General features: G+C 40.1%; 89 protein-coding genes and 1 riboswitch (1 of these 90 cut by a window edge). Of the genes, 45 read left to right on the forward strand and 44 right to left on the reverse strand.

Annotation, left to right across the window (positions count from 1 at the left end; all coding sequences use genetic code 11):
- Positions 1-294, forward strand: partial view of a thioredoxin-dependent thiol peroxidase gene (gene bcp / locus AB6T38_RS14325; RefSeq protein WP_372547952.1) — the 3' portion only. It extends 174 nt beyond the left edge of the window; 294 of the gene's 468 nt are visible here — the last part of the coding sequence; its start codon lies beyond the left edge, outside the window; the stop codon is at positions 292-294.
- An 81-nt stretch (positions 295-375) separates the two neighbouring features.
- Here the strand turns inward: bcp and AB6T38_RS14330 are convergent, their stop codons facing one another.
- Positions 376-1,449: an AI-2E family transporter gene (locus AB6T38_RS14330; protein ID WP_372547953.1), complete on the reverse strand. Its 1,074-nt coding sequence runs from the start codon at positions 1,447-1,449 to the stop codon at positions 376-378.
- 320 nt (positions 1,450-1,769) lie between these two features.
- Between AB6T38_RS14330 and AB6T38_RS14335 the strand changes: the two genes are divergently transcribed.
- A complete protein-coding gene (locus AB6T38_RS14335; protein ID WP_372548021.1) occupies positions 1,770-3,230 on the forward strand; it encodes a M48 family metalloprotease in 1,461 nt (486 codons plus the stop codon).
- Here AB6T38_RS14335 and AB6T38_RS14340 read toward each other — a convergent pair.
- Entirely contained in the window at positions 3,227-3,721 is a 495-nt protein-coding gene (locus tag AB6T38_RS14340) for a TlpA family protein disulfide reductase (protein ID WP_372547954.1), read from the reverse strand. The genes AB6T38_RS14335 and AB6T38_RS14340 overlap by 4 nt on opposite strands.
- A gap of 134 nt (positions 3,722-3,855) precedes the next feature.
- Between AB6T38_RS14340 and arsC the strand changes: the two genes are divergently transcribed.
- From arsC to AB6T38_RS14355, 3 genes are read left to right on the forward strand one after another with little or no spacing between them, the layout of a single operon-like run.
- Positions 3,856-4,209: an arsenate reductase (glutaredoxin) gene (arsC, locus tag AB6T38_RS14345; RefSeq protein WP_372547955.1), complete on the forward strand. Its 354-nt coding sequence runs from the start codon at positions 3,856-3,858 to the stop codon at positions 4,207-4,209.
- Entirely contained in the window at positions 4,209-4,799 is a 591-nt protein-coding gene (gene wrbA, locus AB6T38_RS14350; protein WP_372547956.1) for an NAD(P)H:quinone oxidoreductase, read from the forward strand. The genes arsC and wrbA overlap by 1 nt, the downstream gene beginning before the upstream one ends.
- Positions 4,796-5,218 (forward strand): DUF2069 domain-containing protein, encoded by a 423-nt coding sequence (locus AB6T38_RS14355; protein ID WP_372547957.1) that lies wholly within the window; start codon positions 4,796-4,798, stop codon positions 5,216-5,218. The genes wrbA and AB6T38_RS14355 overlap by 4 nt, the downstream gene beginning before the upstream one ends.
- A 75-nt stretch (positions 5,219-5,293) precedes the next feature.
- Here the strand turns inward: AB6T38_RS14355 and hda are convergent, their stop codons facing one another.
- Entirely contained in the window at positions 5,294-6,016 is a 723-nt protein-coding gene (gene hda, locus AB6T38_RS14360; protein WP_372547958.1) for a DnaA regulatory inactivator Hda, read from the reverse strand.
- A 1-nt stretch (position 6,017) separates the two neighbouring features.
- Positions 6,018-7,130 (reverse strand): DUF2066 domain-containing protein, encoded by a 1,113-nt coding sequence (locus AB6T38_RS14365; protein ID WP_372547959.1) that lies wholly within the window; start codon positions 7,128-7,130, stop codon positions 6,018-6,020.
- 244 nt (positions 7,131-7,374) lie between these two features.
- On the opposite strand from AB6T38_RS14365, the gene purM reads away from it, so the two are divergent.
- The 4 genes from purM to fadE all read left to right on the forward strand — a co-directional run bounded on the left by purM (position 7,375) and on the right by fadE (position 12,453).
- A complete protein-coding gene (gene purM, locus AB6T38_RS14370) occupies positions 7,375-8,415 on the forward strand; it encodes a phosphoribosylformylglycinamidine cyclo-ligase (RefSeq protein WP_348489394.1) in 1,041 nt (346 codons plus the stop codon).
- Positions 8,416-9,066, forward strand: a complete 651-nt coding sequence (gene purN / locus AB6T38_RS14375) for a phosphoribosylglycinamide formyltransferase (protein ID WP_372547960.1) — start codon at positions 8,416-8,418, stop codon at positions 9,064-9,066.
- Entirely contained in the window at positions 9,026-9,769 is a 744-nt protein-coding gene (locus AB6T38_RS14380; RefSeq protein ID WP_372547961.1) for a DUF3108 domain-containing protein, read from the forward strand. Before purN ends, AB6T38_RS14380 begins: the two co-directional genes overlap by 41 nt.
- 215 nt (positions 9,770-9,984) lie before the next feature.
- A complete protein-coding gene (gene fadE, locus AB6T38_RS14385) occupies positions 9,985-12,453 on the forward strand; it encodes an acyl-CoA dehydrogenase FadE (RefSeq protein ID WP_372547962.1) in 2,469 nt (822 codons plus the stop codon).
- Between the two features lie 142 nt (positions 12,454-12,595).
- Here the strand turns inward: fadE and AB6T38_RS14390 are convergent, their stop codons facing one another.
- From AB6T38_RS14390 to AB6T38_RS14400, 3 genes are all read right to left on the reverse strand, one after another.
- Positions 12,596-13,252 carry a hypothetical protein gene (locus AB6T38_RS14390; RefSeq protein ID WP_372547963.1) on the reverse strand — a complete coding sequence of 219 codons (657 nt, stop codon included), beginning with the start codon at positions 13,250-13,252 and terminating at the stop codon, positions 12,596-12,598.
- Positions 13,253-13,503: 251 nt separating this feature from the next.
- Positions 13,504-14,517 carry an adenosine deaminase gene (gene add / locus AB6T38_RS14395; protein ID WP_372547964.1) on the reverse strand — a complete coding sequence of 338 codons (1,014 nt, stop codon included), beginning with the start codon at positions 14,515-14,517 and terminating at the stop codon, positions 13,504-13,506.
- A 45-nt stretch (positions 14,518-14,562) separates the two neighbouring features.
- Positions 14,563-15,201, reverse strand: a complete 639-nt coding sequence (locus AB6T38_RS14400; RefSeq protein WP_372547965.1) for a LuxR C-terminal-related transcriptional regulator — start codon at positions 15,199-15,201, stop codon at positions 14,563-14,565.
- Positions 15,202-15,398: 197 nt separating this feature from the next.
- On the opposite strand from AB6T38_RS14400, the gene cmoA reads away from it, so the two are divergent.
- The gene (cmoA, locus tag AB6T38_RS14405) at positions 15,399-16,127 is read left to right on the forward strand and encodes a carboxy-S-adenosyl-L-methionine synthase CmoA (protein WP_372547966.1); all 729 of its coding nucleotides are present in this window, start codon (positions 15,399-15,401) and stop codon (positions 16,125-16,127) included.
- 2 nt (positions 16,128-16,129) lie between these two features.
- Positions 16,130-17,101 carry a tRNA 5-methoxyuridine(34)/uridine 5-oxyacetic acid(34) synthase CmoB gene (cmoB, locus tag AB6T38_RS14410; RefSeq protein WP_372547967.1) on the forward strand — a complete coding sequence of 324 codons (972 nt, stop codon included), beginning with the start codon at positions 16,130-16,132 and terminating at the stop codon, positions 17,099-17,101.
- A 73-nt stretch (positions 17,102-17,174) separates the two neighbouring features.
- Here cmoB and AB6T38_RS14415 read toward each other — a convergent pair whose 3' ends face one another.
- From AB6T38_RS14415 to moaA, 11 genes are all read right to left on the reverse strand, one after another.
- On the reverse strand, positions 17,175-17,576 hold the full coding sequence (locus AB6T38_RS14415; protein WP_348489402.1) for a YkgJ family cysteine cluster protein: 402 nt from the start codon (positions 17,574-17,576) through the stop codon (positions 17,175-17,177).
- Positions 17,577-17,652: 76 nt separating this feature from the next.
- On the reverse strand, positions 17,653-18,006 hold the full coding sequence (locus AB6T38_RS14420; RefSeq protein WP_372548022.1) for a RidA family protein: 354 nt from the start codon (positions 18,004-18,006) through the stop codon (positions 17,653-17,655).
- 90 nt (positions 18,007-18,096) lie between these two features.
- Positions 18,097-18,555 (reverse strand): Rid family detoxifying hydrolase, encoded by a 459-nt coding sequence (locus AB6T38_RS14425; RefSeq protein WP_372547968.1) that lies wholly within the window; start codon positions 18,553-18,555, stop codon positions 18,097-18,099.
- A gap of 21 nt (positions 18,556-18,576) precedes the next feature.
- Positions 18,577-19,650, reverse strand: a complete 1,074-nt coding sequence (locus AB6T38_RS14430) for a dienelactone hydrolase family protein (RefSeq protein ID WP_372547969.1) — start codon at positions 19,648-19,650, stop codon at positions 18,577-18,579.
- A gap of 10 nt (positions 19,651-19,660) precedes the next feature.
- On the reverse strand, positions 19,661-21,916 hold the full coding sequence (locus tag AB6T38_RS14435; RefSeq protein ID WP_372547970.1) for a TonB-dependent receptor: 2,256 nt from the start codon (positions 21,914-21,916) through the stop codon (positions 19,661-19,663).
- Between the two features lie 269 nt (positions 21,917-22,185).
- On the reverse strand, positions 22,186-22,659 hold the full coding sequence (gene moaE / locus AB6T38_RS14440) for a molybdopterin synthase catalytic subunit MoaE (protein ID WP_372547971.1): 474 nt from the start codon (positions 22,657-22,659) through the stop codon (positions 22,186-22,188).
- Positions 22,660-22,661: 2 nt separating this feature from the next.
- Positions 22,662-22,904 carry a molybdopterin converting factor subunit 1 gene (gene moaD, locus AB6T38_RS14445; RefSeq protein ID WP_372547972.1) on the reverse strand — a complete coding sequence of 81 codons (243 nt, stop codon included), beginning with the start codon at positions 22,902-22,904 and terminating at the stop codon, positions 22,662-22,664.
- 9 nt (positions 22,905-22,913) lie between these two features.
- On the reverse strand, positions 22,914-23,408 hold the full coding sequence (gene moaC, locus AB6T38_RS14450) for a cyclic pyranopterin monophosphate synthase MoaC (protein ID WP_372548023.1): 495 nt from the start codon (positions 23,406-23,408) through the stop codon (positions 22,914-22,916).
- Positions 23,409-23,470: 62 nt separating this feature from the next.
- Positions 23,471-24,010, reverse strand: a complete 540-nt coding sequence (moaB, locus tag AB6T38_RS14455) for a molybdenum cofactor biosynthesis protein B (protein ID WP_372547973.1) — start codon at positions 24,008-24,010, stop codon at positions 23,471-23,473.
- A gap of 30 nt (positions 24,011-24,040) precedes the next feature.
- The gene (locus tag AB6T38_RS14460; RefSeq protein ID WP_372547974.1) at positions 24,041-24,634 is read right to left on the reverse strand and encodes a molybdenum cofactor guanylyltransferase; all 594 of its coding nucleotides are present in this window, start codon (positions 24,632-24,634) and stop codon (positions 24,041-24,043) included.
- 2 nt (positions 24,635-24,636) lie between these two features.
- Positions 24,637-25,605, reverse strand: coding sequence for a GTP 3',8-cyclase MoaA (moaA, locus tag AB6T38_RS14465; RefSeq protein WP_372547975.1), 969 nt, complete (start codon positions 25,603-25,605; stop codon positions 24,637-24,639).
- A riboswitch (molybdenum cofactor riboswitch) is annotated at positions 25,596-25,824 on the reverse strand. Its footprint overlaps the gene before it by 10 nt.
- A gap of 268 nt (positions 25,825-26,092) precedes the next feature.
- Here moaA and AB6T38_RS14470 point away from each other — a divergent pair.
- The 8 genes from AB6T38_RS14470 to AB6T38_RS14505 all read left to right on the forward strand — a co-directional run bounded on the left by AB6T38_RS14470 (position 26,093) and on the right by AB6T38_RS14505 (position 35,301).
- Positions 26,093-27,007, forward strand: coding sequence for a kinase (locus tag AB6T38_RS14470; protein WP_372547976.1), 915 nt, complete (start codon positions 26,093-26,095; stop codon positions 27,005-27,007).
- The gene (locus AB6T38_RS14475) at positions 27,004-27,846 is read left to right on the forward strand and encodes an HAD-IIB family hydrolase (RefSeq protein WP_372547977.1); all 843 of its coding nucleotides are present in this window, start codon (positions 27,004-27,006) and stop codon (positions 27,844-27,846) included. Before AB6T38_RS14470 ends, AB6T38_RS14475 begins: the two co-directional genes overlap by 4 nt.
- Positions 27,839-29,062: a glycosyl transferase gene (locus AB6T38_RS14480; protein WP_372547978.1), complete on the forward strand. Its 1,224-nt coding sequence runs from the start codon at positions 27,839-27,841 to the stop codon at positions 29,060-29,062. Before AB6T38_RS14475 ends, AB6T38_RS14480 begins: the two co-directional genes overlap by 8 nt.
- An 18-nt stretch (positions 29,063-29,080) precedes the next feature.
- A complete protein-coding gene (locus AB6T38_RS14485) occupies positions 29,081-30,841 on the forward strand; it encodes a sugar phosphorylase (protein ID WP_372547979.1) in 1,761 nt (586 codons plus the stop codon).
- Positions 30,842-31,197: 356 nt separating this feature from the next.
- The gene (locus AB6T38_RS14490) at positions 31,198-31,407 is read left to right on the forward strand and encodes a hypothetical protein (RefSeq protein ID WP_372547980.1); all 210 of its coding nucleotides are present in this window, start codon (positions 31,198-31,200) and stop codon (positions 31,405-31,407) included.
- Positions 31,408-31,698: 291 nt separating this feature from the next.
- The gene (locus AB6T38_RS14495; protein WP_372547981.1) at positions 31,699-32,556 is read left to right on the forward strand and encodes a TraB/GumN family protein; all 858 of its coding nucleotides are present in this window, start codon (positions 31,699-31,701) and stop codon (positions 32,554-32,556) included.
- A 154-nt stretch (positions 32,557-32,710) separates the two neighbouring features.
- Positions 32,711-33,937 (forward strand): gephyrin-like molybdotransferase Glp, encoded by a 1,227-nt coding sequence (glp, locus tag AB6T38_RS14500; protein WP_372547982.1) that lies wholly within the window; start codon positions 32,711-32,713, stop codon positions 33,935-33,937.
- Positions 33,934-35,301 carry an MATE family efflux transporter gene (locus tag AB6T38_RS14505; RefSeq protein ID WP_372547983.1) on the forward strand — a complete coding sequence of 456 codons (1,368 nt, stop codon included), beginning with the start codon at positions 33,934-33,936 and terminating at the stop codon, positions 35,299-35,301. The genes glp and AB6T38_RS14505 overlap by 4 nt, the downstream gene beginning before the upstream one ends.
- 122 nt (positions 35,302-35,423) lie before the next feature.
- Here the strand turns inward: AB6T38_RS14505 and AB6T38_RS14510 are convergent, their stop codons facing one another.
- From AB6T38_RS14510 to zwf, 5 genes are read right to left on the reverse strand one after another with little or no spacing between them, the layout of a single operon-like run.
- Positions 35,424-36,077 (reverse strand): bifunctional 4-hydroxy-2-oxoglutarate aldolase/2-dehydro-3-deoxy-phosphogluconate aldolase, encoded by a 654-nt coding sequence (locus AB6T38_RS14510; protein ID WP_342804482.1) that lies wholly within the window; start codon positions 36,075-36,077, stop codon positions 35,424-35,426.
- Positions 36,078-36,082: 5 nt separating this feature from the next.
- Positions 36,083-37,036: a glucokinase gene (locus AB6T38_RS14515; RefSeq protein ID WP_372547984.1), complete on the reverse strand. Its 954-nt coding sequence runs from the start codon at positions 37,034-37,036 to the stop codon at positions 36,083-36,085.
- The gene (gene edd / locus AB6T38_RS14520) at positions 37,026-38,861 is read right to left on the reverse strand and encodes a phosphogluconate dehydratase (protein ID WP_372547985.1); all 1,836 of its coding nucleotides are present in this window, start codon (positions 38,859-38,861) and stop codon (positions 37,026-37,028) included. The genes AB6T38_RS14515 and edd overlap by 11 nt, the downstream gene beginning before the upstream one ends.
- Before the next feature lie 8 nt (positions 38,862-38,869).
- Positions 38,870-39,562 (reverse strand): 6-phosphogluconolactonase, encoded by a 693-nt coding sequence (gene pgl / locus AB6T38_RS14525; protein ID WP_372547986.1) that lies wholly within the window; start codon positions 39,560-39,562, stop codon positions 38,870-38,872.
- 1 nt (position 39,563) lies between these two features.
- Entirely contained in the window at positions 39,564-41,057 is a 1,494-nt protein-coding gene (zwf, locus tag AB6T38_RS14530) for a glucose-6-phosphate dehydrogenase (protein WP_348489424.1), read from the reverse strand.
- Between the two features lie 287 nt (positions 41,058-41,344).
- On the opposite strand from zwf, the gene AB6T38_RS14535 reads away from it, so the two are divergent.
- The 3 genes from AB6T38_RS14535 (at position 41,345) to AB6T38_RS14545 (ending at position 45,231) form a co-directional block, all read left to right on the forward strand.
- The gene (locus tag AB6T38_RS14535; RefSeq protein WP_372547987.1) at positions 41,345-42,196 is read left to right on the forward strand and encodes a MurR/RpiR family transcriptional regulator; all 852 of its coding nucleotides are present in this window, start codon (positions 41,345-41,347) and stop codon (positions 42,194-42,196) included.
- Positions 42,197-42,395: 199 nt separating this feature from the next.
- The gene (pyk, locus tag AB6T38_RS14540) at positions 42,396-43,832 is read left to right on the forward strand and encodes a pyruvate kinase (RefSeq protein ID WP_348489425.1); all 1,437 of its coding nucleotides are present in this window, start codon (positions 42,396-42,398) and stop codon (positions 43,830-43,832) included.
- A gap of 226 nt (positions 43,833-44,058) precedes the next feature.
- The gene (locus AB6T38_RS14545; RefSeq protein WP_372547988.1) at positions 44,059-45,231 is read left to right on the forward strand and encodes a trans-acting enoyl reductase family protein; all 1,173 of its coding nucleotides are present in this window, start codon (positions 44,059-44,061) and stop codon (positions 45,229-45,231) included.
- A 116-nt stretch (positions 45,232-45,347) separates the two neighbouring features.
- Here AB6T38_RS14545 and AB6T38_RS14550 read toward each other — a convergent pair whose 3' ends face one another.
- Positions 45,348-45,899: an NAD(P)H nitroreductase gene (locus AB6T38_RS14550; RefSeq protein WP_372547989.1), complete on the reverse strand. Its 552-nt coding sequence runs from the start codon at positions 45,897-45,899 to the stop codon at positions 45,348-45,350.
- Between the two features lie 256 nt (positions 45,900-46,155).
- Here AB6T38_RS14550 and sppA point away from each other — a divergent pair, with 256 nt between their 5' ends.
- Positions 46,156-48,018: a signal peptide peptidase SppA gene (gene sppA, locus AB6T38_RS14555; RefSeq protein WP_372547990.1), complete on the forward strand. Its 1,863-nt coding sequence runs from the start codon at positions 46,156-46,158 to the stop codon at positions 48,016-48,018.
- A gap of 92 nt (positions 48,019-48,110) precedes the next feature.
- Complete coding sequence (locus AB6T38_RS14560) at positions 48,111-48,599, forward strand: SprT family zinc-dependent metalloprotease (RefSeq protein WP_372547991.1); 489 nt, start codon at positions 48,111-48,113, stop codon at positions 48,597-48,599.
- Positions 48,600-48,629: 30 nt separating this feature from the next.
- On the opposite strand, the gene yfbV is transcribed toward AB6T38_RS14560, so the two are convergent.
- Positions 48,630-49,076 (reverse strand): terminus macrodomain insulation protein YfbV, encoded by a 447-nt coding sequence (yfbV, locus tag AB6T38_RS14565; protein ID WP_348489430.1) that lies wholly within the window; start codon positions 49,074-49,076, stop codon positions 48,630-48,632.
- Positions 49,077-49,420: 344 nt separating this feature from the next.
- Here yfbV and trxB point away from each other — a divergent pair, with 344 nt between their 5' ends.
- The 4 genes from trxB to infA all read left to right on the forward strand — a co-directional run bounded on the left by trxB (position 49,421) and on the right by infA (position 52,116).
- A complete protein-coding gene (gene trxB / locus AB6T38_RS14570) occupies positions 49,421-50,377 on the forward strand; it encodes a thioredoxin-disulfide reductase (RefSeq protein ID WP_348489431.1) in 957 nt (318 codons plus the stop codon).
- Positions 50,378-50,416: 39 nt separating this feature from the next.
- Positions 50,417-51,115, forward strand: coding sequence for a leucyl/phenylalanyl-tRNA--protein transferase (gene aat, locus AB6T38_RS14575; protein WP_372547992.1), 699 nt, complete (start codon positions 50,417-50,419; stop codon positions 51,113-51,115).
- A 2-nt stretch (positions 51,116-51,117) separates the two neighbouring features.
- Entirely contained in the window at positions 51,118-51,819 is a 702-nt protein-coding gene (locus AB6T38_RS14580) for an arginyltransferase (RefSeq protein WP_372548024.1), read from the forward strand.
- 78 nt (positions 51,820-51,897) lie between these two features.
- Positions 51,898-52,116, forward strand: a complete 219-nt coding sequence (infA, locus tag AB6T38_RS14585) for a translation initiation factor IF-1 (protein ID WP_008844395.1) — start codon at positions 51,898-51,900, stop codon at positions 52,114-52,116.
- 94 nt (positions 52,117-52,210) lie between these two features.
- On the opposite strand, the gene clpA is transcribed toward infA, so the two are convergent.
- Both clpA and clpS read right to left on the reverse strand, forming a co-directional pair.
- On the reverse strand, positions 52,211-54,475 hold the full coding sequence (gene clpA / locus AB6T38_RS14590; RefSeq protein ID WP_372547993.1) for an ATP-dependent Clp protease ATP-binding subunit ClpA: 2,265 nt from the start codon (positions 54,473-54,475) through the stop codon (positions 52,211-52,213).
- A 268-nt stretch (positions 54,476-54,743) separates the two neighbouring features.
- Complete coding sequence (gene clpS, locus AB6T38_RS14595; protein ID WP_348489434.1) at positions 54,744-55,064, reverse strand: ATP-dependent Clp protease adapter ClpS; 321 nt, start codon at positions 55,062-55,064, stop codon at positions 54,744-54,746.
- 226 nt (positions 55,065-55,290) lie between these two features.
- Here clpS and cspD point away from each other — a divergent pair, with 226 nt between their 5' ends.
- On the forward strand, positions 55,291-55,509 hold the full coding sequence (gene cspD / locus AB6T38_RS14600; protein ID WP_303473982.1) for a cold shock domain-containing protein CspD: 219 nt from the start codon (positions 55,291-55,293) through the stop codon (positions 55,507-55,509).
- A 116-nt stretch (positions 55,510-55,625) separates the two neighbouring features.
- Here cspD and AB6T38_RS14605 read toward each other — a convergent pair whose 3' ends face one another.
- Positions 55,626-57,848 carry an NADP-dependent isocitrate dehydrogenase gene (locus AB6T38_RS14605; protein WP_372547994.1) on the reverse strand — a complete coding sequence of 741 codons (2,223 nt, stop codon included), beginning with the start codon at positions 57,846-57,848 and terminating at the stop codon, positions 55,626-55,628.
- A gap of 306 nt (positions 57,849-58,154) precedes the next feature.
- Here AB6T38_RS14605 and AB6T38_RS14610 point away from each other — a divergent pair, with 306 nt between their 5' ends.
- The 4 genes from AB6T38_RS14610 (at position 58,155) to purB (ending at position 62,021) form a co-directional block, all read left to right on the forward strand.
- Entirely contained in the window at positions 58,155-58,730 is a 576-nt protein-coding gene (locus AB6T38_RS14610) for an rRNA large subunit pseudouridine synthase E (RefSeq protein ID WP_372547995.1), read from the forward strand.
- 148 nt (positions 58,731-58,878) lie between these two features.
- Positions 58,879-60,003 carry a tRNA 2-thiouridine(34) synthase MnmA gene (gene mnmA / locus AB6T38_RS14615; RefSeq protein ID WP_348489437.1) on the forward strand — a complete coding sequence of 375 codons (1,125 nt, stop codon included), beginning with the start codon at positions 58,879-58,881 and terminating at the stop codon, positions 60,001-60,003.
- Between the two features lie 2 nt (positions 60,004-60,005).
- Positions 60,006-60,638, forward strand: a complete 633-nt coding sequence (hflD, locus tag AB6T38_RS14620; RefSeq protein WP_372548025.1) for a high frequency lysogenization protein HflD — start codon at positions 60,006-60,008, stop codon at positions 60,636-60,638.
- Between the two features lie 9 nt (positions 60,639-60,647).
- The gene (gene purB / locus AB6T38_RS14625; protein WP_372547996.1) at positions 60,648-62,021 is read left to right on the forward strand and encodes an adenylosuccinate lyase; all 1,374 of its coding nucleotides are present in this window, start codon (positions 60,648-60,650) and stop codon (positions 62,019-62,021) included.
- Positions 62,022-62,056: 35 nt separating this feature from the next.
- Here purB and AB6T38_RS14630 read toward each other — a convergent pair whose 3' ends face one another.
- From AB6T38_RS14630 to AB6T38_RS14650, 5 genes are all read right to left on the reverse strand, one after another.
- On the reverse strand, positions 62,057-62,638 hold the full coding sequence (locus AB6T38_RS14630; RefSeq protein WP_372547997.1) for a hypothetical protein: 582 nt from the start codon (positions 62,636-62,638) through the stop codon (positions 62,057-62,059).
- Between the two features lie 25 nt (positions 62,639-62,663).
- Positions 62,664-63,428: an SDR family oxidoreductase gene (locus AB6T38_RS14635; protein WP_348489441.1), complete on the reverse strand. Its 765-nt coding sequence runs from the start codon at positions 63,426-63,428 to the stop codon at positions 62,664-62,666.
- Positions 63,429-63,514: 86 nt separating this feature from the next.
- Positions 63,515-64,279 carry an SDR family NAD(P)-dependent oxidoreductase gene (locus AB6T38_RS14640; protein WP_372547998.1) on the reverse strand — a complete coding sequence of 255 codons (765 nt, stop codon included), beginning with the start codon at positions 64,277-64,279 and terminating at the stop codon, positions 63,515-63,517.
- On the reverse strand, positions 64,276-65,283 hold the full coding sequence (locus tag AB6T38_RS14645) for an NADP-dependent oxidoreductase (protein WP_372547999.1): 1,008 nt from the start codon (positions 65,281-65,283) through the stop codon (positions 64,276-64,278). Before AB6T38_RS14645 ends, AB6T38_RS14640 begins: the two co-directional genes overlap by 4 nt.
- 26 nt (positions 65,284-65,309) lie before the next feature.
- Positions 65,310-67,109 (reverse strand): acyl-CoA dehydrogenase, encoded by a 1,800-nt coding sequence (locus AB6T38_RS14650; protein WP_372548026.1) that lies wholly within the window; start codon positions 67,107-67,109, stop codon positions 65,310-65,312.
- 152 nt (positions 67,110-67,261) lie between these two features.
- On the opposite strand from AB6T38_RS14650, the gene AB6T38_RS14655 reads away from it, so the two are divergent.
- From AB6T38_RS14655 to AB6T38_RS14665, 3 genes are all read left to right on the forward strand, one after another.
- Positions 67,262-68,245, forward strand: coding sequence for a GlxA family transcriptional regulator (locus AB6T38_RS14655; RefSeq protein WP_372548000.1), 984 nt, complete (start codon positions 67,262-67,264; stop codon positions 68,243-68,245).
- Positions 68,246-68,547: 302 nt separating this feature from the next.
- Positions 68,548-70,854 carry a TonB-dependent receptor gene (locus AB6T38_RS14660; protein ID WP_372548001.1) on the forward strand — a complete coding sequence of 769 codons (2,307 nt, stop codon included), beginning with the start codon at positions 68,548-68,550 and terminating at the stop codon, positions 70,852-70,854.
- Between the two features lie 504 nt (positions 70,855-71,358).
- Complete coding sequence (locus AB6T38_RS14665) at positions 71,359-71,667, forward strand: isoamylase early set domain-containing protein (RefSeq protein WP_372548002.1); 309 nt, start codon at positions 71,359-71,361, stop codon at positions 71,665-71,667.
- Positions 71,668-71,772: 105 nt separating this feature from the next.
- Here AB6T38_RS14665 and AB6T38_RS14670 read toward each other — a convergent pair whose 3' ends face one another.
- The gene (locus tag AB6T38_RS14670; RefSeq protein ID WP_372548003.1) at positions 71,773-72,699 is read right to left on the reverse strand and encodes an electron transfer flavoprotein subunit alpha/FixB family protein; all 927 of its coding nucleotides are present in this window, start codon (positions 72,697-72,699) and stop codon (positions 71,773-71,775) included.
- A complete protein-coding gene (locus AB6T38_RS14675) occupies positions 72,699-73,448 on the reverse strand; it encodes an electron transfer flavoprotein subunit beta/FixA family protein (protein ID WP_372548004.1) in 750 nt (249 codons plus the stop codon). The genes AB6T38_RS14670 and AB6T38_RS14675 overlap by 1 nt, the downstream gene beginning before the upstream one ends.
- A 442-nt stretch (positions 73,449-73,890) precedes the next feature.
- On the opposite strand from AB6T38_RS14675, the gene AB6T38_RS14680 reads away from it, so the two are divergent.
- From AB6T38_RS14680 to fldA, 4 genes are all read left to right on the forward strand, one after another.
- Positions 73,891-75,522 (forward strand): electron transfer flavoprotein-ubiquinone oxidoreductase, encoded by a 1,632-nt coding sequence (locus tag AB6T38_RS14680; RefSeq protein ID WP_372548027.1) that lies wholly within the window; start codon positions 73,891-73,893, stop codon positions 75,520-75,522.
- Between the two features lie 106 nt (positions 75,523-75,628).
- Entirely contained in the window at positions 75,629-76,414 is a 786-nt protein-coding gene (locus AB6T38_RS14685) for an alpha/beta fold hydrolase (protein WP_372548005.1), read from the forward strand.
- A 60-nt stretch (positions 76,415-76,474) separates the two neighbouring features.
- Positions 76,475-76,693 carry a DUF2788 domain-containing protein gene (locus AB6T38_RS14690; protein ID WP_216047512.1) on the forward strand — a complete coding sequence of 73 codons (219 nt, stop codon included), beginning with the start codon at positions 76,475-76,477 and terminating at the stop codon, positions 76,691-76,693.
- 40 nt (positions 76,694-76,733) lie between these two features.
- Positions 76,734-77,258, forward strand: coding sequence for a flavodoxin FldA (gene fldA / locus AB6T38_RS14695; RefSeq protein WP_216047513.1), 525 nt, complete (start codon positions 76,734-76,736; stop codon positions 77,256-77,258).
- Between the two features lie 108 nt (positions 77,259-77,366).
- On the opposite strand, the gene AB6T38_RS14700 is transcribed toward fldA, so the two are convergent.
- On the reverse strand, positions 77,367-79,328 hold the full coding sequence (locus AB6T38_RS14700) for a methyl-accepting chemotaxis protein (protein ID WP_372548006.1): 1,962 nt from the start codon (positions 79,326-79,328) through the stop codon (positions 77,367-77,369).
- A 337-nt stretch (positions 79,329-79,665) separates the two neighbouring features.
- Here AB6T38_RS14700 and fur point away from each other — a divergent pair, with 337 nt between their 5' ends.
- Positions 79,666-80,088: a ferric iron uptake transcriptional regulator gene (fur, locus tag AB6T38_RS14705; RefSeq protein ID WP_348492179.1), complete on the forward strand. Its 423-nt coding sequence runs from the start codon at positions 79,666-79,668 to the stop codon at positions 80,086-80,088.
- 38 nt (positions 80,089-80,126) lie between these two features.
- On the opposite strand, the gene alr is transcribed toward fur, so the two are convergent.
- From alr to AB6T38_RS14730, 5 genes are read right to left on the reverse strand one after another with little or no spacing between them, the layout of a single operon-like run.
- Complete coding sequence (alr, locus tag AB6T38_RS14710; protein ID WP_372548007.1) at positions 80,127-81,242, reverse strand: alanine racemase; 1,116 nt, start codon at positions 81,240-81,242, stop codon at positions 80,127-80,129.
- 45 nt (positions 81,243-81,287) lie between these two features.
- Positions 81,288-82,154 carry an aminotransferase class IV gene (locus AB6T38_RS14715; RefSeq protein ID WP_372548008.1) on the reverse strand — a complete coding sequence of 289 codons (867 nt, stop codon included), beginning with the start codon at positions 82,152-82,154 and terminating at the stop codon, positions 81,288-81,290.
- Positions 82,155-82,170: 16 nt separating this feature from the next.
- Entirely contained in the window at positions 82,171-83,145 is a 975-nt protein-coding gene (locus AB6T38_RS14720) for a biotin-dependent carboxyltransferase family protein (protein ID WP_372548009.1), read from the reverse strand.
- Positions 83,142-83,855, reverse strand: a complete 714-nt coding sequence (gene pxpB, locus AB6T38_RS14725) for a 5-oxoprolinase subunit PxpB (RefSeq protein WP_372548010.1) — start codon at positions 83,853-83,855, stop codon at positions 83,142-83,144. The genes AB6T38_RS14720 and pxpB overlap by 4 nt, the downstream gene beginning before the upstream one ends.
- Before the next feature lie 25 nt (positions 83,856-83,880).
- On the reverse strand, positions 83,881-84,606 hold the full coding sequence (locus AB6T38_RS14730; RefSeq protein WP_372548028.1) for a 5-oxoprolinase subunit PxpA: 726 nt from the start codon (positions 84,604-84,606) through the stop codon (positions 83,881-83,883).
- 146 nt (positions 84,607-84,752) lie between these two features.
- On the opposite strand from AB6T38_RS14730, the gene AB6T38_RS14735 reads away from it, so the two are divergent.
- Together AB6T38_RS14735 and AB6T38_RS14740 are read left to right on the forward strand one after the other, a co-directional pair.
- The gene (locus AB6T38_RS14735) at positions 84,753-85,568 is read left to right on the forward strand and encodes a S1 RNA-binding domain-containing protein (RefSeq protein ID WP_372548011.1); all 816 of its coding nucleotides are present in this window, start codon (positions 84,753-84,755) and stop codon (positions 85,566-85,568) included.
- 30 nt (positions 85,569-85,598) lie between these two features.
- Positions 85,599-85,994 carry an OsmC family protein gene (locus AB6T38_RS14740; RefSeq protein WP_372548012.1) on the forward strand — a complete coding sequence of 132 codons (396 nt, stop codon included), beginning with the start codon at positions 85,599-85,601 and terminating at the stop codon, positions 85,992-85,994.
- A gap of 68 nt (positions 85,995-86,062) precedes the next feature.
- Here AB6T38_RS14740 and yiaA read toward each other — a convergent pair whose 3' ends face one another.
- The 3 genes from yiaA to AB6T38_RS14755 form a co-directional block, all read right to left on the reverse strand.
- Complete coding sequence (gene yiaA, locus AB6T38_RS14745; RefSeq protein WP_372548014.1) at positions 86,063-86,533, reverse strand: inner membrane protein YiaA; 471 nt, start codon at positions 86,531-86,533, stop codon at positions 86,063-86,065.
- A 126-nt stretch (positions 86,534-86,659) separates the two neighbouring features.
- A complete protein-coding gene (locus tag AB6T38_RS14750) occupies positions 86,660-87,469 on the reverse strand; it encodes a DUF2145 domain-containing protein (RefSeq protein ID WP_372548015.1) in 810 nt (269 codons plus the stop codon).
- Between the two features lie 54 nt (positions 87,470-87,523).
- The gene (locus AB6T38_RS14755) at positions 87,524-87,883 is read right to left on the reverse strand and encodes a hypothetical protein (protein ID WP_372548016.1); all 360 of its coding nucleotides are present in this window, start codon (positions 87,881-87,883) and stop codon (positions 87,524-87,526) included.
- Between the two features lie 127 nt (positions 87,884-88,010).
- On the opposite strand from AB6T38_RS14755, the gene AB6T38_RS14760 reads away from it, so the two are divergent.
- Positions 88,011-88,766 (forward strand): helix-turn-helix domain-containing protein, encoded by a 756-nt coding sequence (locus AB6T38_RS14760; protein ID WP_372548017.1) that lies wholly within the window; start codon positions 88,011-88,013, stop codon positions 88,764-88,766.
- An 81-nt stretch (positions 88,767-88,847) separates the two neighbouring features.
- Positions 88,848-89,063 (forward strand): hypothetical protein, encoded by a 216-nt coding sequence (locus AB6T38_RS14765; RefSeq protein WP_372548018.1) that lies wholly within the window; start codon positions 88,848-88,850, stop codon positions 89,061-89,063.
- The last annotated feature ends 133 nt before the right edge of the window (positions 89,064-89,196 follow it).

An 89,196-nucleotide genomic window follows, 5' to 3' on the forward strand; every position in this document is an offset into this window, starting at 1 on the left:
GAACTGGATAAATTAAATGTTGTTATCCTTGGCATAAGCCCTGATACACCTAAAAAGCTCACCAACTTTACCAACAAGCAAGATCTTAACTTCACCCTACTTGCTGACGAAGATCACGCTGTGTGTGAAGATTATGGAGTTTGGCAATTGAAGAAATTCATGGGTCGCGAAAATATGGGTGTAGTGCGTACAACTTTTCTGGTTGATGAAAGCGGCAACATCGAACACGTTTTCAACAAATTCAAAACCAAAGACCACCACCAGGTAGTTTTAGATTATTTAACCAACAAATAAATTTAGAGCAAGTGAAACAAAATAGGGAGCAAATTTATGCTCCCTTTTTTATTTAATAACCGTTTTTGCTAGCTTTGTGGTTCAAAGGATACTTTCCTGAGGAGGATGTACATTTGGTGACCAAGCGTTGATAACGGCTTTAACTAAAGTTGCTAAGGGAATGGCGAAAAATACCCCCCAGAACCCCCACAGACCGCCAAAAAACAGCACAGCGACAATAATATATATGGGATGTAAGCTCACCGCCTCGGAAAACAATATGGGCACTAACACATTACCATCTAACGCTTGAATAATGGCATAGGCAGCCATTAAATACCAAAAGTCCGAAGTAACTCCCCATTGAAACAGCGCCACAATGGCGATGGGTAAAGTGACAACGGCAGCACCTATATAAGGAATTAAAACAGAAAAGCCAACCAGCACTCCCAATAGTACAGCGTATCGAAGATCCATTAGGGCAAAGGTAATCGAGGACACCGCACCCACAATAATTATTTCAATTACTTTACCACGGATATAATTGGCAATTTGCAAATTCATTTCGGAACTGACTTGTTTAATCAAGCGTCGTTCGTTGGGCAAAATACGCATTAGATTATCAATCAACAAATTCTTGTCTTTGAGCATAAAAAACAGCATCAAGGGTACTAAAATCAGATAAATTAATATTGCACCTAAATCCGCTAGGGAACTAAAAGAGGCCGAGATAAGGGTTTCCCCCACTTGAACAATCTTTTGATTGATCTCCTCCAATACATTTTGAATATGATAAATTTGGATAAAGTTTGGATACAAATCAGGCAAGGTCAATAACCACTCTTGTCCCTTATTCCAGATTTGTGGAGTTTCCTTAATCAAATTGACACTTTGTTGGGTAATAACCGGAACCAATCCAATAAAGGTCAAAATACACACTGCAATAAATGCCAATACAATAATAGTAGTGGCATACATACGGTTAATGCCTAACTTCATTAACTGCATTAATGGCCAATCTAGCAAATAGGCGATGACTGCTGCCACAATTACAGGCATCAGTATATCACCCCAAATAGCGAATAATACGGATACAAAGATCAGTAGCATGAGTAGCATAAGAGAATCCGGATCCGAAAACTTACGCTTATACCAGCGATCTAACATCTCAAACATGTAATTTCCTGCCTATATTTAGTTCTGTGGGGATTGTTTACTCAACACGACAATGGTTGTTTAGCAACTAGCTGCGAGGTTCGTTTTATAACTGCATAATAATTTACACTATCATTGCACGTTTAATAATTAAATTTAAATGAAATTAGAATATAAGATATCTGCTCTTATATGCTAAGTGTAATGATATATTACCGCTTGACTTACATAAAACTGACGTAAAAAACTGAACTTATTTGTGTTCAGCTGTTTCAAACAGGCGTATTAACCCATACATTTAGAGTGGATAGAGAAATTTGAGAGAAGTTAGTTTGAAAAATATGGTCAAGAGTCTTTTTGTAGCAGTAGCTTCTGTCCTATTCGCGTTCTCCTCAATTTCAGTGATAGCGCAAGTTAGTGATCAGCACCAGCGCAATGCCTTACCAGAAATTGGTGTGGTAGCGTCAGATGCTATAAGCATTGACAAAGAAATGCAGATTGGCGAAATACTGATGCGCCAACTTCGTGGTCAAGCACCACTTTTAAATGATCCTTTATTAGATGAATACCTACAAGATTTAGGAAATCGATTAGTTGTACAAGCTGATAACGTTAAATTTCCGTTTAAGTTTTTTCTAATCAACAATGCCGATATTAACGCATTTGCGTTTTTTGGTGGTCACGTAGGTGTTCACACTGGTTTAATATTTAATTCAGACAATGAGAGTGAATTAGCCTCCGTACTTGCTCACGAAATTGCCCACGTCACTCAACGCCATATTGCTCGCAAAATGCAGGCACAGCAAAAATCCACACCGCTACAGTTAGCTTCCATTTTCGGTAGTGTATTATTGGCTATCGCTAACCCCGAAGCAGGTATGGCGGCCATGAGTGCCACCAACGCCGCAGCGCAACAGGCATCAATCAATTATACCCGCTCAAACGAACGAGAAGCTGACCGTATTGGTATTCAGGTATTGGCTCAAAGTGGCTACGATCCCAATGCTGCAGCAACCTTTTTCGGAAAATTAGCTGAAAAGTATCGTCTTCAATCTACGCCTTTTGCCTATTTGTTAACACACCCTCTACCACAATCGCGTATTTCTGATGCTCGTGGTCGTGCAAGTTCATATAATGTTAGACAAGTGCCTGCGAGGCTTAGTTTCCATTTAGCAAAAACGAGAATTATTGCCCGTTATTATGGCAACCCGAAAGACAATATAATCTCCTTCATAGATATCATTGATAAACAAAAGTATGTTTTCAAGCAATCTGCTATATATGGCTTGGCCTTATCCTATTTTGAAAACGAACAATACCCTGAAGCCCAAAGAATCGTTGATCAGTTAATTAAAGACGATCCTGATAATCTATTTTATCTCGATATCGCCACTGACTTAGCTATAGCACAAAAGAAATTCGAGCCGGCTATTGCCAGGTTGTCAGAACAAGCAAAACACACTCCTCACAATAGTGTTATTACATTAAATTTAGCCAACATACTGATTAAAAAAGGGGATATCAAACTAGCCACAAGCCTATTAAAAGATTTTCTATTGGTTAACCCAAATAACCTGTTGGCCTTGCAGTTACTTACCGATGCATACCTTGAGAGCCGCCAAATGTTAGAAATGCATCAAAGTAAAGCTGAAGTGTTTGTTTTGGTGAGTGCCTATTCCAGAGCCATAGATGAGCTTCACAACGCTTATAATTTTGCTGGTGATCGGCAGTTAGAAAAACAGCGTATTAGGGCTAGAATCGATCAGATTAGAGAACAAATTGACAAGATTAAATCTCTTTAAATCGACTGCATACTTTGGCGTTGGCGCAACTGAATAATTATATTCTGTAAACTTGCGTTACTTTGTTCACCTTGTAGTTGTTTAATCAATGCCCCGTCAGGACCAATGATAAAAGTAGTAGGTAACGATTTTGGCTTAGTAAACACCGTATTTTCCGGTAAACCAGAGATAACTGTAAATTCAATTTGATACTGTTGTTTTAACGCCATTAATTCAGAATCAGGTAAGTTATCAAAATTAACGGCTAGCAATGCCACATCAGTTTCACTGCTGGCGAAGCGTTCAAACTCGTTTAACTCTGGGATCTCTTTTAAACAAGGCGCACACCACTCGGCAAAATAGTTTACAACTAAATACTGACCTTCAAAATCTTGCCACTGGTAACTTTCCCCATCCACAGTGGTAAAGTCAGATTTAAGACTCATTGATAGGTAAAAACCCGCAACCGCTGCTGCAAATCCGAAACTGACGAAGAGTAATTTTTTAAACATAAACTCTGTGTTTTCCTATCTAATTCACGGCTTTGGTAATGAAATTAGTACAACAATCCAAATAACATTTGTTGCCACTGTGCATTACCCTTTAGAATACTGCAATTTAATTGGCAATGAAAAGTAAACTAATTATGCAAAACCTAACAATTTATCATAATCCTCGCTGTAGCAAGAGTCGTCAAACTTTAGAGCTGCTAACCGAAAAAGGCCTAAAACCAGAAATTATTGAATACTTAAAAACGCCATTATCGGTAACGCAAATTGAAGAACTTATGGCGCTGTTGAAAATTGACGATCCACGTAAAATGATGCGTTTAAAAGAAAAAGATTATACAGAGAATAATCTTGGCGATGAAAATGTCACGGTATCTCAATTAATTACAGCAATGGCCACCTACCCTAAACTGATTGAGCGCCCAATTGTCGTAAACAATAAGCAAGCTAAAATTGGCCGCCCACCTGAATCTGTACTGGACATTTTATAGTGGGCCCAGTTTTAGTTTTGTACTACAGCTTACATGGTGCAACTCGAAACTTAGCTAACAAAATAGCCTTAGGTGCGCAGATGCAAGGGGCTGAAGTGATCATTCGCACTGTACCTAAAGTATCTACTGGCATAGACTTTAATCAGCAAGCGGTACCTGAGTCGGGAGACCCGTATGTGACACTAGATGAACTGGCTAACTGCAGTGCGCTGGCGCTAGGCAGCCCTACTCGATTTGGGAATATGAGTGGGGCCATGAAACACTTCTGGGACTCAACATCCTCACTATGGCTGTCTGCTAATTTGAACGCTAAACCGGCTTGTGTGTTTACCTCTTCCAGTAGTATGCATGGTGGCCAAGAGTCGACCTTATTAACTATGATGATCCCGTTATTGCATCACGGAATGGTGATCTCTGGACTACCCTACTCCGAACCCGAATTGCATACAACTCAGACCGGTGGTAGCCCTTACGGTGTAACTCATGTCAGTTTGCAAAACAAACCTGAATTAAGTCAAGACGAACAAGCTTTATGTATTGCCCAGGGAAAACGACTCGCCTCGTTAGCCCAAAAACTAGGACAAAAATGAAAATTCCAACCAATATCTATCGAAAGTTAGCCTTAGTAAGTTACCTGTTATTATTAGTTTGGGTTCCTGTTTGGCATCTATTATTGGCAACCCCAACAGGCAGAAGTGAACAGTTCGAAATATTATTAACGATTGCTTGGACTATTCCTTTGCTATTTCCAATGGCCGGTATTTTAAGAGGCAAACCCTATACCCATGCGTGGGCAAATTTTATTGTCATGTTTTATATTATTCACGGTCTCACCAGCTTTTATGCTGTAGCCGATGAGCGGTATTACGCGTTAATTGAAATAGTATTAAGTTTTGCCATGTTTATCGGTTGCAGCTTTTATGCTCGCCTCAGAGGCAAAGAACTGGGCCTTAGCATTCCTAAACTAAAAGATGAAATGGCTAAAGAAAAAGCGTCTTTTGAAAAGTAAATTATTAACTTAAAAGAGGTAATCTAGGTATTTTATAACAGTGCAAGTTAAACGAAAATGGAATGAATATAACGGCTAAAGATCGAGCACTTGTTTGATAAAAGGAATGCTAATTTTTCGTTTCTCTTGTATACCTTGAAATTGCAGTTCATCAAGCGCTGCGACTAGACTATGCATGTCTCGTTTAGCATGACTGATCAAAAACTGTAATGATTCACGAGAAATACTAATTCCTCGCTGTTTTGCTTTAATATTCAATGCCTCACAGGCGTCTAGGTTATCTAATGGTGTTAAACTGAAACTAATTCCCCAAGCTAACCGAGAGACTAAATCAGCTAATTCGAATTGCAGTTGTTTAGGACCACGATCACAGCTAACGACCAGTTTGCACACTTGCGTTTCGCGAATGCGATTAATCAGATCAAACAGCGCTCTTTGCCAATCTTTGCTATGTTGAATGTGCTGAATGTTATCGATACAAAGCAGTTGGATATTTTCCATACCATCCAAAATCGTATGGGGATATGGCAACGTTGCATCCAGTGCCAAATAAAAATGAGATTTCTGTTGTTGTGCCGCGTTGTGTGACATGGCCACTAATAAATGACTTTTGCCCGTACCAGCGCCGCCTGAAATATAGGTGAGAAAAGGTAACTCTGTCGATTCACTTTGTTCAACAAGTAAACCACAATGTTGATAAATTAAAGAATTATCACCCACCACCAAAGAGTCGAATGTCTGTTCGTCGGGCAAATCAACATCTAAAGAAATTTGCTTTGGTAACTGCTCGTCAACCAAATTAAGGTCTCCAAAAATAAGGTTTATTGACTTCAGACTGACTAAAATCGTCCCTTGGACTTTCAATTCTATTATCTAAGCGGAATGCTTCATCAAGGTTTTCCTTAGCACCAAATAATTCTAACTCGAAAGTTGAAAAACCACCTTGTTGCTCTACTAAGGTAACATCGATAACCACCGACAAATTATTCAAAAAATCTAACACTTCTGTGTAAGCGGTTAATGATGAAATATTACCAATAACTATCTGTGTTTTATTTTCAGTGCCGTCACCAGCAACCGCTTCAATTGCATACTTTTCAGCTAATTCATCGGTTATCATATTAAAAGTTTTTTCTACGGCTTGTTCTGGTGAGCTAGCTTCCACTTCTCCAGAATTAAACGCACCTCGACGCGTAATTAACCATTCAAGTACCCACACATTGAGTCTTTTAGGCGCTGGTTGTAACCCCTCGTCACCTTCTTGTAATAGCTCTGTAGTAGGTTGCTCATCTCGATAAAATAAACGTCCTGACATCACATATTCAGTGCCGTAGCGTTCACTTGCTTCGACTAAGTTCTGGGTGTAACTAGACCAAACATCATACACACTTACCTGTTGAATATCGGTTAAGTCCATTATCGGAAACGCTATATCAATACCACGAGTCTTAGCGGTTTGCTTGGCCACATCGATTAAGTTTTGATGGAGACTATCGGAGAATAGTTGTCGGGTCTCTGTATCTTTATCTTCCATTGCCAACCAAACCAGCGTTTGAGGACGATGTTTACCCCAAATTCCAAATCCTGTGGAGCGCAAAACACTTTCGACTTTATTCACATCAAACTCAGCTTTATATACCAAACCTTCTGAGGAGGATTCGAAAGAATATGACAACAATATATTTTGTGCGTTATTTAAATATGCTTTGATTTCCTGATCAGCTAATAAACTCTGATCACCACTAACTTTCACTAACACTTCAGCAAGGGCTTGTTTCACCGCTTTTTTCTGCGCAGTTGTGGATTGATCATCAACTACTACAGACGCGCTATATAGTCCTTCAACAACAGCCGCGTTCACCCCATTAAATTGGGCAATAATTAATAACGTTAAAAACAGCAGACCACGCATTAGTAAAAACACTCTTGAAAATTCAAAGCAGTATTGTCATGGATCTAAATAAAAATTTCATCATTTGTTTAAAGGATGTTTACCATTAACGTATGTTTTTCAAGCAATTTGGCCGTTTTTATTCGTAAAAATAATCTACTTCGTTAACAAAGTTTGTTACCTTGCTAGAAAATACCTTGATTTACAGTACCTTTTCTTTTGCCATACTGATAAAATCCGCAAAAATTTTTTACTGAGGAATATTGTGAGCGATTCTAATCCATCTCTGAGTTATAAAGACGCAGGTGTCGATATTGATGCAGGAAACCAACTGGTAGAACGAATCAAGTCAGTGACCAAAAAAACTCACCGTCCAGAAGTGAAAGGCGGCTTGGGAGGTTTCGGTGCATTGTGCTCTATTCCTCAAAAGTATCGTTCACCTCTATTAGTCTCTGGTACCGATGGAGTGGGTACAAAATTGAGACTGGCGATGGATTTAAAACGCCACTTTGGAATTGGTATCGATTTAGTTGCAATGTGCGTAAACGATTTAATCGTTCAAGGTGCCGAACCTTTATTTTTCTTAGACTATTACGCCACAGGTAAACTTGATGTTGATACGGCTACCGAAGTGGTTAGTGGTATTGGCGCAGGCTGTGAATTATCTGGTTGTGCTTTAATTGGTGGCGAAACGGCTGAAATGCCTGGCATGTATCACGGTAACGATTACGATGTTGCTGGATTCTGTGTTGGCGTAGTAGAAGCTGATGAAGTTATTGATGGAAGTCAGGTTGCGCCAGGGGATGCAATTATTGCCCTAGCCTCTTCAGGACCTCATTCAAATGGCTACTCTCTAGTACGGAAAGTACTAGAAGTAAGCGGTACAGATCCTGAAACCCCTTTCGAAGATAGCACTATCGCTGATCACCTATTAGAGCCAACTCGCATTTATGTGAAATCCGTTCTAGCCTTATTAGAAAAACATAAGGTCCACGCTATTTCCCATATCACTGGTGGTGGCTTCTGGGAAAATATCCCACGTGTGTTACCTGATAACGCGAAAGCCGTTGTAAACCGCAATAGTTGGACACGACCAGCGATTTTTGATTGGCTTCAAGAAAAAGGCAATATTACAGAACACGAAATGTTCCGAACTTTTAACTGTGGTGTGGGTCTGATGATTGTATTACCACAAGCAGAAGCTGATGCAGCGGTCAATTATCTAAATGAACTAGGCGAAAATGCTTGGGTGTTAGGTGAAATAGCTCAGTGCGGTGAAGAACAAGAACAAGTTGAGATTATTTAATTGAGTGGTTCAGTGAAATCAATTGTTGTTTTAGTCTCCGGTAATGGCTCTAATTTACAGGCCATTATCGACTATTTTAGTGACAAAGCTGATATAGCTAAAGTATCCGCAGTTATTTCAAATGAACCAACTGCGTTTGGCTTACAACGTGCAAAAGACGCCGGAATAGACGCCCTTTGCGTGAATCACCGTGAGTTTGATAGCCGCAGTGAGTATGACCAAGCTTTAAAAACTCAAATCGACAAATACTCACCTGATTTAGTGGTACTGGCTGGTTTTATGCGTATTTTGACCGAACAGTTTGTGAGTAGCTTTAGCGGAAAGATGGTTAACATCCATCCCTCACTGTTACCCAAATATAAAGGTTTAAATACCCATCAAAAAGCTATTGATGCAAAAGACGCGGAACATGGCGCTTCGGTGCACTTTGTTACACCAGAACTTGATGGTGGCCCAGTGATTATTCAATCCAAAGTACCGGTTTTTGAGCATGATAACGCCGCTGAATTAGCCCAAAGAGTGCAGCAACAAGAGCGAAATATTTATCCACTTGTTGTAGACTGGTTTTGTAAGCAGCGATTAATGATGATCAACAATAAGGCAGTATTAGATGGACAGGAACTTCCACAAAACGGATATGCGACTGATTAAATGCTTGTTAAGCGGAATACTATTATTCTGCTTCAACCTTGGTGTGAGCTTGCATGCTGCTGAATTAACTGAATTCGATGCCCATTACAAAGCGTTTCGTTATGGCAAGGAGCTGGGGACGGCTGAGCTAAAACTTGAATCCCTTGGTCGCGAACGCTTTCGTTTATCTTATCAATCTAAAGTATCCATGTTCTTTTTATCAGATAAACGCAGTGAAGTGAGTTTGTTTAGCTATTCTGACGACAAAATTATTCCTTTCAAGTATAACTATGAGCGTACAGGATTTGGTTCAGACAAAAGCTTAGTTGTGCAATTTGACCGCCAAAAAAATGCTATCAACATAAATAACGAGTCGAGCTTGCAATGGAAAAATGAGTTAGACAACCAACTTTATCGTTTGGACATTCAGTTACAACTCGCTGAAGGTAAAAAAGAACTACAGTACAACCTTTTAAACTATCGAGGAGAGTTAAGACAATATAACTTAGTGGTCATGTCTTCTACTGAGCAATTGTCTCTTCCCTACGGTATGTTAGAAGGCGTTAAAGTTAAAATAGTTCGTCCCAACTCTACGCGTGAAACCTATGCGTGGTTTGCCCCATCACTTAACTATCAATTAGTCAGATTGAAACAGCTTAAGGATGGAGAGGAGCAAGGCGATATACAGCTTTCTGCGTTCTCCTCAGTTTCATCAACTAACTAACATCCAATTTACTCAAAATAGCGTAATAATAATTTGTATTAATTTAACTATTTTTAAAATGTTAGATCTCGCTCAAAGAAAACATCTAAATAACAATTTAGGCTTGAAAACAGCGCTAATATTGCCATGCTTATAATTAGCTATAAGATGAATGCATTTGATCTCCGTCAAAAACGGGCATATTTTTAATTCTAAGTCAGAAAAAGGTCTTTTGAATGAATATTATATTGTGGTTAGTCACTGTAATTGGTGCGGTAGGCGTTGTCAGTTTTCTCAGACTGAAATTATTAAACGCCTGTGTAATCGTTGGCCTAGTATTACTACTTGGGACGACATTTGGGTATGTAGGTTTCTTTACTTGGTTAGTGTTTTTAGCCATTGCGATTCCATTGAATATGGAGTCCGTAAGAAAACAATACATGACCCAACCAATGCTAGATATGTATCGTAAAATTATGCCGGAAATGTCGACAACTGAAAAAGAAGCCATCGATGCTGGTACAGTTTGGTGGGACGGTGAAATTTTCAGTGGTAACCCTGATTGGCAGAAATTACATGCCATTCCAAAAGCGGTGTTAAGCGCTGAAGAACAGGCATTTTTAGATGGGCCTGTAGAAGAAGCGTGTCGCATGGTGGATGACTGGGAAGTGCATCATACTCGTGCTGACTTATCGCCTGAAACTTGGCAGTTTCTGAAAGATAATAAATTCTTTGCCATGATCATTAAAAAGAAATATGGCGGCTTAGAATTTTCAGCTTACGCACAATCAAGAGTTTTACAAAAATTATCTGGATGTAACGCAGTTTTAGCAACAACAGTAGGTGTTCCTAACTCATTAGGTCCAGGTGAATTACTGCAACACTATGGCACTACAGAACAACAAGATCATTATCTACCGCGCTTGGCAACGGGTGAAGAAATCCCTTGTTTTGCTTTAACAGGTCGAGAAGCCGGTTCAGATGCAGGTGCAATTCCAGATACTGGTGTTGTCTGCAAAGGTACGTGGGAAGGTGAAGAGATCATAGGTATGAAACTGACCTTTGATAAACGCTACATTACCCTAGCACCTGTTGCCACTGTAATTGGTTTAGCCTTTAAGATGACTGATCCTGAGGGTTTGTTGGGTGATGAAGCAGATTTAGGTATTACTTGCGCGTTAATTCCCCGTGATACTAAAGGTTTGGAGATTGGCAACCGTCACTTCCCTTTAAATGTGCCTTTCCAAAATGGCCCGTTAAAAGGCACCGATATCTTTGTTCCACTGGATTACATTATTGGTGGTGCTGAAATGGCCGGTCAAGGTTGGCGTATGCTGGTTGAATGTTTGTCGGTAGGACGTTGTATTACCCTGCCCTCAACCGCAGCCGGTGGCACTAAAACAATGGCCCTCGCCACAGGCGCTTATGCGCGCATTCGTCGTCAATTTAAAATGCCTGTGGGTAAAATGGAAGGTATTGAAGAAATGTTAGGCCGCATAGGCTCTAACGCTTACATGATGGACGCGGTTACCAGTCTATCCACCAAAGGTGTGGATCTAGGTGAGAAACCTTCGGTTATCTCAGCTATCTGTAAATATCATCTAACAGAAAAAATACGCTCAGTGGTTAACGACTCCATGGATGTGCATGGTGGTAAAGGCATAATGCTCGGTCCAAATAATTATTTGGGTAGAGCTTATCAAGGCACACCCATTTCAATTACCGTTGAAGGTGCAAACATCTTAACCCGTAATATGATGATTTATGGTCAAGGTGCGATACGTTGCCACCCATTTGTATTGAAAGAAATGTACGCCGCAGGCAAAGAAGATGAAAATGAGGCCCTAGCAGAATTTGACCAAGCGGTATTTGGTCACATTGGTTTTGCAATGAGCAACTTCTTTAGAAGTGGCTGGTATTCACTGACGTGTGCAATCACCGCGGACTCCCCTTTTGACGATGAAACCAGCACATACTACAAAGCGATGAAGCGTTATAGTGCCAATATGGCATTGCTATCTGATGTGGCAATGGGTGTGCTTGGTGGTGAGTTAAAACGTAAAGAAAGACTTTCTGCTCGCTTGGGGGATATTCTAAGTTACCTATACTTAGGTTCAGCGACCCTTAAAAAATACGATGATCAAGGCCGCCAAAAAGATGATCTTGTACTGGTCCATCGTGCGATGCAGGATTGCCTATATTCGTTGGAAACGGCTATTGATGAGTTATTGCATAACTTCCCGAATAAAGCATTAGGCTACTTCCTAAGGGCTGTCATTATGCCCTTCGGTAAGAGTTTCACTAAACCTGGTGATGAACTCGATCATAAAATCGCCACTTTGCTGCAAACGCCAGGGGAAACTCGTAACCGTTTAGGTGAAGGACAATATCTAGGACGCGACGAAGGTAACCCTATGGGTACATTGGAGCAAATTTTAGATGACATTTTAGCCGCTGAGCCCCTTTACGATAAAGTCTGCAAAGCTGCCGAACAACGTTTCCCTTTCACCCAGTTGGATGAAGTAGGTAAAAAAGGCTTAGAGCTTGGTGTCTTGACTGAAGAAGAGTCAGAATTAATGGCACGAGCAGAACAAGGTAGATTAGATACCATTAACGTTGATGACTTTGCTCCAGAAGAGTTAATGGCAGATAAAACCTTACTCAAACCTAAGCGAAAAAGCCGTGCTAAGGCCAAGTTAGCTTAGAACGTAAGCCCTTTTAACAAATCAAAAATCCCACTTTTAAAGTGGGATTTTTTTATTTGATAATGAATCTGAGCATTGCGCAATTTGCTAGTTGGTTAACTAAGGAGTTACCAGTAGATAGCCCAGTCCACCTAGGGTTCATTTAATATCGAGAGCCGTATTTTAACACACAACCTATAGGCACAACTTTCGATTCGATTACGGTTAATTGGGTAAAGTCTATTTTGCTTATTTGATCTTGCTCCAACACCTTAGAAATTTCAAAATAGGCAGAACTGTATGGCTCATTTTCTGGGCGCAGCTCTAAATAAGGATATTGCCGATATAACCAATCCCCATATAGATAGGTTTGAATTTCCGCCCTTGGGTTATCAATAATAAAACGGTACTTGCCATTGGGCTTTAATTCCAATTCAACTTTTACTTCACAGCCATCACTCATCTCTAGTTGATAGGTTTGCGCCAAGTCTTGTTTAAAGACTCCTGTTTGGGCGTTTTTTTCTTTGGGAAAGATAAATATAGCAAGGGAGTTTTTTGTGTACCAATGGTTGCCTTTGGTTAAACCTTGAACATTAACTACAGGTATTCCAAGACCATCAAATGTGTTTTCTGCTCGTATTAAGGTTTGTGAATCATCCAACAACAATGAATACAATATGGTATTTTCAGTAATTGTGGTGGGAAAATCGAATTGGTTAAATTCGACCTCAAAATCCTGCACAGATAAGGCTTCGTTTAGATCGAGGGTTTGTTGGTTATCTAAATACTTGGTGTAGATATACACTTTGGGTTGGGACACACAGCCACTGGTTACTAGCCCCGTAAAAGCGAGAATAATTGAACATAAAAAAAACCTTATGGCAGGATAGAAATTATTGTTAATCAAATTCCTGCTCTCATAATCAACTCGCATTTAACCTACTGACATTAATCGTCTATTATTTCATTAGTTGGCACATAAACTTAATAAAAAAATGATGCTGAAGTGCAGCTAAGATGTCTTTTCTACGTTTAAAGGCCTAAGTTAAGGAATCCGAATCAGCGTTTTGTCTAGTGGGTTTGGCCTAATTGTGCTTTGCTGTCAATTAGCGCTTTTTTGTCGTCTGCATTTAAAAACGCAGCTTTAACGCCATTAAGCTGAATAGTTTTTAGTTGCTGCTCTGAAATACCCAGTACCTCGTTAGCAACTTTATACTCATGGGCAATATCAATATTAGAGACCGCAGGATCATCAGTGTTTAAGGTAACTAACACCTGGTGTTGTAAAAAAGTCGCCAAAGGATGGTTTTTTAAATTTTTTATCGTCGCCGTTTGATAATTCGAGGTTGGGCAGGACTCAATCGCTATTTTATTATCAACCATGTATGCCAACAACTTTTCATCTTGAACAGCAGTAACACCATGTCCAATGCGGCTAGCGCCTAGTTTATAAATGGCATTCCAAATGCTTTGTGGACCATCGGCCTCTCCGGCATGTACCGTAATATACCAATCTGCATCCCTCGCTTTAACAAAATGATCGGTGAATAGTTCCGCAGGATAACCCAATTCATCGCCTGCTAGATCTAGGGCGACAATCTCATCTTGATAGTTGAGTAAAGCGTTAAGCTCTTGCATACATACATCGGCACCAAAAGTACGACTTAAAATGCCAATTAAATTCGCTTTTACCTCAAAATCTTTTTCACCGGCTCTGACCCCATCAATAACAGCGGCAATCAAATCAGTCATATTTAAATCATGAGATTGAGCCATATAATATGGCGAAAAGCGCAGCTCTACGTAATCTAGACGACTATTTTTAGCATCTCGCATATTTTCATAGGCCACTTTATAGCAGGCGTCGTAGTCAGCTAATACCGACACACCCACATCAAGCTTGGCTAAAAACGCCAGTAAATCACTGGTTTTATCATGAATTTGAGTAAGTTGCTCCACATCTTGCAAGGACTTAGCTGGTAACGCTATTTGATGTTTTTGCGCAAGCTCCCAAATAATATGGGGTTGAATATTTCCGTCTAAGTGACGATGTAAATCTACTAATGGAAGCGTGTAATCTATCATCGTATTGACCCTGAAAAATGACCTATCTTCGAATTTACGTAATATTTAGATATTTGACTGCAATTTTTCAACTAACAATACAGCTTGTGTTCTTGTATTAACTTTTAGTTTTTTAAATATTGCACTAGTATGCGCTTTAACTGTTGCTTCAGTAACGTCCATATCATAAGCAATTTGTTTGTTTAGCAAACCTTCTTGCAAATAATTCAATACCTGAAACTGCTTTGGGGTTAATTCAGCCACTTTTAACGCAATTTCTTGCTGTTCACTTGAAATGCTATCAATTTGACTTTTTAATTCATCAGGCACCCAAGTTCCGCCATTAAGCACCGTATCTATTGCTTCTGCAATGGATGAAATGGCGGCAGATTTTGAAACAAATCCTTTGGCACCGTAACCGATGGCTTGAGAAATCACCTTAGGATGATCGCTAGCAGAAATAACAATGACTGGGATTTCTGGGAAATCGCCACACACCCGAATAATACCGTAAAAATTCTCACAACCCGGCATGCTTAAATCAAGCAAGATAATATCTATATCGGCACAAGTTTCTATTGAATCTAATGTTGTTTCGAGTGCATCTGATTCAACAAATGCCACTTCATTATATAATGGACTCAAAGCACCTTTTAATGCTTCTCTGAATAACGGATGATCATCCGCTATTAGAAATTTAGGCATGAAACTTCCCTTTTATCGTATTTATAAATTTATCGTCAAAAGCTGTATTAGACTTTAGTCTATATTTACGCAAGTTTAAACTAAGTTTTTAAACTTGTGTTCATTATTTCAACCGTTTGAGCTTAATTTGCTAACACTGATCGCCACAGGTAGAATTGCCAAAATTTTTCTTTAATCGTGTTTGTGAGTTAAAAACGATGAACCAAAAAGACGCGATATACTCGCAACCTAAGTCTAAAGTTAACGATTTTTGTTTTGACGAGGCAGTTGCTCAAGTATTTCCAGACATGATCCAACGCTCTGTGCCGGGTTATAGCACGATAATTGATAATATCGGCTTAATTGCCAATCGTTTTGCCCAGCAAGACAGTAATCTATACGATTTAGGTTGTTCCTTAGGTGCGGCAAGTTTAGCCATGCGTCGCAGCGTTAAACAGCCCAATTGTGAAATTATTGCCGTTGATAACTCCCCGGCGATGGTAGATAAATGTTTGTTGCATTTAAACGCCTTCAAATCAGATATTCCAACCAAGGTGTATTGTAATGACATTCTTGATATTGAAATCGAAAATGCCTCTGTGGTTGTGCTTAATTTCACCATGCAGTTCATTCCCCCACCTCAGCGGGATATGCTGATTGAAAAAATTTATTCGGGTATGAAGCCTGGTGGTGTGCTGGTGTTGTCAGAAAAAATTCGCCATGAAAACAGTTTGGCCAATGAGCTGGTAATAGATTTGCACCATGAGTTTAAACGTAATAACGGATACAGCGAATTGGAAATTAGCCAAAAACGTTCAGCCATTGAAAACGTGATGTTAATTGACTCATTAGAAACACATAAAAGCAGATTAGATAATGCTGGTTTTAAAAATTTCGTAATGTGGTTTTGTTGTTTCAACTTTACCTCAATGTTGGTGGTTAAATAAAAATGGCTCATCAATGGTTTAAAGAATTTTATAGTCTCATTGCTCAATCGCCATTAAGCGAGTGGCTTGATGTCCTCCCAGGTCAAATTTCAGCATGGGAAAAGCAACAGTTACATGGTGATTATGCAAAATGGCAAAAACTGCTGAGCAAAGTGCCTAAAACAGAGGTTTCTACAGTCGATTTAAAATCTGCGGTTAAAATTGGTACTGCAGAGGATATTGATGAATATACTAAGCGGCAAATAACAGGTTTATTGAAACAATTTAAACCTTGGCGCAAAGGGCCGTTTTATGTCCATGATATTTTCATTGATACGGAGTGGCGTTCAGATTGGAAATGGGATCGTGTTTTACCGCATATCGAGCCATTAAAAGACCGAACCGTTTTAGATATCGGTTGTGGTAGTGGATACCATATGTGGCGAATGTTAGGAGAGGATGCAAAATTTGTAGTAGGCATAGATCCAACCCAATTGTTTCTAATGCAATTCCAAACTATCAAGCATTTTGTTCCCAACCCCAACATTCATTTGTTGCCCATTGGCGTTGAGCAACTGCCAAACTTAAAGGCCTTTGATACTGTTTTCTCTATGGGCGTGTTATACCACAGACGTAGCCCAATTGATTTTTTACAACAGCTTAAACAACAGCTTCGACCAGGGGGACAACTGGTCCTTGAAACCTTAGTGGTCGAAGGTGATGAACACACTGTTCTAATGGCCGGTGAGCGCTACGCACAAATGCGAAATGTGTGGTTTTTACCCAGCACTCAAGCCCTAACGGTGTGGTTAAAACGGGTTGGTTTTAAAGATGTCAAAGTGGTTGATGTTGGCCCTACAAGTTTGCAAGAACAGCGCAAAACAGAATGGATGGATAGTCAGTCATTAGCGGACTTTTTAGACCCCGATGATCACACTAAAACCATTGAAGGATACCCTGCCCCTATCCGTGCCGTGCTAACCGCAACAATTTAATAATGTGTGCTAAGTAGTATCTACTAGGTTAACCACTATAGGGGTGGTTAACGAGGCCTTTAGTATATTAAATTTAAGAATAGTCTGAGGGGCGACTATCTTTCATTAATATATCAAGGGCTTTTTGGGCACTTTTTTGATCCGTTACATCCTTTATTTCAATCATTTCACATTCATCCCTGATCATTTCAGAAATAAGGCTGGGATAATGACGGCAATCTTCTGGTCTATTTTCATAGATGCTGCAAATGTATTTTTTAGGGGAAAGTGGATTTTGTTGGGGTTCAACTTCTAAAAATGGACAGGTTTTTAATCTGACACCTGACTTTGGATCAAACCATATTTGATTATGTTTCACAAAATCAAAAATTTCAGGGTTAAATAACTCCCACATGTCTATTTCTTCTTTGGAAGCACTCAGGTCCCCACCACCGTACTTAATACAGCACTTTCCACATTGATTACAATCTTTCATGGTTCACTAATTTTTAATCCAAGATAGCACTAGAGTGTAGCAAATACGGTGAATTTGGGGCTGGTTAAATAGACGGTTAGCTTATCTCTGCTGCCACCACTGAAATTTCCACTAATAGTGCTTCACGAGCCATTTTAGCCGCCACACAAGCTCTTGCTGGAGCCTGTCCTTCAGGCACCCATGCATCCCACACTGCGTTCATAGCGGCGAAATAGCTCATGTCTTTAACGTAAATAGTTGCCGAGAGAAGGTGGTGTTTGTCACTACCTGCTTTTTGTAAAAGCTCATCGACTTTTTCCAGCATAGTAGTCGTTTGTTCAGTAATATCTTTTTCAGCGTCTTTGCAGACTTGTCCACACAGGTAAATGGTACCATTATGTTTAACAATTCGACTCATTCTGGCACTGGTTTCAATTCTTTCTATCATTATTTTAGGATCTGCTAAGTTGTAGTGCGGCGGAGAATAACACGAGAGCTAACCGAACTTAAACGACTATTGGTTAGCTCTCGCTTTATTAGCTTAAGCGTCCGCTGCTAAGGCCATACACTCAATTTCAACTCGACCACCTAATCCTAGACCACTACCAGCAACGGCACTTCGCGCCGGTAACGATGTTTTGAAGTACTGCACATAAACTTTGTTCACCTCTCCCCATTCGTTAATATCCGCAAGAAACAAGGTGCATTTAATCACTTTGTCCATGCTGGAACCAAAACGCTCTAGGGTAGCCTTAATATTTTTTAAAACTTGATGAGTTTCTGCAACTACACCACCTTCCACCAGTTTCAGTTGTCCGGGGATCACCCCCAACTCGCCGGATAAATATAAGATGCCGTTAGCCTCGACAGCTTGCGAAAATGGCAGATTTAACTGTTTAAACTCCTCGGAACTCAGTCTTTTAAGGCTGCTGGATTGTGCTGCAGCAAAACTGCTGACAACACAAAACAACAAACTCACAATAGTCACACCATATTTCATACGCACTCCTTTTGCTTGGTACTATTTTAACAAATAGTTACTGGTGTATTGGGAAAGCAATAAATTAGAAAACCCATGGGTTTGTTTGTCTTGTCCCATAATATAACCTTCAGACATACAGGTTTGTTGCATTGCCCCCAAAATACGCAATCTAAAGTGGTATTTTTGTTCACGATTAAGCTGTGAAGGAACTTCTATGGTTTTTCCGTTTATTTGCCAATCGCCATTGTCTAATAACACTTGCTGGCAAGGCGCTGGGTTTAAAGTCGCCACGAACTGTCTTGGTGTTGCCATTTCCCAACCATGTCCAGCACTGGGGAAAATTGTACTGCCGATGGCTGAACCTGCACCACGCAATTGATTTTCAATACGTGCGCAGGCTTCTAAATCATTGGACTTATCTTCTGCACCGCGCAGGCTAAATAATGGTGCGCCTGTAGTTTTAGCGGTTTGCAGATCGAAATGACAAGGACCGTAATAATCTAAATGCAAGGCAAAGGGAGGAACTTCGGCAGTCATATTTTGATAAATACGATTATCTAAGGCGGCACGCGTAGCCATACCACCATAAGAGAATCCCATTAAACCGATTTTTTGAGGTTTAATAGCAGGATGTTGATTGAGGAAATTTAACGCGCTATACGCATCGGCAACCTCATCAGCATCACTTACAACGGCCACTCTTAGTCCATAAGGCGTCTCTTCCGTTACGCCCCTAGCGCCATAGGAATTAACCACTAAACCTGCAATACCATGATCCGCCATCCATTGACCATAGGCTATTTCACGGCTAGGCAGAATACCGCCGCTACCGTGAAGGATGACCATTGCTGGCACTGGGTTTTCGGCACTAGCCCCTTTAGGCAAAAACAATCGTCCGTGAACAGTGGTTGCCGCAAGCTGCTGTTCCGGTAAAACCAACCATTTATAATCTCCAGGTGTGACCGAAGAAAAATAAACATCACCAACCGTATCCCCACTCACCTCAGTAATTGCCGGATAATCTGGAAAATCAGGTAATGGTGGCGGTTGCCTTTTCTCCTGGGCTGCAGAAGAAAAGCATACCAATGAAAAACAAATTAAAAGTGCGCGCATATTATTCTCCTCAGAAGCTATAAACCACTTCTACACCATAAGTGCGAGGCTCTTGATAATTTGTAGTAACAGTGCCAAAAAAGTCTTTGCGATTATCGATAGGATCACGCACATCAGCTAGGTTACGTCCCCAAAGGTAGGCTTCCCAACCATTATTAGTACCGAGTAAACCGATACGCGCGTTAACTAGAGTGATGCTATCTACATGACCAAAATCGACCACAGTGCCATCCGCCAGTGTCGCAGTTTCGACATTATCAACTGTAGTAAAGAAGCCACTACTGTGAGTCACATCTAAACGTAAGGTTAAGTCAGCATTAATTGCACTGATTTCAGTAATATATTGCGCACCTAATGAGAAGTTACTGTCTGGTGCATTAATAAGGTCTTTTCCTTCGGCATTGCCACCACCTGTTAAGCCTCCTGGGAAGCTATCAAACTCGGTATCTAACAACCCCATGCTCGCTTGTATTTCTAAGTTACTAATAGGTCTATAGGTCATTTCAAGTTCAAAACCTTTACTCGTCGCCTTGGCTGCATTACGAATTGAAATCGATGAAGCTCCATTACCTAAGTCAATGAATTGATTAACCTGATAGTTTTTAAACTCAGAATTAAATGCTGCGAAATTTAAAATTAAGCTATTACGATAAAAATTACCTTTCAAGCCCAACTCTGCGCTGCCCACAGTTTCTTTATCGAATTGAATTCCTGCGGCTAAGTCAGCATTGGTGATGAAATCGAGGTTATAACCACCACTTTTGAAACCAGTCGAATATTTAGCGTAACCATTTAATGATTTATTAAATGAATGATTAAAACTCAATGCATAAGAAATATAGTTATCACTGCGCGAATCGATAAGCTGACCATCGGTGCTGCCAATGCCAAAAATTCCTGAAGCAGAACCATCTAATAACCAGTCTAGATCTTTTTCTTCAGTGGTGTAGCGCAGCCCTAATGCCAAAGAACTGTCCTCTGATAGGTCGTAACCACCGTTAAAATAAGCCGCGTAGCTATCCGTTGTAACAAAACCGGTGTTAGTTACAACTGAACCTGGCACATTTCCTAACAAGAATGACTGAGCGCCATTGATTGCATCACGACGTGTTTCGGCATCCTGACGATATAAATACAGGCCAGCTACGTAATCGAACGCTGACTCATCCTGAGGAGATATAATTTGGAACTCTTGAGACCATTGCTCGTATTGGTCTGAATATTCTATGACCAGAAAATCAACCACTGAATAATCTGAGTCATTGCGGTAAAAAATGTCTGTATCTCGATATGCAGTAATAGATTTTATGTCATAACCACTGTCCATTTGATAAGACAAATCCATTGAGCCACCGACTATATCGCGTTTTTCATAGGTATCAATGGTAGTGGCTACTTCGTATTTTTCAGGCGCGGCTGCATCCAGTGTATTACTGAATGTATCTGATATCGCTTCGCCTAAAAAGGATAAACGTTCCGTATTGAGGCCATCAATACTGAAATTTAATTCTAATTTATCAGATAATTGTGAACGGAACTGTCCCCGATAGGCTAACGCATCACGCTCGTTCAAATCGTTGCCAGTGGTTAGGTTTTTTATATAACCATCTCTGTCTAACTTAGTGACTGAGAATTTTGCGGCACTGGTGTCTGAAATTGGCAGATTAATCTGGCCTTGAATTTCCCTTGCCCCCAAATTTCCAATAGACGCACTAAACTTTCCTTCTAGCTCGTCAGATGGTTTTTTCGAAATAAGGTTAATAGCACCGGCTACGGTATTTTTGCCAAACAACGTACCTTGTGGACCACGTAAGACTTCTACTCGCTCTAAATCCAAAAGTTCTTGGTTTAGCGCCGGTGACTGACCAAGGTAAACCCCATCTAGGTAAACCCCTACTCGGGTATCAAAGCCAATATTACGACTGTTGGCCCCCACCCCTCGAATGGTAATCGCAGAAGTAAAATCAGTGGTTCGGGTAATCGATAAATTAGGGATAAAATCGGCTAACTCGGTTAATTGTGTAATACCAGTTTGATCAATACTGGCCGCACTGAAAGACGAAATGGCAATGGGGACTTCAGATAATTGTTGAGTTCTTTTTTGAGCTGTTACCACAACGACTTCATATTCTTCTTCGTTATCGCTATCAGTTGCAGGTGTTTGCTGTGCAATACTCGTGGATGAGAGAGCTAATGCAACACTGGCAACCACGGCTTTACGATAAATAGAAAACTTGCTGGGTAACTCTGTAGCTAGACTATTCATTAAAGATTCCTTTTTGTTTATTTTGAATAACAAATCACTCTGTAGAACAAACAATGCTGCTCAGTTATCCCATGTTGATAGTATTTTCGCCACTTGGCAAGCTAAGTTGTTAATGAAATTAGATAATTTGTTAATTCGGCTTGGAATATTTAGCGTGAAAACCGCTCTATTAGCAGCCAAATTTATAGATAAAGGGGGGACTGGAGAGGTTTAGCTTTGGTTAAATTAATGCCCACTGAGAACCCGAATAAAGTGAGCCTAGTGTCAGCTCACTTCGTCCATTTTTGCGCAGCGAGTTCATCTGATTGTCTTTTTTCAATCCAATGCTCACAACCTTCCCTTACTTCTTTTTTCCAAAATGGCGCTTGGTTTTTCAAAAAATCCATTAAAAATTGGCAGGCTTCAAAAGCCTCGCTACGATGTTGTGAACTTACCCCAACAAACACAATTTGTTGATTAATATCTAACATCCCTACTCGGTGAATAATAGTTATCGCCCCTAGTGACCACTTTTGTGAGGCTTGTTTAGCCAAGTCATCAAGCACCTTTTCTGTCATGCCAGGGTAATGTTCAAGAAATAATCCACTGACACTTTCGCCTAAATTCGTGTCTCGAACCAGTCCTGTGAAGGTAACAATTGCGCCATATTGGGTATCGAAATTTTTGAGGCGTTGGTACTCTTCCCCGTGCTCAAAATCAGACTGTTGAACCAAAATCGTGATTAACGGAGTTGATTTAATCATTATCAACCACCTGTGACCGGAGGAAAAAACGCAATTTCGTCGTTAGCCTCAATTGCCGTATCAAAGTCACAAATCGTTTGATTCACAGCTACCAACACGTGTTTAGATGACAAATATTGTTGCCAAATTTCGCCCTTAGCGGCTAGCAATTCCCGCAAAGCATGAACGGTATTAGGGCGTTCCTCTAAGCAAAGCTCTGCGACACCGAGTTGTTCCCTAAGTTGACCAAAAAACAATATTTTCATGAAAGATGTTTAACCTTTTTGATTATCCGAACGATGCCAATCCCCAGTCTTGCCGCCACTTTTTTCCTCGACTTTTATATCGCCAATGAGCATATGAGGATCCACTGCCTTACACATATCAAACAGGGTAAGTGCAGCCACAGAAACTGCAGTCAACGCTTCCATCTCTACTCCTGTTTGCCCTGCTAACTTGCAGGTTGCGCGAATATTAACCCGACTTAAAGATGAATCAACCGTAAAATCCACTTGGACTTTAGATAACATCAATGGGTGACAAAGAGGGATCAAGTCTGCACACTTTTTTGCGCTCTGAATACCGGCAATACGAGCAACAGCGAAAACATCTCCTTTAGCATGTTGCCCATTGGCAATCATATTTAAGGTATCCGTTTGCATCTGTACAAAGCCCGACGCAGTTGCGATTCTCTGGGTAACGGCTTTGTCGGTAACATCCACCATATTCGCTTGACCGTTTTGATCAACATGACTTAAGTGTTTTTGTATTGTTTGATGTCTGTCTGATTTATTTGTCGTTTGATGACTGTCTGGTTTATTTGATTGCACAATTATCCCCTGCTTTCACATTGGTCAACATCAAGGTTTTTTAAATGCACAACAAAATTACAGGGCTTATGACGACTGTCTAGTTGCTCTAATAAAATGTCTTGCCAGCCAGTTTTGCACGCCCCCGTTGAACCAGGCAAACAAAATATAGCGGTGCCATTGGCCATGCCACCCAGCGCTCGAGATTGCACCGTAGAGGTACCAATTTGCTGATAGGAAATTTGACGGAATAGTTCACCAAACCCCTCAATATGTTTATCAAATAACACTTCTAAAGACTCTGGAGTCATATCCCTGGGAGTAAAACCTGTTCCCCCAGTGGTAAGAACTACGTGGATATTTTTAGCTAAAATCCAATTTGAAACGATACTGCGAAGTTGGTATTTATCATCTTTACAAATTCGCTTTTCCACTACCTGATGGCCAGCAGATGTTGCCGCTTCAACTAAATAGCGTCCCGATGTATCGGTTTCTTCATCCCGTGTATCTGATACAGTTAACACTGCGATATTAAGTGATTTAAATTGCTTGATTGCAGGCATTGGCCCTCCATAAAACTGAACTAAACACCCCTAACATTGACTCATTTGTTCCACTTTTTGCATTTGCTCTGGGGTATTTACATTGTAAAAAGCATCTTTGGCTATTTGCCCTTCATTATAATTAATTTCCACTGCGCTGAGTTTTTTAAGTAATGAAAAAATCGATCTATCATCAGACTCAATTTGTTGTTTTAGTGTTGCCGTAAACAGGGGATCCAACTGAATAAAAAACGGCATGGGATGGGAGCGGAAATAACACGCACATTGAAACTCTGTACCCTGTAAAGCGAGTTGCTTTAAATTAGCAGCAGGAAACAACGGCATATCAATAGGCACAACTAAAACACCATCAACATCATTTAGCCTAGATTGGGGAAGACTTAATAGCGCGTCTAAAGCAGCCAAAGGTCCTTTATCAAACAACCTGTCTGCCATAGCACCTTCTAGGCTATTAGAGCTAACTACATAATTATTGATGCCAATGGACTCAAAACGTTTGATTGCAAGTTGCAAAAAAGACTCACCAGACAAACTTAAAGTGGATTTATCTACTCCCATTCGACTAGAACGCCCGCCCGCTAAAATTAACCCTAAGGTGTTTTTAATTGAACTGTCAGCGCTCATGGTTAACCACCTAACATCGCCAAATGTTTAGTGGCACCGGTAAAACCTTGATCTAGCCAATGAGTAGCGTCTTTATCCCCTAACAATTGCTGTAATTGTTGTTGCAACTCTAGGGTGTCTGTTTGTTGTAAATAAGGTCGAATATCTAAGCCTTTATCAGCAAATAAACACAGGTGTAATTTACCGGTGGCGCTGATCCTTAGGCGATTGCAACTGGCGCAAAAATCTTTACTGTAAGGCATGATAAGGCCAATTTTACCTTGATAATCTGGATGCCAAAATTCTTGTGCAGGGCCTGCGGTATTATTTTGAATAACAGGACTCCAACCATTTTCAAGTAAATACTGTTTAATTGGCTCACCGGACAAATGGTTTAGCTTAAAGAAGTCTTTATTATCGCCTGTTTCCATCAGTTCGATCAGTCGAAAGGTAATCGGCGTATGTTTTAACCAGGATAAAAAGGCTCCGAGTTCATTACCATTATATTGACGCATTAAAACGCCATTGACTTTAACTTTCAATCCACGGTCTAAGCCACGTTTAATACCTGACAAGATGGTTTCCAGTTTATCGTGACCGGTAATACTTTCAAACATACGGGGATCAAGGCTATCAATACTGACATTCAATGAATTGAGACCAGCATCTACCCAAGCGTCTACTTGCTGTTCTAAACGATAGCCGTTGGTGGTAATAGCTACCTGTTCAATGCCAGTGGTTGAGGCCGCAATTTGAATAATCTGTGGCAGATCTTTACGTAACGAGGGCTCTCCCCCTGTTATCCTAATTTTTTTGGTTCCTAAGTCAGCAAAACCCGCACAAATTTGACGGATTTCAGACAAGCCTAAAAAATTACGATCGGAGTCGCATTGATAACCATCAGGTAGGCAATAGTCGCAACTAAAGTTACATACATCTGTGACGGACAGCCGCAAGTAATGGAAGCGGCGCCCAAATTTATCTTTTAACACGTTAAACACCTTTCCAAAGTCATGAACAACCAAATTGTTGTACATGTAGCGGGAGGCAAACTAGTTTCCCAATTTACCCTGGCAACCCAAAATAGTTGCGGCCTAAATTACTTATATTGTTTATTAAAGTTTTCATCGAGTAGGTTTAAACTCACCTTTAAAAAACCTTAATCTCTATCTGCAATACTTAGTAACAGAGGCTCGGAGTTTCATTTTAAGTATCATTTACTAATTAGTAATATCACTTAGGATATTAAGTTGTTACTCAATTTGAGTATAGCATTGATGATAACGTCATTTAACCTCACTATGGAGGCGCAACGCAAATGGTTTATGTTTGTTAATCACGAACGACATTGCTTGCTATCAAAACGATTATTTGCTTTATTTGATAATTAAAGTTAGCACTATATTGGCACGTTTGTTGTAAGTTCTATTTGATGATTATAAATATTCCAGTTAATTATTTACTCTATAAAGGCCAATTTTGAAGGTAACTCCAGAATCTAAAAGGCTACTTGAAGCCTTTATCGAAAAACACCAACTCGATACGAACTTTAGTGATGTTGCGCTAACATGGTTCATCCCTTTAGCAGAAAAATTAAAGTTGCACCATGACAGTGCAGAAAGACCAATCTTCATCGGTATAAATGGATGCCAAGGTTCCGGAAAGTCGACTCTCACCGAGCTTTTACTCACCTACTTGACTGAGGTAAAACAATTAAAAGTTATAAACCTTTCATTAGATGACTTTTATTTTTCAAAAGCCTACCGCCATGAATTAGCCGATAGCATACACCCGCTATTAGCAACTCGGGGCGTACCAGGTACCCATGATACAAAACTATTGAATCAGGTATTACTCAATTTAAAACAGCAACAAACAGGCTTTGCGATTCCAAGGTTTAATAAGGCAACGGATGATCCCTTCCCTAAAGAAGAATGGCCAGTTATCGAACAGCCAGTAGATATTATTTTAATGGAAGGATGGTGCTGGGGTGTTACTGCTCAAACTAATGAGCAACTCTCCACACCAATAAATACATTGGAGTCTGAAGAAGACAGTGACGGTACTTGGCGTACTTACGTCAATCAACAATTGCAAACAGAATATCAAAATTTATATCAATTAATGGATTTTTGGATAATGCTTAAAGCACCTTCTTTTGAGTGTGTTTTCGACTGGCGACTTCAACAAGAGCAAAAACTTATTCAAAAATTGGCAACTGCTTCTGACTCAGAAGCTAAAAGTGGGATTATGTCAGTAAACGAAATCAAACGATTTATTCAGCATTATCAAAGATTAACAGAGCAGAGTTTAGCGACACTTAAAGACTCTTGTGATGTGGTATTTGATTTAGATAAACACCGAAAAATTATTAACGTAAAGGGGGTAAAATGAGCGACCAGTTTGTCATTTTTACCGATATGGATGGCACCTTACTGGATCATCACTCTTACAGTCACGAAGCCGCTCAAAGGATGCTTTCTTTCTTGAAAAAAAATAGCATTCCAGTTATTCCAAATACCAGCAAAACCTACGATGAAATGCAGGAGTTAACTGACCAACTGGGCATTGAAGGCCCCTTTATTGTCGAAAATGGTGCAGCTATTCATATTCCTCATGGTTTCTTCAAGAAAAAACCCGCAAATACTCAATGGGTGGGTAAAAACTGGGTTCGGAATTTCACCTCTAAAAAAAGCTATTGGTTAAGCCTTTTAAACAAAATTGAAAACGACTTTGCAGGTCAATTTACCCACTTTTCTAAAATGACCCTAGCAGAAATTTGTGAGGCCACAGGGTTGGAACCAGAACAAGCTAAACGTGCTGCAAATAGATTGTATGGTGAACCGGTATTATGGCTGGGGAACGAAGAACAAAAGAAAAAGTTTATCAACTGTGTGCAACAACTCGGCGCAAAAACCCTCATAGGTGGACGCTTTATCCATATATCTGGAGAAACTGATAAAGGTGCCGCACTTAATTGGTTTGTAGGCGAGTTGCAAAGACAATATCCAGATATCAATTGGGTTTCCATTGCATTAGGTGATGGCCAAAATGATGCGGCCATGCTTGATGCCGCCGATATAGCAGTACGCATAAAATCTCCGGTTAACGACTATCCTCAACTACAACGCACAGAAAATGTGTTTGATAGCCAACTCGAAGGACCTGAGGGTTGGACTGAATGTCTTCAACAAATATTAAATTTAACGTTAAAGGAGCCAGAAAATGGCTGATTTTTACCAAAACGGAATAACCACAACTTTACACCAACTATCTAAACGCCCCATTGATGAAATGGAATCTGAACTGTTAGCCTTTTCCAAAAAGCGTCCATTAGGCCTGCTTTTACCAAGCTTGTTTTCCGAGCTTGAGGGCGAAGCGATGCCAGAAATTATCAATAACATATGCAAAGTGCCCTATTTAAGCGAAATTGTTATTGGTTTAGATAGAGCGTCAAAAGAGCAATATCAACACGCCATTAAGTTTTTTGACAAACTGCCACAGCATCATCGTATTTTGTGGAATGATGGTCCGCGTTTAAAGGCTATCGACAAAGAGTTAGCTGATTTAGGTCTTGCTCCAAAAGAAATGGGCAAAGGCCGTAACGTGTGGTATTGCATGGGGTATATTCTAGCTACAGGCCGTGCAGAATCTATTGCATTGCACGATTGTGACATCTTAACCTACGATCGCAGTCTTCTGGCAAAATTGATTTATCCGGTTGCTCACCCTCAGTTTAATTACGAGTTTTGTAAAGGCTATTACGCCCGTGTGGCAGATGGAAAAATCAATGGTCGAGTATCCCGATTATTAGTAACTCCATTATTGCGCGCATTAAAACGCACCGTAGGTAACAACGAATACTTAGAGTTTATGGATAGTTTTAGATATCCATTAGCGGGCGAGTTTTCATTCAGACGTGATGTGTTAAATGATATTCGCATTCCCAGTGATTGGGGATTAGAAATCGGTGTGTTATCAGAGATGCACCGTAACTACTCTCACAACCGTTTGTGCCAAGTAGACATTGCAGAAACCTATGATCATAAACACCAAGATCTTTCTCTTCATAATGATCAAGGTGGATTGTCTAAAATGTCTATCGACATTACTAAAGCACTGTTTCGTAAACTTGCTACACAAGGTTTTACCTTCACCAATGAATCATTCCGCACATTAAAAGCCACCTATTTCCGAATCGCATTGGATTTTGTGGAAACCTATCACAATGATGCGGTTATGAATGGACTGGAGTTGGACATTCATAGAGAAGAAAAAGCAGTAGAAATGTTTGCTGAAAATATTATGAAAGCAGGTCAAAGTTTCTTGGAAAACCCAATGGAAACACCCTTTATACCTAGCTGGAACCGAGTCATAAGTGCTGTACCAGATATACTAGAACGCATCAAAGATGCCGTTGAATTGGATTACGAAGAGTTTCGATATTAAAAGTAAGGGGAAACATCAATGTCTGAAGCTTATACGTGGCTGTGTGAAAAAATACAACATCACTTAGACGTAATTTATCAAGGGGTTGATATTCCTCAAAATAGCGAGGAACTGGCAAAATCGCTTATCACCACAATGCGATTAGATGAGGTAGGTGATAGACAAATGCCTGTACCTCATCAAAATCATTGGAGCGAAGAAGACATTATATTGATTACTTATGGGGATAGCATAGAGTCAGAGATGCAAACCCCATTGGTAACCTTGCATCAGTTTTTAAACAATCATGTGAAAGACACCATTAATTCGGTGCACATACTGCCGTTCTTTCCATATAGTTCAGATGATGGATTTGCGGTAATTGATTATTCAAGCGTAAATGAATCATTGGGAAATTGGCTAGACGTTAAGTCAATTTCAACTAACTACCGATTAATGTCGGATTTGGTTATTAACCATTGTTCTTCGCGCAGTGCATGGTTCGATAACTTTATTAAAGGTGAAGGACCTGGTAGTGATTTTTTCTTTACCGTTGATGATGACTATGACACATCCAACGTCGTAAGGCCCCGCACATCTGAACTATTGCGGGAAACCAAAACTGAAAATGGCATTAAAAAAGTTTGGTGTACATTTAGTCACGACCAAGTGGATTTTGACTTTCAAAATCCCAAGGTTTTGGGTGCATTTGTTGAGATTATTCGACAATATTTGGATCACGGCGTGCGGATTTTCAGATTAGATGCCGTTGCTTTTCTCTGGAAAAAATCAGGCACCACCTGTATTAACCTAGAAAAGACCCATGAAGTTATTCGCTTACTACGTACATTGATTGAATACGCACAAAACGATTGCATTATCATTACTGAAACCAACATTCCAAACCGTGAAAACCTAACTTATTTTGGTAATGCTAACGAAGCCCATGCGGTATATAACTTTTCATTGCCACCGTTATTGGTGAACACCTTAGTGACCGGCGACTGTACTTATTTAAAGAACTGGCTAATGAGTATGCCGCCAGCACAAAACGGGACCACCTATTTTAACTTCATTGCTTCCCATGACGGCATTGGTCTGCGTCCAGCAGAGGGTTTGTTGGATGAAAAAGAGATTAATACTCTTGTTAATACCATGCAAAGTTTTGGCGGCATGGTGTCTTGGCGTACCCTCCCCGGTGGTAAACAAAAACCCTACGAAATAAATATCGCGTTATTTGATGCCTTAAAAGGCACAACTAAAGGGCCGGATAATTTAGGCATGGAAAGATTTATCTGTGCCCATGAAATTATGTTTGCTTTAGAAGGCATACCAGGCTTGTACATACATAGTATACTGGCGACCGGAAATGATTATGAACGGGTAACCAATACCAGTCAGAATCGCTCCATTAATCGTAAACGCTGGGATATGTCAGAACTAGAAAACCAACTGAATGATAAAGATAGTCAGCATGCCATTGCACTTAAGCGAATCAATCACCTGTTGTCTATACGCATTCACCAAAAAGCTTTCCATCCTAACGCAACACAATTTACCTTGCAGTTGGGGGCAAAACTATTTGGTTTCTGGCGCCAAAGTATTGATAGACGACAAAGTATATTCTGTATCAGTAACATCACAGATGCAGATCAAACGGTTGTTATGTCAGATATCAACTTAATTGGCACAGACTGTTGGTGGGACTTAATTACTGGCAATGAAATCATTTTAGATCACTCTGATTTCGTATTAACCCCCTATCAAACGGTTTGGATCAGTAATACTCGTAGTATGTAAAATTATTGAAAGATAGGTGGTGGTTGTTTTGTTAACCGTGCTGTAAATGAGCGCCGTTACTTTTTGGCTCCACCTTATCTTTATGATTTACCTGATAAATTAATTACCCCAAAAATAAATGTGGCTTAACACACACACTTTAACATAGCATTTACACAATTCTTTAACAGCATTCAATTAACCGCGCACAAAAACCTCATAAACAACTGTTTTAAATACATAAATTAAATTTGGCACGGTAAGTGTAATACCCCACTTATGCAACAAATAATATTGTTGTTTTGTTAATAGGCGATGCAGTTAACGCCTGTAATTAATCTAAAACGCTAAATTATCAATTAAGTGGAGATTTAAAAATGAAAAAAACAATTCTTATCAGCGCATTCGTTTTAGCAAGTAGTGCCGTTTATGCTCAAGAAGACAAAATTTCGATTTTAGATGCAAACGCCGATGGACGCATAAGTGTAGAAGAAGCAGCAAGTGATCCTGCATTGTCTGCAGTTTTTGCAAAATTAGATATCAATAAAGACGGTTATCTGACCCCTAGCGAATTAGCAGATAACTAAAAGTTACAACGCCTATCGCCCACTATGGCAGCATTACTATTAATTAGTGTGTTGCCATTTTCAGTAAAACCTTGAGTGAAAATAATTTACCTAAAGTATCCTATTTAGACATATTTTTAATTTTTAAAATATGTTATCAATATAATCCATAACACTTGTTTACCTAATCCAGTTGCTTTATTGAGCATTAAGGTCAATAAAACAACTGTATTTGCTTTGTAGTGGTTAATCTTAAAGTACCCTCTTCGACCTAAACCAAATAATTTAGTCATTCATCAAGGAATTTACGGCATGTACAAAATATTATTAGTAGCAATTTTGATGATTTTTCAAACTTGTTATGCGCTGGCGTCCCCACTTTGGAAAGTCAGCAAAGGCAATGATCACGTTATCATCGGTGGCACTATTCATGTGTTAAGTGAAAAGGATTATCCCCTTCCTGAAAAGTTTGAAAAAGCCTATGAGGCCTCCAACACCCTAGTATTTGAATCAGATATTAGCAAAATGAACAGTCCTGAATTTCAGCAACAATCATTGCAATATATCTTACTTCAAGATGGCAAAACCATTAAAGATTTCTTATCTGAAAAAACCTACAAAGCCCTAGAAGTTCATTTGCAAGAACGAAACCTTTCCGTACAACAATTTTCAAACTTAAAACCCAGCTTTTTATCTGTAACCTTGTCCATGATTGAGTTGCAAATGATGGGCGTAAGCAGCGCCGGTGTCGATGCCTATTATTCAGCTAAAGGAATTGGCGACCAAAAACAGATTGATTGGTTTGAGCAACCAGAAGAGCAAATGGCGATGCTAGCAGACATGGGTAAAGGTGAAGAAGACGCTATGATCGCCTATGGATTAAAAGATGTGGCCAATATTAAAGAAATGATGCCCAAACTGATAGAAGCCTGGCGTGCTGGGGATTTGCAAAAATTAGCTGAATTAGGGATTGATGAAATGGCCCGTGATTATCCTGATATATATGATCAATTACTGGTTCAACGCAATAAAAACTGGCTCCCTAAGATTGAACAGTTTTTTGGTAATCAACAAAAAGAGTTAATTTTAGTTGGCGCATTGCATTTAGCCGGTGATCAAAGTGTGCTTAAACTGCTGCAAGCTAAAGGATACAGCGTCGAGAAATATTAATTTAGTCTATTAGGTAGTTATCAAGCTCTTTGTTGCTAACTACCTTTTTAACAAGGCAATTATAACTCATCTTTTATCTATTTTGATTTGGTAACCCACAAAAATCACGCTATATTATTGCCCTCTTTTAGTTCTTTTCTTAGTGTTAATTTGAATGAAAAATCGTGACTCTAGCAAACCGACTTTAATGCCAATTGATAACGCACTTTCTGAAATGCTTCAGCAATGCGATGCTTTACTTGAGCGCGAATCAATTTCGGTGCTTGATGCATTGGACCGAATTACCGCTGAAGCTATTTTTGCGAAACTACAAGTGCCTCCTAAAAATAATTCAGCGATGGATGGGTTTGCATTTCACGTTAACCAAGAACTGCCTGCTGACACAAAACTAATAATTCAAGGACAAGCTCTGGCCGGAAATCCGTTTAATGAAGAAGTAAAAGCAGGACATTGCGTCAGAATAACCACAGGCGCGATCCTTCCCCCCGGCACGAATACGGTTATGATGCAGGAAAACGTGCAAATCAACGAAAATAACATTGTGTTGAATCAAGCATCGAAAGCGGGTAACAGTGTTCGTTTGGCCGGTGAAGATATCCAATTAGGCCAGCAAGTTATTGCCGCTGGAGAAAAGCTAACGCCAGCCCACATGGCATTGTTAGCCTCAATTGGCGAGCCCACAGTATGGGTAATTCGTCGCCCCAAAGTGGCTATAGTTGTCACTGGAGATGAGCTAGTTCCGCCGGGAAAAAAATTAGAAAATGGTCAAATATATGAAAGTAACCGATTTGCGCTGCAAGGCTTATTACAGCAACTAAATGTTGAAATTCAACATTACGGCATAGTGGAAGATGCTCCTAAAAAAATCGTAGATGTTCTTTTAGATGCAAGCGAAAATGCAGATCTCATATTATCCTGTGGGGGTGTATCCGTTGGAGATGCCGATTACGTAAAACAGGTATTAGCCAAAATTGGGCAGATTAATTTTTGGAAAGTGGCCATTAAGCCCGGAAAACCTTTTGCTTTTGGAACCATTAATAACGCTATCTTTTGCGGATTACCCGGTAACCCTGTCTCTTCTTATGTCACTTTCCAGAAATTAGTGACACCGCTACTGCATAAACTAATGGGTCGTTCCCCCCTTGAAGTGCACACCATTAACGCAACATGCGCTGAACCTATTTATAAACGAGCTGGGCGGGCTGATTTTCAAAGAGGCATAGCTTATCAGGACGAATACGGTGAATACTGGGTCAAACCTAACGGTAGCCAAGGTTCAGGGATCATGTCGTCTATTGCCAATGCAAATTGTTATATCCTCCTTGAAAAAGAACAAACCAACCTGCCAAAAGGTGCAAAAACTAAGATTGAATTATTTTGACTAATTTAAAAATTGAATTAAAACAACTCGTAAGTCTTACCTGGCCACTTCTTATCGCGCAAATTACGCAAACACTGATGGGCGTATCAGACACTATTATGGCAGGACGCTACTCAGCAACGGACATGGCGGCGGTAGCCATAGGATTTAGTATTACCATACCCATTTTGTGCTTTGTACAAGGCCTAGCCATGGCTATTCCGCCAATAGTGGCTAAATTGCACGGTGCGGGGAAAACAGAAAAAGCGGCCTTTAAAGTTCATCAAGCTACTTTTTTGATTATTCCAGTATCACTTTGTATCACTCTCAGTGTGTTTTATCTTGAGTATTGGTTTTCTTTCATGGATATAGAAGACAACTTACGCAATATCACTGTTGAATACATGAAATATATCGTTATATCCGCCCCTGCCTTTGCTGGATATCAAATATTACGCAACTATTGTGAAGGATTGTCGTTCACTAAACCGACGATGATCATCATGGGGTTAGGTTTAATTATCAATATTCCAGCCAACTATATATTTATATACGGTAAATTTGGTATGCCAGCTATGGGTGGCGTGGGATGTGGCTTGGCCACAAGTTTAGTGTTTTTTACTATGTTTGTTGGCACAGCTTGCTATATTCACTTTTCCAAACGCATCAATAGCAATTTATTTCACGGCTGGTCTAAACCTAATATCCAACAGATTTACAGTACCTTAAAATTGGGCCTTCCCATAGCACTGACCTTACTTTTTGAAGTGACGCTTTTTGGTGTAGTTGCCTTACTTTTATCGCCCCTTGGGCCACTAACGGTAGCTTCTCATCAAATTGCACTTAATTTTTCAGCCACAATGTTTATGTTCCCATTAAGTTTAGGCATGGCCACCACCATACGTGTAGGTCATTTTTGGGGTAAACAGGATCAAGTAGGTGCCGCATTGGCTACAAAAACAGCCATTTTATTAGGGCTTTTTATTGCCTGTTTCACCGCATTGTTAACGATTGTCGCTAAAGAACAAATATCAATGCTCTACACTGAAAATAGACAGGTAATTGAGTTGGCCATGAATTTAATGACATTGGCAGCCATGTTTCAACTTTCCGATTCTGTACAAGCAATCTCAGCAGGTGCATTACGGGGATACAAAGATACAACTGCGATGTTCATTATTTGCTTTTTTGCATATTGGGGCGTGGGTTTGCCAACCGGAATAATTCTAGCGCTAACCGATTTTATTGTACCTGCTTTAGGTGCATCTGGATTCTGGATCGGTTTTATTTGCGGGTTAACAAGTGCCGCTATTATGTTGGGGTTCAGATTGAGTGTTATTCAAAAACGATTGAGATTACACCCTGAAATATTTGACAATGCTTAAGGTTTTTTAGACTAAACCGGTGACAATAGAGCTTTCAAAAAAAGGTTTAAACACATCTGTCTCACCAACAAAAAAAGCTTGTAATAAATACAAGCTTTTTTCATTTCTGTGGCTAAAAAACACTACTTAGAAAGTGTTTTAGCACCTTCAACCGCCGCTTTAGCAAGCTCAGTGATACGATCCCAATCACCCGCTTCAACCGCATCGTCTGGCACCAACCAAGAACCGCCAGCACACTGAACGTTTGGCAAAGCCAAGTAATCTAAATAATTATTCGGACCGATTCCACCTGTTGGACAAAACGTGATATCAGGGAAAGGACCGCCAATAGATTTCAGCGCTTTTATACCACCTGAAGCTTCTGCAGGGAAAAACTTAAAGTGTGTGTAACCGATATCCAATCCAGTCATCAGCTCAGATATTGAAGCTATACCTGGGATTAGAGATATTGAACAACGTTTGCCTGCTTCCAATAAGCTGGTAGTCATCCCTGGGCTAATTGCAAAAATAGCGCCTGCTTCTTCAACTTGCTTTAACTGCGCTTCGTTAGTCACTGTACCAGCACCAATAATGGCTTCAGGAACTTCAGTGGCGATTTTTTTGATCACATCAAGAGCGATTTCAGTGCGTAATGTCACTTCAAGTACTTTAATGCCGCCTTTTATTAAAGCTTTTGCAACAGGTACTGCATGTTCAATATTTTTGATAACTAATACAGGTACGACTGGCCCCTGACTAAAAACTTCTTGCGAACTCATTTTCCAATTAAATGACATATTGCTTACTCCTTATGATTCTGTTGTAAATAGGCAGCTGCGCCCAGTAAACCATGATCAGGTTCTGTAATGATGTAGGTTGGAATGTTAGAGACATAATGTCTAAATCGTCCCTTGTCTTCAAAACGAGCACGAAACTTACTACTTTTAATAAAGTCAACAAAACGTGAAGCAATACCACCACCGATATATACGCCGCCATAGGTTGCTAAATTAAGCGCTAAGTTACCTGCAAAACTACCCATAATTTTGCAAAACTGCTGCAATGTTTCTACGCAGATTTCACATTCTTCAGATAGCGCTTTTTCAGTAATTTGGGCTGGATCAGCAAAAATAGCTGCTTGCTGATGTTTCTCTGCCAACCCTTCATAGATATGTACGATGCCACGGCCTGATAAAACCTCTTCAGCAGACACATGCCCTAATTTCTTTTTTAGATAATGCCAAATAGCGAATTCATTCTCGTCATTTGCGGCAAAATCAACATGTCCGCCTTCGCCATCTAGTGCTTTCCAACCTTTATCCGTAAAAGTGAGGTGTTCTACACCTAAACCCGTACCTGGTCCAAAAACAGCAATATTGGCATTCAATTTTGGCGCACCAGCGCCAATTTGAACTTTTTGATCATCCTTTAACACTGGCAATGAATGCGCCACAGAAGTGAAGTCATTAATAACCCCCAGCCAATCCAAAGATAAACCTTTGGTTAGCTGGTCAATGGAAAACTCCCATGTGTGATTGGTCATTTTTACCCAGTCACCAATTACAGGGCATGCAATGGCGATACAACCATAACTAAATTCAATTTCAGGAAATTCATTGAAGTAATACTTAATTGCATCTTCAATAGTTGGAAAATCAACACATAAGTACTTTCTAATATTCAGCAACTTATGGCCGTCAACTTGGCAAATACGAATATTTGTTCCACCGACATCAGCTACAAATTTAGAGGTCATGTTGATTACCTGAACCAGCGAACAAAGAACAAGCGCCTTGCTCTGCACCTGTTAATGAATTACGCATTGAGGCGAACATTTCGCGCCCCATACCCACTTGGTGTTTGTCAGTTTGAGCAACCTTGGTTTTGCGCTTAGCAAGCACTTCTGCATCAACCAATAAACTCATATCACCTGTTTCGGTGTTAAGTTCGATTAAGTCACCGCTTTCAACTTTGGCTAGCAATCCACCATGGTAGGCTTCTGGCGTCACGTGGATAGCTGCAGGCACTTTTCCTGAAGCACCAGACATACGACCGTCGGTAACTAATGCTACCTTAAAGCCTTTATCCTGCAGCACACCTAGTGGTGGTGTTAAACTATGTAATTCTGGCATACCAATGGCTGCTGGGCCCTGGAAGCGAACCACAACGATACAGTCTTTATCCAAATCACCCGCTTTAAATGCATCAGCTAATTCGAACTGATCTTCAAACACCACCGCGGGAGCTTTGATCTTACAATGGGGTTCACGTAGAGCGGATGTTTTCATTACTGCTCGGCCTAAATTGCCATGTAATACCGATAAACCACCATCGGGTTTAAAGGGCTTAGCAACCGATGAAATCACTTCCGTATCGAACGACTCAGCAGGACCATCTTGCCAAGTCAATTCACCATCTTTCAAGGTAGGTTCTTTAGTATATTGTTCTAACCCTTCACCGCAGATAGTTTTCACATCATTATGCAGTAAACCAGCACTAAGTAGTTCTTTGAACAGCACAGACATTCCGCCTGCAGCAGTAAAGTGATTAATATCAGCAGAACCGTTGGGGTAAATACGAGTTAACAAGGGCACAGCGTTAGAAATATCAGAAAAATCATCCCAGTTTATTTCATATCCAGCTGACCGCGCCACAGCAACTAAATGCATGGTGTGGTTAGTTGAACCACCAGTGGCTAACAATGCAACCAAACCATTCACCAACGCTTTAGCATCTACAATATGGCCAATAGGTGTGTAGTTATCCCCTAAATCAGTCAATCGAGTGACTTGACGGGCTGCAGCTTTAGTTAATTCATCCCGTAAATCAGTTCCTGGATTAACAAAAGAGGAACCAGGTAAATGTAGCCCCATCACTTCAACCACTAATTGGTTACTGTTTGCGGTACCGTAAAAGGTACAAGTACCTGCTGAGTGATAGCTTTTAGACTCAGATTCAAGTAACTCTTTGCGCCCTACTTTACCCTGGGCAAACATTTGGCGGACCCGCGCTTTTTCTTTATTGGGTAGACCTGACGGCATTGGACCAGCAGGAACAAAAACAGTAGGAAGGTGACCAAAACTCAATGAGCCCATTAATAACCCAGGGACAATTTTGTCACAAATCCCCAACATCAATGCACCGTCGAACATATTATGAGACAGTCCAACAGCAGTTGAAAGTGCAATTACGTCACGGCTCATCAGGCTTAAATCCATACCAGGATTACCTTGAGTAACACCGTCACACATTGCCGGAACTCCGCCAGCAAACTGCGCAACACTGCCAATATCACGAATCGCGTCTTTTAAAATTTGCGGATAAGCTTCATAAGGCTGGTGCGCCGAGAGCATGTCATTATATGACGATACAATAGCAATATTCGATTTTGTTAAGCTGGTTAAATCAGCCTTATCTTCAGTATTACAGGCAGCAAATCCATGGGCTAAGTTACCACAAGATAAAACACCACGATGTGGCCCTTGCAAGCGTGCGCTTTCAATTTTATCAAGATAATTTTGTCTGGATTGTCGACTTCTTTCGATAATCCGCTCGGTTACTTCTTGAATCACAGAATTCATATGTTTTCCTAAGCAGCCCAAATAAGTTTCACATCAGTATTATTAAAGACGGCTCGAATAGGCATTTCCAAGGCGTCATCACTTTGCTTTGCAATATCAATAATACGTTTTTTAGACTCACCCACTAAATGTAAAAAGATATTTTTACTGTTGAGAATACTCTTTAAGGTTAGTGACATTCTTTGATTTGGCGCGGTGGTGGGCGTAACTGCAATATAATCACTTTCTATATTGGTATTTAACCCTTGCTCTATTTGCTCAGAGCAAGGGAATAAAGAAGCGGTGTGACCATCTTCACCCATACCGAGAATAAGCACGTCAAAAGGCGTTTTTATTTTAACCAGATTTTCATTTAAAACAGACACGGCATTACGAGCATCCGTTTCGGAGGTTTTCAAACCATAAAAGGTTGCCGCAGCCGCTTTATTAATTAGTAGCTCACGTTTCACCATTGCTGCATTACTTGCTGGGTCACTTTCCTCTACCCAACGTTCGTCAACTAGAGTGATATCGACTTTCTCCCAATCTAACGCTTGGGTCGATAGTTGATTAAACAACTTAGCAGGCGTCCGTCCTCCAGAAACGGCTAAGCTTGCACGACCATTTTTGGCGATGCCTGCTTTTAAGATATCAGCTATTTGTACTGATAAATCTAGGTTCAATTGTTCGACAGAAGAAAACTTAGTTTCAATTAAAGCCATATTATTTTTTCTTCCCTATCCGCGATTCATACCAAGCACGATTATCTCGCGCTAAAAGCGCAATTGACGCCACAGGTCCCCAGGTTCCAGCTTGATAAGGTTCAGGCAAATCATTGTTTGCTCCCCAAGCTCGGAATATTCCATCAACCCAAGTCCAAGCTTGTTCCACTTCATCGCGGCGAACAAATAATGCTTGGTTACCAATCATTACTTCTAATAGAAGTTTTTCATAAGCATCAGCAATGCGGTCATCTTTAAACTCTTCGGAGAAACTTAGATTCAAACGAGACTTTTGTAGGTCCATCGAACCACTGCTAGTCAATCCTGGAACTTTATTCATTACGGTGATTTCTACACCCTCATCAGGTTGCAGACGGATAGTGAGTTTATTTGGTGGTAATTGAGCAAAACTTTCACCAAACAAATTATGAGGCTGTCGTTTAAAATAGATGACGACTTCACTGGTTTTACTTGGTAAACGTTTACCAGTACGCAAGTAAAAAGGTACCCCAGCCCAGCGCCAGTTATCTAAGTGAACTTTCAAGGAAACGAAGGTTTCTGTTTCAGATTTAGTATTCGCGCCTTCTTCATCTAAATAACCTGGTACTTCTTTACCCTTTACAAAGCCACCGACGTATTGACCACGCACAGTATCAGTTTGCACATTGGCTGCGGTGATAGGTCTCAGGGCTTTAAGTACTTTAAGCTTTTCGTCTCGAATACTGTCGGCATCTAATACCGCAGGAGGCTCCATTGCAATCAGAGTTAGAATTTGCAACAGATGGTTTTGTACCATGTCGCGCATTTGCCCTGCTTCGTCAAAATATCCCCAGCGTCCTTCGATACCAACAGATTCAGCCACTGAGATTTGAACATGATCAATACAATTATGATCCCAGTTGGTAGCAAAAATGGAGTTGGCAAAGCGCAAAGAAACAAGGTTTAACACCGTTTCTTTACCTAAGTAGTGGTCAATTCTATAAATTTGTTTTTCGTCGAAGAATTCAGCAACTTGATCATTGATGACTTTTGAAGACTGTAAGTCATGTCCAAGTGGCTTTTCAAGGACCACTCGTACACTTGAGTCGATAACACCAGCATTGTGTAGGCCTTTACAAATATCACCAAAAATAGAGGGGGGTGTTGCTAGGTAACACACCATAGTGCGCGAACTATCTATGTGTTTTTTAAAAGTTGGATAATTGTCGACGTCTTTCATATCGACACATACATATTCTAGTTTTTCTGAAAATCGCTCCCAAGTTTCTTCACAAATAGTTTCGCCACTAAATTCAACGATACTATTTTTTACATCTTCAACATATTCTTCATTACTAATATCTTGACGGGCCGCACCGATAATCATTGAATCGGCATGGACTAAATTCGCTTTTTCTAATTGATACAAAGCTGGCAATAATTTACGGCGGGCTAAATCGCCCTTTGTGCCAAAAAGGACAAAATCACATGGTTCGATAGAATTTTCTAATACCATTTTAATAACCTTTAAAGAAAAGAATGAACACTAATAAAATGTAATTACAAGACGTGAATTACGTATTATTATGACAATTGATCTAAAATTTAACATTATATGTTGTAATATTACAACACATTGAGTCTCTTGTTTAATTACAAATAATATGATTATTTTACCAAAGTTTATAAAAAATGCTGGCTAATTTGGTAAAAACTTACAACAATTACAGTAACAAAGCGGCTAATTGAGTGAAATTTGCCGTTTAAACCGTATTAATACAAAACAATAAGATTTATGCACTGATGAATATTCTTGAAAAAATAACACAAAATAAATCCGTTTTTAGCAAATCAGAAAGAAAAGTAGCGGATATAATTTTAGATAATCCGCAGACAGCAATACATTCAAGTATAGCTACCCTTGCTAAAATGTCAGATGTCAGTGAACCGACTGTGAACCGTTTCTGTCGTCGTTTAGATACTAAGGGTTTCCCAGATTTCAAACTGCATTTAGCGCAAAGTCTTGCTAACGGAACCCCCTATGTCAATAGACATGTGGAGGAAAACGATGGGCCCGACGAATATACCAAAAAAATATTCGAATCTACTATGGCATCTTTGGAAGTTGCTAGGCAATCAGTCGACATTAACACGGTGAACCGTGCTGTCGATTTGCTCACCCAAGCCCAAAAAATATCGTTTTTTGGATTAGGAGCAAGTGCTTCTGTTGCCCACGATGCTCTCAACAAGTTTTTTAGATTCAATGTGCCAGTAGTGTACTTTGAAGATATTCTGATGCAACGTATGAGTTGCATGAATAGCACCGAAGATGATGTGGTAGTTTTAATCTCTCACACAGGTAGAACGAAAAGCTTAGTTGAAATAGCCCATATCGCCAGAGCTAACGATGCAACTGTGGTGGGGATTACATCTAAAAATAGTCCTTTGGCAAAAGAATGTAACCTCGTTTTATCTTTAGAAGTGCCAGAAGACACAGATATGTATATGCCAATGGCATCTAGAATCGCGCAATTAATCCTTATCGATATCCTCGCCACAGGCTTCACTTTGCGCCGCGGTGGTAAGTTTAGAGAAAACCTAAAACGTGTAAAAGATACCCTTAGAGGTTCGAGATTTGAAAAAAGAGATGAATAGACGTTGTTGTGTGTCATTAAATATTCATTAACTTTTTGATTAAATTAATTCACTTTTACGTCACTTTGCACTACTATTTTGTAATAAAATTACAAAAATCTAAATTTATGGCGGAGTTGTTGGCCGAAACAAGAAAAATCGGCTTTTTATTCGTCAATTCAGGTTATTTTTTAACAAACAAAGTCGGACACTAAACTCTATGTTAAGACGTACTAAAATTCTTGCTACTCTTGGACCCGCAACTGATACTCCTGAGACCATTGAAGGCATAATCAAAGCAGGCGCAAACGTTGTGCGTATGAACTTTTCACACGGCACTGCAGAAGATCACATTAACCGTGCAAAAATTGTTAGAGATGTAGCTAAAAAGTTAGGAAAGTACATTGCAATTCTAGGTGATCTGCAAGGTCCCAAAATCCGAGTATCTCGATTCAAAGAAGGCCCAATTACCCTAAAGATTGGTGATGCTTTCATTCTTGACGCCGAAATGGGTAAAGAAGATGGCAATCAACAAGCTGTGGGTATCGATTATAAAGCCCTCCCCGACGATGTGCACACAGACGACTTATTGTTATTAGATGATGGCCGAATTCAATTATTGGTTGAAAGAGTAGAAGGCAGAAAGGTCTACACCAAAGTAACTGTGGGTGGAAAGCTTTCGAATAATAAAGGTATCAACCGTTTAGGTGGCGGACTATCAGCAGAAGCGTTAACAGAAAAAGATAAGCAAGATATTAAAACTGCAGCACAGATGGATGTAGATTATTTAGCGGTGTCGTTTCCAAGAAGCGGTGCCGATTTAGATTATGCTCGTAAACTTGCAGTAGAAGCAGGTTGCAGAGCACTAATTTGTGCCAAAGTTGAACGAGCTGAAACCGTAGCCAGTGATGAAGCCATTGATGATATCATTCAAGCTTCCGATGCAGTTATGGTGGCCCGTGGCGATTTAGGTGTTGAAATAGGCGATGCGGAATTAGTGGGAGTTCAAAAGAAACTGATTGCCCGTTCCAGACAAATGAACAAAGTCGTGATCACGGCAACGCAAATGATGGAATCGATGATCAGCAGCCCTATGCCAACTCGTGCAGAAGTTATGGACGTAGCCAACGCAGTGTTAGATGGCACGGATGCAGTGATGTTATCAGCAGAAACCGCTGCCGGTGATTTTCCAGTGGAAACCGTTGCTGCAATGGCACGAGTTTGTGAGGGAGCTGAAACTCACCCAAGCGTCAAAATCTCTAAACACCGAGTTGACGAAAAATTCGCATCAGTTAGCGAGACAGTGGCTTTATCTGCTGTTTATGCAGCCAATCACTTAGCCAGTATAAAAGCACTAATCGCATTAACTGAAAGTGGTAACACATCCAAAATTATGTCGCGTATCACTACTTCTCTGCCTATTTATGCCTTATCGAGACATGAGTCAACGTTAAATACTATGGCCTTGTTTAGAGGTGTAAAACAAGTTTATTTCGATTCTCGAGGCAGTGAGCCTGGAAAGTTGAAACAAGACGTTATTGATGTTTTAAAAAGCAAAGGAATCGTTGAAAGTGGCGATTGTTTTGTAATGACCTACGGTGATGAAATGGAAACCATAGGTTCTACCAACGCCTTTAAAATTGTAACTGTACCTTAACAGGCTAGTTATAGGAAAAGGCACTATTACAGTTTTTGTAATAGTGCCTTTTTTAATTCCGTCATAAGAAGATTTAACGCTGTTAAATACCCTCCCATAACTACCCCGCTAGCCAATAAACTATTTTTCATATCAATAGTCGCTAATAAATCATATCAACTCTTAATTTAGCGTTAATTTGTTTACTATCTTTATTCCTTTAATTAGAAAATGATTAGTAGATAGTATGATGTCGAAAACAACTTACGATGTGATTGTGTATGGCGCAACTGGCTTTACCGGCCAACTTGTAGCTGAATATCTAGCCAAAACCTATACAAATAAAGATGAGCTAAACTGGGCTATAGCAGGTAGAAACCTAGACAAGCTTGAGCAAATAAAATCGAACTTAAACCTGAGTGCTGAGGTTGAGTGCATAGTTGCAGACTCAGACGATTTAGATAGCCTTAAATCATTGGTTCAAAGCACTAAGGTTGTATTGACTACCGTTGGGCCATATCAATTATACGGAAACGATTTAGTGGCCTTGTGTGCTGAATCTGGTACTGATTATGTCGATCTTTGTGGTGAGCCCACTTGGATGCACGATATGATTGGCAAACATCAAGCTGCAGCTGAAAAAAGTGGCGCTAGAATCGTATTTTCATGTGGCTTCGATTCCATTCCATTCGATTTAGGCGTGTACTTCTTGCAACAAAAAGCGCAACAAGACTTTTCGCAAACCTTTAGTCGCGTTAAAGGGCGTGTTAGAGGTATGAAAGGCACATTTTCCGGCGGCACCAAAGCCAGTTTGCAAGCGACCATGGCAGCTGCGAAAAAAGATCAAGCAGTAATGCAGGTATTACTCAATCCATTTTCTTTGACACCAGGCTTCACTGGTCCTGAACAGCCTTTAGGCAACAAACCTATTTATGAAGATGAGTTCAATAGTTGGTCAGCACCTTTTATTATGGCAGCGATTAATACCCGCAACATTCATCGTTCAAACTTTTTATTATCCCATCAATACGGTGAGGATTTTGTTTACGACGAAATGATGTTTACCGGTCCTGGTGATAAAGGTAAGGCTATTGCAGACCATGTAGCAGCAGACAAGAGTATGGCCAGCGACGAAGGACCAAAACCTGGTGAAGGTCCAAGCAAAGAAGAACGGGAAGCTGGTTTTTTTGATGTTATTTTTTCTGCTCAGGAAGGTGATAGGCAACTAGCAGTTTCGGTGAAAGGTAGTATGGATCCCGGGTACGGAACAACGTCGAAAATGATTTCAGAGTCTGCGGTCTGTCTGGCTAAAGATGATCTAAGTGTAAAAGGCGGTATTTGGACAACCGCACCTGCTATGGGTGACAAGTTAATAGAACGACTAGTTGCCAAAGCGGGTATGACATTTACTGTTGAGTAAAATCATTTTCTAAGCTGAACTAATGGATAACGTAATATAAACGCCCCATAATTTGGGGCGTTGTTGTTTTTGGATACCTGTGTTTAACGGCTGCTTATCTGTAACTTGTGTTTCAATTAATTCCAGAATTCAAAATAGTCATTACTATTACGTTGAGGTGCTGGCATCGCTTCTGTTGTCGGCGTACCGAGATATAGAAAACCAACAATTTCATCTTTTTCTTCCAAGAAAAATGCACACTTCACATCTTCATTGTGTGCGTAAGAACCCGTTCGCCAAACGCCCCCGAAACCTTGCGCAACCGCAGCCATTTGCATACTGTGAACGGCACAAGAAGTTGAAGCAACTTGCTCAATCCAAGGCACTTTAGGGTGTTCTGAATACTTGGCTATCGCCACAATAACCATAGGTGCACGAAGGGGCATTTGCGGCGCTCGCTGAATTTGGTTTTCCTCTAAACCTTCATTGATAGCTGCTTCTTCAAAAATCTCACCTAATTTAATCAATCCCCTGCCCTGACACACCACAAATTTCCACGGTGTTAACCCCGCATGATCAGGTGCGCGCAATGCAGCTTGCATAATTGTTTTAAGCTGCTGCCCTTGAGGAGCTGGCCCCTTCAATCTTGGTTGAGATCGTCTGTTTAACAATAATTCAATCGCTTGCATATAAGCTCAATGGTAAAAACAAATTTGAAATATCAGTATGCAAATTTCGTAGTTTGACTGCAACCGCAAAGTGAAATTCACGAGAGGTTTTACGTAATTCAGAGTTTTGAAAGCTAAAAATTATGGTGTCGAGACTGTAATTGAACATTATTTAACTAAAAAGCCACTCATTCATAAAAAATTACATTTGTATTGTCGCTTAATTATTAAAATTCGTTAGGATAAGTACATTGTATAATTTCAGGTGAATCTCTATATGGCAAATGGTAGTAGTTGGACTAAATCGTTTTTTGTTGGAATATGGACAGTTTTAAATTTCTGTCGTAAAGCATTATTTAATATTATCTTTATTATTCTGGCAATCGGTTTCATCGCAATGCTGATGAAAGATGATGGCAAAATTTTGGTACCTAAAAGTACGGCATTAGTGCTTAATATTGAGGGTGATATAGTGATTGAGAAACGCTATGTTGATCCTATGAACAAATTTTTGGAAGAAGCCTTTGGGCAAAAACCCGAAAATCCAGAAGTGTTACTAAAAGATGTGTTATTCGCACTAGAAAATGCCAAACATGATAATCGTGTAAAAACATTGATTCTGCACTTGCAAGGTATGGGCAACGTTGGCATGGATAAAATGAAGCAAGTGGCGCTTGCCATTGATGACTTCAAAGAAAGTGGAAAACCTGTTTATGCCATTTCAGACTATTACACGCAGAGTCAGTACTACCTTGCCAGTAAAGCTGACAAAGTTTACATGAACCCTATGGGTGCCATGGTGTTTGAAGGATATGGAAGATACCCCACTTACTACAAAGCCGCATTGGAAAAGCTGAAAGTGACTACACATGTATTTAAGGTCGGTACATACAAATCTGCAGTAGAGCCATATATCCGCGATGATATGTCTGAGCCTGCTAAAGAAGCTAATAAGGCATGGTTATCCGTATTGTGGCACCAATACAAAACAGACGTAGCCGCTTCTCGTAATCTTTCAGTGACTAATTTTGATGAAGATTTAGACAAATTTTTGGTCAAATTTGAACAAGTTGATGGCGATTTTGCGGCCTACGCACTGGAAAATGGTTGGGTTGACGGTCTGCCCACTCGAGAAGCTATCAGACAAGAAATTATTGATATTGTCGGTATCGATGAAAAGAAAAAGAGCTTTAATCAAATTGGTTTGAATAACTATTTGAAAGTGATTAAACCCATTTACCAACTCCCTCAAGTTGACGTGGATCATGTTGCGATCGTAGTGGCTAAAGGAACTATATCAAATGGCTCTCAAAAGCCGGGTGACATTGGTGGCGACAGTACAGCAGCGTTATTACGAAAAGCTAGATTAGATGACTCTGTTAAAGCAGTAGTGCTTTATGTGGATTCTCCTGGCGGTAGTGCATTTGCATCTGAAATCATTCGCCAAGAAGTTGAAAACCTAAAAGCTGCGAACAAACCTGTTGTGGCCTTAATGAGTACTTATGGCGCTTCGGGTGGTTACTGGATATCCGCTGCTGCAAACGAAATTTGGGCTGCCCCAAGCACAGTTACTGGCTCAATCGGTATCTTCGGTATGTTTGTCACCTTCGAAAATGCCCTTGATTACCTTGGCATCCACTCTGATGGTGTGGGTACAACTGACTTTTCAGGCTTAAGTGTTACCCGAGCACTAGACCCCAGAGCTGGCCAAGTCATTCAAATGAGTATTAACCATGGTTACCAAGAGTTTCTGAATTTAGTATCAACCGAAAGAAATATGAGCGTTGAGGCAGTAGATAATATTGCACAAGGCAGAGTGTGGATTGGTGAAACAGCCAAAGAGCTAGGTTTAGTGGATAACCTTGGTTATTTAGATGATGCGGTTGCTGCTGCGGCGAGTTTGGCTAAATTAGAAAAATACGAAACTAAATACGTTGAACGCGATTTAAGCCCCAGTGAAAAATTCTGGAAAGAGCTCTTTGGTCAAGCTTCAATTACTATTGGTCATGGCGCATTTGCTAAGAAGGAATCAGCACTATCTGGTCTTGTTAAAGGACTGGTACAAGAAGTTGATGCAGTGACTAAATTAAATGATCCTAATGGCGTCTACGCTCACTGTTTAGCTTGTGAAGTAAACTAACCTCTATTATCCTACCTCTGATTAATGGCCTACATAGGCCATTAATCATTTTCCCTACTATCTGTAAATCACCTTATATGTAATCACTGTTAATGAGCTGCTCTGAACACCAAATAATAATCCAGCAACGCCTAGTCGAATGTATGCAAATGGCAGAGGTGTATTTTAAACAAAAGTTTGTTCTTCCTACTTTGTTGTTTAATCAAAGGGGAAATGTGGCGGGAACAGCGCACCTACAAAAGAACCTAATAAAACTGAATAATACCTTGTTAAACGACAATTTCGACGAGTTTATGCAAACCGTGTTACCTCATGAAGTTGCTCACATCATTACTTATCAAAAATTCAACCGAGTAAAGCCCCACGGTGTTGAGTGGCAATCCATTATGCACAAGGTATTCAACCTGCCGCCAACCGTAAGACATAAAATGGACACAACAAAAACTCAGGGGAAAATGTTTGACTATCAATGCAGATGTGGGACCGTAAAACTGACGGTGAGAAAACATAATAAAGTAGTTAGAAAGCAGCAGATTTATTGTTGTCGAAAGTGTCAGCAACAACTAGTCGAAATAAGGTAATAAGCATCCTAATGATTGGTTAACTACCACCTAAAACCATTGTTTCGTGAATACCTTATCAAGCTCTTTAAATGCCGTTTTCAATAATTTGGCTAATTCTTTATAGCGAGGTTGCGCCCGTTGTTGATTAACGGTTACACCTTGTTGTTGCATTTTATGGTGAATTTCTTGGTACCAAGCGCGTAATGCAGGAGGAAGGGTTTGATTAGAGCGATGACCTAACCACATAAGACCTTGCATGGGTAAACTTAGAAAGAATGCACCAATGGCGATACCTTGGGGTATGAAATTATCACCGTAAAAGTTAATAATCGAGAATGCGCTCAGCACAGCAATTGGCGGCATAATAGTAATCGACAACTTAGTTGCACTAATTACCCGATATTCAGGAAAAAGCCCGTTTAACTGCTTTTCCATTGGCCAAGTTTTCATATATTCTTGACCATCTTTAAATATTCCGGTCACACTATGGGACATTTGAATCCTTGCTGTTTGATTACCTGTTACTGGTTATAAGAATAATCTTTAATCACTAATTTTACCAAAAATAATTAGTAGAATAGGTAAATTCACCACCATTGAAGACTCAAACGTGTGAAATTTCCATAAATAATTTAAAAGCTAACACGATTTATTTTGTCTTTAAGAGAAGATAAAATATAACTTTTTACTAAGTTTAATTAAAATCACAAATTATTTGATCTAAATACAATTTTGACCGTTGAATCTAGTTAAAAAATCCATATGTTTAGAAGCACTTTATAATTTAATTTTTGGTCAGACGGATTGCTTCAATCCTGACTATTTTCGGAGAACAATTTATGTCTGAAGTAAGACACGTACGTCTTTTGATTTTGGGATCGGGCCCAGCGGGCTACTCTGCTGCAGTTTATGCTGCACGAGCAAACTTAAATCCAGTGCTTCTCACAGGTATTCAACAAGGTGGACAGCTCACCACCACTACGGAAGTTGAAAACTGGCCAGGAGACCCAGAAGGATTAACCGGGCCTGATCTGATGGTGAGAATGCAGAAACATGCTGAAAAATTTGATACCGAAATTATTTTCGATCACATTAATAAAACCGATTTGTCAAAACGTCCTTACACATTGGAAGGCGACAATGGTACTTATACCTGTGATGCATTGATTATAGCCACAGGTGCATCAGCTAAATATTTGGGAATGGAGTCTGAAACTGCATTCATGGGTAAAGGGGTTTCAGCCTGTGCCACCTGTGATGGATTCTTCTATCGTAACCAAAAAGTAGCGGTTATTGGTGGTGGTAATACCGCGGTTGAAGAAGCGCTGTATTTATCTAACATCGCCTCAGAAGTTCACGTTATCCATAGACGCGACTCGTTCAGAAGTGAAAAGATTTTATCTGACCGTCTATTTGAAAAAGCCAAAAATGGCAATGTGGTGATGCACCTAGACAGAACCCTTGATGAAGTACTCGGCGATGAAATGGGCGTAACTGGCGTTCGTATTAAAGACGTGAACTCAGATGCCACCGAAGAGATTGATATCATGGGCTTGTTTGTTGCCATTGGTCATAAACCGAACACTGATATATTTGAAGGTGAGTTAGATATGAAAGACGGCTATATCAAGATTAAGAGCGGTCTTGAAGGTAATGCGACTCAAACCAGTGTAGAAGGTGTTTTTGCTGCTGGCGACGTTTGCGACCACGTTTATCGTCAAGCTATTACATCAGCAGGCACCGGATGTATGGCGGCATTGGATGCAGAAAAATTCTTGGACGCACTAGAAGATTAAGCCATTATCGTCAAGCTTGTTTTAAAGAGAACATAAATCATGATTTCGCTGCACAAGCTTGACGCTTCCCTCGCCTTCCCAACACCATCAGAAGCTTTAACAGATCCTAACGGTCTACTTGCCTTTGGCGGTGATCTCAGTGTCCCTCGATTAGTGAACAGCTATCGCCAAGGTATTTTTCCGTGGTTTTCAGAAGGTGAGCCTATTTTATGGTGGAGCCCTGATCCGCGCGGGGTACTTTTCACTGGAAAATACAAAAGCAGCAAAAGTTTGCTTAAACATATCCGCAAAACGACACCAAAGGTGACCGTAGATACAAGCTTCAATGAGGTTATTGATGCTTGCTCTAGTATTCCACGCAAAGACAATGGCACCTGGATAACCGCAGAAATGGTTGATGCTTATAAAAGGCTTTACCAAGCAGGTTATGCTCACTCCATTGAAGTCTGGGACAAAGAGCGCTTAATTGGCGGTTTATATGGTGTGTTTGTCAACAATGTATTTTGTGGAGAGTCCATGTTTAGCCGTCAAGACAATGCATCAAAAGTCGCATTTCATTGTCTCGTGGAATTATTGAAAAAAAACGGTGTTCGGCTCATTGATTGCCAAATGCAAAACCCACATTTAGCAACTTTAGGCTGTGAAGAGATACCAAGGAAGACCTTTTTGGATTTATTAGCATCGGAACAAGAACATCTTCCTCTGCAATTTTGGACTCCCCAGGTGCTGCTGGCATGAGTATGAAGTTTGGTTTAACTCAGCAGTTTCAATGTAGTTATCTTGAACAGCAGCAAGAGCAATTACTCGTTCTGGTGACAGACAATAACGATGAATTAGACAACCAATATAATTATTTGCTCGGTCAAGGTTTTCGTCGAAGTGGAGAACAAATCTATCGCCCTCACTGTAGACAATGCAGCGCATGCCAATCCATTAGAATTCCAGTGGATAGTTTTTTAGGGTCTAAAAGTCAGCGCCGTATTGCAAATAAAAATGCGGATATTGAGGTGTTCACCAGCCCCACAACGAAACCTGAGTACTATCCAGTTTACGAACAATACATCAATCATCGCCACAACGATGGTAGTATGTTTCCAGCGAGTCAAAATCAATATACAGGATTCATCGAATGTGATTGGCTGGAAACACTTTTTATTGAATTTTATTTAGATAAAGAGCTTATCGGCGTTGCTGTAACTGATGTTTTAAGTGATGCACTCTCTGCCCTTTACACATTTTTTAAACCAGAATATGCTAATCGCTCACTGGGAACCTTCGCAATTATGCAACAAATTGAACAAGCGAAGCTGAATAATAAAACATTTTTGTATCTGGGATATCAGATAGATGCCTGTCAAAAAATGCGCTATAAGGCTAATTTTTACCCTCACCAACGCTTTATTGACAATAAATGGCAATTAATCACAAAAAAAAGCACTTAAGAGCTTTACTCTTGGCCGCATATTGGGCAAAATCTGCGCGGCATTTTTGACACTTATTAATTGAGGTAAACAACTTACATGGCGAAAGAAGACTGTATTGAAATGGAAGGTACCGTATTGGACACACTTCCTAATACTATGTTCCGCGTTGAATTAGAAAACGGACACGTCGTCACTGCGCACATCTCCGGAAAGATGCGCAAAAACTATATACGAATATTAACTGGCGACAAAGTAACAGTTGAGATGACTCCTTACGACCTAACAAAAGGCCGTATCATTTATCGCGCCAGATAAGACACGTTCCTTTTGCTAAATTAGCATTAAAAAAACCCAGCATTGCTGGGTTTTTGTTTATCTAGCTTGTGTTGGTTTAATAATCTTCGCGATATTAAACTTTACTTGCTTGTTTAGAGCTTTGGTTAGAGTAATTAAAGTTAAGCTTGTCATCTTTGACGGTGATTTTGACGGTACCGCCATTCACCAACTCACCAAACAGTAATTCATTGGCTAAGTTTTTCTTCACATGCTCTTGCATAGTTCTGGACATTGGACGCGCACCCATTGCTCTGTCGTAGCCTTTTTCAGCTAACCAAGCACGTGCAGCATCGTCTATTTCCATAGACACACCTTTATTATCCAGTTGCACTTGCAGCTCAATAATAAATTTATCTACCACTTGCAAAATAACATCAGACTCAAGATGATTGAACCAAATTATGCCATCTAAACGGTTTCTAAATTCCGGTGTAAATATCTTATTGATTTCACTGATTGCGTCAAAACTATGATCCTGCTGCTTAAAACCAATCGAAGTTTTAATGGTTTCTTGCACACCGGCGTTAGTTGTCATGACTAAAACCACATTGCGGAAATCCACCTTACGTCCATTATTATCCGTTAAGGTTCCATGATCCATTACCTGCAACAAAATGTTGTAGATATCACTGTGCGCTTTTTCAATTTCATCGAGTAACACAACACAGTATGGGTTTTTAATCACAGCATCGGTTAACAACCCGCCTTGATCAAAGCCTACATAACCAGGAGGAGCACCAATCAATCGGCTAACTGCATGACGTTCCATATACTCCGACATGTCAAATCGAACCAACTCTACACCCATAATTTTAGCGAGTTGTTGCGTCACTTCGGTTTTACCAACCCCCGTAGGACCGGCAAACATAAAGTTGCCAATGGGTTTGGTTTCAACTCCTAAACCGGAGCGCGATAATCGAATTGCATCAGACAAGGTTTCAATAGCTTGATCTTGTCCAAATACTACCATTTTCAAATCACGAGTCAGGTTTTTCAATGTTTCTTTATCTGAAGCTGACACTGACTTTTCTGGAATTCGGGCCATTTTCGCAATGACATGCTCAATTTCACCGACACCAATGGTTTTACGTCTCTTAGAAACCGGTAACAAGCGCTGAGAAGCACCAGCTTCGTCGATCACATCAATCGCCTTGTCAGGCAAGTGGCGTTCGTTTATGTACTTAGCAGATAGCTCTGACGCCGCTTTAATCGCTTGATTAGTGAAACGTACACTATGATGTTTCTCGTAACGACTTTTTAACCCCATGAGTATTTTAGTTGTGTCTGCAACACTAGGTTCAATGACATCAATTTTTTGGAAACGTCGTGCCAATGCTCTGTCTTTTTCAAAGATACCTTGGTATTCCTGATAAGTGGTAGAGCCGATGCAACGTAACTCACCACTACTAAGCTTAGGTTTTAACAGGTTAGATGCATCCATTACACCACCTGATGCAGCACCAGCCCCAATGATAGTGTGAATTTCATCTATGAATAAGATGGCATCTTCGTCTTTACTTAGCTCTTTGAGAATACCTTTCAAACGTTTTTCAAAATCACCACGGTATTTAGTTCCCGCTAGTAATCCGCCTAAATCTAAGGAGTACACTGTGGATGATGCAATCACCTCAGGCACTTCGTTATTCACAATGCGATAAGCTAAACCTTCTGCAATGGCAGTTTTACCCACCCCCGCTTCCCCAACCAATAATGGATTATTTTTGCGGCGACGACATAATATTTGAATGGTTCTTTCTAATTCTGAATCTCGGCCAATAAGGGGATCAATTTTACCTGCTTTGGCCTGAACATTAAGATTCGACGAATATTTTTCCAGTATCGAGGTACTTTCTTCCCCTTCCACTGTCTCATCTTGATTTTCAACATTCGACTCTTCATCGTTTTTGCTAACGCCATGGGATATAAAATTCACTACATCCAATCGAGTTACATCAGTCTTTTTCAAAATATAAACAGCTTGGGATTCTTGCTCACTGAAAATAGCCACTAACACATTGGCTCCAGTGACTTCTTCTTTGCCTGAAGATTGCACATGAAAAACTGCTCGTTGCAACACGCGCTGAAACCCTAACGTTGGCTGAGTTTCCCTATCACTCGTATCATCTTCCAAAATAAGCGGCGTGGTGTCTTTGACAAAATCGACTAGCTCAGCTTTGATTGACTCAATATTCGCTCCACAAGCTTTGAGAGCTTCTCTGGCGGCTTTATTGTCCAAAAGCGCTAGTAACAGATGCTCCACCGTCATAAATTCATGACGATGCTCTCTGGCAAATATAAACGCTTCGTTAAGGGTCTGCTCTAAATCTTTATTCAACATACTTATACCCTCCTAAAATCGGGTTGGTTAGTTAACCCTGAAGAAAACTGTCTCTGGTTGTTATCAAAAAACTGAGATAAAACCTTAATGATCAGTTTATTAGCCACAGAAACAGTCTTTAAAAATTGACTTTTCCATGGTTAAAGCCTCCATTTTTACATCTTTCTTCGTTATCAGACTCTATGATTCAAAGGTTAAAATCAAATGTTTTATGCGATCATTCCTATAAAACATCTTTGTTAAAAAATTATTCCATAAATCCGTTTGTTTAAGCTTGTTCCATACTGCACATTAAAGGATGTTGATGTTTCCTGGCATATTGATTCACCTGCATCACTTTTGTTTCGGCAATCTGAGCGGTATAAACACCGCAAACAGCACGACCACGGTAATGAACTGTCAACATCAGTTGATTGGCTTTTTCAGCATCCATATTAAAAAAGCGCATCAACACCTCAATGACAAAATCCATTGGTGTGTAGTCATCGTTATTGATCAAGACTTTGTACATGGGAGGCGGTTCAACTTTCTTTTTGACCGCTTCTAAGTGCTTATCGTGATCTATACTTATTGTATTATCTTTACTCATATTGAAATAATAGTGCCGTTTAGACAAAAATTGTTCTGATTTCACATTAATTGTGCTGTTTTTAGTTATTTTTGTCGATTAAATTAATTTGACCTTGACATTAGTAGGTTAAAATATCTACATTTTAAATAGGGCAAAACGTTATGCAGTCGATTTGCCTCATCTCTACATTCTTATTGTGGGGATTAAGCAGTGTCAGTTCAAGGGATTAAAAGGAAGCAGATGTATGGCGGTTGGAAAAGTCAAATGGTTTAACAATGCGAAAGGGTTCGGTTTTATTGTTCCTGACGATGGTGGAGAAGATATTTTCGCACATTACTCCACGATTAAAATGGACGGTTATCGTTCTTTAAAAGCAGGTCAAGAAGTGACTTATGAAGTTCAGCAAGGGCCAAAAGGCTTGCACGCTGAGAACATAGACATCAGCGATGAACCTGAAAGATAGTTAAACTAGACTTAATACTACTTTTCAAATAAAAAGCAGGCTATTTAGCCTGCTTTTTTGTATGTACTATTTATCGATCCCTGCTTAAAGCATGGGATCGATAGCCATCAACTCAATTAAGATACAATTGAATTTAAGGTTCCGCTAGGACACATAGCATTAGTGATTAAGTCATCATTTGGATAGTAGTATCCACCGATGTCAGCCGCTTTAGCTTGTGTTGCATCAATTTCAGCAACAATACTTTCTTCATTGTCACTCAATGCTTTAGCAATAGGTGCAAAGTACTCAGCTAGTTCTGAATCTTCAGTTTGACTAGCAAGCCCTTGCGCCCAATACATTGCTAAGTAGAAGTGACTACCGCGGTTATCTAACTGCCCTGCTTTACGCAAAGGAGACTTACCATTATTTAATAAGGTTTCAGTTGCCTTATCCAGCTCTGATGCCAATAACTTCGCTTTGTTATTGTCATTCTTAATAGCTAAATCTTCTAAAGAAACCGCGATTGCTAAAAACTCACCTAATGAATCCCAACGCAAATGCCCTTCTTCAACAAACTGTTGAACATGTTTTGGCGCAGAACCGCCAGCACCCGTTTCAAACAATCCGCCACCGGCCATTAACGGCACGATAGACAACATTTTAGCACTGGTACCTAGTTCCAAAATTGGGAATAAGTCAGTTAGGTAATCACGTAATACGTTTCCGGTCACAGAAATGGTATCTAAACCGCGAATAGCTCGTTCCATGGTGTAACGAATTGCACGAACTGGAGCCATTATTTCAATGTGTAAACCGTCAGTGTCGTGTTCTTTCAGATATTCAGTAACCTTGTTGATTAGTTGAACATCGTGAGCTCGCTCGTCATCTAACCAGAAGATTGCTGGCATACCTGATTGTCTAGCACGGGTTACAGCTAGTTTTACCCAGTCGCGGATAGGCGCGTCTTTCGCCTGACACATACGCCAGATGTCACCTTCTTCAACTTCGTGCTCAATAAGTACATTGCCATCTTGGTCGATGATTTGTACTTTACCGTCACCCGTCATTTCGAAAGTTTTGTCGTGTGAACCATATTCTTCAGCTTTTTGCGCCATCAAACCAACGTTTGGCACAGTCCCCATAGTAGTAGGATCAAATGCACCATGGGTTTTACAGAAGTTAATCACTTCTTGGTAAATAGTTGCATAAGTACTTTCAGGGATAACCGCTTTAGTATCTTGAGGTTTTCCATCTGGACCCCACATTTGACCAGAGCTACGGATCATTGCTGGCATAGAAGCATCAACAATAACGTCACTTGGAACGTGTAGGTTAGAAATACCTTTATCAGAATTTACCATCGCTAGAGGCGGACGATCTTGATAACAACGATTAATGTCGTTTTCTATTTCCGCGCGCTGTGAGGTGGGCAATGTTGCGATTTTATCGTAAACACTACCTAAACCGTTATTAGGGTTAACGCCTAACTCATCAAACAAATCTTGATATTTGTCGAATAATTCTTTGTAGAAAACCTTAACACAGTGTCCAAATACAATTGGGTGAGACACTTTCATCATGGTTGCTTTAACGTGAAGAGAAAACAGGATGCCGGTTTCTTTTGCATCTTGAATTTGTTCTTCAAAAAATGCACACAACGCTTTTTTGCTCATGCGCATGCCGTCAATTACTTCACCCGCAAGTAAGTCAACACGTGGCTTAAGTGTGGTTTTGTTACCCGCAGTATCAGTAAACTCAATACTTACATGGCCTGCTTTTTCAACGGTTACAGATTTTTCACCTGAATAAAAATCGCCACCTTGCATATGCGCAACGTGAGTGCGAGAGGCTTGGCTCCATGCGCCCATTGAATGAGGGTGTTTTTTCGCATAATTCTTAACTGCGGTGGGCGCTCGACGGTCAGAGTTACCTTCACGAAGTACTGGGTTTACAGCACTACCTAGTACTTTACCGTACCGGCTTCTTAATTCTTTCTCTTCATCTGTTTCCGGAGTCTCAGGAAAGTCAGGTAACGCAAAACCATTATCTTGTAGTTCTTTAATTGCCGCTTTTAATTGCGGAATTGAAGCACTGATATTCGGTAATTTAATAATGTTTGTGTCTGGCTTCTGGGTAAGTTCGCCTAAAATAGATAATGCATCAGGAACTTTTTGATCATCGTTCAGGTAGTCAGGGAAGGTAGCCAAAATTCTGCTAGCTAACGATATATCACTTACTTCAACTTCTATATCAGCCGCAGTAGCAAATTTACGGACAATGGGTAAAAGTGAATATGTAGCCAACGCAGGGGCTTCATCAGTTTTTGTGTAAATAATCTTAGACTTTGATGTAGTCATTATATACCTCAGTGGTGGCGGCGGAACCGCCTGGTTAATCCAAATTACTCAGACGAAAGCGATGATAAATAAATTATCTATCAAAAAACTTAAAAATTTGAGCACAGATTCTAATCAATATAGCTATTATAACCAGTACTTTATTACATTAAATATGCATAAAATATATTGAGACTTCGCACGGAACCGCAAAAAATAGTTCATCACGAAAGGTTATAGATGCTAACAATCAATGATATATGGGCTAAACTCGGTTTACTAGCTCCAAGCACACTAAAACCATAAAAAAGTGAATACTTATTCAAAATGAGACAAAAAAAACACATAAAAAAGAAATTAACAGGTCAAACAAGGACTGTACTTTTATTCAATAAGCCATTTGATGTGCTCACTCAGTTTACTGATGATCAAAATCGAAAAACCCTCAAAAACTATATAGATATACCTGGTGTTTATGCTGCTGGGCGTTTAGATAGAGACAGTGAAGGGCTTTTAGTTTTGACCAATGACGGTAAGCTTCAACACAAAATTGCTAACCCTAAACAAAAAATGCCAAAAACCTATTGGGCACAAGTCGATGGCGACATTACCCAAGACGCAATCGATAAACTCTGCCTAGGGGTAGAGTTAAAAGATGGTCCCACCCTGCCCGCGCAAGTGAAAAAGATCTCGCCACCGGATGTTTGGGAACGAACACCACCAGTAAGATTTCGGGCTAATATTCCAACAAGTTGGATTTCCCTTACTATTTGTGAAGGGCGTAACCGTCAAGTCCGTCGAATGACTGCGGCGGTTGGCTTCCCTACTCTGCGGTTAATTCGCTACCAAATTGGTCAGTGGACAATTGACGGCTTAGATAACGGAAAATATCGAGTTTTGTAGGGCGTCCAAAGGAGCAAATTTAAAAAATCGTGAGCAATCCGATTTTGGTTATAAATTAGTTCTTTTTTGTAATCCCGTGTATTTAACTAAAGGCTTTATTTTGCTAGACTTGCCGCCCAATTTAGCAGCCAAGAATTCACCAGCCAATATGTCAAATACGAACACGACAGCAAATTTACAAAACGCTAACAAAAAAGTCATCGTTGGAATGTCTGGCGGTGTAGATTCTTCTGTTGCCGCTTATCTTCTTCAACAACAAGGTTATCAGGTAGAAGGCCTGTTTATGAAAAACTGGGAAGAAGATGACAGTGATGAGTATTGTTTAGCCGCTGAAGATTTAGCTGACGCGCAAGCCGTAGCTGACAAACTTGGTATAGAATTACACACTATTAATTTTGCGGCTGAATACTGGGACAATGTATTCGAGTATTTTCTTGAGGAATATCGCGCTGGGCGCACGCCTAATCCCGATATTATGTGTAACAAGGAAATCAAATTTAAGGCATTTTTAGAGTTCGCTGCGGAAGATTTAGGAGCTGACTATATTGCTACGGGGCACTATGTCCGTCGTGAAAAACGAAACGACCATTGGAAAATGCTACGTGGCCTAGATAGTAATAAAGACCAAAGTTACTTCCTATATACTTTAGGTGAAGAGCACATTGCCAAAACCTTATTCCCTGTTGGCGATATTGAAAAACCTGAAGTACGTAAAATTGCAGAACAACAAGATTTCATCACCCACGATAAAAAAGATAGCACGGGTATTTGTTTTATCGGTGAACGAAAGTTTAAAGACTTCTTAGGCCAGTATTTACCTGCACAACCCGGTATTATCGAAACCGCAGAAGGTATTGAAATAGGTAAACATGATGGCCTTATGTTTCATACATTAGGTCAACGTAAAGGCTTGCACATCGGCGGTAAAAAAGAGTTTGGCGATGAACCTTGGTACGTTGTCGATAAAGATGTCGAGCGCAATGTTTTGATAGTAGGCCAAGGCGCTGACCATCCGGCGCTTTATTCTGTTGGCCTGATTGCTAATCAATTACACTGGGTAGACCGTTTAGGTCCGCAACAAGAAACTCGTTGTGCTGTGAAAACACGTTATCGTCAGGAAGATATTCCCTGTACAGTTACCTCCTTACCTGATGGCCAAATTAAAGTGCTTTTTGATGAACCACAAAAAGCAGTCACACCTGGACAGTCAGCCGTATTCTATCAGCAAGATGAATGTTTAGGTGGCGGAATTATAGAGAGTTATTTGCGTTGAACATAGACCACGAAAAAGAAAAAACTTTAGCTTTAGCTGGCGTTTGTCAAGCGGCGACTTTGGTACAATCCATCGCCCGTAAAGGTGAAGCAGACACTAATGCGTTTAAAACAAGCATCAATAGCTTAGTTTTGACGGACGCACAAAGCACAATTGAAGTGTATGGCAGTATAGAAAACTTAAGAGTCGGATTAGGTACTTTGATCGGTCAATTGGGTAATACTCCTATGCAAAAAGATGCCGAAATCACACGTTATATTGCCAGCCTTTTAGGGCTCGAGCGTAAGCTTAAGAAGTCATCCAAAAGATTGGACGAACTATCTAAGCGTATTGAACAAATTCAACGACAAACAGCTCATTTAGACTTGTTTGATGAACAAATGATGAGTAATTTAGCCAGCATTTATTCGGATGTCATTAGCCCTATGGGGTCAAAAATCCAAATTGCCGGCACCCCAGAACAATTAAAGAAGAATAGCAATCAACATAAAGTCAGAGCACTATTATTAAGCGGTTTGCGTTCAGCTGTATTATGGCGCCAGTTAGGCGGCAAAAGACGACAAATTTTATTTAACCGAAAAAGCATTGTGAGCAACGCTACTGCATTGCAACACTCTCTTCACCAATCCCTATAGGAGTACTTCATGGAATTGTCTGCACTCACAGCAGTTTCCCCCGTTGATGGCCGTTACGGCTCTAAAAGTTCAGCTTTAAGACACTTTTTTAGTGAATACGGTTTATTAAAATACCGTGTTCAAGTTGAAGTTCGTTGGTTGCAAAAACTAGCAGATACAGCTGAAATAACTGAAGTACCTGCATTTTCTCCAGAGTCAACAGAGCTGCTTAACAGTATAGTTGACAATTTCAGTGAAGATGATGCATTGCGTATTAAAACCATCGAAAGAACCACCAATCACGATGTAAAAGCGGTTGAATACTTTTTAAAAGAAAAAGTTGAGAGCAACAGTGAACTTAACAGCGTAAACGAATTTATTCACTTTGCTTGTACCTCTGAAGACATCAATAATTTGTCCCATGGGCTAATGTTAAGTGAAGCAAGAGACCAGGTTATTTTACCTTATTGCGATAAGTTGATTGCTGAAACAAAACGGTTAGCTATCGAATACAAAACCATCCCTATGATGGCAAGAACCCATGGCCAGCCAGCCTCTCCAACCACTATGGGTAAAGAAATGGCTAACGTCATGCATCGTTTGCAACGTCAATGCCAGCAAATACAAGATGTAACAATATTAGGTAAAATTAATGGTGCTGTAGGTAACTACAATGCACACATTAGTGCCTACCCTAATATTGATTGGAATGGCTTTTCTCAGTCTTTTGTAGAAAGTTTAGGACTTAATTGGAATCAATATACCACGCAAATCGAACCCCACGATTATATCGCTGAGTTATTTGATGCCATGGCGCGTTTCAACACCATTCTTATCGATTTTGATCGTGATGTTTGGGGGTATATTGCTTTAGGTCACTTTAAGCAAAAAACCATTGCCGGTGAAATTGGTTCTTCAACCATGCCTCATAAAGTGAATCCTATTGATTTTGAAAATTCAGAAGGCAACTTAGGGTTAGCCAATGCGATGTTTAACCATTTGGCCACTAAGCTACCGATTTCAAGATGGCAGCGTGACCTTACTGACTCAACTGTATTGAGAAATCTAGGTGTCGGTATGGGTTACTCGGTGATTGCCTATGAATCGACCTTAAAAGGTATCAGTAAGTTACAAGTTAACGAACAAAGTCTAAGAAACGAACTTGATAGCAATTGGGAATTATTGGCCGAGCCGATTCAAACGGTTATGCGTCGTTATGGTATTGAAAAACCTTATGAGAAGTTAAAAGAACTCACCCGTGGTAAAAAAGTTGATCAGGGTGCCATTGCTGAATTTATTGATAACCTCGACTTACCAAGCAATGTAAAAACGGAATTAAAACAAATCTCACCTGCTAATTACATTGGTGATGCAATTGCTTTGGTTGAAAAAATCACAGCATAACCTTCATGCACACCATGTTTATCGTTCCAAGTTGGTTAAATACCTGCTTGGAGCGATAATATCTGCTTAATTTCTTGCGTAAAAGTTGACTCAGCGTCTTTATTGTATCCCCTTGAAGCCAAGTTCATAAAACCATGTTCGAACTCTGTCTTTTGGCACTTCACATTGTCATGTAAAGCTAACTCCTCGATAACTGTGTCTATATTGAAATTAGGTTCTTTATGAGGGAAGTAAAGTTGGCTTGGTATACAGGGTTTTAGCTTTGTAAAAAAGCGTATTTGTCCAGGATAAAACCCATAAAATCTATCAATACTTTGAGAATAATCTTTTTCGCTTAGCAGTTTATACAGGGTTGCTGCCCCAGCACTAAAACCAATTACTGTTTTGGTGGCAAGGCTGGCTGCCAAAGCGGCTGAAATTCGCATGGCATATTTTTCGATGCCGCCTGCTCGTTGAAATGCTGAATAGGCCAAAGCTTCATCCGTAAAGTTAACCGAAGAGATATAAGGACTGACAATGGTTAATTGCCAGTCCGCAGGTAAAACTTGGTTACACCATTGTTTGAAGGACGCCGTTTGTCCAAAAATATCCGAACAAACCACTAACTGATGAACCATGGAATTACCTTTATTGATGATGTATTTACGCCATCATACCACCATCAACCACAACTGTAGTGCCAGTTGTGTAACTTGATGCATCGGATACCAAGTACAACACAGTCCCCGCCATTTCATCAGGATCAGCTACTCGGCCTAATGGAATAATTTGCAGAGCTTGTTTTAGGATCTTATCGTTAGTAGTTAACGCCGACGCAAATTTGGTGTCTGTCAAACCTGGCAATAATGCATTTACTCGAATGTTCAAACTGCCACATTCCTTGGCGAATGCTTTTGTCATGCTTACCACTGCAGCTTTTGATATGGAGTAAATACCTTGCATATCGCCTGGTGACAATGCATTCACAGAAGCGGTATTTAAGATCACGCCACCGCCCTGCTCTTTCATCATTTTACCGGCAGCCACTGACATAAAGAAATAACCTCGAATATTCACATCTACAGTTTTATCGTAGGCGGCAAGATCTGTATCTAAAATGTGACCAAAAAATGGATTGGCCGCAGCGTTATTCACTAAAATATCTAGTTGACCAAACTGTTCTTTGATTTGCGCAAAGGTAGCATCTATTTGTGCGATTTCTCCCACGTGGCAAGCCATAGCATGGGCTTTACCGCCATTATCGCGAATGCTCTGGGCAACGGCTTCACAACCATCAATTTTACGGCTAGAGACGATCACCTCAGCACCATATGTAGCCAATAATCTAGCTATCGACTCACCAATACCTCGACTAGCGCCGGTGACTAATGCTACTTTTCCAGTTAAATCGAATAAATTCTTGTTCATTTTGTGTTCCTGTAGTTTTTCTTCTTCAATATCTTCAAGGTAAAATATTAGTAGCGCCCATTAATTAGGGCACTAAATCACGCTATTTAAGCAGTTAACCCGCCGTCTAACACCATGGAATGGCCGGTCATAAAACTTGACTCATCACTACATAACCAAGCAATGGCATAGGCAATTTCGTCTACTTCTCCAAGCCGTTTCATTGGATTAGCTCTGACTAGGGTGTTTTGCTGTTTTTCGTTAAAATTGGCCAGTACATTTTCAACCATTGGGGTCTTGACAAAACTAGGACAAACCGCATTAACACGAATATTTGATCTTGCATATTCAATAGCAACAGATTTAGTTAATCCAATTACCCCATGTTTAGATGCGCCGTAAGCAGCAATAGTTGGAGCACCAGAGACTCCAGCCACCGAGGCTAAATTGATTACCTGTCCACCGCCTACTGTCAGCATGTGGGCTATGGCTTGTTTCATGCAATACCAAACACCCGTTAGATTGATGGCGATATTTCGATGAAAATCTTCATCTGGCACATCTAACATGCGTGCTGGTGTATGATCGACACCGGCATTGTTAAGGGACACATGAATCTGACCAAACTTATCGATGGCTGCAGCGTAAAAAGCTTTAACTGAATCATTTTGAGTCACGTCTAGTTCACAAAATGCGACTGAATAACCCTGCTCTTGCAGGGATTGACTTAAGGCCTCACCGGCTGCCACATTGCGATCACCGAAAAAGACTTTTGCTCCTCGTGACGCAAGAAGCTCAGTGGTTTTAGCGCCTATCCCAGATGCGCCACCAGTCACCACAATATGCTTGTTTTCTACGTTAGCTGCTTTCATGATGTATGGTCCACCTTAAGTACTAACTTACCGAAGTTTTCGCCTCTGAAAAGCATCAGTAAAGTGTCAGGGAAAGTTTCAAGCCCTTCAACCACATGTTCTTTAGCAATCAGCTTACCTTCGCCAATCCAGCCCGACATTTCACCAGCTGCTTTACCGTAGTTTTCAATATTATCAAATACTACAATCCCTTCCATACGCGCGCGATTTACCAATAGCGTTAAATAATTTGAAGGTCCTTTAACGGCGGTTGTATTGTTGTATTGACTGATTGCCCCACAAATAACAATTCTGGCTTTCATGTTTATTTGAGTAAGGACGTCATCAAGAATTTCACCACCCACGTTATCGAAAAACACATCAACACCGTCAGGGCACTGTTCTTTCAGGGCTTTTTTCACATTTGAATTTTTGTAATCAACGACACCATCAAATCCGAGCTCATCAACTAGGTAACGACATTTGTCTTCGCCACCGGCAATACCCACTACGCGACAACCTTTGATTTTAGCAATTTGACCGACGACTGTGCCCACCGCCCCTGCTGCACCAGAGACCACTACTGTTTCACCGGCTTTTGGCTGTCCAGTATCTAAAATACCGAAATAAGCTGTCATACCAGGCATGCCTAATACCCCTAAATACCGTTCGAGTGGTGCTAGACTAGGATCAACTTTATAAACCCCTTGAGTTGAAATAACAGCGAAATCACATACACCAAAACCACCATATACAAAATCCCCTGCAGTAAAATTGGGGTCCGTGGATTCTAGTACTTCACCTACGCCACCGGCGCGCATCACTTCCCCAATCTCAACAGGTGGAATGTAGGATTTACCTTCATTCATCCAACCACGCATAGCTGGATCCAGAGAAATATAAAGCACTTTTACTTTGATTTGCTTTTCCTGAAGATCAGGTAATTCAGTGGTTACTAAATTCCAGTTATCTGCGATCGGCGTTCCCACGGGGCGAGACGCCAAAAGAAATTGTCTGCTTTTCATAATAATTGACTCCTTTTTGTCTGTGTTTAGAACCATTCAGGTTGCATGTCGCTGCAACTGCTGTCGAATGCTTGCAGTAATTTTAAATCTCTATCTATCAAAGGGAGTTCCCAATTGACGTAATATTTCGCCGCTTGAATTTTGCCAAGGTAATATGACTTATCTTCAGCTTTGCATTCTGCCAATGCTTTTTCCGCCACGTTTGCTTGACGGATCCAAATCCAACTCATCACAATGCTCGAAAATACATTCATGAAACATTGTGCATTAGCCAGTAAATTAGGCAGCTTTTCATTTCGCAATGCTTCTCCAAGCACTGGAATTAGCGGTTGCATTTTTGCCATATAGTCCAAAGTGGATTTCACTAAAGGAGCACAGTTATCTCCAGTCGCGGTGTTAAAATCGGCTAGAATGCGGGTTTGCAATGTGTTTAAACCTGCACCATTTGCTTGCCATAACTTACGGGTAAGCAGATCTAAGGCTTGAATACCATTAGTGCCTTCATGGATTGGGTTAAGACGGTTATCACGCCAGCATTGTTCCACTGGGTATTCTCGTGTGTATCCAGCGCCACCTAGAATTTGTATGGCTAAATCATTAGCCTTGACCCCAAATTCGGATGGCCAAGCTTTGACCACAGGTGTTAATAAATCTAATAACTCCTCCGTCATCTTTCTTTCTTCGGTTGATTCAAGTGTTTTTGCGTCATCCACTAACCGAGCAGCATACAAACACAGGGACATAGCCCCTTCCACGTAAGATTTTTGTGCCAACAGCATGCGTTTCACATCACCGTGATTGATAATTTCGGTGGCCGGATCCGTCGGTGCATTTTTAGGGGGAACACGACCTTGGGTGCGATCCTTTGCATAAGCTAAAGAATATTGGTAACCGCTATACCCAATCATGGCGGCACCAAAACCAACCCCTATACGCGCCTCATTCATCATCAAAAACATGTACTTAAGACCTTGATGGGCTTCACCAACTAAGTACCCATGACAATCACCATTCTCACCGAAACTTAACGCTGTCGACGTGGCACCGCGATAGCCCATTTTGTGGATCAGTCCAGCCAAGGCAACGTCATTATTAGTGCTTGGTTCACCCGATTCATCTAAACGATATTTAGGCACAACAAACAGAGAAATTCCTTTGACTCCCGCTGGCGCGCCCTGAATTTTAGCCAGTACTAAATGTATAATATTGTTAGATAACTGATGTTCACCGGCAGAGATATATAATTTGCTTCCCTTAATGCGGTAGCTACCATCTTCAGCTTCCACGGCACTGGTGCGGATATCCGCCAATGAAGAGCCTGCATGGGGTTCCGTTAACGCCATAGTGCCGGTAAATTCACCGGTTAACATTCGCGGCATAAATTGCTCTTTGAGGTTCTCAGACGCAAAGTTACCAATTACATTGGCGGCTGCTACGGTTAAGAAGGCATAGGCTGAACTCGATGGATTGGCAGCCATAAAATAGCCTGAGGTTGCCATCATGATTGTTTCTGGAAGCTGCATTCCACCTTCTTCAAAATCATAACGACCGGCCATAAAGCCTGCTTCGTTATAAGCATCAAATGCTTCTTTCACTTGCGGGATCATGTGTACGGTTTTACCGTCAAACTTAGGCTCATCAGCATCGGCTATGGCATTATGGTCTGCAAACTTCTCGGTAGCGATTTTGTTTGCTGTCGATAAAATGGCATCGAAGGTTTCTTTATTATGTTCGGTAAAACGTTCACGTTGCAGAAGTGATTCAATATTTAATACTTCGTACAGTTGAAAGGGTAGTTCTTTTGGGTGGATCAATTCTTCATTCATCATGCGTATCCTTGATTAGATCATGGAGCTAGCATCACATATTTACGCCCCCTCGCTAACTGTCATTATTGACTCTTTTATGGCTAATATCGCCACACATTCATAACCGTGATAAGCTTACAAAAACCCAACTTATATAGAGACAATTTTACGTGCACAATGTCACCATTTTAGGTTTTGAACATGCCTATGCCAGCGCAGTTACAGGTGCCCTCGACATCTTCGCTTTAGCAGGTGTAACTTGGCAACGAATGCAAGGCAAACCACCAGAACGCATTTTTAATGTGCAGTTAGCTTCGGTGGGGAAACGAGATATTGAGTGTATTAATCAACTCACGTTGAAGAGTCAAATTGCCATTGAAGATGTCAGCGATACTGATATTTTGATTATTCCGACCATAGGCGGGAAACTTGAAGACGTGTTGTCTGAAAATCGTAATCTTTTACCTTTTTTGCAGTACTTCAATAGTAAAGGGACAGATATAGCGAGTAATTGTAGCGGCGCTTTTTTTCTTGCCGAAGCTGGTATTCTCAATAACAAAAATGCGACTACTCACTGGGGTTATGCCGATACGTTTGCTAAACGGTATCCAACTGTGAATTTATTGTCTAATAAGCTCATTACCCAAGACGGCAATATATATTGCTCTGGTGGAGGAATGGCTTGGTTTGATTTAGCCCTTTTGCTAATTGAGCGATATTGCGGTCATGATGTGGCCACCAATACTGCCAAAGCTCACGTATTGGATATTTCCCGCGGCAATCAAGCCGCTTATGCACAATTGAGAAGTAAAAAATATCATCAAGATGCTGAAATATTGAAAGCCCAAGAGTGGTTAGAAACCCACTATCACCAACCGATTACATTAGATCAATTAGCGAAACAAGTGAGCTTAACAAATCGCACGTTTTTGCGCCGTTTTAAAATCGCAACGGAACAAACCCCTTTTTCATATTTGCAGTCTATCCGCGTAGAGGCAGCTAAAAAGTTACTTGAAACCGAAAACTCTTCATTGGAGGCGATAGTGACAAAAGTCGGTTATGAAGATACTCGTTCGTTTACTCGATTATTTACCTCATTTACCGGTTTATCTCCAAGCCAATATCGTAAAAAATTCTTTCGAACCTATAGCTAAATAAGCATATGGGTAACGTCATTAATAAGTACCAGTAAAGTAATAAAATGAAATATAGCGCTTTTAGAAACAAAGAATAACGCCTGTAAAGACAGCCATTAGTGAATGACGTTTAAGGAATTGCGTAATAAGTTATCGATTAATATTGGATTCTATTGGTATATAAATTTATACTATTGCACAATTTGGTTTTCGTAGTCGTTAAACCTTTTATTCAAAATAATATATCCGCTTTGAGCCCATAGGGTAATAAAGCAAAAGGATAAACACACAATTAAACTTACTAACAACTTGGTCATAATATGAAAACACTCAAAAAAACAGCTATCGCTTTGTGCATTCAATCGGCATTAATCAGCCAATTAAGCTTTGCCCAAGAGCAAGACACAACGTCATCCGAACGTAGCTTGGAAAAAATCACTGTCACCGCACAAAAACGCACTCAAAGTATTCAAGATGTTCCAATATCCATTGCCACTTTAAATGGCGAACGTTTCGAAAGTATCTTCTCTGGTGGTGAAGATATAATCGCATTGGCGGTAAGGGTACCAGGTCTGTACGCTGAGACTTCCAATGGTCGTGTGGCTCCGCGTTTCTACATAAGAGGGCTAGGTAATTCAGATTTCGATTTAGCCGCATCACAACCTGTTTCGATTGTTATGGACGACGTTGTTAAGGAAAACGTTATTCTTAAAAGTTTTCCATTATTTGATGTCTCCCAAGTGGAAGTAATACGTGGGCCGCAGGGTACATTATTTGGACGAAATACCACTGCAGGCATCGTTAAGTTTGATTCTGTCAAACCCAGCGAAGATTTCGACGCTTATATGAAACTGGGTGTAGGTAACTTGGGCACCTTAAATTTTGAAGGCGCTGTCGGTGGCGGATTAACAGATAATTTAGCGGGACGTTTTTCCGTTTTATCGCAAAACCGTAGTGATTGGATCGATAATGCTTATACTGGCGAAAATGATGCCATGGGTGGTTTCGACGAAAAAGCTTGGCGTGGTCAATTACTTTTTTCACCCAATGACGATTTTTCTGCATTATTAAATGTGCATGGAAGAGAACTGGACGGCACAGCATCGATTTTCCGCGCCAACGTTTTTACTAAAGGCAGCAACGATCTAAATGAGAATTTTGACCGTGACGTGCTTTATTATGATGGCGATATAGATGGCAATGGAGCAGATAATAACCCGCAAGAATATAGCAATTATGGTGCCTCGCTGAAATTAGAGTTTGGGCTAGAAAACATGACGTTAACCAGTATCACTGCTTATGAGCAAGCTGAAGGATATAGTTTAGGTGATATTGATGGTGGTGTTGTTTTAAACGAACCGGCAGACATTAATGGTGATGGAACGGAAGAAACCACCTACCCAGGCAACATTGCATTCTCTGCAGTAACCCAAGATAAACTGGATGATTTAGAGCAGCTAACCCAAGAAATTCGACTAGCAAGTGACACAGATGATGCACTAGGCTGGCAGCTAGGTGCGTTTTATTATGATGCATCTTTTAATGTAACAAGTATCGACGGATTTTACGGCGCAACCACTGTCTTTCATGAAAATACAACTTGGGCTGTTTTTGGTCAAACCTCATATCAAGTTAACGATAAGTTAGAAGTTATCGGTGGTCTACGATATACCTATGATGAAAAGTCACTTATGGTTGGCGAGCAGAATGTTGATGGTTTCGCCCTCGTAATTGGCGCGGCTTCTATTCAAGAGTATGACGATATCAATGTTGATGATGGTCAAGTCAGTTGGGAACTCAGTGCAAACTATAAACTTGATAGCAACACATCGTTATTTGCTCGATTAGCAAATGGTTTCAGAGCACAAACCATTCAAGGCCGTGATGTTGCATTTGAATCAAGCCCATCGGTAGCTGAAGCTGAGACTATCAACTCCATAGAGCTAGGGATCAAAAAAGATCTACTTGAAGATACATTACGGATCAATGCTGCAACTTTTTATTATGAAATTGATGACATGCAACTTAGTGCAATTGGCGGTGGTGCTAATACAACTGCGTTGATTAATGCTGACAAAGGCGTAGGTTATGGTTTTGAAATTGACGTAGAATATTTGGTCACGGATTATCTAACATTAACCGCTGGTTACAGTTATAACCACACAGAAATTCAAGATAGTGATTTGACTATCTTACCATGTGGCGCAAACGCTGATTTTGCATTTACTGGAAATTGTACCGTGTTTGATCCGAGACCTGACGGCTATGCTGCTAGTATTGACGGAAACGCCTTCCCTCAAGCACCTGAAACTATTTTCAACTTCACAGCAAGATACGCCACTCCTATTGGTGATGATGGAGAGCTATTTGTCTTCACCGATTGGGCATTCCAGGGTGAAACGAGCTTATTCCTATACGACTCAGTGGAGTTTACCTCTGACAGCAATTATGAAGGTGGTTTGCGTATCGGTTATGAAAACTTCCAAAACAACTACACTATTGCGCTTTTTGGTAGAAATATCACCGACGAAGAAAATGTTAAAGGAGCGATTGATTTCAATAACCTATCAGGGATTATGAACCAACCTCGTATCTTTGGTATTGAAGCAAAAATTAGCTTTTACTAAAATACAGCTAAACAATGTAAAGTTAAAAAACGATCCTTAAGGGTCGTTTTTTTTGCGATGCTACACATTCGATTAGAACAAGTTTTACGCGTGTTAAACACAATTCAGCAAGAATCCTTAATAACTTTTAGTTTCAGCAGCACGTTAATTGCCTCCTACATTCAACGAGTTTGTCTAACAAAGCAGTTTTAAACTGATATGAAGCTCATAATTTTCGTCAATAATTGAATACTAATTGATCTAGATTAAAACAAATTGGCACAATTTCTGATTTAATACATGCTAAAGACAAATTGATCGTTCAAAACGGGTTGTTTTACACTAAATAAGTGCATAAAATTTAAACGCGTAATAAATTTTGCACCGATAAAGGGCATGTTTTGTACGATTTTCAGTCAAGAACCGGAATATTTTGTAATTTCATTTCACAAAATTAGATTAAAACTGTAATACTGCTGAATTAATAGCCTATTAATGTAATTTAATTACCATGCGGAGGGGCATATGAGCTTCAAGAAACAATACCTTAAATCAAAACCAGTGTGTAAAGTAACTTTCAAACTTTCGAAAGAAGAAGCTAAAAATGCTGAAACAGTGCGTTTAGTGGGCGATTTCAATGATTGGGATATCGAAACATCACCAATGAAGAAATTAAAGAATGGCTCATTTTCTTCTACCATTAATTTACCAGCTGATGCGGAATATCAATTCCGATATTTGCTAGATGATGAAGAATGGGAAAATGATTGGAGTGCAGACGCTTACGTGACTTCACCTATTTCTTTTGACGATAACTCAGTAGTTTCTGTATAAACCGCGAATAGGATTTATTAGCGTATAATCCTAATATAAAGCGCAGACCAATAAAAAGGCAGTCATGCATAGTTGCAGACTGCCTTTTTGTTATATTGAAACCGCTTATAGTGCTGCTTCTAACTCTGGTAATACATCAAACAAGTCGCCCACTAATCCATAATCAGCAACTTGGAAAATTGGCGCTTCTTCATCCTTATTGATCGCTACGATCACTTTCGAATCTTTCATACCCGCTAAATGTTGTATGGCACCAGAAATTCCAACCGCGATATATAATTGCGGTGCAACAATTTTTCCTGTCTGCCCCACTTGCATATCATTTGGTACAAAGCCAGCATCAACGGCAGCACGAGATGCACCAATCGCAGCACCAAGTTTATCAGCGATACCTTCAAGCAATTTAAAGTTTTCGCCATTTTGCATACCGCGACCACCAGAAATAATCACCTCTGCAGCGGTTAATTCAGGACGTTCAGACTCAGTTAGTTCTGCACTCACAAATGCTGATTTTTCAGACACTTTCACACTATCAATGGCTTCAACCGTAGCTGAGCCATTTTCTTCTGCGCCATCAAACGCTGAAGCACGAACAGTTAGTACTTTTTTAGTGTCACTACTTTGCACAGTGGCAATGGCATTACCAGCGTAAATAGGACGAACAAAAGTATCTTCACTTTCGACTGCGATAACATCTGAAATTTGTGCTACGTCTAAAAGAGCTGCAACACGGGGCATGAAGTTTTTACCCGTTGTAGTGGCAGCAGCAATGATATGAGAATAGTCAGCAGCTAATTCAGTCACCAAGTCACCGATATTTTCAGCCATTTGGTGAGTGTACTCAGCGCTGTCGGCCAATAATACTTTACCCACTCCAGAAATCTTACTTACTTGTTCCGCTACCCCAGCGCAATCTTGCCCAGCAACCAAAACAACTACATCACCCGCCATTTTACTGGCTGCGTTAACTAGTTTGTGCGTTTCAGTTTTTAATTGTTCGTTATCGTGTTCTGCATATACTAAAACAGCCATTAGATCACCTTCGCTTCAGTTTTTAATTTCTCGACCAACTCTGCTACATCGGCCACTTTGATACCACCTTGACGTTGGGCCGGTGGCGTAACTTTCAATGTTTTAACATTTGATGCAAGTGAGACCCCAAAACCGTCTGCAGGCTTAACATCAATAGGCTTGCGTTTTGCTTTCATAATGTTAGGAAGCGTGGCATAACGAGGTTCATTGAGTCGTAAATCAGTGGTGACCACGGCTGGAAGACTTAATTCGACAGTTTGTAAACCACCGTCAATTTCCCGCGTCACTTTCACTTTATCCCCATCTACATCCACAACAGATGCAAAAGTCCCCTGAGGCATACCTGTTAAGGCTGCTAACATTTGTCCAGTTTGGTTGTTATCAGAATCAATTGATTGTTTCCCTAGGATAACCATTCCTGGTTGTTCTTCTTCAACCACTTTTGCCAATAGTTTTGCGACTTGCAAAGAGTCTAGGTTTTCACTGGTATCAACTTGGATACCACGATCCGCTCCAAGTGCTAGTGCTGTTCTAATTTGCTCTTGGCAGGCTTTATCACCAATAGAAATAACAACAATTTCATCAGCAATACCCTTTTCTTTTAACCGAACAGCTTCTTCTACAGCAATTTCACAGAACGGATTAATAGACATTTTTGTATTGGTCAAATCAACCGCACTGTTATCGGCTTTAACGCGTACTTTAACGTTGTAATCAATGGCACGTTTAACCGGCACTAAAATTTTCATGTTTACCTCTATAAGATATAAAGTGTCGAGCATTAAAAACGCAAAATTTGCGTATTTGTTAAGTTTGCGTAAATTTACTGGCTGTTTACCAAAGCGTCAACTACGTGTTCGCAAAGTTGTAATTGAAGTTTCCACTATTTTGCGGCTTGTAATTTCAATTTGAGCTTAAGTTTTAGTATGTTAGTGTAAATTAAAAGAGCGCTTTTTAAAGCTAGAATATTGCCCGAAAAAAACGTTTTAAACAACCTTTAACTCATTGATATAAATAAATTTAAACAATGCATAAATGGGGCTCATAGCAAGTAAATTACAAAGGGTGTAAACTATATGATTGATGAATATTATCGATCATTTTTGGTAACTACGGATGATAGTTGCTTAATTGTATATTTCTTTAATTAATAGATATCTATAAAGGGGAAAACCAGTGGAACGTGAATCGATGGAGTTCGATGTGGTGGTAGTTGGGGCTGGCCCAGCCGGTCTATCGACCGCATGTAAAATTATGCAGTTAGCTCAACAGAATGAACAAGAGCTGATGGTATGTGTTGTCGAAAAAGGTTCTGAGGTAGGTGCTCATATTCTCTCGGGAGCTGTATTTGAAACTAAGGCTATGGAAGAACTTTTTCCAGATTGGAGTGAGCGTGGCGCACCTCTAACGACAAAAGTAACTAATGATCATATCTATTATCTGAAGAATGAAAGCTCTGCAACCAAACTGCCGAATGTTATGACCCCAAAGACTATGCATAATCAAGGCAACTATATTGTCAGTATGGGGAATGTCTGTCGTTGGTTAGCTGATCAAGCTGAGCAATTGGGTGTCGAAGTTTTTCCCGGTTTCGCTGCTTCTGAAATAATTTATAATGATGATGGTAGTGTTGGTGGCATCATCACCGGCGACATGGGTATCAGTGAGTCAGGTGAGCACAAAGACAGCTATATGCCAGGCATGGAGTTAAGAGCCAAATACACGGTATTTGCTGAAGGTTGTCGCGGCCATTTAGGTAAACAGCTTATCTCCAAGTTTGACCTTGATAAAGATGCTTCGCCTCAACACTATGGTATTGGCTTTAAAGAGATTTGGGATATCGATCCAGACAAACATCAAGAAGGCTTAGTGGTGCACACTGCAGGATGGCCCCTAAGCAGTGAAACCGGCGGTAGCTACCTTTACCATGCTGAAAATAATCAAGTATTGGTGGGGATCATTATCGATCTTAATTATAAGAACCCGCATTTGAGTCCTTTTGATGAATTCCAAAGAGTGAAACAGCATCCGGTACTAAAACAATACTTAGAAGGTGGTAAGCGCGTTTCCTATGGTGCCAGAGCCATTGCTAAAGGTGGTTATAATTCATTGCCGAAAATGACCTTTCCAGGCGGAATATTAGTCGGCTGTGATGCAGGTACCCTAAATTTTGCGAAAATAAAGGGAAATCATACTGCCATGAAATCGGGCATCTTAGCTGCAGAGACAATAGTAGAGGCAATCAGCCAAGATAAAGTCAGCCAAGACTTAACTGCCTATGCTGAGAAGTTTGAAAATTCTTGGCTGTATGAAGAACTATATAGTGCGCAAAATTTCGGTGCTGCACTGCACAAATTTGGCACCTTTTTAGGCGGCGCTTACAATACTTTCGAACAAAATATCCTTGGCGGCAAAGTTCTTTTCAAGTTAAAAGATACCAGTACTGATCATGGTGCAATTGGTTTAGCCAGTGATTTTCCAAAAATCGAATATCCTAAACCCGATGGCGTGATTAGTTTTGATAAACTTTCGTCGGTATTTTTATCTAATACCAACCACGAAGAAGATCAGCCCTGTCATTTACGCTTAAAAGATCCAGCCACACCTATTGTTATCAATTTGCCTAAGTACGATGAGCCTGCACAAAGGTACTGCCCTGCTGGCGTATATGAGATTATTGACAGCCCTGAAGGTGACAAAAAACTGCAAATAAATGCTCAGAACTGTGTTCATTGCAAAACCTGTGATATCAAAGATCCAACCCAAAATATTGTATGGGTAACCCCTGAGGGTGCAGGAGGACCTAACTACCCGAACATGTAATTAAAATGTTAATCACATGGCCAGAATATTGCTAATTTCTGGCTATGTGCAATTAATTCAATTAAATTGCTTGTATATCTGATCATTTATCCCTATCTACACACTTATGCAATCAATTAATTATCATCTAAGCAGCAATCTCGCTGGAAAACCTTATTTAGTCCTTTTACATGGTCTGTTTGGCAGCCTAGATAATTTATCTATGGTCAGAAAAGCACTTGAAAGTGACTTCAATGTACTGAGCATTGACTTACCTGACCATGGTAAATCCGCCTTTACCGAAGGATTCTCTTTCACTGGTTATGCCAATGAGATTGTGCAATTAATCACATCCTTAAAGATAACCGAGGTATCCGTTTTGGGGCACTCCCTAGGGGGGAAAATCGCCATGAAAATGGCCCTTGATAACCCAGACCTCATCGAAAAGTTAGTTATCGCAGACATTGCCCCTGTAAGATACACACCTCGTCATCAGAATGTTTTTAAAGCCTTAAACTCGGTTAATTTAGACAGTATAAAGTCGAGAAGTGAGGCTGATGCAATTATGTCTGAATTTTTAGAGGAGCCAGGAGTAAGTCAATTTTTGCTGAAAAGTTTAAGACAAGTGGATGGAAACTGGCGCTGGGACTTTAACTTGCCATTATTGCAACGGGATTACCCTGCCATTTCTGAAGGGATCAACAGTGATAAGCCTTGTTTAGCCCCAATACTCTTTATTAAAGGTGGACAGTCAGATTATATCCTGCCTGAACACAAACAAATTATTGGTTCTTTATTTCCAAAAAGCAGTGCCAAAGTCATAGGTTCTGCAGGACATTGGCTACATGCACAAAAACCCGTCATTTTTAATCGTTTGGTTAGAGATTTTTTGCAAAATGATACTTGTGGGTAATTCGCTTGTGTCACTTTGTGTGGTATATTCTGCGCGTTTTTTTATTCTGAAGGTTTTGCGATGCTAAATGAATATTATGAGCAAATAGAAGCTATCGTGTTAAACCTGACTTTGGTTGCGCTTTTTGCCCTAATGGGGTTTGCGATACACGATGTGTTGAAAAAGAACAATGTGCCTTTCCTTGGTAGAGCAGTGGTTTATCTTGTTTTATTTTTGGGTGCGGCCGGATTTATCGCCAAAGGTTTGATCCAGATCTTCTGGGAAAACAGTGGCATCTAATATAATTAGGCATCGAATTAGTTAAGTAAAGGAAGTTGGAATGGCAAGTGTAGGTTTATTTTTTGGAAGTGATACAGGTAACACAGAACACGTTGCGAAAATGATCCAAAAAGAACTGGGCAAGAATCTTATTGATGTTCATGATATTGCTAAAAGCAGCAAAGAAGACATTGCCGAGTTTGATTTACTTTTATTCGGGATCCCAACTTGGTATTACGGCGAAGCGCAGTGTGATTGGGATGACTTTTTTCCAGAGTTAGAAGAAATAGATTTCAATGACAAGCTAGTCGCTATTTTTGGTTGTGGTGATCAAGAAGATTACGCAGAATACTTCCTAGATGCTATGGGTATGATACGTGATATTGTGGAAGCAAAAGGCGCTATTCTAGTAGGTCAATGGCCTTGTGAAGGCTATGATTTTGAAGCCTCAAAAGGCATGGCCGATGACGAACATTTTGTTGGTCTGGGGATTGATGAAGATCGTCAACCCGAGTTAACCGAACAGAGAGTGAAAGATTGGTGTAAACAAATTCATGAAGAACTTTGTTTGTCTGAATTAGCCTAAACTCCTCGATTTAGGTTTCCTCCCTCATCGAACAAGCGTTAGATACATATAATACATCTAGCGCTTGTTTTGCTCAGTCATTTTAACCAGTTAAATCACTGGCGGTTTTTATGAAGATGACAACTTAAACTGGCTAACTGCTTTTTTCATTTCCACCATTAAATCCGTTAATGTTTGATTTGCCATTGCAGAGGAATGAGTCGATTGTGCACTTAGCTCAGCTAATGCCACTATAATGGCCAAATTATCAGCTATTTTCTCAAACAACGCATCCTGTTCTAAACTGTCACTGACAATTTCTTGGTTCATTTCCCGTAAACCGACTATAGTTTGATTTATTTCAGTAACTTGTTGGGCTACATCAGAAATTTGTGCTTCGCTTTGTTTAGCATACTCGGCACCTGTATTAATTGCCGTCACCGCTTGCTCTGCATCAGTTTGTAGACTTTCGATCATGGATTCAATTTCTTCCGTGGAGTTTTGGGTTCGGGTAGCTAAGGTCCGCACTTCGTCTGCCACCACCGCAAAACCTCGGCCTTGTTCGCCAGCTCGGGCGGCTTCAATCGCGGCATTTAATGCCAGCAAATTGGTTTGCTGAGCAATCGTTTTAATCACATCTAAAATACTGCCGATCTTTTTACTATTTTCATCTAACCGGTTAATTATTTTCGACGATTGTGCGGTCTGCTGGGTTTGTTCAGATATTTGTGTTTGCGTGGAGGACACTAATTGATTGACATTGGCACTTTGTAAACTAACTTGTTGCAACTGCTGCATGCCGTGTTGAATTTGTTCTATATTCGACTTACTGGCTTGACGAATGGAATTGGTATCTTTGGCAGTTAGGCTAAGCTGTTCCTTTTGCTTTTCAACCTGCTCTAATGTCTGTTTACTAAGGTTAGCTGTTGTCTCAGTGGCATTTTCTAATGATGTTTCTTGAAGGATAATCTTTTCAACAACAGCATGTAAGTTTTCAGTGACCTTATTAACATTCGTTGCCAGAACCGCAAATTCATCTTGATTGATGGAATACGCCTTATGGGTTAAATCGCCACTGCTAATAACAGCTAAACTGCGATTAATCGTTGCCAAGGGAGAGGCAATACTTCGTGTGGAGATACTGCCAAATATAATAGCCGCCATCAAGGCTATAAATAACAAAATTAGCCCTTTCCAAATATTAGAGTTAACGGTTTCGATAATCGCCTGTTGCCCTGTTAATGTGTCTTGATTAACCTCTGAAAAAACCGTTGAAAACTGCTGTTTCGCAATCTCTAAATGCCCATTCGCAGTCACATTGTAATCATTTGCTTGCGCAATTAAGACAAGTTTTTGTTGTTGTTTTGAAAATATTCCGGGATCTTGCTGCAGTAAATTTTGTAATAATGAAAATTGAGTATTGAGCGATTGCACATACCCTTGTGTATCAATGGTTTCAGCTAATCTATTGATATAATCAATATCAACTTGCACATTACTGAGGGTAAATTCGATATCCCCCTTAATAATGTCACTTATTTGATAATCATCAGTGGCGATATATTCTTTTATTGAACCAAACAAAGGCATTATTTTATTGTCTGCATTGATTGCCGTTCCGATTAGAATATCAAGGTTGGGATCATCACCTTCCAAAAACGTCAAATCACCTAATAACGCACTGGTCTCATCAGCCATGGCAATAATATTAGTGGCCGTCTCCTTAACTTCAGCAGCTAACAATAGCTGCGTCTCCCTTGCTTGGTACATTTTTTTAGATTGGCTAACATAGGCTAACGCACTGTGTAGACCTTGTTGAAAATGTGTATTTTTATTGCCAGTGATTTGATTAAGGCTTTCAAGACTCTGCTTAAATTCAGCTGACAATTGATTGAACATCTGTTGGTTATTCTGTAATTGACTCAATGATTGTTCAAAATAGCCTTTGGTGGAGATAGTCGCAAGTGACAAAATACCCGTTTGAATTTGCAACATATTAGCATGCACAGGCATTTTTTGTTCCACCACACTTTGCGCAGATTGGCGTATTTCGGCTAAACCAAGATATGAAATTAAATTTGTAACCAGCATTACACAGCCGAACGAAATAAAACCAGTAATAATCTTGCCTATAACATTTAGCCTCATATTTAGCCTTCACCTCAACTAACCGATTAACTTCTTAATGAGTAAAATCCAACGAGTTATTACACCCTTTGTCGCTAACCAATTGCATAATACGTATTTGTACTGAGACTACGTAAATGCCGAATATTTCGTTAAATTGGTTCCTAAAGGGTAGCATGTTAAAAAAATGTAGCTGAAGTAGAAATATTTAACCACTTTAGTAATTAGTTTGTCCCCTATCCCTTTCATATTTGAATTACTTCCCTATAATGAAACCACCAGTTATCGTTTAGAAATACAGATGGATCAAAATAAAGAATTAAAAAAAGCAGGGCTTAAAATCACCCTACCAAGACTGAAAATTCTCGAGGTTTTGCAGGCACCTGCAAACCAACATATTAGTGCGGAAGACGTATACAAATTATTGATAGAACAAGGTGAAGAAATAGGCTTAGCCACAGTTTACCGCGTTCTTAATCAGTTTGATGACGCAGGAATCTTGAACAGACACCACTTTGAAGGTGGTAAATCAGTATTTGAAATAAGTCATAAGCAACATCATGATCATTTAGTGTGCTTAAAATGTGGCAAAGTCATCGAATTTGAAGATCCGATCATCGAAAAACGTCAAGAAGAAGTTGCAGCTCAGAACAAAATGAAATTAACCCATCACAGTTTATATTTGTATGGTGAGTGCACTGACGATAGTTGTGACGAAGATTAGAGCATTGGAAACAGAAGATTGAAATAAAGTTCAATCTTCTATGGATTAATAGTTCTGCGGAGTGTTCGTTTTGGCATTCTAGTAACCAGTTCATAACCTATTGTATCTGACCAAGATGCCACTTCGTTAACTAATAATTTTTTACCCCACAATTCAACTTCAGAATTAATTTCTACCTCAGTTAAATCTGTCACATCAACCGTTATCATGTCCATGGAGACTCTGCCGCATAGTTTAGCTTTTTGTCCATTTACCAAAACCGGTGTGCCAAGTTTCGCAGTGCGCGGGTAACCGTCTCCGTAACCTGCCGCAATGGTAGCCACCATAGAGTCCTGGGCAGCAACCCAAGTATTACCATAACCCACACTCTCTCCTTGTGGGACCTTACGTAGTGCTATCACTTTGGACTTAAACGTCATCACCGGGACTAGGTGCCGCTGCATATCATCTTCAGTTAATTTATCCTCAGGCATAAAAGGAGAAACGCCATATAACATGATACCAGGACGATTCCATGTTCCGCGTGCAAGAGACCATGCTTTTATCCCTGCCGAGTTCGCCATGCTGGTTTTAATTGACTTAGAGAATTGCTTTTCTAACTGTTCACGGCAGTTTATAAACTTTGCTAGTTGTTCATTCGTAAAGTTATTGTTGATTTCATCAGCCGCTGACAAGTGCGTCATTAACACCACATTTGTTACCTGTTTTGCGCTATTTAGTTTTGAATAAATATCCATTACCTGTTCAGGTGAAAAGCCGAGTCGATGCATGCCCGTATCAACCTTCAACCAAACATTAATACTTGTATTGGTGTCTAAATTTTCTAGCATTTGACACTGCCCCAGGTTATGCATAACCACGCTAAACCCTTGTTTACACGCAATAAATAGCTCTTCTTGAGAAAAGCACCCTTCCAACAATAAAATCGGTAGGGAAATCCCCTGTTGGCGCAATTCAATACCTTCTTCCAAGCTAGAGACTGCAAACATAGTGACACTTTGCTGCAATGCTTTAGCAATTTCTGCTGCACCATGACCGTAAGCATCGGCTTTTACCACAGCCACAGTTTGACTGTCTGGCGATAGCGTTTGAGCATAATGGCAATTAGCAACCAAGGCGTTTAAATCAATTGTAATCTCGGTGGGGCGAGTCATTAAATAGCGTGTCCTAGGGCAATAAAAATAATCAAGAATTAAATATCAGTAATCGTACTTAAATTTATTAAATAACGAGTTTATTTGTATATAAACTTTTCCAATCTTTCCATCGGCAATGTTTTCACCATCTAAGGTTATCGCCCGAGCAATATTTTTAGTCGAACTTGTTAACCATATTTCGTCCGCTAAACGGGCGTGTTCTAGACTAATATTTTGTTCCATCACTTGATAATCAGTGTGTTTTTTTAAAAGATCTAACACGATAGCCCGGGTAATTCCTGGTAATAATTGGGAGTCTAAAGGCGGTGTAAAAACCTGATTGTCCTTAACCACAAAAACATTGCAAGATGATGCTTCGGTAATCTGATTTCCTTCATTGTAAAGTAAACATTCATCTACTTTGTGGTCTTGACTACTTTGATAATGCAAAACGTTACCCAACAAAGAAGTCGACTTGATATGGCATTGACGCCAACGCAAATCTTGCTGGCTTACCAAGGCTAACCCTTTGTTGTTGTTGTTATCATCATAGTTAACCGGTGCTTTAATGGCATAACACATCATAAACAAGGTTGGTTCAACATTATCTGGAAAACCATGCTGACGTTTGGGGCTCACACCGCGACTCACTTGAATATAAACCGCTAAGCTATCACCGCTGTTTTGCGCCAAAAGTTCAGACAAAATGGTTCGCCACTTTTCATCAGGCCAACCTAAGTTAATGCCAATGGCGGTTAAACTACTTTGTAGACGGGCGATATGTGGGCCAAAACCAACCATTTTGCGATCATAGGCTGGGATCACTTCGTAAATCCCATCTCCAAATAAAAAGCCACGATCCAGTGGCGATATCATCGCTTCATTTTGAGGCATAAATTTGCCATTGAGGTATACAGTTGCATCAGTCATATTGCAGCCAAAAATGTTAATTAGAATGAATTTGAGTGAATAGATTAGCGTGTTTAATCTCGGCTAAATTGACTAAGTTATGGGCAGTTTGAATATCCACTGCTGAAAAAGTGACTTTGCAACCTGGTGTCGCTTGAGACAACAAATCACAATCAATGGACAACACACTCCCCAATTTAAAGTAGCCTCCTACCGTTTGCCGATCGTCCAACATTATTATGGGTAAGCCTTGCTGAGGAATTTGCACTGCTCCGCGGGTAATACCTTCAGATAACATGGGTTGGTTTGGTGCGGCAATGGGATTGCCAGTTAATTTACACGCCATTCGACTTGAATCAGGGCTGACAATGTATTGGTGAAGATAAAATTGTCGTAAAGCCACAGGGGTAAAATCATTAACTTGATACCCTTCAACTAATCTCAAGGTTAATTCACTGTTGACCGCAACCTTAACACTTCTTTGAGCAGCAAGAGGAGCAATTTTTGGCGTTTTGGGGTCAGTAGCAGGAGTTTGACTATAAAATGCAATTCTATCCCCCTGCTGCAACGCTTGGCCGTCTTTTGTTAAGCCACCTAGCCTATCCCGTATCACTGTTGTGCAACTTCCAAAGATTTCGGCAACATCAAATCCTTTATGGACAGCCACATAACTACGAAGTCCATTAACTGCTTTTTTAATGGTAACAATGTCGCCCGAATGCAGTTGAAAACTGCGCCACGATGGCTGCTGTTGACCATTAATACAAACTTCCGTTGTCCCCCCTGTAACTGCCACTTGGCAATCAGAAAGGCTTTTTAAACTAAATCCACAACCAATTACTTCAATACTTGGGGCGATGTTTTGATTGTCACACAACCAATTGGCCCATTGGCAGCTTCGTCGATCAGCTGGCCCTCCAGTGGTAATCCCTAAGTGTTGATAACCCCTTCGACCAGCATCCACTAAAATACTTTGCAAACCGGTCGCTATTATTTCAACAGCATCAATCACGAACTTTGCTCCAGCGTTTGATAATACGTATCTTCGCTAATGGGTTTAAATCTAACAGTATCACCTACTTTGAAAGGAGAAGGAGAAGCTTGTTCTGGGACAAATAATTCTAACGGGCAGACACCAACAATATTCCATCCTCCCGGCGAAACATTAGGATAAATAGCGGTTTGCCGATCAGCGATAGCCACTGAACCTTTGGGGACTTTTTTACGTGGACTGGTTAACCTTGGAGTGGCGATTTTTTCATCGGTTTCCCCTAAAAATGCAAACCCAGGGGCAAAGCCTAAATAATAAACACGGTAGCTATTTTGTTGGTGTATTTGGATAACCTCATCGACAGTGATCTGATTATGCTCAGCGATACGCTGTAAATCATTGTCGTCAGACAAACCGTAACATACTGGGATCTCTACAATTTTAGACTCCTGTGACAAACCAGCTTGTTCACTCTCGCCAACTTGCAGCGCTTTTGTTAACCCAAATACTTGCGCTTTTACTGCAAAATAATCTGTGAGAAATATATCATAGGTAATTAATACAGAGTGATAAGCAGGAATAATATCTAACAACCAAGGCGTGTCAGTTTGTTCCAGTAAATGCACAAACATACTTACCTGTTGATTTTTATGTTTCAGTGTAGGCCCATCAAAATAGACAATAACGGCATTTTCACTGGCTATATTTATGTTAATTGCTTCGCTTCTCATAATTCTAGTAATTCCAGGACAGCCATTAAGATAATAACTCACGGATATGTTTTACCGCCTCAGCCGCACCAGCACTATCTCCATGCACACACAAAGTATCAACTTTTAAGGGTAAAACTTGACCAGATGCCGACACCACTTCTTGACTTTTTACCATTCGTTGTACCTGTGCGAACATATCATTTAACTGCAATACAGCGCCCGGTTTCGCCCTAGAAAGAAGTAAACCTGTTTCTGCATAACGCCTATCGGCAAACGCTTCAAATTGAAGCTCGAGATTATACTGATCTGCTATTTGTTGAAATGATTGCCAATTCGATACCGCTTGAACGACCAATACTAATGCCTCAGAGTAAAGACTGACAGCCTTTACCACAATTTCAAATATACTTTTATTGGCCATCATATCGTTATATAACGCACCGTGAGGCTTAACATAATCGACGGTCTTCGAATGTATTTTTGCCATGCCCTCTAATGCCGCAATTTGATAATGTAAAAGCGGAATAAGTTCATCTTCCGTTAGTGCCATACTGCGACGGCCGAATCCCTGTAAGTCAGGATAGGATGGGTGTGCACCTATTTTCACATTGTGTTGTTTTGCCGAGAGTATGGCGGATTGAATAGCCTGTGGGTCGCCACTATGGAATCCACAAGCAATGTTTGCCATGTCAACATAGGGCATAATTAAATCGTCATGTGGCATCCGCCACGCGCCATAACTTTCACCTAAGTCACAATTTAGTTTGATCAAGCGCTTATTGCTCCTTGTAAATTCAGATATAATGGTGATCTCAGGCGAATTCAAACTTAGTGATTTTTTCGCAGATCACAACTAAGATTCGCTAGTTTACTTTATTCTTAAAAAAAGTCAGGTGTATGCTACAAATTGGAAAAATGAATCACTTAGAAGTGGTTGACAAATTACCCTTTGGATTTTATCTAGACGGTTCACAAGTAGAACGTATTTTATTGCCAAATGGTTCTGCACCTGAAGGTTGTGAAGTTGGTCAAATGGTGGATGTGTTTATCTATCATGACAGTGAAGATCGCATTATAGCGACCTCCAAAATCCCCCTAGCTCAGGTTAATGAAGTGGCTGTCTTAAAAGTAAAAAGCCTGACTCGAGTTGGTGCTTTTTTAGATTGGGGGCTAGAAAAAGATTTGTTAGTACCTTTTAGTGAGCAGGAACGCCCCATGTCTGAAGGTATTGAATACGTGGTTTATGTATTTGAAGATCCAGAAACTGGACGGCTTGCGGCATCGACAAAACTTCGCGACTTTTTATCTGAAGACGGCCATGATCTGAAAGCCGGAGAAGAAGCGGATTTAATTATTTGTGGTCGCACAGATTTAGGCTACAAAGCGGTGATAAACGGTACGCACCTCGGTTTGATTTTTAAAGATGAAGTATTTAAACCTATTCGCACCGGCCAAAAGATGAAAGGTTACGTAAAACGAATACGCGAAGACGGGAAAATTGATTTGTGTTTTCAGCTTCACAACGAGCAAGCCAGAAAAGAGTTAACCGAACTTATAATTGACGATCTGATTGCCCATGATGGCCTGTCCACCTTAACGGATAAAAGTCCTCCTCATGAAATTAGCCAGCGCTTTGGAGCCAGTAAAAACGCCTACAAAAAGGCCTTAGGTTCGCTGTTTAAGCAGAAGCGTATTTTAATCGATAAAACCAAAATCACACTGGTAAAGTAAAACTATAACGACCTTAACAAGGAACAAGAAATGCAGGCGACCGTTACTTGGCGAAAAGGTATGCTGTTTGATTGTGAAACAGACTCAGGTAAAACTTTTCAATTAGATGGCAATGGTGAACAATTAACACCGATGGAAACTGTTCTATTATCGGTGGGAGCCTGTTCTTCTGTAGATGTAGTTGAAATTATGAAGAAATCTCGTCTCCCCCTAACGAGTTGTCGATGTGAGCTCAAGGCCACTCGCGCGAAATCGGCACCTAAAGTATTTACCGATATTCATGCAGAATATGTGGTGAGCGGTGAAAAAATAAGTGATAAACATCTGGCTCGCGCGGTTCAGTTATCCTGTGAAAAATATTGCTCAGTGATGCTAATGTTAGCCGGTAATGTGAACATCACCACATCTTACCGAGTTGAGGACTAATAACCTCAAAAAGCCTGTTTAGTAGCTAAACAGGCTTTAATTAACGAATTTTTAATTACTAACTATTTTTAATCTGCGGTTAATTCCGTTTGCTCTATGTAATTTTTCCCTTCATCAGTTTTATCATTGTTTAACGCCTGAGTATCTCTAACATTCTTCTGGACAGTCACAGCAGCAAACAAACTTAATGTGTATGCCATTCCGTAAAACCCTTTTTCACTTAATAATAAATCTGCATTAATCAAACCGATTACCAAAAGTGCAATGGCCAGTCCTGCTGATAACCAAGATAAGGTACCGTAAATAGAAGAAGTATTAATGCCTTCTGCTTTGTCTCGTATGTTTTTCTGTAACGATACAGTTGAAAACAAGCCATAAAGTAAGGTGATCAAGTAGTAACCTTTTTCATTAAGTAACATTTGTGCGTTGAAGAGTCCCACGCCATACGCGCCGATACCGATAAGCAAAGCGGCAATGGCTGCAAAGGTATAAGATTTGGTAGGCCCTTGCATCGAAGTTTCTAATGTTTGTGTTGTCATAATAATTCTCACTTGTTTCGTGTGTTGATTAAGGTATGGATAGAGTTTGCCTTCAAAAACACGAATAATAAACCCAGTTGTTAGATGAAGATTATTTCAAGCCTTAAAGTTTACAAATAATATACTTTACAAGGAGTTTATATCTCCAGCAGCCGTGTAGGTAATAAACTCGCTGGCCAACTTGTTCTCACGCAAATACTGGCCAATGGTTGTGAACGTGGTGGTGTACACTTTGCCATTGTGATCTTGAGTAGTGACATCATCCATGAACATTGAGCCAAAAAATAACTTAAACGGGCTAGTTTTTACTCGTTGGGCTTGGAAATGTGCCTTCGCGTTAACCTTCAACTGGGCGACGTCTTGGGTGTTATAAATGGCCGAGTTCAATAAATCTAAAGTATATTCAGTACAGTTTTGAAAGGTCGAATTAAAAGGGTTGGCAATGACCGAATAGTTTTGATTGTGCAAGAATTTATCTTTTCCTGAAGCAATCAAATCAATTAATTTGTCTTGCACTTCTGCACTAGGAATTAAAATCCCGGCGGTTAACTCATGCACTCCCCAAAAGAAATCTACTGGATAGTCGACGACCAGCTCACTCTTGTTAGCTTTGCCGCTTTGCTGGTAAAGATTATGTATCGCATAACCTTGCACAATTTCGCCATTATCCAAAGTAATATTTGAATATAGAGCAACAGCCGTATGAGTAAACTTAATACCTTCGGGCAAATCTTTCTCTGGTCTGCCCACTCTAGCAATAATAAATGCTCTAGCACCTTTTGATGCGGCATATTTTTCTACATCTTTGGCAAACTTAATAATTTGTTCTGGTGCATGCTGACTGGCTGCATCGCTTTGACTTCCAGCCAATGCATTAGGGCTGATAAAACTAAAAATGCTAACAATAATAAATAGATAAACTGTCGTAGATTTCATTTCCCTATTCTCCTTACAAGGGTTATTAAAATGATTCAAAAGGGCATTGTTAATTTACTTTTTGTTAATTACTTGGCTGGGCGCAGGATCGGCCGTGATCGTATGCTCAGTGATAATCAAAGTATGTTGATGATGGGGATGATGAGAACTGGCATGAGAAGATTTTAGACCGTCACTTAGTGCGTCTCCTGCTTCGGCAACCACACTTCCAGCAACTAAACTCACACCGCCCGCCACAATCACTGGGGTGACCAAAGCAACGCTGGCAACTTTAGCAGTGGATGCAACTCCTTCTGATGCCGCTAAAGCAGTGTGTTTGCTTGCTTGACCACTGTGATGAGCTGAGCCCGCTGCCTGAGTATTTAGTGATGACATAGATAAAATCATAATTAGAGCGCTTGTTACACGTTTCATATTGTTCTTCCTGTTAGTTATGAACGAGATAAACAATAGCTACTGGGTATACCCTATGTAAACAAAGTTGATTTATGTATACTAAACGTCAACCAATAGTTTATTATTTTAATACCAAAGGGTAGAAATGAGTCAAATTGGACAGGTTAGCAAAACACTCAAGCAACTTTTAAAACAACAGCAAGTTACCTACCGAGATCTTGCCGATAAATTGGCTATGAGCGAGGCCAATATAAAACGCATATTTTCAACCAATAGTTTTACATTGGAACGTTTAGAAGAAATTTGCGACGTACTCCAAATGTCACTTTCTGATCTTTTTGTGGTTGCACAAAAGCAAACTGAGAAGCTCAGCCAACTCACCGAAGAGCAAGAACTACAATTACTTGCCGATCCTAAATTATTGTTGGTGGCTGTGTGTGTGCGGGATTCATGGAAGTTCGAAGAATTAATCGAACATTACGATATTGATCAATTTGAATGTACGCGCCTATTAGCAAAATTAGACAAACTTAAAATTATTAGTTTATTGCCCAACAACCATTATAAAACCTTAATTGCCCAAGACTTTAGATGGATACCTGGTGGTCCATTGGAGAAATTTATGGAGCAAGAGGTTATGGTGAAATTCATGGCGCCGAAAAAGGATGAAAAGTGGAATTTCAGGCTATATATCCGTGGTCGATATTCACAAACCTCAATAGAGATCATCCAACGTAAGTTAAACCAACTCACTAAAGAAGCGTCAGACCTCAATCAAGAAGATGCCTCCTTACCATTATCTAAGCGCCAACATATGGGCATTCTTATGGCCATGCGACCTTGGGAACCTTCGCTGTTTGAAAGCATGCGCAGAAATAGTGATGGAAATGATAAAAAATAGCACAGATTGTTAAAACACCGCCTGATATGCTAGGTTCATATTTAAACTTTAGGGGATTAAAACGTAACCTAGGAGCAACAAATGACATCGGAAAACTCGAATCAAGATGACAATAGCTTTATGCATTTTGCTGCACTAAAAACAGCGATTGTGAATGGTGAAGAACAATCGGTAAAAGAGCTTCTATCAGGACAGCCAATGCAGGCCCTTGAAAAAAGCTACCTCATGGATTTAGCCAACTTAAACAACAACAGCGCAATTAGAAAGTTACTCGAAAATATTCCCGTTAAGGAATAGCCTTTTTTATTGGAAGTCTTTTTTATTGGACAGTCTTTTTTATTGGACAGCCACTGTTTCTGTGATCGAACAGCTTCAAATTTAGACAGTCACAAACTGGACCACCATAGTCAAACAAACAACTACACTTTAT

Source organism: Aliiglaciecola sp. SL4 (assembly GCF_041538045.1).
In the GTDB taxonomy this organism is placed as follows: domain Bacteria; phylum Pseudomonadota; class Gammaproteobacteria; order Enterobacterales; family Alteromonadaceae; genus Aliiglaciecola.

Bases quoted from the DNA above. Each gene is read 5' to 3' on its own strand.
- AB6T38_RS14330 (WP_372547953.1), bottom strand. From the start codon at position 1,449: ATGTTTGAGATGTTAGATCGCTGGTATAAGCGTAAGTTTTCGGATCCG.
- AB6T38_RS14335 (WP_372548021.1), top strand. From the start codon at position 1,770: ATGGTCAAGAGTCTTTTTGTAGCAGTAGCTTCTGTCCTATTCGCGTTC.
- AB6T38_RS14340 (WP_372547954.1), bottom strand. From the start codon at position 3,721: ATGTTTAAAAAATTACTCTTCGTCAGTTTCGGATTTGCAGCAGCGGTT.
- arsC (WP_372547955.1), top strand. From the start codon at position 3,856: ATGCAAAACCTAACAATTTATCATAATCCTCGCTGTAGCAAGAGTCGT.
- AB6T38_RS14355 (WP_372547957.1), top strand. From the start codon at position 4,796: ATGAAAATTCCAACCAATATCTATCGAAAGTTAGCCTTAGTAAGTTAC.
- AB6T38_RS14365 (WP_372547959.1), bottom strand. From the start codon at position 7,130: ATGCGTGGTCTGCTGTTTTTAACGTTATTAATTATTGCCCAATTTAAT.
- AB6T38_RS14380 (WP_372547961.1), top strand. From the start codon at position 9,026: ATGGACAGGAACTTCCACAAAACGGATATGCGACTGATTAAATGCTTG.
- fadE (WP_372547962.1), top strand. From the start codon at position 9,985: ATGAATATTATATTGTGGTTAGTCACTGTAATTGGTGCGGTAGGCGTT.
- add (WP_372547964.1), bottom strand. From the start codon at position 14,517: ATGATAGATTACACGCTTCCATTAGTAGATTTACATCGTCACTTAGAC.
- AB6T38_RS14400 (WP_372547965.1), bottom strand. From the start codon at position 15,201: ATGCCTAAATTTCTAATAGCGGATGATCATCCGTTATTCAGAGAAGCA.
- cmoA (WP_372547966.1), top strand. From the start codon at position 15,399: ATGAACCAAAAAGACGCGATATACTCGCAACCTAAGTCTAAAGTTAAC.
- cmoB (WP_372547967.1), top strand. From the start codon at position 16,130: ATGGCTCATCAATGGTTTAAAGAATTTTATAGTCTCATTGCTCAATCG.
- AB6T38_RS14415 (WP_348489402.1), bottom strand. From the start codon at position 17,576: ATGAAAGATTGTAATCAATGTGGAAAGTGCTGTATTAAGTACGGTGGT.
- AB6T38_RS14425 (WP_372547968.1), bottom strand. From the start codon at position 18,555: ATGAAATATGGTGTGACTATTGTGAGTTTGTTGTTTTGTGTTGTCAGC.
- AB6T38_RS14430 (WP_372547969.1), bottom strand. From the start codon at position 19,650: ATGCGCGCACTTTTAATTTGTTTTTCATTGGTATGCTTTTCTTCTGCA.
- AB6T38_RS14435 (WP_372547970.1), bottom strand. From the start codon at position 21,916: ATGAATAGTCTAGCTACAGAGTTACCCAGCAAGTTTTCTATTTATCGT.
- moaE (WP_372547971.1), bottom strand. From the start codon at position 22,659: ATGATTAAATCAACTCCGTTAATCACGATTTTGGTTCAACAGTCTGAT.
- moaD (WP_372547972.1), bottom strand. From the start codon at position 22,904: ATGAAAATATTGTTTTTTGGTCAACTTAGGGAACAACTCGGTGTCGCA.
- moaB (WP_372547973.1), bottom strand. From the start codon at position 24,010: ATGCCTGCAATCAAGCAATTTAAATCACTTAATATCGCAGTGTTAACT.
- AB6T38_RS14460 (WP_372547974.1), bottom strand. From the start codon at position 24,634: ATGAGCGCTGACAGTTCAATTAAAAACACCTTAGGGTTAATTTTAGCG.
- AB6T38_RS14475 (WP_372547977.1), top strand. From the start codon at position 27,004: ATGAGCGACCAGTTTGTCATTTTTACCGATATGGATGGCACCTTACTG.
- AB6T38_RS14480 (WP_372547978.1), top strand. From the start codon at position 27,839: ATGGCTGATTTTTACCAAAACGGAATAACCACAACTTTACACCAACTA.
- AB6T38_RS14485 (WP_372547979.1), top strand. From the start codon at position 29,081: ATGTCTGAAGCTTATACGTGGCTGTGTGAAAAAATACAACATCACTTA.
- AB6T38_RS14490 (WP_372547980.1), top strand. From the start codon at position 31,198: ATGAAAAAAACAATTCTTATCAGCGCATTCGTTTTAGCAAGTAGTGCC.
- AB6T38_RS14495 (WP_372547981.1), top strand. From the start codon at position 31,699: ATGTACAAAATATTATTAGTAGCAATTTTGATGATTTTTCAAACTTGT.
- glp (WP_372547982.1), top strand. From the start codon at position 32,711: ATGAAAAATCGTGACTCTAGCAAACCGACTTTAATGCCAATTGATAAC.
- AB6T38_RS14510 (WP_342804482.1), bottom strand. From the start codon at position 36,077: ATGTCATTTAATTGGAAAATGAGTTCGCAAGAAGTTTTTAGTCAGGGG.
- AB6T38_RS14515 (WP_372547984.1), bottom strand. From the start codon at position 37,036: ATGACCTCTAAATTTGTAGCTGATGTCGGTGGAACAAATATTCGTATT.
- edd (WP_372547985.1), bottom strand. From the start codon at position 38,861: ATGAATTCTGTGATTCAAGAAGTAACCGAGCGGATTATCGAAAGAAGT.
- pgl (WP_372547986.1), bottom strand. From the start codon at position 39,562: ATGGCTTTAATTGAAACTAAGTTTTCTTCTGTCGAACAATTGAACCTA.
- zwf (WP_348489424.1), bottom strand. From the start codon at position 41,057: ATGGTATTAGAAAATTCTATCGAACCATGTGATTTTGTCCTTTTTGGC.
- AB6T38_RS14535 (WP_372547987.1), top strand. From the start codon at position 41,345: ATGAATATTCTTGAAAAAATAACACAAAATAAATCCGTTTTTAGCAAA.
- pyk (WP_348489425.1), top strand. From the start codon at position 42,396: ATGTTAAGACGTACTAAAATTCTTGCTACTCTTGGACCCGCAACTGAT.
- AB6T38_RS14545 (WP_372547988.1), top strand. From the start codon at position 44,059: ATGATGTCGAAAACAACTTACGATGTGATTGTGTATGGCGCAACTGGC.
- AB6T38_RS14550 (WP_372547989.1), bottom strand. From the start codon at position 45,899: ATGCAAGCGATTGAATTATTGTTAAACAGACGATCTCAACCAAGATTG.
- sppA (WP_372547990.1), top strand. From the start codon at position 46,156: ATGGCAAATGGTAGTAGTTGGACTAAATCGTTTTTTGTTGGAATATGG.
- AB6T38_RS14560 (WP_372547991.1), top strand. From the start codon at position 48,111: ATGAGCTGCTCTGAACACCAAATAATAATCCAGCAACGCCTAGTCGAA.
- yfbV (WP_348489430.1), bottom strand. From the start codon at position 49,076: ATGTCCCATAGTGTGACCGGAATATTTAAAGATGGTCAAGAATATATG.
- trxB (WP_348489431.1), top strand. From the start codon at position 49,421: ATGTCTGAAGTAAGACACGTACGTCTTTTGATTTTGGGATCGGGCCCA.
- aat (WP_372547992.1), top strand. From the start codon at position 50,417: ATGATTTCGCTGCACAAGCTTGACGCTTCCCTCGCCTTCCCAACACCA.
- AB6T38_RS14580 (WP_372548024.1), top strand. From the start codon at position 51,118: ATGAAGTTTGGTTTAACTCAGCAGTTTCAATGTAGTTATCTTGAACAG.
- infA (WP_008844395.1), top strand. From the start codon at position 51,898: ATGGCGAAAGAAGACTGTATTGAAATGGAAGGTACCGTATTGGACACA.
- clpA (WP_372547993.1), bottom strand. From the start codon at position 54,475: ATGTTGAATAAAGATTTAGAGCAGACCCTTAACGAAGCGTTTATATTT.
- clpS (WP_348489434.1), bottom strand. From the start codon at position 55,064: ATGAGTAAAGATAATACAATAAGTATAGATCACGATAAGCACTTAGAA.
- cspD (WP_303473982.1), top strand. From the start codon at position 55,291: ATGGCGGTTGGAAAAGTCAAATGGTTTAACAATGCGAAAGGGTTCGGT.
- AB6T38_RS14605 (WP_372547994.1), bottom strand. From the start codon at position 57,848: ATGACTACATCAAAGTCTAAGATTATTTACACAAAAACTGATGAAGCC.
- AB6T38_RS14610 (WP_372547995.1), top strand. From the start codon at position 58,155: ATGAGACAAAAAAAACACATAAAAAAGAAATTAACAGGTCAAACAAGG.
- mnmA (WP_348489437.1), top strand. From the start codon at position 58,879: ATGTCAAATACGAACACGACAGCAAATTTACAAAACGCTAACAAAAAA.
- purB (WP_372547996.1), top strand. From the start codon at position 60,648: ATGGAATTGTCTGCACTCACAGCAGTTTCCCCCGTTGATGGCCGTTAC.
- AB6T38_RS14630 (WP_372547997.1), bottom strand. From the start codon at position 62,638: ATGGTTCATCAGTTAGTGGTTTGTTCGGATATTTTTGGACAAACGGCG.
- AB6T38_RS14635 (WP_348489441.1), bottom strand. From the start codon at position 63,428: ATGAACAAGAATTTATTCGATTTAACTGGAAAAGTAGCATTAGTCACC.
- AB6T38_RS14640 (WP_372547998.1), bottom strand. From the start codon at position 64,279: ATGAAAGCAGCTAACGTAGAAAACAAGCATATTGTGGTGACTGGTGGC.
- AB6T38_RS14645 (WP_372547999.1), bottom strand. From the start codon at position 65,283: ATGAAAAGCAGACAATTTCTTTTGGCGTCTCGCCCCGTGGGAACGCCG.
- AB6T38_RS14650 (WP_372548026.1), bottom strand. From the start codon at position 67,109: ATGAATGAAGAATTGATCCACCCAAAAGAACTACCCTTTCAACTGTAC.
- AB6T38_RS14660 (WP_372548001.1), top strand. From the start codon at position 68,548: ATGAAAACACTCAAAAAAACAGCTATCGCTTTGTGCATTCAATCGGCA.
- AB6T38_RS14665 (WP_372548002.1), top strand. From the start codon at position 71,359: ATGAGCTTCAAGAAACAATACCTTAAATCAAAACCAGTGTGTAAAGTA.
- AB6T38_RS14670 (WP_372548003.1), bottom strand. From the start codon at position 72,699: ATGGCTGTTTTAGTATATGCAGAACACGATAACGAACAATTAAAAACT.
- AB6T38_RS14675 (WP_372548004.1), bottom strand. From the start codon at position 73,448: ATGAAAATTTTAGTGCCGGTTAAACGTGCCATTGATTACAACGTTAAA.
- AB6T38_RS14680 (WP_372548027.1), top strand. From the start codon at position 73,891: ATGGAGTTCGATGTGGTGGTAGTTGGGGCTGGCCCAGCCGGTCTATCG.
- AB6T38_RS14685 (WP_372548005.1), top strand. From the start codon at position 75,629: ATGCAATCAATTAATTATCATCTAAGCAGCAATCTCGCTGGAAAACCT.
- AB6T38_RS14690 (WP_216047512.1), top strand. From the start codon at position 76,475: ATGCTAAATGAATATTATGAGCAAATAGAAGCTATCGTGTTAAACCTG.
- fldA (WP_216047513.1), top strand. From the start codon at position 76,734: ATGGCAAGTGTAGGTTTATTTTTTGGAAGTGATACAGGTAACACAGAA.
- AB6T38_RS14700 (WP_372548006.1), bottom strand. From the start codon at position 79,328: ATGCTGGTTACAAATTTAATTTCATATCTTGGTTTAGCCGAAATACGC.
- fur (WP_348492179.1), top strand. From the start codon at position 79,666: ATGGATCAAAATAAAGAATTAAAAAAAGCAGGGCTTAAAATCACCCTA.
- alr (WP_372548007.1), bottom strand. From the start codon at position 81,242: ATGACTCGCCCCACCGAGATTACAATTGATTTAAACGCCTTGGTTGCT.
- AB6T38_RS14715 (WP_372548008.1), bottom strand. From the start codon at position 82,154: ATGACTGATGCAACTGTATACCTCAATGGCAAATTTATGCCTCAAAAT.
- pxpB (WP_372548010.1), bottom strand. From the start codon at position 83,855: ATGAGAAGCGAAGCAATTAACATAAATATAGCCAGTGAAAATGCCGTT.
- AB6T38_RS14735 (WP_372548011.1), top strand. From the start codon at position 84,753: ATGAATCACTTAGAAGTGGTTGACAAATTACCCTTTGGATTTTATCTA.
- AB6T38_RS14740 (WP_372548012.1), top strand. From the start codon at position 85,599: ATGCAGGCGACCGTTACTTGGCGAAAAGGTATGCTGTTTGATTGTGAA.
- yiaA (WP_372548014.1), bottom strand. From the start codon at position 86,533: ATGACAACACAAACATTAGAAACTTCGATGCAAGGGCCTACCAAATCT.
- AB6T38_RS14750 (WP_372548015.1), bottom strand. From the start codon at position 87,469: ATGAAATCTACGACAGTTTATCTATTTATTATTGTTAGCATTTTTAGT.
- AB6T38_RS14755 (WP_372548016.1), bottom strand. From the start codon at position 87,883: ATGAAACGTGTAACAAGCGCTCTAATTATGATTTTATCTATGTCATCA.
- AB6T38_RS14760 (WP_372548017.1), top strand. From the start codon at position 88,011: ATGAGTCAAATTGGACAGGTTAGCAAAACACTCAAGCAACTTTTAAAA.
- AB6T38_RS14765 (WP_372548018.1), top strand. From the start codon at position 88,848: ATGACATCGGAAAACTCGAATCAAGATGACAATAGCTTTATGCATTTT.